Origin of the sequence: Halobacillus hunanensis, assembly GCF_900166655.1 — a bacterium.
Taxonomy (GTDB): domain Bacteria; phylum Bacillota; class Bacilli; order Bacillales; family Halobacillaceae; genus Halobacillus_A; species Halobacillus_A hunanensis.
Map to the genome: position 1 here is coordinate 173014 of NZ_FVZB01000007.1, position 113322 is coordinate 286335.

At 42.2% G+C, this 113322-nt stretch carries 121 protein-coding genes and 1 other annotated feature (2 of these 122 cut by a window edge); of the genes, 81 read left to right on the plus strand and 40 right to left on the minus strand.

The features are described from left to right. Positions 1-123, plus strand: partial view of a DUF1878 family protein gene (locus tag B5354_RS13440; protein WP_079529329.1) — the 3' portion only. 210 nt of this gene lie to the left of the window's left edge; only the last 123 of its 333 coding nucleotides appear in the window; its start codon lies beyond the left edge, outside the window; the stop codon is at positions 121-123. 75 nt (positions 124-198) lie between these two features. Here the strand turns inward: B5354_RS13440 and B5354_RS13445 are convergent, their stop codons facing one another. After that, positions 199-714 carry a GbsR/MarR family transcriptional regulator gene (locus B5354_RS13445; RefSeq protein WP_079529330.1) on the minus strand — a complete coding sequence of 172 codons (516 nt, stop codon included), beginning with the start codon at positions 712-714 and terminating at the stop codon, positions 199-201. A gap of 276 nt (positions 715-990) precedes the next feature. On the opposite strand from B5354_RS13445, the gene B5354_RS13450 reads away from it, so the two are divergent. From B5354_RS13450 to B5354_RS13460, 3 genes are all read left to right on the plus strand, one after another. Beyond that, positions 991-2193 (plus strand): quaternary amine ABC transporter ATP-binding protein, encoded by a 1203-nt coding sequence (locus B5354_RS13450; RefSeq protein WP_079529331.1) that lies wholly within the window; start codon positions 991-993, stop codon positions 2191-2193. Continuing rightward, complete coding sequence (locus tag B5354_RS13455; RefSeq protein WP_079529332.1) at positions 2177-3028, plus strand: ABC transporter permease; 852 nt, start codon at positions 2177-2179, stop codon at positions 3026-3028. Before B5354_RS13450 ends, B5354_RS13455 begins: the two co-directional genes overlap by 17 nt. 73 nt (positions 3029-3101) lie before the next feature. Next, entirely contained in the window at positions 3102-4025 is a 924-nt protein-coding gene (locus B5354_RS13460) for a glycine betaine ABC transporter substrate-binding protein (RefSeq protein WP_079529333.1), read from the plus strand. Between the two features lie 93 nt (positions 4026-4118). Here B5354_RS13460 and B5354_RS13465 read toward each other — a convergent pair whose 3' ends face one another. From B5354_RS13465 to B5354_RS13475, 3 genes are all read right to left on the minus strand, one after another. After that, positions 4119-4523: a YtxH domain-containing protein gene (locus tag B5354_RS13465; RefSeq protein ID WP_079529334.1), complete on the minus strand. Its 405-nt coding sequence runs from the start codon at positions 4521-4523 to the stop codon at positions 4119-4121. Positions 4524-4692: 169 nt separating this feature from the next. Then, complete coding sequence (locus tag B5354_RS13470) at positions 4693-5223, minus strand: tryptophan transporter (protein WP_079529335.1); 531 nt, start codon at positions 5221-5223, stop codon at positions 4693-4695. Between the two features lie 143 nt (positions 5224-5366). Continuing rightward, complete coding sequence (locus B5354_RS13475; protein WP_079529336.1) at positions 5367-5801, minus strand: HIT family protein; 435 nt, start codon at positions 5799-5801, stop codon at positions 5367-5369. A 150-nt stretch (positions 5802-5951) separates the two neighbouring features. Here B5354_RS13475 and B5354_RS13480 point away from each other — a divergent pair, with 150 nt between their 5' ends. The 3 genes from B5354_RS13480 to B5354_RS13490 all read left to right on the plus strand — a co-directional run bounded on the left by B5354_RS13480 (position 5952) and on the right by B5354_RS13490 (position 8923). Then, the gene (locus tag B5354_RS13480; RefSeq protein ID WP_079529337.1) at positions 5952-6695 is read left to right on the plus strand and encodes an ABC transporter ATP-binding protein; all 744 of its coding nucleotides are present in this window, start codon (positions 5952-5954) and stop codon (positions 6693-6695) included. Beyond that, a complete protein-coding gene (locus B5354_RS13485; RefSeq protein WP_079529338.1) occupies positions 6688-7902 on the plus strand; it encodes an ABC transporter permease in 1215 nt (404 codons plus the stop codon). Before B5354_RS13480 ends, B5354_RS13485 begins: the two co-directional genes overlap by 8 nt. A gap of 313 nt (positions 7903-8215) precedes the next feature. Further along, positions 8216-8923 carry an EcsC family protein gene (locus B5354_RS13490; protein ID WP_079529339.1) on the plus strand — a complete coding sequence of 236 codons (708 nt, stop codon included), beginning with the start codon at positions 8216-8218 and terminating at the stop codon, positions 8921-8923. Here the strand turns inward: B5354_RS13490 and B5354_RS13495 are convergent. Both B5354_RS13495 and B5354_RS13500 read right to left on the minus strand, forming a co-directional pair. Next, a complete protein-coding gene (locus tag B5354_RS13495) occupies positions 8920-10095 on the minus strand; it encodes a M20 metallopeptidase family protein (RefSeq protein WP_079529340.1) in 1176 nt (391 codons plus the stop codon). The genes B5354_RS13490 and B5354_RS13495 overlap by 4 nt on opposite strands. A 204-nt stretch (positions 10096-10299) precedes the next feature. Next, positions 10300-10740, minus strand: a complete 441-nt coding sequence (locus tag B5354_RS13500; protein WP_079529341.1) for a ferritin-like domain-containing protein — start codon at positions 10738-10740, stop codon at positions 10300-10302. Positions 10741-11053: 313 nt separating this feature from the next. Between B5354_RS13500 and B5354_RS13505 the strand changes: the two genes are divergently transcribed. Beyond that, on the plus strand, positions 11054-11479 hold the full coding sequence (locus B5354_RS13505; RefSeq protein ID WP_079529342.1) for a disulfide oxidoreductase: 426 nt from the start codon (positions 11054-11056) through the stop codon (positions 11477-11479). Further along, positions 11479-11970, plus strand: coding sequence for a thioredoxin family protein (locus B5354_RS13510; RefSeq protein ID WP_079529343.1), 492 nt, complete (start codon positions 11479-11481; stop codon positions 11968-11970). The genes B5354_RS13505 and B5354_RS13510 overlap by 1 nt, the downstream gene beginning before the upstream one ends. Positions 11971-12003: 33 nt before the next feature. Here the strand turns inward: B5354_RS13510 and B5354_RS13515 are convergent, their stop codons facing one another. Then, positions 12004-12513 (minus strand): antibiotic biosynthesis monooxygenase family protein, encoded by a 510-nt coding sequence (locus B5354_RS13515; protein WP_079529344.1) that lies wholly within the window; start codon positions 12511-12513, stop codon positions 12004-12006. Positions 12514-12606: 93 nt separating this feature from the next. Between B5354_RS13515 and B5354_RS13520 the strand changes: the two genes are divergently transcribed. From B5354_RS13520 to B5354_RS13540, 5 genes are all read left to right on the plus strand, one after another. After that, complete coding sequence (locus B5354_RS13520; protein ID WP_245804793.1) at positions 12607-14775, plus strand: transglycosylase domain-containing protein; 2169 nt, start codon at positions 12607-12609, stop codon at positions 14773-14775. Between the two features lie 153 nt (positions 14776-14928). Further along, positions 14929-15963 (plus strand): uroporphyrinogen decarboxylase, encoded by a 1035-nt coding sequence (hemE, locus tag B5354_RS13525; protein ID WP_079529345.1) that lies wholly within the window; start codon positions 14929-14931, stop codon positions 15961-15963. Between the two features lie 13 nt (positions 15964-15976). Continuing rightward, a complete protein-coding gene (gene hemH, locus B5354_RS13530) occupies positions 15977-16912 on the plus strand; it encodes a ferrochelatase (protein ID WP_079529346.1) in 936 nt (311 codons plus the stop codon). A gap of 3 nt (positions 16913-16915) precedes the next feature. After that, positions 16916-18325, plus strand: coding sequence for a protoporphyrinogen oxidase (gene hemY / locus B5354_RS13535; RefSeq protein ID WP_079529347.1), 1410 nt, complete (start codon positions 16916-16918; stop codon positions 18323-18325). Positions 18326-18594: 269 nt separating this feature from the next. Then, entirely contained in the window at positions 18595-19620 is a 1026-nt protein-coding gene (locus B5354_RS13540; RefSeq protein ID WP_079529348.1) for a LacI family DNA-binding transcriptional regulator, read from the plus strand. Positions 19621-20034: 414 nt separating this feature from the next. Here B5354_RS13540 and yhfH read toward each other — a convergent pair whose 3' ends face one another. Next, positions 20035-20163, minus strand: a complete 129-nt coding sequence (gene yhfH / locus B5354_RS13545; RefSeq protein ID WP_176142493.1) for a protein YhfH — start codon at positions 20161-20163, stop codon at positions 20035-20037. 116 nt (positions 20164-20279) lie between these two features. On the opposite strand from yhfH, the gene B5354_RS13550 reads away from it, so the two are divergent. The 3 genes from B5354_RS13550 (at position 20280) to B5354_RS13560 (ending at position 23753) form a co-directional block, all read left to right on the plus strand. Then, a complete protein-coding gene (locus tag B5354_RS13550) occupies positions 20280-21026 on the plus strand; it encodes an MBL fold metallo-hydrolase (RefSeq protein WP_079529350.1) in 747 nt (248 codons plus the stop codon). A gap of 57 nt (positions 21027-21083) precedes the next feature. Further along, positions 21084-22085 carry a lipoate--protein ligase gene (gene lplA / locus B5354_RS13555; RefSeq protein WP_079529351.1) on the plus strand — a complete coding sequence of 334 codons (1002 nt, stop codon included), beginning with the start codon at positions 21084-21086 and terminating at the stop codon, positions 22083-22085. Between the two features lie 138 nt (positions 22086-22223). Then, positions 22224-23753, plus strand: a complete 1530-nt coding sequence (locus B5354_RS13560; protein WP_079529352.1) for a fatty acid--CoA ligase family protein — start codon at positions 22224-22226, stop codon at positions 23751-23753. Between the two features lie 400 nt (positions 23754-24153). Here the strand turns inward: B5354_RS13560 and B5354_RS13565 are convergent, their stop codons facing one another. After that, positions 24154-24615: a DUF3939 domain-containing protein gene (locus tag B5354_RS13565; RefSeq protein ID WP_079529353.1), complete on the minus strand. Its 462-nt coding sequence runs from the start codon at positions 24613-24615 to the stop codon at positions 24154-24156. Positions 24616-24827: 212 nt separating this feature from the next. Here B5354_RS13565 and B5354_RS13570 point away from each other — a divergent pair, with 212 nt between their 5' ends. Continuing rightward, positions 24828-25355, plus strand: coding sequence for a competence protein ComK (locus B5354_RS13570; RefSeq protein WP_079529354.1), 528 nt, complete (start codon positions 24828-24830; stop codon positions 25353-25355). Positions 25356-25379: 24 nt separating this feature from the next. On the opposite strand, the gene B5354_RS13575 is transcribed toward B5354_RS13570, so the two are convergent. Next, entirely contained in the window at positions 25380-25748 is a 369-nt protein-coding gene (locus B5354_RS13575) for a YhjD family protein (protein ID WP_079529355.1), read from the minus strand. A 211-nt stretch (positions 25749-25959) separates the two neighbouring features. Here B5354_RS13575 and B5354_RS13580 point away from each other — a divergent pair, with 211 nt between their 5' ends. From B5354_RS13580 to B5354_RS13610, 8 genes are all read left to right on the plus strand, one after another. Beyond that, positions 25960-26607, plus strand: coding sequence for a TVP38/TMEM64 family protein (locus B5354_RS13580; protein WP_079529356.1), 648 nt, complete (start codon positions 25960-25962; stop codon positions 26605-26607). 40 nt (positions 26608-26647) lie between these two features. After that, positions 26648-27202 carry a signal peptidase I gene (lepB, locus tag B5354_RS13585; protein WP_079530584.1) on the plus strand — a complete coding sequence of 185 codons (555 nt, stop codon included), beginning with the start codon at positions 26648-26650 and terminating at the stop codon, positions 27200-27202. 40 nt (positions 27203-27242) lie between these two features. Beyond that, the gene (locus B5354_RS20520; protein ID WP_176142494.1) at positions 27243-27392 is read left to right on the plus strand and encodes a hypothetical protein; all 150 of its coding nucleotides are present in this window, start codon (positions 27243-27245) and stop codon (positions 27390-27392) included. A gap of 64 nt (positions 27393-27456) precedes the next feature. After that, a complete protein-coding gene (addB, locus tag B5354_RS13590; RefSeq protein ID WP_079529357.1) occupies positions 27457-30975 on the plus strand; it encodes a helicase-exonuclease AddAB subunit AddB in 3519 nt (1172 codons plus the stop codon). Continuing rightward, positions 30959-34678 (plus strand): helicase-exonuclease AddAB subunit AddA, encoded by a 3720-nt coding sequence (addA, locus tag B5354_RS13595; RefSeq protein WP_079529358.1) that lies wholly within the window; start codon positions 30959-30961, stop codon positions 34676-34678. The genes addB and addA overlap by 17 nt, the downstream gene beginning before the upstream one ends. Further along, positions 34656-34949, plus strand: coding sequence for an HNH endonuclease (locus tag B5354_RS13600; protein ID WP_245804794.1), 294 nt, complete (start codon positions 34656-34658; stop codon positions 34947-34949). Before addA ends, B5354_RS13600 begins: the two co-directional genes overlap by 23 nt. 45 nt (positions 34950-34994) lie before the next feature. Continuing rightward, positions 34995-35348, plus strand: a complete 354-nt coding sequence (locus B5354_RS13605; protein ID WP_079529360.1) for a DUF1516 family protein — start codon at positions 34995-34997, stop codon at positions 35346-35348. A gap of 226 nt (positions 35349-35574) precedes the next feature. Beyond that, the gene (locus B5354_RS13610) at positions 35575-36174 is read left to right on the plus strand and encodes a class I SAM-dependent methyltransferase (RefSeq protein ID WP_079529361.1); all 600 of its coding nucleotides are present in this window, start codon (positions 35575-35577) and stop codon (positions 36172-36174) included. Positions 36175-36405: 231 nt separating this feature from the next. Here the strand turns inward: B5354_RS13610 and B5354_RS13615 are convergent, their stop codons facing one another. Next, positions 36406-36843 carry a hypothetical protein gene (locus B5354_RS13615; RefSeq protein ID WP_079529362.1) on the minus strand — a complete coding sequence of 146 codons (438 nt, stop codon included), beginning with the start codon at positions 36841-36843 and terminating at the stop codon, positions 36406-36408. 341 nt (positions 36844-37184) lie between these two features. Between B5354_RS13615 and B5354_RS13620 the strand changes: the two genes are divergently transcribed. Next, complete coding sequence (locus B5354_RS13620; RefSeq protein WP_245804795.1) at positions 37185-39986, plus strand: pullulanase; 2802 nt, start codon at positions 37185-37187, stop codon at positions 39984-39986. Between the two features lie 191 nt (positions 39987-40177). Here the strand turns inward: B5354_RS13620 and B5354_RS13625 are convergent, their stop codons facing one another. Both B5354_RS13625 and B5354_RS13630 read right to left on the minus strand, forming a co-directional pair. Further along, positions 40178-40588: a DUF3021 domain-containing protein gene (locus tag B5354_RS13625; RefSeq protein WP_079529363.1), complete on the minus strand. Its 411-nt coding sequence runs from the start codon at positions 40586-40588 to the stop codon at positions 40178-40180. After that, positions 40585-41043 carry a LytTR family DNA-binding domain-containing protein gene (locus tag B5354_RS13630; RefSeq protein ID WP_079529364.1) on the minus strand — a complete coding sequence of 153 codons (459 nt, stop codon included), beginning with the start codon at positions 41041-41043 and terminating at the stop codon, positions 40585-40587. Before B5354_RS13630 ends, B5354_RS13625 begins: the two co-directional genes overlap by 4 nt. Before the next feature lie 401 nt (positions 41044-41444). On the opposite strand from B5354_RS13630, the gene B5354_RS13635 reads away from it, so the two are divergent. From B5354_RS13635 to B5354_RS13645, 3 genes are all read left to right on the plus strand, one after another. After that, positions 41445-42161 (plus strand): FAD-dependent oxidoreductase, encoded by a 717-nt coding sequence (locus B5354_RS13635; RefSeq protein ID WP_079529365.1) that lies wholly within the window; start codon positions 41445-41447, stop codon positions 42159-42161. Between the two features lie 220 nt (positions 42162-42381). After that, a complete protein-coding gene (locus B5354_RS13640) occupies positions 42382-44199 on the plus strand; it encodes a dihydroorotate dehydrogenase (protein WP_079529366.1) in 1818 nt (605 codons plus the stop codon). 94 nt (positions 44200-44293) lie between these two features. After that, a complete protein-coding gene (locus tag B5354_RS13645) occupies positions 44294-44965 on the plus strand; it encodes an HAD hydrolase-like protein (protein ID WP_079529367.1) in 672 nt (223 codons plus the stop codon). Between the two features lie 103 nt (positions 44966-45068). Here B5354_RS13645 and B5354_RS13650 read toward each other — a convergent pair whose 3' ends face one another. Next, positions 45069-46595, minus strand: a complete 1527-nt coding sequence (locus B5354_RS13650; RefSeq protein ID WP_079529368.1) for a BCCT family transporter — start codon at positions 46593-46595, stop codon at positions 45069-45071. Between the two features lie 394 nt (positions 46596-46989). On the opposite strand from B5354_RS13650, the gene B5354_RS13655 reads away from it, so the two are divergent. The 6 genes from B5354_RS13655 to betB are packed head-to-tail and all read left to right on the plus strand — an operon-like array spanning position 46990 to position 52051. Then, on the plus strand, positions 46990-48060 hold the full coding sequence (locus tag B5354_RS13655; RefSeq protein WP_079529369.1) for an amidohydrolase family protein: 1071 nt from the start codon (positions 46990-46992) through the stop codon (positions 48058-48060). A gap of 1 nt (position 48061) precedes the next feature. Beyond that, positions 48062-48421: a Rieske (2Fe-2S) protein gene (locus tag B5354_RS13660; RefSeq protein ID WP_079529370.1), complete on the plus strand. Its 360-nt coding sequence runs from the start codon at positions 48062-48064 to the stop codon at positions 48419-48421. A 21-nt stretch (positions 48422-48442) separates the two neighbouring features. Then, the gene (locus B5354_RS13665; protein WP_079529371.1) at positions 48443-49444 is read left to right on the plus strand and encodes an NAD(P)/FAD-dependent oxidoreductase; all 1002 of its coding nucleotides are present in this window, start codon (positions 48443-48445) and stop codon (positions 49442-49444) included. A gap of 3 nt (positions 49445-49447) precedes the next feature. Then, positions 49448-50032 (plus strand): chromate transporter, encoded by a 585-nt coding sequence (locus B5354_RS13670; protein WP_079529372.1) that lies wholly within the window; start codon positions 49448-49450, stop codon positions 50030-50032. A 5-nt stretch (positions 50033-50037) separates the two neighbouring features. Beyond that, a complete protein-coding gene (locus B5354_RS13675) occupies positions 50038-50568 on the plus strand; it encodes a chromate transporter (protein WP_079529373.1) in 531 nt (176 codons plus the stop codon). Between the two features lie 16 nt (positions 50569-50584). Beyond that, complete coding sequence (gene betB, locus B5354_RS13680) at positions 50585-52051, plus strand: betaine-aldehyde dehydrogenase (RefSeq protein ID WP_079529374.1); 1467 nt, start codon at positions 50585-50587, stop codon at positions 52049-52051. Between the two features lie 139 nt (positions 52052-52190). Here the strand turns inward: betB and B5354_RS13685 are convergent, their stop codons facing one another. Genes B5354_RS13685 through B5354_RS13710 form a run of 6 tightly spaced genes read right to left on the minus strand, consistent with a single transcriptional unit; the run spans position 52191 to position 54079 of the window. Then, positions 52191-52409, minus strand: a complete 219-nt coding sequence (locus B5354_RS13685; RefSeq protein WP_079529375.1) for a spore germination protein — start codon at positions 52407-52409, stop codon at positions 52191-52193. Between the two features lie 50 nt (positions 52410-52459). Beyond that, a complete protein-coding gene (locus B5354_RS13690) occupies positions 52460-52834 on the minus strand; it encodes a spore germination protein GerPE (RefSeq protein ID WP_079529376.1) in 375 nt (124 codons plus the stop codon). After that, positions 52824-53033, minus strand: a complete 210-nt coding sequence (locus tag B5354_RS13695; RefSeq protein ID WP_079529377.1) for a spore gernimation protein GerPD — start codon at positions 53031-53033, stop codon at positions 52824-52826. The genes B5354_RS13690 and B5354_RS13695 overlap by 11 nt, the downstream gene beginning before the upstream one ends. After that, complete coding sequence (gerPC, locus tag B5354_RS13700) at positions 53030-53569, minus strand: spore germination protein GerPC (protein WP_079529378.1); 540 nt, start codon at positions 53567-53569, stop codon at positions 53030-53032. Before gerPC ends, B5354_RS13695 begins: the two co-directional genes overlap by 4 nt. Before the next feature lie 48 nt (positions 53570-53617). Continuing rightward, positions 53618-53848, minus strand: coding sequence for a spore germination protein GerPB (locus B5354_RS13705; RefSeq protein WP_079529379.1), 231 nt, complete (start codon positions 53846-53848; stop codon positions 53618-53620). 12 nt (positions 53849-53860) lie between these two features. Beyond that, entirely contained in the window at positions 53861-54079 is a 219-nt protein-coding gene (locus tag B5354_RS13710; protein ID WP_079529380.1) for a spore germination protein, read from the minus strand. Between the two features lie 92 nt (positions 54080-54171). On the opposite strand from B5354_RS13710, the gene B5354_RS13715 reads away from it, so the two are divergent. Genes B5354_RS13715 through B5354_RS13725 form a run of 3 tightly spaced genes read left to right on the plus strand, consistent with a single transcriptional unit; the run spans position 54172 to position 57075 of the window. Next, on the plus strand, positions 54172-55362 hold the full coding sequence (locus B5354_RS13715) for a DUF418 domain-containing protein (RefSeq protein WP_079529381.1): 1191 nt from the start codon (positions 54172-54174) through the stop codon (positions 55360-55362). A gap of 13 nt (positions 55363-55375) precedes the next feature. After that, positions 55376-56566 (plus strand): DUF2157 domain-containing protein, encoded by a 1191-nt coding sequence (locus B5354_RS13720; protein WP_079529382.1) that lies wholly within the window; start codon positions 55376-55378, stop codon positions 56564-56566. Beyond that, positions 56563-57075 (plus strand): GDYXXLXY domain-containing protein, encoded by a 513-nt coding sequence (locus B5354_RS13725; protein ID WP_079529383.1) that lies wholly within the window; start codon positions 56563-56565, stop codon positions 57073-57075. The genes B5354_RS13720 and B5354_RS13725 overlap by 4 nt, the downstream gene beginning before the upstream one ends. Before the next feature lie 71 nt (positions 57076-57146). Here B5354_RS13725 and B5354_RS13730 read toward each other — a convergent pair whose 3' ends face one another. After that, the gene (locus B5354_RS13730; protein WP_079529384.1) at positions 57147-58340 is read right to left on the minus strand and encodes an ornithine--oxo-acid transaminase; all 1194 of its coding nucleotides are present in this window, start codon (positions 58338-58340) and stop codon (positions 57147-57149) included. 161 nt (positions 58341-58501) lie between these two features. Between B5354_RS13730 and B5354_RS13735 the strand changes: the two genes are divergently transcribed. The 3 genes from B5354_RS13735 to B5354_RS13745 all read left to right on the plus strand — a co-directional run bounded on the left by B5354_RS13735 (position 58502) and on the right by B5354_RS13745 (position 63226). Further along, on the plus strand, positions 58502-58861 hold the full coding sequence (locus B5354_RS13735; RefSeq protein WP_079529385.1) for a YisL family protein: 360 nt from the start codon (positions 58502-58504) through the stop codon (positions 58859-58861). A gap of 252 nt (positions 58862-59113) precedes the next feature. After that, on the plus strand, positions 59114-60958 hold the full coding sequence (asnB, locus tag B5354_RS13740; RefSeq protein ID WP_079529386.1) for an asparagine synthase (glutamine-hydrolyzing): 1845 nt from the start codon (positions 59114-59116) through the stop codon (positions 60956-60958). A gap of 753 nt (positions 60959-61711) precedes the next feature. Beyond that, on the plus strand, positions 61712-63226 hold the full coding sequence (locus B5354_RS13745) for an alpha-amylase family glycosyl hydrolase (protein WP_079529387.1): 1515 nt from the start codon (positions 61712-61714) through the stop codon (positions 63224-63226). 63 nt (positions 63227-63289) lie between these two features. On the opposite strand, the gene B5354_RS13750 is transcribed toward B5354_RS13745, so the two are convergent. Continuing rightward, a complete protein-coding gene (locus tag B5354_RS13750) occupies positions 63290-64150 on the minus strand; it encodes a DegV family protein (protein WP_079529388.1) in 861 nt (286 codons plus the stop codon). 187 nt (positions 64151-64337) lie between these two features. On the opposite strand from B5354_RS13750, the gene B5354_RS13755 reads away from it, so the two are divergent. After that, entirely contained in the window at positions 64338-65189 is an 852-nt protein-coding gene (locus B5354_RS13755) for a YitT family protein (RefSeq protein WP_079529389.1), read from the plus strand. A gap of 29 nt (positions 65190-65218) precedes the next feature. Further along, a complete protein-coding gene (locus B5354_RS13760; RefSeq protein ID WP_176142495.1) occupies positions 65219-66139 on the plus strand; it encodes a BsuPI-related putative proteinase inhibitor in 921 nt (306 codons plus the stop codon). A gap of 53 nt (positions 66140-66192) precedes the next feature. Here B5354_RS13760 and B5354_RS13765 read toward each other — a convergent pair whose 3' ends face one another. Further along, positions 66193-66456, minus strand: a complete 264-nt coding sequence (locus tag B5354_RS13765; RefSeq protein ID WP_079529391.1) for a NifU N-terminal domain-containing protein — start codon at positions 66454-66456, stop codon at positions 66193-66195. Between the two features lie 132 nt (positions 66457-66588). Here B5354_RS13765 and B5354_RS13770 point away from each other — a divergent pair, with 132 nt between their 5' ends. Continuing rightward, the gene (locus B5354_RS13770; protein ID WP_079529392.1) at positions 66589-67416 is read left to right on the plus strand and encodes a DUF2785 domain-containing protein; all 828 of its coding nucleotides are present in this window, start codon (positions 66589-66591) and stop codon (positions 67414-67416) included. Positions 67417-67476: 60 nt separating this feature from the next. Here B5354_RS13770 and B5354_RS13775 read toward each other — a convergent pair whose 3' ends face one another. From B5354_RS13775 to B5354_RS13780, 3 genes are all read right to left on the minus strand, one after another. Next, positions 67477-67689, minus strand: a complete 213-nt coding sequence (locus tag B5354_RS13775; protein ID WP_079529393.1) for a DUF3813 family protein — start codon at positions 67687-67689, stop codon at positions 67477-67479. Positions 67690-67691: 2 nt separating this feature from the next. Further along, positions 67692-67832, minus strand: coding sequence for a hypothetical protein (locus tag B5354_RS20525; RefSeq protein ID WP_176142496.1), 141 nt, complete (start codon positions 67830-67832; stop codon positions 67692-67694). Between the two features lie 100 nt (positions 67833-67932). Beyond that, positions 67933-68757 (minus strand): Cof-type HAD-IIB family hydrolase, encoded by an 825-nt coding sequence (locus tag B5354_RS13780; protein ID WP_079529394.1) that lies wholly within the window; start codon positions 68755-68757, stop codon positions 67933-67935. A 190-nt stretch (positions 68758-68947) separates the two neighbouring features. On the opposite strand from B5354_RS13780, the gene B5354_RS13785 reads away from it, so the two are divergent. From B5354_RS13785 to moaD, 5 genes are all read left to right on the plus strand, one after another. After that, positions 68948-69712, plus strand: coding sequence for an alpha/beta fold hydrolase (locus tag B5354_RS13785; RefSeq protein WP_079529395.1), 765 nt, complete (start codon positions 68948-68950; stop codon positions 69710-69712). A 75-nt stretch (positions 69713-69787) separates the two neighbouring features. Next, complete coding sequence (locus B5354_RS13790) at positions 69788-70099, plus strand: metal-sulfur cluster assembly factor (protein ID WP_079529396.1); 312 nt, start codon at positions 69788-69790, stop codon at positions 70097-70099. A 291-nt stretch (positions 70100-70390) separates the two neighbouring features. Then, positions 70391-70915 (plus strand): molybdopterin-guanine dinucleotide biosynthesis protein B, encoded by a 525-nt coding sequence (gene mobB, locus B5354_RS13795; RefSeq protein ID WP_079529397.1) that lies wholly within the window; start codon positions 70391-70393, stop codon positions 70913-70915. Continuing rightward, a complete protein-coding gene (locus B5354_RS13800; RefSeq protein WP_079529398.1) occupies positions 70908-71375 on the plus strand; it encodes a molybdenum cofactor biosynthesis protein MoaE in 468 nt (155 codons plus the stop codon). Before mobB ends, B5354_RS13800 begins: the two co-directional genes overlap by 8 nt. After that, entirely contained in the window at positions 71372-71605 is a 234-nt protein-coding gene (moaD, locus tag B5354_RS13805) for a molybdopterin converting factor subunit 1 (RefSeq protein ID WP_079529399.1), read from the plus strand. The genes B5354_RS13800 and moaD overlap by 4 nt, the downstream gene beginning before the upstream one ends. A 67-nt stretch (positions 71606-71672) precedes the next feature. Here moaD and B5354_RS13810 read toward each other — a convergent pair whose 3' ends face one another. Together B5354_RS13810 and B5354_RS13815 are read right to left on the minus strand one after the other, a co-directional pair. Further along, positions 71673-72479 (minus strand): undecaprenyl-diphosphate phosphatase, encoded by an 807-nt coding sequence (locus B5354_RS13810; RefSeq protein ID WP_079529400.1) that lies wholly within the window; start codon positions 72477-72479, stop codon positions 71673-71675. 153 nt (positions 72480-72632) lie between these two features. Next, positions 72633-72806 (minus strand): YjzD family protein, encoded by a 174-nt coding sequence (locus tag B5354_RS13815; RefSeq protein WP_079529401.1) that lies wholly within the window; start codon positions 72804-72806, stop codon positions 72633-72635. 137 nt (positions 72807-72943) lie between these two features. On the opposite strand from B5354_RS13815, the gene B5354_RS13820 reads away from it, so the two are divergent. Then, entirely contained in the window at positions 72944-73495 is a 552-nt protein-coding gene (locus B5354_RS13820; protein WP_079529402.1) for a hypothetical protein, read from the plus strand. Between the two features lie 77 nt (positions 73496-73572). Further along, entirely contained in the window at positions 73573-74529 is a 957-nt protein-coding gene (locus B5354_RS13825; protein WP_245804796.1) for a BMP family ABC transporter substrate-binding protein, read from the plus strand. Positions 74530-74878: 349 nt separating this feature from the next. On the opposite strand, the gene B5354_RS13830 is transcribed toward B5354_RS13825, so the two are convergent. Continuing rightward, complete coding sequence (locus tag B5354_RS13830; RefSeq protein ID WP_079529403.1) at positions 74879-75088, minus strand: hypothetical protein; 210 nt, start codon at positions 75086-75088, stop codon at positions 74879-74881. Between the two features lie 244 nt (positions 75089-75332). On the opposite strand from B5354_RS13830, the gene B5354_RS13835 reads away from it, so the two are divergent. Both B5354_RS13835 and fabF read left to right on the plus strand, forming a co-directional pair. Further along, on the plus strand, positions 75333-76274 hold the full coding sequence (locus tag B5354_RS13835) for a beta-ketoacyl-ACP synthase III (protein WP_079529404.1): 942 nt from the start codon (positions 75333-75335) through the stop codon (positions 76272-76274). An 18-nt stretch (positions 76275-76292) separates the two neighbouring features. Next, positions 76293-77534 (plus strand): beta-ketoacyl-ACP synthase II, encoded by a 1242-nt coding sequence (gene fabF, locus B5354_RS13840; protein ID WP_079529405.1) that lies wholly within the window; start codon positions 76293-76295, stop codon positions 77532-77534. A gap of 81 nt (positions 77535-77615) precedes the next feature. Here the strand turns inward: fabF and B5354_RS13845 are convergent, their stop codons facing one another. Then, entirely contained in the window at positions 77616-78599 is a 984-nt protein-coding gene (locus B5354_RS13845; protein WP_079529406.1) for an LCP family protein, read from the minus strand. Positions 78600-78761: 162 nt separating this feature from the next. Here B5354_RS13845 and B5354_RS13850 point away from each other — a divergent pair, with 162 nt between their 5' ends. Together B5354_RS13850 and B5354_RS13855 are read left to right on the plus strand one after the other, a co-directional pair. Further along, a complete protein-coding gene (locus B5354_RS13850; RefSeq protein WP_079529407.1) occupies positions 78762-78974 on the plus strand; it encodes a YuzI family membrane protein in 213 nt (70 codons plus the stop codon). A 78-nt stretch (positions 78975-79052) separates the two neighbouring features. Continuing rightward, positions 79053-79814 (plus strand): DUF3603 family protein, encoded by a 762-nt coding sequence (locus tag B5354_RS13855; protein ID WP_079529408.1) that lies wholly within the window; start codon positions 79053-79055, stop codon positions 79812-79814. Positions 79815-79896: 82 nt separating this feature from the next. Here B5354_RS13855 and trpS read toward each other — a convergent pair whose 3' ends face one another. After that, entirely contained in the window at positions 79897-80892 is a 996-nt protein-coding gene (trpS, locus tag B5354_RS13860; protein ID WP_079530587.1) for a tryptophan--tRNA ligase, read from the minus strand. A 55-nt stretch (positions 80893-80947) separates the two neighbouring features. Further along, positions 80948-81176 (minus strand) — a binding site (T-box leader). Positions 81177-81241: 65 nt separating this feature from the next. Beyond that, complete coding sequence (locus B5354_RS13865; RefSeq protein ID WP_079529409.1) at positions 81242-81610, minus strand: DUF3899 domain-containing protein; 369 nt, start codon at positions 81608-81610, stop codon at positions 81242-81244. A 187-nt stretch (positions 81611-81797) separates the two neighbouring features. Between B5354_RS13865 and B5354_RS13870 the strand changes: the two genes are divergently transcribed. The 9 genes from B5354_RS13870 (at position 81798) to spxA (ending at position 92524) form a co-directional block, all read left to right on the plus strand. Continuing rightward, complete coding sequence (locus B5354_RS13870) at positions 81798-83465, plus strand: peptide ABC transporter substrate-binding protein (RefSeq protein ID WP_079529410.1); 1668 nt, start codon at positions 81798-81800, stop codon at positions 83463-83465. Between the two features lie 293 nt (positions 83466-83758). After that, a complete protein-coding gene (locus B5354_RS13875) occupies positions 83759-85441 on the plus strand; it encodes a peptide ABC transporter substrate-binding protein (RefSeq protein WP_079529411.1) in 1683 nt (560 codons plus the stop codon). Between the two features lie 160 nt (positions 85442-85601). Continuing rightward, positions 85602-86528, plus strand: a complete 927-nt coding sequence (gene opp3b, locus B5354_RS13880) for an oligopeptide ABC transporter permease (RefSeq protein ID WP_079529412.1) — start codon at positions 85602-85604, stop codon at positions 86526-86528. Between the two features lie 8 nt (positions 86529-86536). After that, positions 86537-87667, plus strand: a complete 1131-nt coding sequence (opp3C, locus tag B5354_RS13885) for an oligopeptide ABC transporter permease (protein ID WP_079529413.1) — start codon at positions 86537-86539, stop codon at positions 87665-87667. Between the two features lie 15 nt (positions 87668-87682). Next, complete coding sequence (locus B5354_RS13890; protein WP_079529414.1) at positions 87683-88741, plus strand: ABC transporter ATP-binding protein; 1059 nt, start codon at positions 87683-87685, stop codon at positions 88739-88741. Beyond that, the gene (locus B5354_RS13895; protein ID WP_079529415.1) at positions 88738-89682 is read left to right on the plus strand and encodes an ABC transporter ATP-binding protein; all 945 of its coding nucleotides are present in this window, start codon (positions 88738-88740) and stop codon (positions 89680-89682) included. Before B5354_RS13890 ends, B5354_RS13895 begins: the two co-directional genes overlap by 4 nt. Before the next feature lie 182 nt (positions 89683-89864). Next, positions 89865-91073, plus strand: coding sequence for a putative glycoside hydrolase (locus B5354_RS13900; RefSeq protein WP_079529416.1), 1209 nt, complete (start codon positions 89865-89867; stop codon positions 91071-91073). A 155-nt stretch (positions 91074-91228) separates the two neighbouring features. Continuing rightward, on the plus strand, positions 91229-91807 hold the full coding sequence (locus B5354_RS13905) for a GNAT family N-acetyltransferase (protein WP_079529417.1): 579 nt from the start codon (positions 91229-91231) through the stop codon (positions 91805-91807). A 321-nt stretch (positions 91808-92128) separates the two neighbouring features. After that, the gene (spxA, locus tag B5354_RS13910) at positions 92129-92524 is read left to right on the plus strand and encodes a transcriptional regulator SpxA (RefSeq protein WP_079529418.1); all 396 of its coding nucleotides are present in this window, start codon (positions 92129-92131) and stop codon (positions 92522-92524) included. Positions 92525-92640: 116 nt separating this feature from the next. Here the strand turns inward: spxA and B5354_RS13915 are convergent, their stop codons facing one another. After that, positions 92641-93303: a TerC family protein gene (locus B5354_RS13915; protein ID WP_079529419.1), complete on the minus strand. Its 663-nt coding sequence runs from the start codon at positions 93301-93303 to the stop codon at positions 92641-92643. 279 nt (positions 93304-93582) lie between these two features. Here B5354_RS13915 and mecA point away from each other — a divergent pair, with 279 nt between their 5' ends. The 3 genes from mecA to pepF all read left to right on the plus strand — a co-directional run bounded on the left by mecA (position 93583) and on the right by pepF (position 97421). Continuing rightward, complete coding sequence (mecA, locus tag B5354_RS13920; protein WP_079529420.1) at positions 93583-94287, plus strand: adaptor protein MecA; 705 nt, start codon at positions 93583-93585, stop codon at positions 94285-94287. 95 nt (positions 94288-94382) lie between these two features. Further along, positions 94383-95546 carry a competence protein CoiA gene (locus B5354_RS13925; RefSeq protein ID WP_176142497.1) on the plus strand — a complete coding sequence of 388 codons (1164 nt, stop codon included), beginning with the start codon at positions 94383-94385 and terminating at the stop codon, positions 95544-95546. Positions 95547-95612: 66 nt separating this feature from the next. Further along, the gene (gene pepF, locus B5354_RS13930; RefSeq protein WP_079529422.1) at positions 95613-97421 is read left to right on the plus strand and encodes an oligoendopeptidase F; all 1809 of its coding nucleotides are present in this window, start codon (positions 95613-95615) and stop codon (positions 97419-97421) included. 466 nt (positions 97422-97887) lie between these two features. Here pepF and B5354_RS13940 read toward each other — a convergent pair whose 3' ends face one another. The 3 genes from B5354_RS13940 to B5354_RS13950 are packed head-to-tail and all read right to left on the minus strand — an operon-like array spanning position 97888 to position 99810. Next, positions 97888-98775, minus strand: coding sequence for a ClpXP adapter SpxH family protein (locus B5354_RS13940; protein ID WP_079529424.1), 888 nt, complete (start codon positions 98773-98775; stop codon positions 97888-97890). Continuing rightward, positions 98772-99173, minus strand: coding sequence for a globin domain-containing protein (locus tag B5354_RS13945; protein ID WP_079529425.1), 402 nt, complete (start codon positions 99171-99173; stop codon positions 98772-98774). Before B5354_RS13945 ends, B5354_RS13940 begins: the two co-directional genes overlap by 4 nt. A 55-nt stretch (positions 99174-99228) precedes the next feature. Next, positions 99229-99810: a CYTH domain-containing protein gene (locus B5354_RS13950; RefSeq protein ID WP_079529426.1), complete on the minus strand. Its 582-nt coding sequence runs from the start codon at positions 99808-99810 to the stop codon at positions 99229-99231. Positions 99811-99979: 169 nt separating this feature from the next. Here B5354_RS13950 and yjbM point away from each other — a divergent pair, with 169 nt between their 5' ends. Genes yjbM through B5354_RS13965 form a run of 3 tightly spaced genes read left to right on the plus strand, consistent with a single transcriptional unit; the run spans position 99980 to position 102318 of the window. Then, a complete protein-coding gene (gene yjbM / locus B5354_RS13955; protein ID WP_079529427.1) occupies positions 99980-100618 on the plus strand; it encodes a GTP diphosphokinase in 639 nt (212 codons plus the stop codon). A gap of 15 nt (positions 100619-100633) precedes the next feature. Next, on the plus strand, positions 100634-101443 hold the full coding sequence (locus tag B5354_RS13960) for an NAD kinase (RefSeq protein WP_079529428.1): 810 nt from the start codon (positions 100634-100636) through the stop codon (positions 101441-101443). Then, positions 101440-102318 carry an RluA family pseudouridine synthase gene (locus B5354_RS13965; protein WP_079529429.1) on the plus strand — a complete coding sequence of 293 codons (879 nt, stop codon included), beginning with the start codon at positions 101440-101442 and terminating at the stop codon, positions 102316-102318. The genes B5354_RS13960 and B5354_RS13965 overlap by 4 nt, the downstream gene beginning before the upstream one ends. 284 nt (positions 102319-102602) lie before the next feature. Here B5354_RS13965 and prpE read toward each other — a convergent pair whose 3' ends face one another. Beyond that, positions 102603-103343, minus strand: coding sequence for a bis(5'-nucleosyl)-tetraphosphatase PrpE (prpE, locus tag B5354_RS13970; protein WP_079529430.1), 741 nt, complete (start codon positions 103341-103343; stop codon positions 102603-102605). Positions 103344-103422: 79 nt separating this feature from the next. Further along, positions 103423-104595: an FtsW/RodA/SpoVE family cell cycle protein gene (locus B5354_RS13975; RefSeq protein ID WP_079529431.1), complete on the minus strand. Its 1173-nt coding sequence runs from the start codon at positions 104593-104595 to the stop codon at positions 103423-103425. A gap of 180 nt (positions 104596-104775) precedes the next feature. Here B5354_RS13975 and mgtE point away from each other — a divergent pair, with 180 nt between their 5' ends. Then, a complete protein-coding gene (gene mgtE / locus B5354_RS13980; RefSeq protein ID WP_079529432.1) occupies positions 104776-106140 on the plus strand; it encodes a magnesium transporter in 1365 nt (454 codons plus the stop codon). Positions 106141-106190: 50 nt separating this feature from the next. On the opposite strand, the gene B5354_RS13985 is transcribed toward mgtE, so the two are convergent. Then, positions 106191-107195 (minus strand): DUF3231 family protein, encoded by a 1005-nt coding sequence (locus B5354_RS13985; protein WP_079529433.1) that lies wholly within the window; start codon positions 107193-107195, stop codon positions 106191-106193. 394 nt (positions 107196-107589) lie between these two features. Between B5354_RS13985 and fabI the strand changes: the two genes are divergently transcribed. From fabI to B5354_RS14005, 4 genes are all read left to right on the plus strand, one after another. Next, a complete protein-coding gene (gene fabI / locus B5354_RS13990) occupies positions 107590-108366 on the plus strand; it encodes an enoyl-ACP reductase FabI (RefSeq protein ID WP_079529434.1) in 777 nt (258 codons plus the stop codon). A 309-nt stretch (positions 108367-108675) separates the two neighbouring features. Beyond that, positions 108676-109209 (plus strand): CotO family spore coat protein, encoded by a 534-nt coding sequence (locus B5354_RS13995; RefSeq protein WP_079529435.1) that lies wholly within the window; start codon positions 108676-108678, stop codon positions 109207-109209. A 143-nt stretch (positions 109210-109352) separates the two neighbouring features. Beyond that, positions 109353-109589 carry a hypothetical protein gene (locus B5354_RS14000; RefSeq protein WP_079529436.1) on the plus strand — a complete coding sequence of 79 codons (237 nt, stop codon included), beginning with the start codon at positions 109353-109355 and terminating at the stop codon, positions 109587-109589. A gap of 441 nt (positions 109590-110030) precedes the next feature. Continuing rightward, positions 110031-110420, plus strand: a complete 390-nt coding sequence (locus tag B5354_RS14005) for a spore coat protein (RefSeq protein ID WP_283078859.1) — start codon at positions 110031-110033, stop codon at positions 110418-110420. 734 nt (positions 110421-111154) lie between these two features. On the opposite strand, the gene B5354_RS14010 is transcribed toward B5354_RS14005, so the two are convergent. Then, positions 111155-111640, minus strand: a complete 486-nt coding sequence (locus B5354_RS14010; protein ID WP_079529437.1) for a CotY/CotZ family spore coat protein — start codon at positions 111638-111640, stop codon at positions 111155-111157. 197 nt (positions 111641-111837) lie between these two features. On the opposite strand from B5354_RS14010, the gene B5354_RS14015 reads away from it, so the two are divergent. The 5 genes from B5354_RS14015 to B5354_RS14035 all read left to right on the plus strand — a co-directional run. After that, positions 111838-112074: a hypothetical protein gene (locus B5354_RS14015; RefSeq protein WP_079529438.1), complete on the plus strand. Its 237-nt coding sequence runs from the start codon at positions 111838-111840 to the stop codon at positions 112072-112074. Between the two features lie 66 nt (positions 112075-112140). After that, positions 112141-112467: a DUF1360 domain-containing protein gene (locus B5354_RS14020; RefSeq protein WP_139377141.1), complete on the plus strand. Its 327-nt coding sequence runs from the start codon at positions 112141-112143 to the stop codon at positions 112465-112467. Then, a complete protein-coding gene (locus tag B5354_RS14025) occupies positions 112452-112679 on the plus strand; it encodes a hypothetical protein (protein WP_079529439.1) in 228 nt (75 codons plus the stop codon). Before B5354_RS14020 ends, B5354_RS14025 begins: the two co-directional genes overlap by 16 nt. 74 nt (positions 112680-112753) lie before the next feature. Next, the gene (locus tag B5354_RS14030; protein WP_079529440.1) at positions 112754-113059 is read left to right on the plus strand and encodes a hypothetical protein; all 306 of its coding nucleotides are present in this window, start codon (positions 112754-112756) and stop codon (positions 113057-113059) included. A gap of 35 nt (positions 113060-113094) precedes the next feature. After that, on the plus strand, positions 113095-113322 hold the 5' end (the start) of the coding sequence (locus B5354_RS14035; RefSeq protein ID WP_079529441.1) for an MBL fold metallo-hydrolase. The gene runs 678 nt beyond the window's last position; 228 of the gene's 906 nt are visible here — the first part of the coding sequence; its start codon is at positions 113095-113097; its stop codon lies beyond the right edge, outside the window.

Genomic DNA, 113322 nt, shown 5'->3' on the forward strand with positions numbered 1-113322 from the left:
CTTATTCATTTCGCTGGAATGTTGTGTTATAAAATGCCGGTCGAAGCCACGATCATGGCTATGTATGAAGAGAACATACATCCATCTCTTACTGACCGATTATTAAAGCTAATCCGCATATAAGAAAGCCCTTCCTTTAAAATAGGAAGGGCTCTCTTTATTGATATTTAATTGAAGTGGAGCATAAGCTTGAACATGTCAGGGTAAAGGTGTTTTATTACTAGGTTTGATTTCTTGAAATGTTTTAGAAATATAATGATGAAAACTGATCATATCTTCTATACGTTTCTGTAAATGGGCGGCCTCGGATCCAAGTTGGGCCTGATGAGAGCCGCTTTCCATTTGGTGATCAATAGCCTGAAGAGCAGCCATCTGGTCATGACTGGCATCAAGCCACTTTTGTATATAGGAAGACATAAACTTTCTATATAAGTTTTCATCTGCTTGATAAAGGTCTTTTCTAACCCCTTTCTTCCACACGCGTTCGACTAATCCTTGATCAACTAAATACCGGACACCGGTACTCATCGATGTTTTACTTTTCCCAAGGGCTTCGCTCATTTCATCGAGCGTCATAGGACGGTGATGCAGGTAGAGCGTCACAAACAGGCGGGAATCCGCCAGGGACAAGCCAAACATTTCAAGTGTTTTAGAGAACTCTTGGATAACCTTGGTGTTAAAATGTTCAATAGTCTGATTAGAAGTAGATACCATTCGATCTCTCCTTGCCAAATAGGTTAATTTTACATTACTATACATGCCAAAAATTGAAAAATTACAGATAATGCAGAAAAACAGAGATATTTATCGAAATCTGTAGTTATTTCGTATTTTAATTACGTACAGAATAAACTGTATGTAATTTTTGAACTTATTTATAAGAATTTATCGTTTGAATTTTATATTGCAAATAGGTTACAGTGTATAAGGCGATGTAATGAGTACGTTGGTCGTACAATGACTGAACAATAAAAAGATGAGGTGAGAGATGTGCCGATCATTGAAGTGAAGGACCTCTCTAAGATCTTCGGAAGACATGCGAAAAAAGCAACGAAGTATCTGGATGAAGGTTTATCTAAAGAAGAAATATTAGCAAAGACCGGAAACACAGTGGGTGTTAATCGAGCATCCTTTGATGTAGAGGAAGGTGAAATCTTTGTCATCATGGGCCTTTCTGGTAGTGGTAAATCTACTTTAGTTCGTTTAATTAATAGATTAATTGAACCAACTGAAGGCAGTGTGTACATTGATGGAGAAGATTTGGCAAAAATTGATAAGCAGAAATTAAGAGAAGTACGCCGCCAGAAATTGAGCATGGTTTTCCAACGTTTTGCTCTGTTTCCTCATCGAACTATTATGGAAAACGCCGAGTTTGGTTTGGAAGTACAAGGTGTCGATAAGGAAGAGCGGCAGAAAAAAGCCAAAGAATCGCTGGAAATGGTAGGGCTTGGAGACTACATTCAACAGTTTCCAGGGCAGCTATCTGGCGGAATGCAGCAGCGTGTCGGTTTAGCAAGGGCCCTTGCTAATGACCCGGAAGTGTTATTGATGGACGAAGCTTTCTCAGCACTGGATCCACTTATTCGAAAAGAGATGCAGGATGAACTGCTCGAACTGCAAGAGTCGATGAAGAAAACGATTCTATTTATTACTCACGATTTAGATGAAGCATTGCGGATTGGGGATCGAATTGCGCTGATGAAGGACGGACGAATTGTACAGATCGGAACTCCGGAAGAGATTTTGGTTAATCCAGCGAATGAATATGTTGAGAAATTCGTGGAAGATGTCGACCGTTCTAAAGTCTTAACAGCAGAACACATCATGAAACGTCCAGAAACGGTAGATGTTGAGAAACACGGTCCAAGAACTGCGCTTGAACGCATGCGCAAAGAAGGCCTCTCCAGTATTTATGTCACCGATGCGAAGAGAAATCTTCATGGTTATGTCACGGCTGATGATGTAGCGGAGGCGGCTAAAAATGAAGAGAAAAGCTTAAAAACGATCTTGCGTTCAGAGGTGCCTCAAGTACAAAAAGGTACTTCCATGCAAGAAATCTTTACGATTATTCACGATGCACCTGTTCCTGTTGCAGTCGTTGAAGAAGGAAAGCTGCTCGGTATTATTGTAAGAGGCTCAGTGCTGGCAGCATTAGCTGGAAATGAGGTGAATGTAAATGAAAATAATTCCTAAATTACCGGTAGCTGAATGGGTTTCCGCAGCTACGGAATGGACAACAGATACATTTGAATTCCTGTTTGATTTTATTAAAGAAGACTTCGGGCGTTTTATCGAGTTCTTTGCAGAAGGGCTGTTAATGGAGATTCCTATTTGGCTGTTTATTGTTGTCATTGGACTCATTGCTTTCTTTATTTCAGGCAAAAGAATTGGGCTCACAGCCTTCTCCGTAATTGGACTTTGGTTTATTCAGAACCAGGAGCTGTGGCCAGAGTTGATGAACACCTTTACTTTAGTTGTTTTTGCTAGTTTAATCTCGGTCATCATCGGTGTTCCATTTGGAATCTGGATGGCGAAAAGTAAAGTCGTACAAAGTATTTTGACGCCAATATTGGATTTCATGCAGACAATGCCAGCCTTTGTTTATTTAATACCAGCTGTAGCATTCTTTAGTATCGGGATGGTTCCTGGTGTGTTTGCGTCTGTTATCTTTGCAACACCGCCAACCGTACGTTTTACAAACCTTGGAATTCGTCAGGTTTCTCATGAGCTAATTGAAGCGTCTGATGCCTTCGGAACAACAGGCATGCAAAAACTGTTTAAGGTCCAGCTGCCTATGGCTAAGAAAACGATTATGGCAGGAATCAACCAAACGGTTATGCTGGCGCTGTCCATGGTTGTTATCGCATCTATGATCGGTGCCAAGGGACTGGGACAGACAGTTATTACAGGCCTACAGCGTGCTGAAGTAGGTACAGGTTTTGTTGCGGGTCTGGGTATTGTTATTTTAGCGATTATCATTGACCGCTTCACGCAAAATTTAAATACGCAACGTGGAGATCAAGCTTAATCTATTAGGTTATAAAGGCTGATAACAGCCTTTTGACAATAAATATATTTTATTAAAGGGGAGAACATTTTTCATGTTTAATTTAAACTTGAAACGTCTAGGAATTGCCGCAGGCCTTTCACTTACACTTGTGGCTGCAGGTTGCGGGTCTTCTGAAGAAGATAGCTCAAACGCAAGTGGAGGAGAAGGCGAAGCAAATTATGGGGAACAATTAGATTACACTATCACAGGTATTGAAGCAGGTGCTGGTGTAGTAGCAGCATCTCAGAAAGCTGTAGAAGAATACGACAGTCTTGCTGGATGGGAAGTGTCCACTTCTTCCTCTGGCGCTATGGCGACAGCTTTAGGTGACGCGATTGAAAATGAAGAGCCAATTGTAGTAACAGGTTGGTCACCTCATTGGAAATTTGAAAAGTATGATTTGAAATATTTAAAAGATCCTAAAGGTGTCTTTGGGGAAGCAGAAAAGATTAAGACAATGGTTCGTAAAGGACTAGAAGAAGATAAACCAAATGCTTATAAAATTCTTGATCAGTTCAAATGGTCTTCAAAAGATATTCAAAGCGTAATGCTTAATATTAATGAAGGAACGGCTCCAGAAGAAGCTGCTAAGGCATGGATTAAAGAGAATCAAGATAAAGTAAGCTCTTGGACAAAAGGTACTGAAAAAGTTGATGGAACAAGCGTTGAGCTTGTGTACGTGAACTGGGATACTGAAATTGCCTCAACGAATGTCGTGGCAGAAGTGTTGAAGCAACAAGGGTTTAACGTAACCATTACACCACTGAATAATGGTCCAATGTGGGAAGCTGTTGCAGAAGGTGAAGTAACAGGAATGGTAGCGGCTTGGTTACCAGGAACTCACGGAGACTTATATGCAGAATATAAAGATAGCTTAGTTGATCTTGGCCCTAACCTCAAAGGCGCTAAAATCGGCCTAGTTGTACCAGCATATATGGATGTTGAGTCTATTAAAGACTTGCAGCCAAAAGAATAGAAAGCTTAAAAAGAAAGCAGCACTCCATCATATTGGAGTGCTGCTTTTTTGAGTGAAAAGCTCGTATAGAGCAACTGTTAGCTGAACGTTACCTTATTGGTGGTTAACCACTTCATGGCTTGGCTGTGTATCTGAACTTTGTTCAGCTTTCGCTTTTTCCTCAAGCTCTTTTAAGCTTTCTTCAATCTGTTCAAGATAACTTTGGATTTTCTTTTGGTGAGGCTCAACAGTTTGTTTCCAGCTTTCGATCGAAGTCTTCACGTCTTCTGATAATTCTTTGATGAGTTCAGCGCCTTCTTTAGAGGTTTGTGCAATTTGATCCTTCAGCTGAAATCCTTCTTCTTTCAAGCTCAGGATCGTAGTTTTCAAGTTCTCGCTTTTCAACTTGGCATTTTCACGGAAGTCGCGCCCAGAGGATGGTGTGTTGAGCAATGTATAAGCAGCCCCGGCGACTCCACCTACTATCATTCCGAGTACAAGTGATTTTGCGTTTGGCATAAAAAAACCCCTTTCGATTCCATATCCTATTTATTATTTTCTCTAAATACACAAGAATGAAACCTAAAATCATGAAAAATGTTTAAAATAATGATCTCTTAGAGAAAAAGACCACTACAAATGATGTAGCGGCCTTTATATGAATAAATGCTTGAGACCTTAATTAATTTTATGGCTGTACGGGTAAAGATTGACTGATTCTTGAACGTTTCATAATACGTTGGGCGATCGGATAAATGACCGTCATTACGAACGTATTGACAACAGCAGTTGGAAGAACAACTGTAGCAAACATTACAGTAAAGCTTGCATCCATAAGTCCGATCACAAATAACACACAGCTTAAGAAAATAGTTCCGCTAACCACTGTACCTATTGCTGTTAGAACAGAGGCCGTAACCTTCTTAAGTAACTTTCCTAGTGCGATATATAATCCAAAAAAAGTTAATGCAGTCAACGGTTTATCAATTAAGTTAGCTATCTGTCCTCCTGGTACGGTTGTGGTCAGGGCTGAAATAAATCCAGTGGCTACAGATAAGAGTAAAACATACGGCAGTTTAGGAAATAACATAATCCCTAAAAACATCATCGCAAGCATCATATCTGGTCGCATCCCGAGGAAAAACGGGGGCATAATGGCATGCAGCACCGTACCGATCCCAATTAACAACGACAGCATAACTAATACACGAGTATTCATTTTGTTCATCTCTCCTCATCTCCACTAATCTCATCTAGTAGTAGTTCAAAAATTCACTCCTCAGACGTACCCTCATGGTCGCCTGCAAAAGCATAGCTTTATTATAGCAAAAATTAAGCACCATGCAAAGCATTCATACGTCTTTAATTCTGAATATTTTGACTAATATTATTCGCGATATGCTGCAGGTCCTCACTCGTGTAGTCATCTGTGTGGACAGTCCATTGAGGCTCAAAACCATCCTCCGCTCCGTACCTTGGAATAAGGTGGATATGTAAATGAAAAACAGACTGACCGGCAGGCTCTTCATTGTTATTCAAAAGGTTTAAGCCAATGGGTTCAAACGATTGCTTAAGGGCATTGGCGATCTTAGGCACACGTGCGAACAGCTTTTCAGCTACACCTGAGTCAGTATGATAGAGGTCCTTCGTATGTTCTTTTGGAATAATCAAGGTGTGACCTTTGGTGACTTGGCTGATGTCAAGAAAAGCATAAACATCGTCATCTTCGTACACTTTGGCAGAAGGGATTTCACCGTTAATAATTTTGCAAAAAATACAATCATCTACTTGTGTCATGTCCTTCACTCCTTGGTCATATTTGTATAATTATATCATAATTTAAGGCGTTTTCACGAGAGACGTCCCTCTATAGTAGAAAGGTGCAACCCTAATGAAAAGTGTGATAAAATTTGAAAAGAATGTACGCAATGGAAAAGAGGGAGAACCATGAAATCCTTGTTACATATTGATAGCCTCCATGGGGGTTACACACATAAAAATGTATTACATGGTATATCGTTTGACGTATTTCCAAAAGAGATCGTGGGATTAATAGGTTTAAACGGTGCCGGAAAGAGTACGACGATTAAGCATATTATTGGCATGATGCAGGCTAAAAAAGGGAAAGTGGCCATAAATGGCACGACTTTTGAACAGGACCCTGAGAATTACCGCCAACAACTGGCTTATATCCCTGAAATGCCGATTCTGTATGATGAATTGACGTTGTACGAGCATCTCCACTTAACGGCGATGGCTTATAATGTGCCAGAGGAGCTGTTTAAGAAAAGGCTTGATCCTTTGTTAAAAGAATTCCGGTTGGAGAAAAAGCTCAATTGGTTTCCTGTCCATTTTTCCAAAGGGATGAGGCAGAAGGTGATGATCATGTGTGCCTTTCTGATTGAGCCTGAGCTTTATATCGTGGATGAACCTTTTGTGGGTCTTGATCCGCTTGGAATTCAATCATACCTGCAATGGATGGATGAAATGAAGGAAAATGGAGCAGGCGTATTAATGTCTACTCACATTTTAGCGACAGCAGAGAAGTATTGTGATCGTTTCGTTATTCTGCATGATGGGGAAATACGCGCTATCGGTACGCTCGATGAACTGAGACAATCGTTCGGTAAACCAGGAGCTTCTTTGGACGATATTTATATCGCTTTGACGAAGGAAGAAAACCATGATTGATGCGAAAAAGTTTTGGAATCAGCGCTTCCAGGAACACATAAAGGAAACAAGCCGATACTTGCGTTATATTTTTAACGGCCATATCGCGATTGCAATGATTTTCTTTATATCGGCTCTTGCCTATTACTATCAACAGTGGCTGATGAATCTGCCGGAGTCGTTTCCAACCGCATGGATTGTAGGAATTGCCTTCGGGCTTGTGGCCAGCTACAGCCCGGTTCGTACCTTGATGAAAGAGCCGGACTTAATATTCCTGCTGCCGGCAGAACATCAGCTTGGGGATTATTTCAAACGTTGTCTGTACTACAGTTTCGTTATTCAGTTATATTTAATTTTCATTGTGGCAGCCGCACTGGGACCACTATATTTTGCTTCATACCCTGCCCTTGGGACACAGCACTACTTAACGATGATTGTCGTTATGCTGATTGCAAAAGGGTGGAATATGCTGGCCAATTGGTGGATGTTAAAAGAACGCAATGCGAATATTCGCTTGACGGATCAACTAGTTAGAGGCGTAATCAGTGTTCTGCTGTTTTATTTTCTGGCTCAAGGGGAGTGGGTCTTCGCAAGTGTTGTGACGATATTATTAGTCGTGATCATGCTATATGCCTACTACTTATCTCGGAAAAAAGCCGGACTGGCCTTTGATTTATTAGTCAGTAAGGATCAAGCCCGGATGCGTACTTTTTATCGGATCGCCAACATGTTTACAGATGTTCCTCATTTAAAAAATACCGTGAAAAAAAGACATTCACTTGTTCGGCTGTTGCTGGCACCAATCAGCTATCGTCAAGATCAAACCTTTACGTATTTGTACCGAATCACGTTTGTCCGCAGCAGTGATTATTTAGGGATGTACTTACGTTTAATGGCCATCGGCGGTTTGGCTGTTTGGTTTGTACCGAACTTATGGGTTAAGGTGGCCTTCGCGATTTTGTTTCTGTATTTAAGTGCTTTCCAAATGATGTCACTTTGGAATCACCATCGTACAGTTGCCTGGCTTGATTTATATCCAATTAAGCAGGAATGGAAACAAACGGCTATGCTTAAAGGACTTACCCAGCTGATGGTCGTTCAAACCGTTGTCTTTACGTTGTTGTTCGTGATTCAAGCGAACTGGTTAGGAGCGGTAATCGTATTGGCAGGCGGAATCGCGTTTAGTGCAGCCTTTATTCAGGGCTATGTGAAACAAAAGTTAGTATAGTGAGGCTGGAACATAAATAAAGCAATAATATCAAAAAACGAACGATGAAAAAGTGAATTGTATAAACGCAGATCATTAGCGTAGTCAAAATACGTAGACTCCTGCGGGAACAGCGCGAGTCGAAGATCCCGCAGGAAAGCGCCCTTTGCTTTCCGAGGAAGCTGAGGCCGTGCCCGCGGAAAGCGAAGTGTTTTAACGAAGCGATGTAGAAATCCTTTCTTGCCACACAAATAATCTGAGTTGATTTCAATAGAATTGTTCGGATGATTAATTTAATTTTGTCCCAGCTTTATTTTTAGTAGGAGGCAGTTTAATGGGGTATGAAGTAGATGTGTATAAAGAAGCAATGAGGTGGAGCAGATCACTGGAGAAGCGCTCTTCCATTTTCCAAAGATCATCCAAGCGATTACAATCGTCTATCAACGATCGAATCCCGGATCGGGTTCATTCCATTGTTACCGAAAGTGTTCGTAAAATGATCGAATTGGCTTTAACTACTTCCAAATATATTCGTCCGATCGATGTTGAGGAATCGTGGAATTTTCAGAAACGGGAGGAGCTTGTTTCACAACGACTGCAAGAATATAAAGGAGCGGCTTCCTGGGAAGGGGCAGGTACAGGATTTGGAGGATTTTGGCTTGGGGCGGTTGATTTTCCATTGCTGCTCAGCATTAAAATGAAGTTTTTATTTGATTCGGCACAGTACTATGGGGTCGATGTAAATAAGTATGAAGAGCGCGTGTATTTACTGCATATTTTTATGCTTGCTTTTTCAAGTGATGAGGAACGCGTGAGGGTACGGGATATTGTATTGAATTGGGAAGAAGCGCCTGTAGAGCGAAAGGAGATAGACTGGAAAACGTTGCAGATTGAATACAGAGATACGATTGATCTTGCTAAATTGTTTCAGCTCGTTCCTGGCTTTGGAGCGATCGTAGGGTATGTAGCTAATAAACGATTTCTTGAGCAATTAGGGGAGACGACAATGAATGCTTATCGTCTCCGCATGCTGAAAGGTTAATTACCATGTTCTTGGAATGAGCGGTAAGCTTGCAGCAGTGTTTTTGCTGCATGGGGAAGAGCACGCTCGTCAAAGTCAAACTTCGGATGGTGATGAGGATAGGCATGCCCAGGAATTTGCGCCCCTGTAAAGTAAAAGGCACCAGGTTTCTGTTGTAAATAGTAGGCAAAATCTTCGCCCGCCATGGAAGGATCCACCTCTTCAGTTCGAAGGGAGGCATCGGCTTGTGGTGCGTCCTGCAAGATCAATTCGGCCTGGGCAGCGTGATTGATAACCGGCGGGTAGCCTTTCTCGTAATCAAATTGATAGTCGGCCCCAGCACTAATACAAGCACCTTTAACGATTTTCTCCATTTCCTTGATGATCAGTTCTTGAACTTCAGAGTCAAATGTGCGAACTGTTCCGGTTAAAGTGGCTGTGTCCGCGATAATGTTAAACGTTTGACCTGATTCAAACGTGCCGACGGTGAGGACGGCTGTTTTAAGTGGATCGACTTTACGGCTGACTACTTGCTGCAGGGAAGAAACGAGCTGCGAAGCAATCACGAGAGCATCTTTTGTGAGGTGTGGCTGAGCTCCGTGTCCGCCTTTTCCCTGGATTTTGATTGTAAAACTATCGGCACCTGCCATAAATGGACCTTTAGATGTTTGGATAACGCCTAGAGGTGTGCTTGCCCATAAATGTGTTCCAAATACTGCATCTACGTCATCGAGCACCCCAGTATCAATCATCGCTTTTGCACCGCCTGGAGGGAGTTCTTCTGCATGCTGATGGACAAAAACTACAGTGCCGGGGAGCTGATCTTGAAAAGGCAGCAGGGCTTCAGCTACGCCCAAAAGAGCAGCCGTATGGCCATCGTGGCCGCAGGCGTGCATGGCCCCATCATTTTTTGACTTATAAGCTACTTCATTCTCTTCTTGGATCGGCAGGGCATCGAAATCTGCCCGCAGAGCTACTTTCTTTCCAGGCTTTCCTCCAGCTAATGTCGCAACGATCCCATTTCCCCCGACATCTTTCTGATAAGGAATGCCGAGCCGTTCATATGTATCCGCGATAAAAGACGCAGTTTCCGTCTCATGAAAGGAAACTTCAGGGTGTTGATGTAAATACCTTCTTGTCTTCAGCATGTTGTCATATTGATCGTCAATGGCTTGAAAAATGGAGTCCCACATCTTTATTCCTCCTTCTTGTTCTTTGGTATTCAATATATCAGGGATTCAGCCAAAAATGAAACAAAATAAGCTCGCCATACGTGCGATGAATTTCAGTTTGTAGAGCAACCTCGTTTTTTCAGCACAAATGAACACTATCGAAAAGAAAAACATCAGGCTGTCGGGACCCGACAGCCTGATGTTGGTTTTGTAGTGAGCTTATTCTTATGCTTCGTGTAAGCGGGAATCTTTTAACAGGCGGTCAATCTCTTCCATATGACCTGTTTCATCAGCAATTAAATCATCCAATTTAATGGAGAGTTCAGTTAAACCTAGTTCATCAGCTTGTTCTTTACGTACTTCATAACGTTTGATCGTATCGTATTCAGAATTTCTTGCTTCAACTAACATTTCTTTAACCTCAGATAAAGGTTTAACCTCGGCTGGTTTAGTTGTTGGAGTACCGCCAAGGATACTGATCTTTTCAGCCAAGTAAACGGCATGGCCTTGTTCATCGGCTACTTCACTTTCAAAAAACGGTTTAAGAACAGAACGATAAAGCCCGGACACTACTGCAGCGTTGTAGGTGTACATAATAGAAGCAGCATATTCATGAGCTAAGTCTTCATTTAGTCCATCGATTAGTTTCTTCATTTTTTCATCCATTGATTATCATCCTTCCGAGTTAATGTTATCTCCACTTCATGTATTCCCTGTTCTTAACTCTTTAAACGTCGTTATTACATTATCTTTGCCTATAACGTAAGATACATCCACAAAAGTCAGAGAGGGGCGATGGGATGCCGGTCTCACTATTATTTCCTCGGGAATAGATTCTACGGGTGTTGGCAGTTAAACCTGGTTTTGGACTTTTTTTGACAATTGGGAAAAGGTGGCTATTTATAAGGTTAATTTAGTTTAATTTCAAAGCAATAACTTGTATAATAACATGTGGAGAGAAGGAGAAGGGACGATCAAAATGAAGAAACAAAGCGAGACTTTGTTATTTATTGCCTGGGCTCAGGCACTCGTGGCTGCACTTGGGAGTTTGTTTTATTCGGAAATTTTAGGCTACACTCCATGTGAGCTTTGTTGGTATCAACGAATTCTCATGTATCCGCTTGTCATTATTTATGGAGCCGCTCTCATTAAGCGGAAAGCTGAAGTGGCTATTGCTGGATTGATTTTGAGTGGGATCGGTATGGCTGTATCGATTTACCATTATTTAATTCAAAAAGTACCAGCCTTTCAATCAGCAGGAGATTCTTGTGGACTAGTTCCATGTAACGCGGAATATGTAAACTACTTAGGCTTTATTACGATTCCCTTTTTAGCGGGAACAGCATTTATTATCATTTTCATAAGTCATATCATGATCATTCGGTCAGAGAGGAAGAGTAGCTAATGAAGAGAAATATGATTATATTCGGAACGATATTAGTTGGGTTACTAGTGATCCTGGCTTTTGTGGTCAACTACCAAAACTCCCAGAAGGCTGAAGGGAATCCATACGGAAAGAGCAACTTAGAGCAGGGGACGATTGAACAGCTCGATGATCCGAACTACCAGAATCAGATTCTGCCGGACGAGCTGGAAAAACAAATTAGTTCAGGTGAGCCTACAACGGTTTATTTTTACAGCCCAGATTGTGTGCACTGTCAGCGAACGACTCCGGTATTAGTTCCATTGGTACAAGATCTTGGTGTCGATATGAAAAAGATGAACCTGCTGGAATTTGAGAATATGTGGCAGGAGTATGGTATTGAGGCAACCCCAACTCTCGTTCATTATGAAAATGGGGAAGAGGTAGCTAGAATTGTTGGGTCACAGAAGCCTTCTACATTTGAAGAATTTTTCCAACAAGAAGTGCTGGACGGTGAAAAGCAAGAGTCATAAGAAAAGTGAGCGGCCTAAAGCTGCTCACTTTCTTTATGATTCATCAAGTTGGGTCATGTGATATTTAGTGATATATGGCTTGCCATCAATAAAGGACGGTTTCTGTTTGTGATCGGGGCCAGAGTTTTGATGGGCTTTCTCAAAGGCTTGAGAATTCTTCCAATCTTCAAAGCTCTGTTCATTGCGCCATTGTGTGAAGACGACATACGTGTTTCCTTTAACGGGGCGCAAAATACGAATGGCTTGGAATCCATCCATTCCTTCAACTGACCCCACCCGTTTCTTGAAGCGGTCTTCAAATAAAGGGCGGCCTTCAGAAGAGACAGGAATGTTATTCATGACTACATATCCAGTGTTCTGTACGTCTCCGGCAGAATCAACGATTTCATAATCGCGGCCTTCTTCAAAGATGGAAGGTTCGTCTCCTTCATAGTAGGCGACGGTTTTGTCTTGAGCCTGCATGAACAACAGATTGGCTTCTTTGTACTGTTGATCTAGCTTTGCTAAATAGTTTAATGTACCATTTGTCATAGATACGATCATTTAGAAATGTCCCCTTTCCTGCTTCAGCTTAAGTGTAGCAATTGTGCAGGATCAATCGCAAGTTTTAACGTGATAAGAAAGGATGCACGACGTGTGAACATCAAAGAATATCTAAAAAGCCGTCCAACCTGGATGAGTTCTCTTAAATGGCCGGCCATTGCTATAGGCGCCATATTCTTACTGGCTTTAGCCGGGTACTTATTTATTGTTTTTGGCGGAAGATTTGTCGTTTCAGAAAAAGAACTGGTTTTAGATGTGGCCACAACCGTGGAAACAACCGAGGGTGAAGTCATTGAACGGATTTATACGAAGAATCGTACGTTAGTTGATATTTCAGAGATTCCGGAACATGTGCAGCAGGCCTTTGTGGCGATAGAGGACAGCCGTTTCTATGAGCATGCAGGGGTCGATTTTAAATCTGTTCTCCGTGCCGTATATCGTGACATTATTGCCATGGGGAAAGTCGAAGGAGCCTCTACCATCACCCAGCAGCTGGCTAAGAATTTATTTCTGTCGAACGACAAATCTTGGATGCGAAAAACAAAAGAAGTGATGGCAGCTATTTATTTGGAAAGAAATTATACAAAAGATAAAATCTTAGAGCTTTATTTGAATCGCATTTATTTTGGCAACGGTGCTTACGGAATCGAAGCCGCTTCGCAAACTTACTTTAATAAGTCGGCTTCAGAGTTGACGGTGGCTCAAGGTGCCTTGCTTGCCGCATTGCCAAAAGCCCCTAACAATTATTCACCGTTTGAAAACCCTGAACGGGCTGAGGACCGGAGAAATATTGTGCTTTCCCGCATGGAGGCGCTTGGAATGCTCGAGGCTGAAAAAATGGTGAGCTTGCAAGGGTCCACCCTCGGGGTCGAAAAACCAGAAGAAGATACGGAAACATGGTCAAACAGTTATGTGGATCTTGTGATCAAAGAGGCAGCGGAAGAGTACCACTTATCTCGAGAGGAATTGAAGCGGGGAGGTTATCGTTTGGTTGTCAACATGAGCCCTGAAATTCAGGAAATCGCTGCTGCTGAAATGAAGCGTGGTGAGTTTGTTCAGGGTTCAAAAGGTAAGGCGGAAGGTGCCTTTACATTAATGGAGAATGACAGCGGAGCCCTTGTGGCTGCAGTTGGCGGGCGTGACTTCACGCACGGGGATATAAATCGCGTCACTGTGAAAAAACAGCCTGGGTCTGTCATCAAACCTCTCGCTGTGTATGGTCCAGCTTTAATGAGTCCTAAATATATTCCATATTCACTGCTTGTTGATGAAAAACGCTCTTATGGCGAGTACAGCCCGCGTAATTATGATGGAGAATATGCTGGACTCACATCGCTTTATCAAGCTCTCGTTGAATCTAAGAATGCTCCGGCCGTTTGGCTGCTTGACCAGATGGGAATTTCTTATGCCAAAGAGTATTTGGAAGCACTAGGTTTGCCGACAGAAGATCAAGGACTAGCGATTGCCCTTGGCGGTTTATCAAGAGGGTATTCACCGTTGCAGTTGACGGAAGCTTATCGAAGTTTTGCTCGAAAAGGAAAGGTCACCAACGCCTATACGATTGAAAAAATTATCAATCGGGACGGTGAAGTGATTCATCGACATGAGCAGGAAGAACGACAGGTTTTTGACAAACAAACAGCCTGGTATATGACGGAAATGCTTGTGACGACAGTGTCTGAAGGTACCGCAAAAGCAGGAAGCTATCCAAAGGCCTTAGCAGGGAAAACAGGCACCCAACAGCATCCGACCGTTGAGGGAAAGAATAAAGAGGTATGGTTTGCTGGTTATACCCCTGAATATACTGGCACACTATGGATGGGATACGACAAGTCAGGAAATGAGTATTATCTATCTGGCGGCAGCTCGTATCCGACCAAATTAATGAAGTCGATTTTAACCAAGGTCGATCGTAAACAAGATTTGGCTGATACTTTTGCGAAACCTGAAGGAATGAAACAGCTGCCAAAACCGATCACGCTGCCCGTGCTGACAGATGTCGAAGGTTCGATCGGATTTGGCGGTATCGGCCTGATTCGCGGCACGCTGTCGTGGACACCTAGTAAAGATGAAAGAGTTGTATATCGGATTTATCAAGGAACAGGCGATGAGAAAACGTTAGTGGATCAAGTGACAGGGAAAGGTGAATACCACGTTGGAGTCCTGGACGTTTGGGATGAGCCGACATTTACCGTTGTTCCTTATGATCCGTTGACGGGCCTCGAAGGAGAACCTTCAAACCCCGTAACATTAGATTGGTAAAAGCGTCCCGCAAAACGTACAAAATCGTGACAATAGGTTCGTTTTCCTATACACAAAGTCCATTAATCGGTATAGTGGAAAACGGATGAAGATGTCCGTGTGGAATGGAATGTTCAAAGGTTTTGAACACGCATTATAAAGGAGTTATAAATCATGTCGAAAGAATTGAATGATACGATCTTAAAGGCTTTTAGAGGAGAGGAAACAGACTACACTCCAGTTTGGTTTATGCGCCAGGCCGGACGGTCACAGCCAGAGTACCGTAAGTTAAAAGAGAAGTACTCTTTGTTTGAAATTACCCATCAGCCGGAGCTGTGTGCCTATGTCACACGCCTGCCTGTGGAGCAATATGGTGTCGATGCAGCTATCCTGTACAAAGATATCATGTCACCACTGCCGGCGATTGGGGTGGATGTTGAAATTAAGAAGGGGATTGGACCTGTCATTCATAATCCCGTTAAGAATAAAGCGGATATTGCTAAGCTCGGGACGATCGAACCGGAAGTAGATGTACCTTATGTACTCGATACAATCCGTCTTTTGACAAGAGAGCAGCTGAACGTTCCATTGATTGGATTCAGCGGGGCACCGTTTACACTGGCGAGCTATATGATTGAGGGCGGGCCGTCTAAGAATTATAATAAAACTAAATCACTGATGTACAGTGATCCTGAAGCGTGGTTTATGCTGATGGACAAGCTGGCGGATATGACAATTACGTACGTCCGTTCCCAAATCGCAGCGGGAGCACGTGCGATTCAAATTTTCGACTCATGGGTAGGTGCCTTGAATGAAACAGATTATCGGGCATTTATTAAGCCCGTGATGGAGCGGATTTTTAATGAATTGCAGCCTGAAGGTGTACCGCTCATTCTTTTTGGTGTCGGAGCAAGGCATTTAGCAGGGCAATGGGATGACCTGCCGATTGATGTATTAGGACTCGACTGGAGAATGTCGATTACAGAAGCACGAGAGATGGGCATTACAAAGCCGCTGCAAGGAAATTTGGATCCATCGATTTTACTGTCGGACTGGTCTGTTATTGAGGAACGAACGAAACAAATTCTTGATGAAGGACGTCAGCATCCTGCGCATATTTTTAACCTTGGACACGGTGTCACGCCAGATATCAGTCCAGAAACGCTAAAACGGCTGACACATTTAATTCATGACTACTCCAAATTATAGAGGTGAAGTACTGATGGCAAAAAAACAAATCGGCCTGCTCGTGATGGCCTACGGAACTCCCTATAAAGAAGAAGATTTAGAACGTTATTATACACACATTCGTCATGGCCGCACGCCTACACAAGAGATGCTGCAGGACTTGCGTGATCGATATGATGCAATTGGCGGAATTTCTCCCTTAGCGCGCATTACGCAAAATCAAGGTGAGGAATTGGCCAAAGCATTAAATGAGCAGCAAGATGATGTGGAATTTACGTTATACTTAGGACTTAAGCATATTGAACCTTTTGTTGAAGATGCCGTAGCACAAATGGCAAAAGACGGTATTGAAGAAGCGGTGTCGCTCGTATTGGCCCCTCATTACTCCACGTTCAGTGTTAAATCTTACAATGGACGTGCAAAAGAAGAAGCAGAAAAGCATGGGATCGCCATTCAATCAGTCGAAAGCTGGTATGATGCTCCTGGTTTTATCGACTACTGGAAAGAACAAATCCTTAAAGAATATGCCAAAATGGATGAAGCGGAGCAGTCGAAGGCCTGCTTAGTCGTATCTGCCCATAGTTTACCGGAAAAAATCTTGCAGGGCGGCGACCCTTATCCTGATCAGCTTCAGAAAACAGCCGAACTGATTTCTGAAGCGTCTGGGATTACCCAGTATGAAATTGGCTGGCAAAGTGAAGGGAACACGCCGGATCCGTGGCTCGGACCTGATGTTCAGGATTTGACGAGAGATCTGTATCATGAGAAAGGCTATAGGTCATTCGTCTACGCTCCGGTAGGCTTTGTGTCAGACCACCTGGAAGTTCTTTACGATAACGACTATGAATGTAAGGTCGTTTGTGAAGAGCTTGGTGCGAATTACTATCGTCCAGAAATGCCGAATACACATCCGGATTTTATCGGCACGTTAGCTGGTGTAGTACTGGATAAAGTCAACGAACGGGTGTAGACGATGGCTGAATCTAACAAAGTAATTATAATAGGCGGCGGAATCTCCGGATTAACCGCTGCTTATTATTTACAAAAAGAAAAGCAGCAGCACGAGCTGCCATTGGATGTCCAACTGATCGAAGCTTCACGCCGCCTAGGCGGAAAGATAAACACCCTGAAACAAGATGGTTATACCATTGAGCGCGGCCCAGACTCTTTTTTAGAACGAAAAAAGAGTGCCACACGATTGGCGAAAGAAGTAGGGCTTGAGGACAAGCTCGTTCCAAATGGAACCGGTCAGTCATATATATTAGTCAACGAAAAGCTCCATAAAATGCCGCAAGGGGCTATCATGGGGATCCCGACAAGAATTCGTCCCTTTCTGTTTTCCGGGCTGTTCACGCCCGCCGGGAAAATCCGTGCGGCCTTTGATCTAGCTAAATCTAAACAGAAGGCGGGGGACGATCAATCGCTTGGTTTGTTTTTCAGAAGAAGATTAGGGAATCAAGTCGTTGAAAATCTTATCGAGCCGCTGTTATCCGGCATTTATGCCGGCGACATTGACGATTTAAGCTTGCAGGCAACTTTTCCACACTTTTATGAACTGGAACAAGACTATGGCAGTCTTATTAAAGGCTTACGGAAAACGAGAACCCGGCCGCCTAAGAAAGCGAAAAAACCAAGCATGTTCCGGACACTGCGCCACGGTCTCAGCTCGCTTGTTGATGCCACAGCTGACAACCTCGAGCCGGGGGCGATTCGTAAAGGGCTTCAAGTCGACCATATTGAGAAAAAACAAGATCATTATCACCTTCTGCTTAGTGATGGAACCGTAGAAAAATGTGATGCTGTAGTCATCGCCGCTCCATTTTTTGCGGCACAGCGCATGCTGTCTCAATATGCGTTTATGGATGCTTTCAAAGAAATGAAAGCAACATCTGTAGCCAATGTCGTGATGGCTTTTGATAAATCGGCCATAAAAAAAGACATTGACGGAACCGGGTTTGTTGTTTCACGAAATAGCAAATTCAGAATTACGGCATGTACATGGACCCATAAAAAGTGGCCCCATACAACACCGGAAGGAAAAGTCATGCTTCGCTGTTATCTAGGGAAGCCTGGCGATCAGGAAGTCGTGGACTTACCAGATGAAGAGATTGTTGCGATTGCCTTAAAAGACCTGAATCAAACGATGAATATTACCGCTCAGCCTGACTTTTCTCTCGTAACTCGCTGGCATAACGCCATGCCGCAGTATTCCATTGGTCATAAGCAGCGCTTGCAGACCGTAGAGGACAATATGCGTCGTGAGCTTCCAGGTGTTTATTTGGCGGGGGGGTCCTATAAAGGAATTGGCTTGCCGGATTGTATCGATCAAGGTGAAGCTGCAGTCGACCATGTTCTCCAATATTTGAATCTGACTTCGCGTTAGACTAGGCGGCTGCAATCATGCAGCCGTTTTTTTGCTTGTGAAAAATTTTGCTAGGAACACAGCGGTTTCCGGAATGATTGTTCGCTAACTTGGCAGGATTGTCCCGCAGCCAATAGCAATTGTTTCTTAACTCAATGGGATTGTTCCGGATCTCCTTAAGATTGTTCTTTATCTAATGCAGCAGATTTAATTCTTGCATCTTTTGGAATGTATTAGTATCCTTTTGTTATGTAAGCGATTTCAGAATAGAAACTTGCAGGAGGAATAGTATGGCTACGATTGAAGATGTAGCAAAGTTAGCGGGTTTATCAAGAACTACAGTATCCCGTGTGATTAATGATCAACCGTACGTTACAGATGACAAAAAGCAGCGAATCATAGATGCTATGAAAAGTTTAGGATATGTCCCCAATTCATCAGCAAGGAGGTTGCGAAGGCGGTGCACGGAAACGATTGCTGTCCTGCTTCCGCGAATTACGAATCCATTTTTCGGGAAACTGATTGAATCCATGGAAAAAGAGGCGTCCAGGAACGGTTATCAGGTGATTGTCTGTCAAACACATGATGATAAACAAAAGGAACTTGATTATTTGCAGTTACTTAAAACGAAACAAGTTGACGGTGTGGTTATGGCTTCGCTGATTAACGATTGGCAGGACATCGAACCCTACCTCGCTTCAGGCCCCATTGTTCTGTGTAATGAATACAGGCCGGCCCATGGAGTATCAATGATTCATATTGATCATAAACAAGCCGCTTATGAATCAACATCTCACCTTATTCGTGAGGGATGCGAACATCTCGCTTACGTAACAGGCGGCCATGACACTTTCATAGCTTCAGAGCGGAAAGCAGGCTTTCTAGCAGCACTGGCTGAAAATGATCTTGAGTTTGATCCAAAGATGGAGGTGGACTGGGCTCTGGATGTTGGCGATGGGCAGAAAGTTTTCCAATACTTAATAGAACATCATCCGCATGTGGATGGCGTGTTTACTGGATCGGATGAAGTAGCGGCTGGGATTGTTTATGCTGCCGGTCAGTCTCGGTGGAGCATCCCAGAAGATCTCGCCGTTATCGGCTTTGATAATCAGATGCTTTCCTTGCTTATGGTTCCTGCCATAACAACGATTGAACAACCTGTCGAGGACATGGCAGCCAAAACAATTGAAGTATTAGTCGCTAAAATGAATGACAAAGGCCCTGCTCAGGAGCGTCGTTTTGTTTATCCACACGAATTAATTGTCAGGTCGTCTACAAATCGAAAACAAATGGTTTCTCAATCCGCACCTTTATAAGCGTGCGGATTTATTAATGTTAGAATCAATTTGTTTTTGGGAAGAATAAGGAGAGGTTAGGTCCGAATCTTTATGGTTATGGGTAGAATATTTTTGAATATGGGGAGAATCAATCTGACTTTGGGTAGAATCACACTGAGTTGGGTCCGAAGCATGGATAGGGTAATTGACTAGCTCGGAGTTCAAGGAAGTTCTGGGAAAAACCGGGAACAGAGGAAGTTCGGTTAAGACCGGTTACAAAGGAAGTTCGGCTAAAACCGAAACGTCCTGTTTCAACGCCGAACGACCCTACGTCGTGTAGGGCCTGTGCCAACGTCGAACTACCCCACATCCTGTGGGGCAAAAAAAATAGCAGCTTAGGCAGCTGCTCAGATAGAGGATGTTCCAATTGTATAATTTTGTGGAATAGGACCTTTAACGAGCAGGGGAATTACATTCATCGCATAAATTACTGTAGCAGTCTGCTTGCTCCTGAATGACATTGCCACAGCTTGAACATTGCTTCTTTGGAAGATTACGAAAGAACTCGATAACATTCATCATGATAGATCGCCTCCAAATGTTTATTGTGAATTTATTGTATTATAACAATATGCAAAAATCAATAGGCTGTTATAAGACAAATGAAAAATAGTCAAAAAGTTGGAAGGAGTGGGAAAATGAAAGTAACAGTGATCGGATATTGGGGTGGATATCCTGCATCAGGCAGTGCTACATCCAGTTATTTGGTTGAAAAGGATGGATACTCATTATTAGTGGATTGTGGAAGCGGTGCTTTGTCAAGGCTGCAGCCTTTTAAAGAAATTATGGACTTGGATGCGGTGATTCTATCCCATTACCACCAGGATCATATCGCGGATATAGGGGTGCTGCAGTACGCTTGGCTCGTGCAAAATATGATCAATGAGACAGAGCGGGTTCTGCCTATTTACGGTCATAAAAAAGATGAGGCAGCATTTGGTGAACTTGCACATCAGTACACACGCGGCGTGGCTTACAATCCGGAGGAAACCCTTTATCTGGGGCCATTTTCGATTGAATTTAATAAAACGAGCCATCCTGTTCCTTGTTATGGAATGAAGATCTGTGATAGTACAGAAACGGTTGTGTACACAGCTGATTCAAGCTACAACGAAGGTTGGTCCGCATTTGCCAGCGGAGCGGATTTGCTGATCACGGATACAAATTTTTATAAAGGAATGGACGGGAGTGGTCCAGGTCATATGACAAGCGAGGAAGCTGCCACAATAGCCAGGGATGCCAGTGTGGAAGCTCTTTGGTTGAGTCATTTGCCGCATTTTGGTCAGCACACGCGGCTGAAACAAGAGGCGGAGGACGTTTTTCAAGGATCGATTCAATTAGCAAAAGAGGGATTAACATGGGACAAGGATCTTAATAAATTGTGAAATCGTGTCGAATCTCGTACAATAGAAAGTGGGTATAAAGCAGGAAAGGATGATTGGATGCTGGTAATCAATCATGATACTAAAAGCAATGATCCCCGCATTAATTTAGCGGTGGAAGAATATGCTTTGAAAAATTTAGATATTAATGAGACTTATTTGCTTTTTTATGTGAATGAGCCTTCGATTATCATTGGGAAAAACCAAAATACGGTCGAAGAGATTAATACAAATTATGTGGAGGAAAACGGAATTCATGTGGTTCGTCGATTATCTGGCGGCGGCGCAGTTTATCACGATCTTGGGAATTTGAGCTTCAGTTTTATAACGAAAGATGATGGCGACAGTTTCCATGATTTTGCGAAGTTTACCGAGCCTGTTACGCAAGCTTTGAACAACCTTGGGGTAGAAGCAGTACTGTCCGGGCGTAATGATATTGTAGTGAACGGGCGGAAAATTTCCGGCAACGCGCAGTTTACTACAAAAGGCCGTATGTTTAGCCATGGCACTCTGATGCTTGATTCTGAGATCGAGAATGTTGTTTCAGCTCTTAATGTTAAAACAGAGAAGATCAAGTCCAAAGGGATTAAATCGATTCGCAGTCGGGTGGCAAACATCTCGGAGTTCCTCGATGAACCAATCACGATCGAAGAATTTAAAAACATGATCGTTCGTTATATATTTGATGTGGAGGACGAGAAAGATGCTCCTTACTATCACTTAACGGAGAAGGACTGGGAAGAGATTCATAAAATCGCCGATGAACGATATAAGAATTGGGATTGGAACTATGGCCGGTCACCGAAGTTTAACATTCAGCATACAAAACGGATTGAAGGAGCGGGAAGCTACGATATTCGTCTTGATGTAGCAAAAGGCTATATTCGTAATGCGAAAATCTATGGTGACTTTTTCGGAATTGGCGACATCGCTGATATTGAAAATAAATTGGTGGATACAAAATATGAACGGCAAGCAATTTCTGATGCTGTCGCTGATGTGGACATCTCTCATTACTTAGGGAAGATCACTAAAGAAGACTTTTTAGATATGGTTTATTAACACAGGGACCGGCGTTTTAACGAACGTCGGTTTTTGTAATAGACTGTTGTTGCTATCCAATTGTCAGTATTTTATAATAAAAAGGAATATTCAAAAATAAATGAATGAACACTCATTCATAACAAAGGGGAGCAGTACATGAACTTAAGTGATCAACTGTCCGTTGTAGCTTCAGCACACCCTTCAAAGCAGGCGTATTTGTTTCAGGGAGAAGGAGCAAGCTACCAGGAGTTTGATGGATCTGTATCAAAATTTGCCTCAAGCTTACGAAAACTGGGTTATGGGAAAGGGGATCATATTGCTCTAGTAAGTGGGAATAGTCCGATGTTCATGATTGGGTTATATGGTGCTCTACGAGTGGGAGCTACTGTAATCCCGATCAACCCGACATATACGGCCGAGGAAATGCGCTATATTTTGAAGAATGGTGACGTGAAGGCTGTTATGACGATGGATGTCTTAATGGGTAAATTCGAGCAGATGGATGATGATCTGGAGATTTCCCATTACTTTGTAGCTGAAACGAAAATAGGCAATGCAGAATCTTCTTTATCGGAAAAAATGAAATCGTTTACAAAGACGGTGGAAGAAGGTGACCTTTCTTTTTCAAAACCTGAATTATCGGAAGATCATGTAGCGGTTATTCTATACACCTCTGGCACTACGGGTAAACCGAAGGGGGCCATGCTTACCCACAAAAATCTTTATTCAAATGCTAAAGATGTTGCTGATTATCTAAATTATTCCCAGGGTGATCGGGTCATTGCCACGCTTCCCATGTTCCATGTGTTTTGTTTAACGGTTGCTTTAAACGCTCCGCTAATGAATGGCGGAACGGTTCTGATTGTACCGAAGTTTTCTCCTCAGGAAGTTTTTGAGATTGCCAGTACGCAAAAGGCCACGATATTTGCTGGTGTTCCGACGATGTACAATTACTTAGCTCAAACAGGAAGCGGGCAAACGGAAGCTTTTAAACATATGAGAATTTGTGTGTCGGGGGGATCCTCAATGCCTGTGGCACTGCTGAATAAATTTGAAGAGCAGTTTAATGTGCAAATTTCCGAAGGGTATGGTCTGTCTGAAGCTTCGCCTGTAACAGCGTTTAACCCGCTGGACCGTCCTCGTAAACCAGGATCGATTGGCACGAACATCGTTCATGTAGAAAATAAAGTGGTGGACGAGCTTGGAGAGGAGCTGCCGCCGGGAGAAGTTGGGGAATTAATCGTACGTGGTCCTAACGTGATGAAAGGTTATTATAACATGCCGGAAGAAACAGCTGTGACACTAAGGGATGGATGGCTGTACACGGGAGATATGGCACGGATGGACGATGAGGGCTACTTATATATCGTTGATCGAAAAAAAGATATGATCATTGTTGGCGGCTACAATGTGTACCCGAGAGAAGTGGAAGAGGTTTTGTATGATCACCCTGATATTTCCGAAGCAGCCGTTATCGGCACCCCGGATCCAAATTCTGGTGAAATGGTGATCAGTTTTGTGGTGTCGTCGAATCCAGCTTTGAATGAATCCACTTTAAAAGAGTACTGCAAAGGATATCTAGCTAAATACAAGCAGCCTGCAAGAATTCATTTTATGGAAGAATTACCGAAAAACACTACAGGTAAAATATTAAGAAAAAATTTACGGGAAAAGCTGACAAACTAGCAAATTGTTGGGTTCCAAATCGATGCGTTTTGGGAATACCGAAAGAGGTTAGGATGTCATAAACTAGTAATGACGCAAGGTTTTGCGGTCTTCCGCAAAATCTTTTCGGTGAATAGGGCAGGAAGATGTATTACAATAGATTTAGATAAGCGATCGCGCTTATTTATTACACACCATTTGTGGTAATGACATCACATTTGGGGGTCAGTAATCATTACTGATGAGTGTAGTTGTGAAGGAGCTATAATCTAGTTTCTTCATACAATTAATTCCCTCACTCAAAAGTTAACCAGTCGTCTCATTGGCACTTTTTTTTGAATTGGAAATGATAAAAATAACCAATTGTAGATGAGGATTACTTGAGGTTGGACAAATTGGCCTTCAAGGACGCGGGTCAGTATTAGTCCGGTTTTTTGTACGTAATCATAAACTCCTCATTTGTTAAATAAAAATCACGTTCAGGACGTTCTGGTAACAGTCCTAACCCTTCAAGCTTAAAATAGTTGATCTTTTTATAAGGGTCGTTCTCAATCACAGGAGCTTCTTGTGTTTGCTGCATATACTGGTCTACCGCCTGTTGGACGGCATCGAGATCATAGGCCAGTTGTTTGTCTTCTTCGGTGAATAGTTCGTAGGTTTCCCGCGACATGTAATAGCGATGTCTAGGGATGCCGTGCAAGTAGGGTGCCAGCAATTGATAATCGAGTGTTAAGTCGTGATTGATTAACACGCTTAGAGGGATTTCGGCTGGTTTATCATCTGCATACTTATGAATGGCCTGCCGTACTTGATTTAGTGATAATTCTTTTACCTCAAGGGACTGCTCGTGTTTTGACTGGCCTTTTTTCTTTTTTTTCCACATACACTACCCCTCCTTTTTAACTTTTCAAATTCAGAACATACTTTAAAAATACCCTTTTTCAGGGGAATCTACTCCTGCTAAAAAAGTTTCAATATTTTTGAAAGAATATTTAGACTTTCGGAGAGTTTTTTGGTAAATTTAAGAAGTATAAGTTACTTGTTCCATTTTACAGTGGAAAAAGTCATATGATCATGGAAAGGAAGTTGAGAAATTTGGATTACATTCAAAACAGAGAATATGAGGTAAACCCGCAAACCATGGCTTTAATCGCTAAGTATGATCGGCATGGGCAGGTGATTACAGAAGTGATTGAAAGTGAGGACAAATTTGATTTACCTTTTCATCCTGGTCAAATTATTGATCAATCCTGTCGATATTTTGCCAGCAGCCTTGAAGGACGTATGGCCGGGACTAAGCAAGTAGCTGGATTTACGCATAAGCCTCCCATTGTCATCTCCCAGAAGATGGGCATGTATTTCTTCCCTATTATTTCCCCAAAAAGAAAAGAATGCTCCTGGATTGCCCATAAGTACATTCGTTCTTATAAAGGAGAAAACGATCATACTACGACCATCCATTTTATAAACGGTGCTTCTGTTAATGTTCCGGTTTCTGCAGGGATGATTGCGAACCAGGTCCAGCGAACGGCGCAATTCCGTTTCATTCTTGAGGATCGTCTGAGCCATACGCCAGCAGCTTCTATCTCTCAGCCTGATCGAGTTGCTGAAAATTTAGCTTAAGTGACAAGTACAGGGTATCCGTGATCACTCGGGCAGCTTATGGGCATCTTCCATCAATTTAAATAAAATACCTTCTACCCTTTTTCTGATGGCTGGATTAAAGTAGTTGCGTTTTTCTTCATAGCCGTGGGCTAGAAATAAAAAAGAAGTAAATGAATCATTGCGCCCTGACTCGATCACTTGCAAGTGCTGATGGTCCATTTGAGCTTTAAGCTTCTGTCGTTCCTTTCTAGCCTTGAGCTCCATTTTGTTCAGCAGCTCCATATATGGTTCTTTAATTTTAAATAGTCCTCGCTCGAAATGTTTACGGTCCTGACGAATGACCGCAATGGCCATTGTCAAAAATAAATGATGTGAGGCAATCTCCAATTCTTCTTGTTTTAAGTGCCGCATGAGGCTCCCTCCATTTAATGAGAACGTTTGTTCTTGTTTTATTATATCACGATTTTGAAAAAAGTATGCAAGAATATTTTTCAAAGGTTAAACATGGCAGTGGAGGGGGAAACTGTAGATGGGTTCATCTTTCAGTAGGCAGGAGCCCGTGTATCTATTAAAATAGAAGAAGTATCTGCTGTTTTTTTCGGTAGGAATAAGGGGCGCCATCATGTATTTATTGAATATATCCGTAGGTAAACTAAAAAAATTAGCTGAAGATGATCGCTTGTTCGATTATGTGATTAACCAATTGGAGCAATTACAGAGTTTCGGACCGTTGCCGGGAATTATCCTGCCTATGTTTGAGGCGTTCTTACCGATCTTGCCCCTTATCGTCTTCGTCCTGGCAAATTCGGTCGTATATGGACTGTTTAAAGGGTTTTTATATTCCTGGATCGGGACAGCATTTGGATCTATTCTTGTCTTTATGCTCGTTCGACGCCTGGGACAGAAGAGGTTCTTTAAAATAATTAGAAAAAATAAGCAAGTTCGGCGGGTGATGACGTGGCTTGAGGAGCATGGGTTCGGGCCTCTCTTTCTATTAATGTGTTTCCCATTTTCGCCTTCCTCTATCATTAATGTTGTAGCAGGACTGTCTACGGTGAGCCGCCAGCAATTTATCCTGGCTGTTCTGTTAGGGAAATCTGTTATGATCTTTACTGTGGCCTATGTGGGCAGCAGTATCGCCTCGTTCGCACAAAACCCGGTCAAGTCGATCGTAGTAGGTGTCTGTATTCTATTGTTCTGGATTCTTGGGAAATTTATTGAAAAGAGGTTGCAGCACAAAGCGGAAAAACGTAAAGATCAAAACGGTTAGCTTCCTGTTCAGAAGGGTACAATAGTAGAAGAACATGTGGCTGGAGGATAGAATGATGAAAAAATTCTATAAGATCATTCAGGCTGTGCTGGTGGCGTTTTTGTTGGCATTCGTGTTTAAATCTTATTTTTTTGCAAGTTATGTAGTCGATGGAGAGTCAATGGAACCTACTCTTGAAGACGGGAATCTATTGATGGTAAATAAAGTAGTTTATGACTGGCAAGGCGTGAATCGTGGGGATGTAATCGTATTCCATGCTAATGAGAAGGAAGATTACGTGAAACGGGTCATTGGTGTCGAAGGGGATCATATCGCTTTTCGAAATGATGTATTATATGTAAACGGTCAACGCGTGCCCGAGCCTTATTTGGATGAATTAAGGCCGGAGGATGGGAGACTGTTTACAACCAATTTCACGCTTGAAAAAGTAACCGGAGAAAGTGAAGTTCCGGCTAACCACTTGTTTGTGATGGGAGACAACCGAAGGGACAGCCTGGATAGTCGATATTTCGGCTTTGTGCCGACTGAGAGTATCGTCGGGAAAGTAGATGTCTGTTATTGGCCGGTTTCTCAAGTAGATTTACAATTTAACTAATAGGATCCCAACACCGTCCGCGTTCGGCCGGTGTTTTTTTATGAAAATAAATTTTGCAGCTGAAAAGGAAGGGAGCGAGAAAGAGTTAGGGACGAATCATTACGAGTTAGGGAAGAATTCGACTGAGATACGGCCGAATCCCACGCAGCAGGAAGCCATACCGCTGAGAGTTTACAACCGCGATGATTGACCAGTGAGTCCCAAATGAAGGATACTAGAATAAGAGAAAAAATTATCGAAAAGGGGTACATGACATGGCGATACAGTTTTTGCTTGGACGCTCCGGGGCAGGTAAGGGCGTGCGAGTGCTTGAAGAGATTGAAGCAAAATTAAAAGCTGATCCTAAAGGACGGCCGATCATGTATATCGTTCCCGATCAAATGACCTTCCAGCAGGAATATACGCTGCTGAAACGAGACGGGGTGGAAGGTTCGATCAGGGCTCAAGTCTTCAGTTTCTCTCGTCTGGCGTGGCGTGTTTTTCAAGAAACAGGCGGTGGAACGAAGAAGTTTATCAGCTCGACCGGCATACAAATGATGCTTCGAAAGATTGTGGAAGAGCGGACGTCAGATTGGAGAGTTTTTCAGAAGGCTATTGAGAAACAAGGCTTTATTGAGCAGCTAGAAGGGATGATTACGGAGTTTAAGCGTTATAACATCTCGCCGCAAACCTTGCAGTTGCAAATGAATGCTATGGATCAGATCGTCCATAAAACAAGTCATGAAGAAGGGTTGCGAGATAAGCTGGATGATTTATCCTACATTTTTGAGCACCTCTCTGATGCATTGAGAGAACAATACATAGATGGGGAGGATCAGCTGCAGCTGCTTGCTGATAAAATTCCAGAGGCCCAATTTTTAGAAGGGGCAGAGGTTTATTTAGATGGTTTCCATAGTTTTACGCCGCAGGAATATACAGTTATCGAGGCCCTTTTGAAAAAGGCTGATCGTGTTGTCGTGTCATTAACCACAGAAATGCCTGAGCTTGAAGAAAATCAAGAGCTGGATCTGTTTCACGAAACGAAGGAAACGTACTTTACATTGAAGCAAATTGCTGAAGAAACAGGGACAGAAATGGAAGGCATTGTAGAGTTGGATCATCATTACGGACGTCTCCATGGCCAACCGGCCTTGCTGCACCTTGAGCGTTACTTTGATCAGCGACCGGCCCCTGAATGGGAAGGAGAAGCACCCATTCAACTTGCCGAGGCCGCTCATCCGCGGGCTGAGGTGGAAGGGGTCGCCCAGGAAATCCTTCGCTTAGTAAGGGATGAAGGCTACCGTTATAAAGATATGGCAGTGCTGATTCGGGAGCCTGACGTTTATCACAGTTTAATCGAGACTTTGTTCGAAGATTATGGGATTCCAGTTTTTATTGATGAAAAAAAGACGATGCTGAATCATCCTGTTATGGAATTGATTCGATCAGGTCTTGACGTAATCGAAGGGAATTTTCGTTATGACGCGGTGTTCCGATTACTGAAAACAGGACTGATTCCGTCGAGTAATCCAACGTTTCCGTTAACAGAGGATGCGATTGATGAACTCGAAAACTATGTATTGGAATACGGGATTCGCCGGCGTGAGCGCTGGTTTAGTGAAGAACCATGGATTTATCAGCGATTTAAAGGGTTCGAACAATCTTCTCAAACAGATGAAGAAAAGCAGAAGCAGAAGCGAATTAATGCTTATCGCAGGCAAGTCACGAGAGTGCTGGAGCCCTTCGACGAACAACTAAGAGAGGCAAAGACAGTTGAAGAGCGCTCCCGAGCAGTTTACAGCTGGCTTGAAGCAATGGAAATTCCTGCTCAATTGGAAACATGGCGTGGTCGCTTCGATCAAAGAGGAGAAATCGAGAAGGGACGCGAGCAGGAGCAAGTCTGGGACGCGCTTCTGCAGCTGTTAGATGAAATGGTCGAGATGGCTGGAGACGAGGGAATTTCGCTTCAAGTGTTCAGAAGTATTATCGAGAGCGGTCTCGAGTCTCTGACATTCGCTCACGTTCCACCGAGCATGGATCATGTGATCGTCGGAAATGTAGATCGTTCCCGTATCACTGGCATCAAAGCCTCCTTTTTATTAGGGGTTACAGATGGAATCTGGCCGATGAAACCAACGGTGGATGGCATGATCTCTGAGCGGGAACGTACGCTGTTGGCAGAAGGCGGTATCAAACTGGCAGACGGCACGAACCGCCAGCTGCTTGATGACCGTTTCTATATGTATTTGGCGCTGACGATGGCCTCAGAGCACCTATGGATCAGCTATCCATTAAGTAATGAAGAAGGAAAGTCTAAAGTTCCTTCACAGATCATTCAACGGCTCGATGAGTTATTTCCAGCTGTCCGGAACAGCCATGTGCTCCTGAAAGATGCCGATGATGAGGAAGATGCCACACGGTTTATTACGAACCCTGTGAAAACGCGGTCCGCTTTAACCTCACAGCTATCCCGTTATTTACGTGGCTATCCTCTTCCCTCTACTTGGTGGAATGTCCTGAATTGGTATATCCAGGCAGAGGAAAGGAACGGTCTGACTAATCGAATTCTACACAGTTTATTTTATAAAAATCAGCCAGTGGATTTAGCGCAAGATACGAAGAAACGGATGTTTGATGGCCCGCTGAAGACGAGTGTATCACGGCTTGAAACGTACCATCGCTGCTCTTACCAATATTTTTCGCGTCACAGCTTGAATTTAGAAGAGCGTAAAACGTACAAGCTTGATGCGCCAGACATCGGCCAGCTTTTCCATGAGGCATTGAAACAGATTACCGAATGGGTTCAGCAGGAAGGCCGTGACTTTGCCGATCTGAATAAAAACGAAACGGCTCATTATGCTGAAAAAGTAATGACTAAACTCGCTCCGATTTTGCAAAACCAAATTCTGCACAGTTCCAATCGCCATCATTACATTAAGCATAAGCTTCAGGGTGTCGTGTCCCGGGCTGCTTTAATATTGAGTGAACAAGCTCGAAAAAGCAGGTTCTCTCCGGTCGGCCTTGAGCTTGGATTTGGGACGGGCAAGGATGCCAAGCTGCCGCCGCTATCCCTCGGGCTGCCGAACGGCCATGAGTTGATGCTGCGGGGCCGCATTGACAGAGTAGATCGGGCCTTGCACGAGCAGGCACTTTACTTAAGAATCATCGATTACAAATCGAGTGAAAAAGGCTTGAATTTAACTGATGTTTATTATGGATTAGCCTTACAAATGCTGGCCTACCTTGATGTTGTATTGACGAATGCCGAGCACTGGCTGGGCGCACCGGCACTACCGGCGGGAGTTCTCTATTTCCATGTCCATAATCCGATGGTGTCAGGAAAACAAATCCTTGGTGATGACCAGATCGAGGAGGAGATTTTCAAGAAGTTTAAAATGAAAGGTCTCCTGCTTGAAAATGAGCAGTTAGTACACATGATGGATACGAGTCTTGAGAAAGGGCAAAGTCAGATCATTCCAGCCGGACTTAAAGCCAATGGCGGATTTTATAAAGGATCCAAAACGATCGAAACGGAAAAATTCAACGACTTACGAAGTTACATTCGTGATGTGATGATCGAGGCCGGACAACGGGTAACGGAAGGGGAGGTTGATCTTAACCCTTTTCAAAAAGGACAACAGAGAGCCTGTGACTACTGTCCATTCCGCTCCGTTTGCCAGTTTGATCCTTCCCTTGAGGATAACGACTACCGTAAGCTTAAGGAATGGAAGGAAGAAGAAGTCATTCAACAGATTGTGACGAGAAAGGAGAATCGATTTGGTAAGCTGGACTAAAGAACAGGAACGAGCGATCTATACAGAAGGGTCCAATGTCCTCGTTGCAGCTGCTGCTGGATCAGGGAAAACGGCGGTCTTAGTCGAAAGAATCATTCAGAAGCTTCTCCATAAGACGGCGCCAGTGAACATTGATTCTCTGCTCGTCGTGACATTTACGAACGCCGCTGCTCAGGAAATGAGAAACCGGGTCGGTCTAGCATTAGGCCAAGCGCTTGAAGAAAATCCTGGTTCTCAGCATTTGAAAAAACAGCTGTCGCTGCTGCAAAACGCTTCGATTTCCACACTGCATTCCTTCTGTATGGAAGTAGTCCGGAAAAATGCCTACATGCTTGATCTTGACCCAGGATTTCGGATTGCTGATGACATCGAAGCGGATCTTATCAGGCAGGAGGTTCTGGAGGATTTATTTGAAGACTGGTATGGCAAAGAAGGAGAAGAACGCGATCGTTTCTTTGACGTGGTCGATCGTTTTTCAAGTGACCGCAGTGATTTAGACGTCGAAAAGCTCGTGCTCGATTTATATACGTTCGCGATGCAAAATCCATGGCCTGAACAATGGCTGGATGAGATGGTTGACATGTATAACGTTGAGGACATAGGAAGTGAGGATGAGCTTGTTTGGCTCTCCCATTTAAAGCGTGATGTCACGAGTCAGCTCAATGCGATCGAAGCGGAGGCGTATCAGCTGCTTGAGCTTACGCGTGAACCAGACGGACCATCAAGCTATGGGGAAACAGCAGAACAGGATTTAGAGATGATTCAACAGGCTAAAGGGGCTCATGCGGTTTCCTGGAACGAACTGCAAAGCGTGATGACCTCAAGCAAATTCCCGGCCTTATCCCGCAAGAAAATGGATTGTGATGAAGCGAAAAAAGAACGAGCTAAGAGCATTCGTAATGGTTATAAAAAGCGCTGGAATGATATGAAAGATGAATGGTTTCAGCGCACCCTCGAGAGTTATTTAAAAGATATGAAAGAGCTTCATCCCGTTATGGAACAGCTTGCGATTGTTATAAAAGATTTTCATGAACGCTATCGGCTCTTGAAAAAAGAGAAAGCACTCGTTGATTTCTCGGACCTTGAACACTACTGTCTTCAAATTTTACTGGATGAATCCTCTACAAAAGAACAACCTGTACCATCGCCTGTCGCAAAGAGTTTTCATGATCAGTTCGGTGAAGTGTTAATTGATGAATACCAGGATACGAACCTCGTTCAAGAGACATTGCTCCGGCTGTTAACAGACGGTCAGCAGGCCGGTCACTTGTTCATGGTCGGTGACGTCAAACAAAGTATTTATCGATTCAGACACGCCGAGCCATCATTATTTTTAACCAAATATAAAAACTATGGTGAGCAGCCTGAAGCAGGGGAGCGGATCGATCTGGCTCGCAATTTCCGCAGCCGTAGGCAGGTGCTCGATGCGACCAACTATATTTTCCGCCAGCTCTTAGATGAAGAAGTGGGGGAAATGAATTATGAGCCGGAAGCTGAGCTGATTTATAGTAATTCGGTTTACGATGATCTAACGAGTGAGGATGCAAGCGCTGAGCTGATGATTATCGACCGTGAAACGAAGGAAGGTGATTCTGAGGATGATGAAGGCTACGAGGATTTAGAAAAAGCGCAAATTGAGGCGAGAGCTTATGGCGAGAAAATTCGGAAATGGCTCGGACATGGAGAGGAAGCTCCGCTGATGGTTGTTGATAAAGCCACCAGCATGAAGCGGACTGTGCAATATCGAGATATCGTGATTTTAATGCGCTCCATGACATGGGCTCCGACCATTGTTGATGAATTGAAGAAGCAAGGCATCCCGGTTTATGCGGAGCTGTCGACAGGTTACTTTGAAGCAATCGAAGTTAAAATCATGCTGAATCTCTTAAAAGTTATTGATAATCCGATGCAGGACATCCCGCTTGCGTCTGTGCTTAAATCACCGATTGTCGGCCTTGATGAAGATGAACTGATGCAGCTTCGCTTAGAAAATCAAAAAGTGAGCTATTATGAGTCGATTCGGTCCTACTATGGTAATCCGGAAACGAGACGCAAAGTGCAGGAGTTTTTAAATCTGCTAAGCAGTTTTCGTGAACGAGCGCGCCAAGGGGCTTTATCTGATTTAATTTGGGATATTTTCCGGGAAACCGGCTACTATGATTTTGTCGGCGGCATGCCAGGCGGGCGCCAGCGTCAGGCTAACTTAAGAGCCCTGTATGACCGGGCTAAATCTTATGAGTCGACTTCATTCCGCGGCCTGTTCCGCTTCCTGCGGTTTATTGAACGAATGGAGGAACGCGGGGATGACCTTGGCGCAGCGAAAGCTCTCGGGGAACAGGAAGATGTGGTCCGAATTATGACGATTCACAAAAGTAAAGGGCTGGAGTTTCCAGTTGTGATCCTGGGAGCGATGGATAAGCAGTTTAATATGATGGATTTACGAGATCGCTACTTGCTTCATAAAGACTATGGATTTGGTTCGCGCTATATCAATCCAGAGAAGCGACTCATGTTTCCAACGCTGGCTTACCATGCTTTAAAACGCATTAAACTCAGGGAGTTATTAGCCGAGGAAATGCGGGTGCTTTATGTAGCGTTAACGAGGGCGAAGGAAAAGCTTATCATGGTCGGGAATGTTGCTTCTTTTGAAAAAAAACAACAGAAATGGCAAACCTATGTTGATCGGCAAGACTGGGTGCTTCCGCCGCATGACCGTCTAGAGGCGAAGTCCTATCTCGACTGGGTAGGGGCTGCGCTGATTCGTCATCAGGACACCGGTCTGCTTCGCGAAGAACAGGTTACGGTCAAAACAGCAAAAGCGATCGAACAGGATATTTCCGAGTGGCAAGTCATGCTGAAACATAAGAAAGATTTTGCTGAAGTGAGTGAGCTTGAGAAGCAGCGGGACGAGCAGTTACAGAAGCATATTTCGGAGTGGAAGCCGATGCCGACGGATTCGGAAAATGAGTTTATCAACGCAAGGCTTAACTATCAGTATCCACATCAGAAGGCGGCCATGTCCCGTGCCAAGCAGTCCGTTACCGAGATTAAACGCCAACGGGAGGTAAAGGATGAGTATTCCAGTGACCAGCTGCTCATTCCTTACCGTGCCCCGATTGCCAAGCGGCCGCGTTTTATGCAGGAAAGCGAACGACTGACAGCAGGGGAGAAAGGGAGTGCCATGCATACCGTGATGCAGCACATTCCTCTGCATAAAGACCATACAGCTGAAGAAGTATTGGAATTTGTTGAACATCTTGTCATGAAGGAAATTTTGAGAAGAGAAGAAGCGGATGTCGTCGATGCTGAGGCGATTGCCGCCTTTTTCCAAACACCGATAGGTAAGCTGATTCAGCAGGCAGAACAGGTGGAGCGGGAAGTTCCGTTCAGTTTGACACTGCCCGCTAATGAGGTGTACAAAGATTGGCAAGAACCAACTGAGGAAAGGGTATTTATCCAGGGGGTTATCGATGCGATGATTCCCTATAAAGATGGCTGGCTGATCCTTGATTATAAAAGTGATACGTTTGATGCAGACGATGCAAGCGTTCCGGATCAGCTTAAGAAGCGATACGAAACCCAGCTGCAACTCTATCAAACAGCTTTAGAAAAAATCTGGCATCAGCCAGTTAAGAGAAGCTGTCTTTACTTCTTTAACGGCCCCTTGCTAGTGGAGGTTGATGGTAGTGGAAAACACGTGTGACCTTTGCGAGCGAACACCGATCACCACGACTGTGCATCATTTGATTCCTAAACAATACGGCGGGGTTGACGGACCGACGGCGATGCTGTGCAGCGCCTGTCACCGCCAGCTTCACGCCTTATTTACAAATGAAGAGCTGGCAGGGTTTTATCATACTCTGGAACGCCTGGCAGACCATCCTGATATGGGGAAGTATCTGCGCTGGGTCAAGAAGCAAGATCCAGAGAAGAGAATTACGACACGTAAAGCGAATCGGAGGAGAAGGCGGTAAAGTGGATGGCTTACGGTTAAAATTAGAGAATGTGAGGTAAGAGATATGATTATTCATCTTCACTTGGCAGTGGTTATCATTATCATTGGTTTGCTCATCACTGTGAATCATTTGTATAACATTCAAAAGAACAGAACTGCCATTATTTTGCACTATATCTTACGCGCTTCTTTTGTTGCAGCCGTTTTATCCGGCGGTTTTTCGCTTGGCATGCAGCCGGTGTCGCTTGGAAGCTTGTTTAAAGTGTTCTTAGGGATTAGCAGTATTGGTTTAATCGAGATGTACTTCATGCATAAATCGAAAAACGATACCCCACGATTTCTGCCGGCTTTGTTAATTATCTTCTTAGGTCTAACCGTTATCACGGGGCTGATTCTGCCTCTTGGCCTATCCTTTTAGCAGATATTGAATTTAGAGACAGTATAAAAGTTTTGACGTTCCCGGTGTTGAGGTCTAAATGACGTATGATGTGAACTTTCATAAAAGAACGCAATTCTGAAGTAAGAATTGCGTTCTTTATTCATGTAAGGGTCCATTTAATGAAGTATCGCAGGGATTATAAAATGGAAAATCGAAGTAATGTTAGATAAGAACCCTCATTAAATTGGAAAGCGGTGGGTGGCGTATGAATCGTAAAGCTTTAATTAAGAAGTTCGATAAGCAAGCAAACAAATATAATAAACGTCGGAACAATGATCGTGCTAGTAAGTTTCGTGAACAAATTTTTCCAGAGGCTGAAGGAAATGTTCTAGAAGTTGCCATTGGTTCCGGGCTTAACTTTCCTTTTTATAATAAAGATATTAAACTAACAGGCTTAGATTTTAGTCCTGCCATGTTACAGGTGGCACAGGCTTCCGCAAAAAATTACCCCTTTGAAACGACATTCATAGAAGAAGATGTGGAATCTGTTACATTCGATGAAAACACATTTGATACGATCGTATCTTCTGGAACCTTATGTGCGTACCAAAATCCTATTTATACTTTAAATAAATTTCAAAAGTGGTGTAAGTCTGAAGGTAAAATACTTATGATGGAGCACGGGATTTGCAACAAAAAATCATTAGCCTTACTGCAAAAAACATTAGATCCTTTAGCCTTAAAACTTTTTGGGTGCCGTCAAAATAGAAACATTACTGAGCTCGTAAAAAAATCCCATTTAAAAATGATAAAAGAAGAAAGATATTTAGCAGGTTATTTATATTTAGTATGGGCAAAACCATAGCTTTTTTACTAAAGTTTCGAATCTATAACTAGATTTGGGGCTTGGTATTAAACATGGAGGATGGTTGCCTTGCAGATTACCCAATGAACTTGCTAATGGACGCAGGGAATCAGCTTATAAGCTGGTTTCTTTTTTGTGGATATAAGAGCAGTGATAGAAACATTTACAAAAAAAAGAAATAGCCCGCTATCCCATCAACATGGTGGCTATTTCTGAAAGAGCTAACCTACACTAATTATGTGGGCTTGATAACCCCTCAATTAGCACGCTATCCAGCTCTCGGACCTTGTCATATGATTCTACCAGTTGTTCAGGTACCAATGCTCTGCCATATTCCCAGGCATTCGTTTCGATTTCAGATTGAAGAGCTGCTATTTCCTCTTCTTCTCCATACATGAGAGTTTTTAGGTCATGTTTATGTTTCCTAAAAGTTAAATAATACCCAATTTCGTGATAGAGGATAATCTTAACAAGGTCTTCATCAGTTTCTTTCAATTTAATTTTACTTAGATATCCATTGATTTGCAGATAATGAAATTTTATCGTGTTCGTCGATACATTAAAATTCATAGGTGTAGGCAGATCATTGTTAAACTCATAATTAATCGGTAGATTGTGCTCTTGTAAGGTATTTCTAATGATTTTTTCGATATCCCATATGTATAGCATGTGATGAATCACTTTCCTTTTCGAATAATTATTCCATCCCCAAAATAAAGATCCCCTTCGTTACTTAATATAATAGAATTTTGCTTCAATTGAAATGGTTAAAAAATCATTAATTGAGCTATTGCAGATTAACGCAAGGTGAATCGATGATATAATAAATGTCAGACTAGTCAAAAAATTAATTTGAAAAGGCTTTCGGAAAATGGTAACGTAATTAGTGATATAAGTTAGGTAAAGAAAGGAGGAATATAAGAGAGTTGGTGTTTTTTTGTCTTTTGTGCAAACGATTGCCCTAATTGTTAATTTAAGAAGTCGTCATAAATGGATAGGGAGAGTGTTTAATGAGAAAAGTCCTGAAAAAAAGTGTACTTATCATGCTGGCATTTGTTATGGTGTATGCATCATCAGGCAGCATTGCTGCTAGTGAATCCAGGAAAGAAACAACATCTAAATCATTTACTGAATCACAGGTCCCAGAGGGTCATATAAGGGTTCATTACCAAAGGGCGGATAATGAGTATAGTGGCTGGGGGTTACACCTTTGGAACCAGGATGAGAGTAATCCGGCCATTGATTTTGTCGTAGACTGGGCTGATCCTGTTATTTTTGATCAGAAATCAGAATGGGGAGTATACAAAGATATCAAAGTAAGCAATATTAAAAACGGCTTGAACTTTATTGTTCATAAGGGTGATACAAAAGATATTGTGAAGGATCGTTCTTTTCCGACATCAGGGGAAAGAGAATTTTGGCTTGTTCAAGGTCAAGAAAAAGTCTATTTGGAAGAACCTGAAACAAGTAGCGAACTGACATATGCTGAAATTACTAGCAAAAATCAAATGACAGGTTACTTAAATGGAAGTGGTGAAGAGCTATCACGTGATGATCTACAAATCGTTGATCAACATGGCACAGAGATCGGAATAAAGAGCGTCAAGGTAAATCATTCACAATTCACGCTGACTACTACTGAAAACCTTGATCTGTTGAAAAGTTATACCGTTTCTCTTAATGGAACAGAAAAACATGCGAGGATCTCTTGGGAATTAATGGACAAAGAATTTGCCTACAAGGGCGACGATCTTGGTGCCACCTTGCATGGTAATGGCGAGGCAACATTAAAGTTCTGGTCTCCCCCTGCTGCCAATGTTTCAGTCATTCTCTATGATAAAGACGACCAATATAAAGTGATGAAAGAAAGCATACCCATGTCTCAGAGTGAAAACGGTGTATGGCAAGTCCGACTTGATCAAACCAATACTGGAATTAGTGACTTAAGCGGTTATTACTATCAATACAAAATAGATGTGTACGGCCAAACGAACGTCGGTCTTGATCCTTATGCAAAATCCATGGCAGCATGGAACAATGAGGACGGAGACAGCGTTGGCAAAGCTGCGATTGTTGACCCCTCATCGATAGGACCAGCATTAGATTACGCGGATATAGATGGGTTCGAAAAGCGGGAAGATGCTATTATTTGGGAAGCTCACGTCAGAGACTTTACTTCTGATCCAAGCCTCGAATCAGAGCTGCAGTCACAATTTGGAACCTTTAACGCGTTTGCTGAGAAACTCGATTATATTAAAGAATTAGGGGTAACACATATTCAACTGCTTCCTGTGATGAAGTACTATTTTGGAAATGAACTTACCAGTGATGAAAGGGAATTGGAGTATTCTTCACAAGGTAATAATTATAACTGGGGATATGATCCACACAGCTATTTTTCACCAACGGGGATGTATTCCGAACAACCGAAAGATCCCAAAGCACGGATAGCAGAACTAAAGAATCTCATTAAAGAAATTCATAAAAGAGATATGGGAGTAATATTGGATGTGGTGTACAATCACACGGCAAAAGTAAGTATATTGGAAGACCTTGTTCCTAACTATTATCATTTTATGGATGAAGAGGGAAACCCTAAAGTGGGCTATGGTGGAGGAAAAGTTGGGACTACACATGCCATGTCAAGAAAACTAATGGTTGATTCTATTAAATATTTGGTCGATGAATTTAAAGTGGACGGATTCAGGTTCGATTTGATGGGAGATTTAGATGCTGAAAGTGTACAAAAAGCCTATAACGAAGCTAAGAAATTAAACCCGAATATTCTAATGATCGGAGAAGGCTGGAGGACGTTTGTTGGGGATGGTGGTCCTGAAGATGAAGTCATGCCAGCTGACCAGGATTGGATGGGGCATACGAATGGTGCAAGTGTATTCTCCGATGAAATTAGAAATGAATTAAAATCAGGGTTTGGTATTGCAGGGGAGCCAAGATTTATAACAGGTGGAGCTCGTGATATTCAAACCATATTTAACAACATTAAGGCCCAGCCAGGAAACGTGAAGGAAGATGATCCAGGTGATGTTGTTCAGTATATAGCAGCACATGATAATCTGACCCTTCATGATGTCATCGCCTATTCGATTAATAAAGACCCGGCCGAACATGAGGAAGAGATCCAAAAAAGAATCAGATTAGGCAATTCCATGATTTTAACCAGCCAGGGAATTTCATTTCTCCATGCAGGCCAAGAATATGGGAGAACGAAACAGTGGAAGGGTGAAGACAAGCCCAAAGAGGGAGCAACCTATATGGTAGATCAAAATGGAGAACCTTTTGAACACCCATATTTTATTGATAATTCCTATGATTCTTCTGATCGAATCAATATGTTGGATTGGAGCAAAATGAGAGGGGAAGGAATTCACAGGGAGACTTTGGAATACACGAAAGGCCTGATCGAATTACGTCGCTCAACGAATGCTTTTCGTTTAGGAACGGAGGACAAAGTTAACTCCAATGTGTCGCTTATCGATGTGCCGGAAATGGAAGAACAAGATCTGATCATCGCTTATAAAGCTGAATCTACCGATGATACAGGGAGTTACTTTGTATTCGTTAATGCCGATAATCAAGAACGTAAACTTACATTAAATAACTATAACTTAGCAGCGGGTAAAGTTATAGTAGATAGTGATGAAGCAGGAAAGGGAAAAGTAAGTGATCGTTCAGGCTTTAAGTTGAATGCCAATGAGATTACATTAGACCCATTAACAACGGTCGTAGTGAAATGTGATTCTCCTGGTAATGGACATGATCCTTGCGAAAAGCCAAATAGAGGAAAACAATAAGCTAGTAAAGGCTCCGCTTTTTCAGTGGAGCCTTCTTCTATTTATAAGTGAAATGTGCATCTGAACCGGATATTTCAGAATCCTAGCTGGTTATTTTAGAAAGGGCCTGCGTTATTTAAGAATACCGATGCACTATTTAAGAATCTCCGTTAAAAAAGTTCTTTAGAAGAGCTGTGACCGAAACGTCACTGTCAAATATGCTTTAGGTCATCATTAAGTTTTCTGCATTCATGTCTAAAATAAAGAAAGAACCCAAACCATGCGATACCATAAGTGATAACAGAAATGATGAGAAAAAGAATGATATGCTTGGTTTCGGCTGGAATCCAGCCTATTGCCAAGGCTAAAATCAGGTAGAGAATGGTAACGGTGGTGAAATGAAGGGCTGTTTGTTGATAAAGACGTAATGATCTGATTTCAAAATACAGCGGTGTAACGGTGAATAGCCAGCCGCAAAATATGGAACCTAGTGAGTTTTTCAGGAAAAGCTCTCCGTCAATGAGGCTTTGCTCACCAAAGTAGATCAAAGCGATCGTTGTAAGAGTTGCAATAAATCCGCCAAAGAAAATGCCCATGATGCTTCTGAATAAAAATCTCCTCATTTATTGTCCCTCCTGTTCATTTTTAATAATTTCTTAATCTTTGCGACATAGTGCCTTGAGGCGTATTCCTTCACGCCTGATTTAAAATACACACAGAGAGTTCCGTTAAACGATGATTCGAAATGACTTACTTCGTAAAGATTGGCGATGACGGATTTGGAAAGTCTCACGAACTGTATGGAGGGGAGGAATTGCTCGAGCTCATATAATCTTTCTTTTACTTTGAAACTTCCATCAGCAGTGGCTGCTAAAACGGTATCTTCTTCCGAGTAGAAATAGTGAACGTCAGTTGGTTTTAAAATGTGCTGTCTTTCTCCATCTCTGCCTACAATAAATTCGGTATTCTTCGCATTGAGAAAGTCAAGAATTTCATTAATGGACGCATCGACTCCCTTACAGTGAATGGTAACTTTTGTTTCTTCATGCTCAGGGTCTATATCTAGCGAAATCTTCATGGCACAAATCCCTCCTTAGACTGAGGCTTTCTTAAGGATAGTATAGAGGCGGCGCTTCTAAATGTCACCATAATGGAAATGATACGCCGAATGGCTGAAGTAAGATGCGAATTCACCTGTCCAACTTGCAAGGAGAGGCTTTGGGGTTTTATATGAACTCTAAATAAATGAATTTCTGACCAGTACTCATAGTCACAAGCACTCGTGTTCATGCAGGCACATTGTTATGGAAAAAGTAAGATGACACTTTAAGCTGTCTTGTTTTACATACATAGCTTGAATAAAGTTGCGAAACCTATAAACAATGAACGTTAACTAAATGGGAGAAATGTTTCTAAACGGAGCTAAAAAATGCAGGCATTTCAGATCTTTTGTCTGCATGAAAAAGGAGCAGGAAGCTAATGCCGACCTATTACGTGAAATTATTAAAAAAACAAAAAATAGCAAACGATACGATGGCCTTTCACTGGGAAAAACCAGAAGGATTCGAATTTATAGCCGGTCAATATTGTAAGGTTACCTTAGTTGATCCACATAAGACTGATGATCAAGGCAATGAACGGGCTTTTTCACTCGTGCATGCTCCGTATGAAAAGGACGTAGAGACAGCCACTCGTATGTCTGACTCTGCCTTCAAACAAGTGCTGAAAAATATGCCGGAGGGTACAGAAGTCAAATTTGGCGAGCCCCATGGGGACTTTACTTTGCACCAAGATGAAGCCAAGCCAGCGGTATTTATTATAGGCGGCATCGGTATCACACCCGTTCGGAGCATGATTGCTCAGGCTACACATGACCAATTACCGCATAAGATGATCTTGCTGTATTCGAACAATACCCCTGCGGATGCGCCATTTATGGATGATTTAAGAGGGTATGCTGATGAAAATCCTCATTTTACATTTGTGCCTGTCATGACTGAAGCCAAATCTGGTGAATGGAATGGGGAAAGCGGATTGATTGATGCTGAGATGCTTAAGCGACATGTTTCAGATGTGAACGTGCCGATTTATTACTTATCTGGTCCGCCAGATATGGTACAGGACATGCGCCAAATGCTCGTGGATTCTGGAGTTCATGAAGACTATATTAAAACAGAGGAGTTTTCAGGCTATTAAACGCTGATATTTGTTTATCACCTAAGCAGGAATCGAACTTACGCATGTAATGTTATTTTCAAAATCCTCCTTTCTTGAGTGTGGACTCAGTGAGGAGGATTTTTAGATGTCGGGATTAACTCCTTTTGTTTCAATCCTAGTAAAAAAGAATGAGATTCGATAAGATGAGAATCAGACAGACTTTTTACCAAGAAATACAATAGTTGAACAGGAGCGTTTTATGCCAGACTGGAGTTATCATCCATTATTTAAACCCTGGTTAACGAAACTGTCACCAGGGAAATCTAGAGAATTCATTTATAAATCTATGGGCTGCATTGCCTCCATCCCGGGGGGACGATCTTTTATTGAAATGCTCGGTCATTTGCACCCTCCGAACGAGTTAAGGTCCATTGTCGATGGAGTACATTACGCAAGTTCAATTGGTGTGAGTGCAAGACTTGACCCAAATGGGACTGGCGCAAAAAGTTTTTCATCATTAGGAGTTAGTGTTATTGAGGTTGGTCCCGTCTCCCTTGCAAATAGCAACGGGAAAGAGCCGATCATGAAGCCAGATAGAGAGGAAATATGGTTCCCTTTGCAAGAGCCCATGAAGACAGTTGAGGAGAGCAGGGACCAGATCAAACGGTTTGGGGGACCTGCCATTGTGACGATGGATGAACAGATGACGGGCTGCGAAGTACTTACAATTATAAAGGTACTTGGTGATATCGTTGACTCATTCTCGATCAGCTTAAAGCAAGCTTATGAGTTAAACAACACTGCTATACATAAGAATCTATACATACATCAGAACGCAGATGAGTTAGAGGTTGATCAACTTTCGACTTTGATGAGATCAAATCATATCGCTGGGGTAATTGTAGAACCTTCTAAGATACGGACAGACTCATATTTTACCGAAAGTAAAGATGCTCCACATTCCCTTCTCAAGGCGGTTCGTACAATTCGATCAAAAGTGTCCCAAACTTGCACGATGATTACGAAGGGAGGAGTAAGTGAACCTATCGAAGCGCTTGAGCTCCACCAAGCGGGTGTATCGCTTCTGTTACTGGAGGAAGGGTATGTTTTTTCAGGGCCAGGTTTGCCGAAGCGAATTAATGAACTAAAGTTATCTGATGGAGTTGCAGAGAGGAATGATTCAGGAGCTCGATGGGGGCTGCTGTTTGGATTAGCGATTTTGTTCGCTGGTATCGTTGCCTTAGTGTTTAGCATGACTTTGGTTATTTTGCCGTATGATGAAGCCTTTATTGGGATGAGACGGGAACAGATAGCGGCGTTTAATCCTAGAATACTAGCTTTTATGGCACATGATCGAATGGCCCTGGCTGGAACGATGATCAGCGGAGGAATTCTATACATACAATTGTCCCGAAACGCCATGGTTTATCTGCTGCGATGGGCAAGTCGAGCTTTTCATGTTGCAGCTATAGCAGGTTTCCTAGGAATCTTCGCTTTTATTGGTTATGGTTATTTTGATTGGCTGCATGGTGTGTTCTGGGTCCTTCTGCTTCCGATTTACCTAAGATGTTTCCTGCTTACAAAATATTCTCGTTCCCACCCTAGTTCGATAAATCAATCGAACCACTCGGCTTGGCAGAAAGCGAATTGGGGCCAGCTGCTATTTATCCTCCTTGGTGCTCTTATTGCAATAGGCGGGATAGTGATTATGATCATTGGGATGACCAATGTTTTCGTACCGACGGATATCACCTTTATCTGTGCTACCCCTGACATACTGCAATCACTCAATGAGCGTTTGATCCCTGTGATTGCCCATGACCGTGCGGGTTTTGGCGGAGCATTAGTCAGTGTAGGAGTTTTAGTGCTTCTCATCGCGTTATGGGGGTTCCGTGAAGGAGAGAGCTGGGTATGGAATACGCTGGCGATCGGTGCACCGCCTGCCTTTATCGCGGGGATCGCGACTCATTTTGTTATTGGATATACTTCTTTTTATCATTTACTTCCTGCTTACTTCCTGATCGTTATTTATGTGCTAGGGTTAGTCTTCTCTTATCCTTTTTTAAAAGGAAAATAAAAAAGCGATGAGGTTTTATGAGGTTAAGTTTCGCCCTGAGTAAACTTTGTTTAAGATAAAAATGTAATGAAATTTTTATTAGGGAGAGGAAGCAATGTCACACTCTTTAATCTTTGATATGGACGGAACTCTATTTCAAACGGACAGAATTTTAGAATTGTCGCTGAAGGATACCTTTGACCAGCTAAGGTCACTCGGCGAATGGGATAAGCAAACACCTATTGATGACTATCGTGAAATTATGGGGGTGCCTTTGCCCGAAGTATGGCGAATATTATTACCTGATCAATCAAACAAAACCCGTGAACAGGCCAATGATTTCTTTCATGACAAGTTGATTGAAAATATTAATAAAGGAAATGGTGCCCTTTATCCGCATGTTGAAGAGTTATTTAGTTATTTAAAAGATCATGATTACAAAATATACATAGCTAGTAATGGATTAAAGGCCTATTTAAATGCCATAGCCGATTATTATTGTCTGGATAATTGGGTGACTGAAATATTTAGCATCGAACAAATCCAATCGCTGAACAAGTCCGATTTAATCGCCTCAATCATCAAAAAATATAAGATTAAAAAAGGAGCCGTCGTTGGAGATCGATTATCTGATATCAAGGCAGCTCGGGATAATGTTTTAGTTTCGGTAGGCTGTAAGTTTGATTTTGCAAAAGAAGAAGAACTGTCGCAGGCTGATGTCGTTGTAGAAGATCTGAGTGAGATAAAAGTAGCTCTAAATAGGATAGAAGAACTAGTTGATGCCTGACCGGCGACGCACTTTAAAGTAAAGAGCACTGTAAGACAGAGGTGTCAGAATTGATATACAAAAAGGTTGTTCTGAAACGAATCAGAACAACCTTTTTTTACATTCAAGACGGTTTCTTCTCTTTTACAAGATTTTTTTCTTTTCGCTTTACCGGTGCTACTTCTGCCTTTGCGGCCCGGAAGAAGGAGTACCCCATTAACAGGACGACGATCGAGAATGGCAAGGCTGCAATGATGAGCACATTTTGCAAGCCTTGGGTGCCGCCAAAGTACACAATGATGGCGGCCATAGCTGATAATGCTAGTCCCCATAAAATCTTCACGGGTCCTGCTGGGTTCAAGGAACCTTGTGTAGACAGCATTCCTAACACAAATGTTGCCGAATCAGCGGATGTAATAAAGAATATAGCAATGACAAAAATGGTCACAAACGACATCAGTGTTCCGAGAGGATAATGCTGCAGGGTAGCAAATGTTGCTGTCTCCATCGGAAACTGAGAAATGGCCTCGATTCCTTGCTGTTGAAGATTCAACGCCGAAACGCCAAATACGGCGAAAAAGATAAAACAGACGATGGCTGGAACAAACAGCACACCGAGCATAAATTCTTTAATCGTACGCCCTCTGGAAATACGGGCAATGAAAATTCCGACAAACGGCGACCAGGAAATCCACCAGGCCCAGTAGAAGATGGTCCAGCTGTTAATCCATGAGCGACTTTCCTCGTTCAGTGGAGCAATGCGAAAGCTCATCTCAAAGAAATTCGCAAGGTAGCCCCCAATTGAACTTGTAAACATATTGAGGATATATAACGTAGGTCCAACGATCAAGAGGAGGAGCATCAGCAGAAATCCGAGAACCATATTAATGTTACTAAGGTGCTTGATCCCTTTGCTGACGCCTGACCAGGCTGAATAGATAAATAGAATCGTAGAAACGACAAGAATGATCAATTGGACGGTGTAATTACTCGGTACATTGAATAGAAAGGCAAGTCCTTCGTTAATTTGGGCCGTTCCGAACCCTAAAGTTGCTGCCACTCCAACAACTGTTGCGACAACGGCTAACGTGTCGATGACGACTCCGGTTTTCCCTGACATTTTTGCTTCACCAAATACCGGAATGAGGGTGGCACTAACCAATCCAGGGTAACCTTTGTGGAATTTAAAATAGGCGAGTACTAAAGCTACTAGAGCATATACGGCCCAGGCATGAATCCCCCAGTGGAAAAAGGAAAACTGCAGAGCTTCTTTGATAGCTTGCTCACTTCCTTCTTTTGATACGGGACTGCTTTTGAAAGCGTGTGAAATTGGTTCTGCGGTCGTCCAGAAAACGAGCCCCATTCCCATGCCTGCACTGAATAACATCGCAAACCATGTTGGCAGGCTGAACTCAGGTTTGTCCTCTTCTTTACCTAGCTTGATGTGACTGAATCGTGAAAAAATTAAATACACACAGAATGCTAGCATCAAGGTCACAATTAATAAGTAATACCACCCAAACGTAGTGGAAATGAATTCTGTTACCTTAGCTGTAGTCATTTGTAAATGTTCTGGTCCCACTACTCCCCATAGGACAAATAGTCCACAAACGGCAAGACCAAACCAAAAAACGGCTGTTACATTTTTCATTTAATCACCTCTATATTGAGTTATGTTTCTATAAAACTGTGATAAAAGGAAGGAGGTCGTCTACAACATTTTCAAATGTTACATAGATTTTATATGAATTGCAAACCCACTTCCGAAAAATAAGTAATGGTTGGTGCTTTCTCCCAAGATTCCTTAACCCTTGTCGTTTCAGTATTTTTCGACATTTTCCTTAGTCGGAAAATTCGGGTGAAAATAAATCAAAAAAATTTTTTGTACAAAACATAAAGTTATTACTGAACGTTACTGAGCTTCACTGAACGTCACTGAAGGATCTAAATGCTACTCAGTGCCTCTCAGCGGGTTTGGCGATATGAATGTCTCCCTGATACGATTTGAACTATTCGCGAAAAGCAACAACAAGGAGGACTTACCTATGCCAAAGAATACAATTCCGCTAGTAGACACGGATATTCACGAACGAGTTCAATATCGAGACCTTTTGGATCGATTGGATGAACCGTTTCGCCATTACATTGAAAATTGTCACTGGATTCAAGAGAAACATATGCCCTATACCCAACCGTCAGTAGCGGGGGTGGATCGGGCTGATGCGATCCTGCCTGACGGTCGGCCTGCTGGATCAGATCTCGCTTTTATGCAAGGGCAGCTGCTTGATGACATCGGTCATGAGTTCGGAATATTGACAAGTGCTCTTGATCCTTCACCTTCTTCGATGCATGGCTGGCACGAGATGGCTGCAGCTCTTGCGACGGCGTACAATGACTGGCAAATCGAAAATTGGCTCGAAAAGGACGAACGCTTATACGGCTCCGTGCATATTGCGGCACAGGATCGTGATGAAGCGGTGAAAGAAATCGAACGAGTTGGTTCTCATCCGAAAATGGTGCAAGTATTGCTGCCGATTGACGACATTATGTGGGGTGAACCGTACTATCATCCGATTTTTGAAGCGGCTGAAAAACACAACTTAATGATTGGCATGCATCACAATGAACCACCTGTTTATTATGGAAAGTGGCCAAGATATTTTATCGAATGGCATACCTTAATCCCGACAGCACATATGAAACAAATTACGAGCATGATGTTCAACGGAGTATTTGAGAAATTTCCTAACCTAGGCTTAATGATGATCGAGGGGGGGTTCACCTTTATTCCGCATTTAATGTGGAAAATGGATCAGCAATTCCGTGATTTGCGTCATGAAGTTCCGTGGCTGAAAAGAAAGCCGAGTCAGATTATGAAGGAACAGGTCCGCTTCACGACACAGCCTGCTGAAGAACTGACGAAGAAGGAATTTATGTCGCTGCTTGAGCAAATGGGGACAGATGAGATGTTATGTTTTTCTACAGATTATCCTCACTGGGATTACGATTCACCTCATCGTGCTTTACCGAATATGGATTCCGAACTAAAGCGAAAGATTTTCTCAGAAAATGCCAAGAATTTTTATCCGAAATTACCAAATTCAGAGGAGGGGTAACATGAGAGAACAAGTGGTATGTAAAACATCTGATATTAAGCCAGGAGAAATGAAGAAATCTACTTTTGGAAAACAGAATGTACTCATTTGCCGGACTCCCGACGGGGAATTCTATGCTTTTATGAATCAATGTATCCACCAGGGGGCGCCGCTTGACCGTGGAATGCTCTGTGGGGCCACAACCGAAGAAAGTAAGCCTGGTGACTACGAGTATTGCCATAAAGGTGAAATTATTCGCTGTCCGTGGCATGGCAGAGAGTTTGATATTAAAAATGAAGGAAGAATGCTTGCGAATCCTGATAAGAAGATTCCGAGTTTCAAAGTACGCGTAGAAGATGAAGACGTTATCGTTTATAAATAATGAAACAAGAAGGTGTTGACCATGTACAGTTCTGAAAACGTTAGTGATGTAATCATTATAGGGGGAGGTCCGACGGGGTTATTTGCGGCTTTCTATGCCGGCATGAGGGAAATGTCAGTGAAGGTCATGGATAGCCTGCCCCAGCTTGGCGGGCAGCTGATGGCTTTGTATCCTGAGAAGTACATTTATGATGTAGCAGGAGCCCCTAAAGTGTTAGCGAAAGATTTAGTTCACCAACTCGAGGAGCAAGCGATGCAATTTGATCCGGATATTTGCCTTGAGGAAAATGTTCAGGACGTTGAAAAGCTTGAGGAATGTCTTTTTAAAGTGACCACGACGAAACAGGTGCATTATGCGAAGACCGTGTTGATTACGAGTGGTGCGGGGGCCTTTCAGCCACGTCGACTTAAACACGAAGCGGCTCAGCAATATGAAGGGAAGAACCTTTTCTATTCGGTGACAGACCTGGAGGCTCATAAAGGCAGTCGAGTCTGTATTTCAGGTGGCGGCGATTCGGCTGTAGACTGGGCACTGATGCTGAAGGATGTGGCCAAAGAAGTGACGCTGGTTCATCGGCGTGATCAGTTCAGGGCTCACGAATCGAGCGTTAATCAATTAAGAGAAACGAGTGTTCAAATTAAGACGCCCCGAGGAATCGATCAACTGGTTGGTACGGATGATTATATTGAATCTGTTGTCTTAAAAGAACCAAAAGGGGAGGCGACGGAAAGCCTTGAAATTGATTCTTTAATCGTTAACCATGGTTTTCTTTCCAGTCTTGGAGCGATCAAGGAATGGGGACTGGAACTTAAGAAGAACTCCATCGTTGTCAATCAGAAAATGGAAACCAATATTCCGGGAATTTACGCTGCCGGTGACATTACAACTTACGACGGAAAAGTAAAATTAATCGCAACTGGTTTTGGAGAAGCTCCTACCGCGATAAGTCAGATTAAGCATTACATTGATCCTGATGCAAGAGTGCAGCCGCCCCACAGTACTCGTGTTTTAGGCGGAGAATAACTTTTGTCACTACAAACTGTGAAAAACAACACAGTCGGCCACGATTTGGTCGTGCTGTTCAGGATCTTTATAACCTTTATGAAAATAAGCCCCCTTACCTTTGGCGGTGGAATTGCCATGATTCCCCACATTGAAAAAGACATCGTCCGAAAGCGGGGATGGTTTGCCAAAGAGGATGTCCCAAGCATTGTAGCGGTTGCGCAATCAGCTCCAGGGTCCATTGCTATAAATGCCTCCATTTATATAGGGCACAAAGTCCATGGGATTCCAGGAGCGATAGCTGCCATGGTTGGCATGCTGCTGCCAGCGAACCTGATTATCATTGTGTTGACTTATCTGTATTTAACTTATCAGGATCTTGCCATCGTGCAAGACGCCTTTAAAGGGATACGTCCCGCTATTATTGGACTGATTCTGTACGCCGCTTGTAAAATAGGCAGGTTATCGATTCGTGACCCATTCACGCTGCTGTTGTTCGCAGCCGCGGCTGGTTTACTTTTCGGTCTGGCTATTTCCCCAGTCTTTCTAATTATCGGCGGAGGGATAGCCGGCTGGCTTTATTCGATGTGCCGCAATAAAAGGAGCTGAAGCGAATGGTTTTGTTCAATCTCTTCGTCGAGTTTTTTAAAATAGGCTTGTTCGGTTTTGGCGGAGGGTATGCCATGATTCCACTGATGGCTCAAGCGGTTCGTGAACATCACTGGATCCCTCAGCAGCAGTTCACAGATATTATTGCGATAGCGGGTTCCGCGCCAGGTCCGATTGCGACGAATACAGCATTATTCATCGGTTATCAAACCTCCGGGGTACCTGGGGCTCTCATGGCAGCCGCAGGAAATTTATTACCGTCGCTGTTAATGGTGCTGCTGTTAATCAAAGTGATAACTAACCATGCTCGTCCGAATGTGTTAAACCGCAGTTTATATGGAATTCATCCTGTCATTACAGCGCTGATTTTATATGCGGGCGTTCGAATGGGAATCGAGAATGAGTTATTTTCGCAAGCGGCTGAATACTCTCAATATGGAATTATGGTTTTGTCGATCATCCTTTTTTACAAAAAGGTATCTCCTCTTTGGGTGATTGGACTTGCCGGAATCGCAGGTATTCTGATTTATAGTTGATAAGGAGGACTTTGCTATGACAAAAATGTATATTAACGGCCAATGGGTTGCTGCTGCAAGTGGCTGTACACGAACAATCATCAATCCGTTCAATCAAGAAAGTATTGCAGAAGTGGCAGAAGGGAATGAAACGGATACTCAACTGGCGATTGACGCTGCCAGAGAAGCCTTCGATAAGGGTGGCTGGCGTCATATGCCGGGTTCAGAACGTGGAAAACTCGTCTTGAAAATTGCTGAACTTATTGAGCGTGATCAGCAGGAATTAGCTGAATTGGAAACGCTGGATACAGGGAAAACGATGACGGAAAGCCTGGCCGACATGGCGGATATCGCGGAAGTGTTCCGCTATTACGGAGGGCTCGCTGATAAAGATGGCGGTGAAGTGATCGAATCCCCTATTCCTGAATCCAGAAGTAAAGTAGTCCGCGAGCCTGTTGGGGTTTGTGGGCAGATTACACCATGGAATTATCCATTGCTGCAAGGCTCGTGGAAGCTTGCCCCTGCGTTAGCAGCGGGGAATACGCTGATCATCAAGCCTAGTGAAATTACACCATTAACAACGATTAAAGTAACAGAACTAATTGAGGAAGCCGGCATTCCGGAAGGTGTCGTGAATTTAGTGCTGGGCTCTGGTGCCGAAACGGGACAAATCCTCGCTGAGAGTCATTCCGTTGATCTCATATCATTTACGGGCGGCATCGAGACAGGACGTAAAGTCATGACGGCTGCCGCAGAAAATTTTAAAAAAATTGCTCTTGAACTAGGTGGTAAAAACCCTAATATTGTATTTGCGGATGCCGATTTTGAAACAGCTGTGGATCAGGCGATGAATGCGATCTTTTTCCATGCTGGTCAAGTTTGTTCTGCTGGGGCCCGCCTGCTCGTTCAAGAGGAGCTTTACGATGACTTTGTAGAAGCGTTAGTGGAACGGACGAGGCATATCAAACTCGGCAGCGGTTTCGACGACACTACCCAATCCGGTCCGCTTATTTCGAAAGAACACCGTGAAAAAGTAGAGCGATATATTGAGGTGGGCGTAGATGAAGGAGCTGACTTAGTAGTAGGTGGAAAACGGCCTCAAGCGGAAGAATTACAATCTGGATTTTTCCTTGAACCGACGATTTTTACGAACTGTCAACCATCGATGAGGATTGTACAGGAAGAAACATTTGGTCCATTATTGACGGTGGAACGATTCAATACTGAAGAAGAGGCTGTACAAACAGCGAATGATTCTAAGTACGGTCTTGCCGGGGCCGTGTGGACGACGGATATAAGGAAAGCAGAGCGAGTTGCAAGCGAACTTCGAATGGGAACGGTGTGGATTAATGACTTCCATCCTTATTTCGCCCAGGCCCCGTGGGGAGGGTATAAATCCTCTGGAATCGGCCGTGAGCTCGGTAAGCAAGGGCTGGAGGAATATACCGAAGTTAAACATGTATTTGAAAATACAAATCCTGCGCCGCTGAACTGGTTTAAGTAACAAAAAAGTATCATTAAAATGTGCCAGACTTTCAGCTTCGCTTGAAGGTCTGGCACATTATTTATGCTTGGCGAAATGGTTTTATTATAACGAAAGAGCGGACTTCAAAAAGTCCGCTCCATTGAGCATTTGTAAAAAATTATCTATTGGCGGTCACATTTTGATCATTCACGTCAGGGTCAAATGGATTCGTGGAACTGAGCCCGTTATTCGTACATATAAAATCCCCCGTATTTAACGCTCCTGAACCGGCATTCGTTTTACTCGTGCTTTTCGGTGCAAGATAAAAAGCATCCCCGAAGTTCACTACACCTCCACCTACACTATTGATACGAATCGGGCCGACTATGGCTGGCATAAAAAGCCCTCCTTTTTTTAAAGCCTAATGATACAAAGTATGCGCGCTCTTTACTGTTCGTCACTTAGGATTCGAATATGTTTAACGCGAGCATGGGCATCGATGTTGTCAATGCCTCCTATTTGAATAGCTGAAGCCGTAGACGCTCCAAGCATGAACATGGAGTCAACACAAATTTCGGGATCCACGTGGTGGAAGGAGGTTGAAATCGTAAGAGGAGGAAGCATTGGCGATGGCTCCCGCTGGAAAATAGGGTAAGTAGAAAAGGACACATTATCTTCAATCGTATGAGGACCTTCTCTTTGTACTGCAATAGCTCGTGAGCGTGGATTCATTTGTTTTAGGTCGCCTATTAGCAGTCCTGAACCGATGGTAACTGAATTAACATGGGCTGATTGGGCAATAGCGATGCGCTTATTCTTCAACTGGAGCGGCCTCCTCGAGGGTACCTTCCTCTTCTATAGGAACAAATGGACCGATCACTAACGATTCTGGTGGGGTATCAAAAAAGGATTGAAGACGGATGGTCTCACTGTCGCCAATTAAAAAAACAGAGGAGGAGGCTACACCTGTGACATCAATTTTCCCGACATGCAACCCGTAATTGTACACGGTGTAATTCATTCGAAATTCTCTCCTTCCTTCGAAGTGAAGTATTGAGCAACGGAATGGCGGACTTCCTGGTGTAATTTCTGAACAATCGCTGATGGGTCAAGGTCCGGGTGCTGGTCTTGGTGAATCGTAAAGCGTTCAGGCAGCTGATTATTGATATCCGTAATCATGTGCTCCCGGTGTTTGTCACTAAGGTGAAATCCATGTTCACTGACATAGCTGTCAATATACTGAGGCACCCCGTCCTTCATCAATTCATGAAGGTATGGATGAGTTTCTGGTGTTTGGGCGTCCGGGGTGTATAGGTCTTCAAGAATGTTTCCATCTGTTCCATTTGGAGTCAGTCCAATTTGCAGGGTTCCTTCAAGTGTTTCTATTTTTAATTGGTCAAAATGATATTCGATTTTTTCAATGACGGTCTTAGGGTGCTGTTGGGTTTGTAAGTGCTCGACCTGTTGAGTAAGGCGGTCAATGGTTTGCTGCTGATCCTGCATTTGCTTCATGATTTGGCTGATCCAATGATTCCATGATTGGTAGTAGTTGTTCAATGGCATTCACCCCCGTACTATCCTATGCGAAAACAGCGTGATATGTGCCTAGGTTATGGAAAGTGGAACAAGAGTACCAGCAGCCTCCATTTCGGGTACGGTAACCTGCCCTGAAACAGGTTGAGCTGTTTCGCCAGGTCCTGTGTATCCCCCAGTATTATAGAGGTCTGCTTTAGCTTGAATAACTCCAGAACTTCCAATTTGAACAATCGATGAGTTGGCTACCGATCCAATCCGCAGGAAACGAATCGAGATCGTTTGGTGGACCGTTAAATTCATTTGGTCTCCCTCCTAGGAGTTAACGATTGATTGATCAATTTCTTCCCGATCATTGATGTAGGTGGCTGATCGATCTATATTTACGCGGATTCCAGTACCTGTATTAAAGGAACCGCCTCCTGCAAATGTTTTTACAGAAGCAGCGGGTGCCATGCTGTAGACATCTCCAATATTAAAGATACTGGAACCGGACACACTTAGTACTTTTACCATTCCAACTTGTGCGGGCATAATGAAAAACCCTTTCTATATAAATATGAAACTCAAATTGTGAAAATGTCGTAATACAAGTAAAATAAAAGTAATCAGGGGGATAGATAACTATGAATCAACATCCAACACCACTTCAAGAAGCAGACCGGCTCGACTGGATAGATGCAGCCAGAGGGTTCGCAATATTCGGGATTTTTATGGTGAATGTTCCAGCGTTCAATGCTCCGTACTTTTTATATGGCGGAGAGGAGTATTTTTGGTCATCGCCGCTAAGTCATGCTGTTCAAACCATCATCGATATATTTTTTCAGGCCAGTTTCTACACATTATTTTCATTACTATTCGGTTTTGGTTTGCAAATGATGAAGGACCGTTTAGATCAGAAAGAAATTCCCTATCGCCCAGTGCTCTTAAGAAGGCTGATCCTATTAATTGGGTTTGGGCTTATTCATAGCTTTCTCATATGGCATGGTGATATTTTATTATCTTATGGCGTATTTGGTTTAGTGTTATTTGCTTTTTTTCCTGTCTCTTCACGTACACTTTTACTATGGGCATATGCTATGCTTGCGTTTCTCGTTATTCCGCTCACGCTTTCTTTGTATGCTATGCGGGATCACCTGGGAGGTTTTTATAATCAGGAAGCGATCAATGCTGCCAAACGGAATTATGGGGAAGGAAGTTTACTGGATATATGGCAGCAAAATGCCGTGGACTGGTCGTATGTTAACAATGTAGGCTCCATCCCGTTTCTGGCTTTCAGTCTCATCCCAATGTTTTTGTTTGGCATGTATTTGGCTAGAAAAAGATGGCTTCATACACCCGGGCAATTTGTATCTCCTATGAAACGGTTATGGGCAGTGACAGGTATTATTTTTATTCTGTTTAAAGCCGTTCCTTATTTGTTTGGAAATCCTGAATGGTTCCAGCTTCTTCAAGATAATGTAGGGGGAACCGCGTCCGCTTTCTTTTATGTGTTATCTGTTACGCTGCTGTTCAGAACGAATGCAGGGAGAAGGTTGTTAAAGCCGCTAAGATGGGTTGGCCGAATGTCTTTATCCAATTATATCTTTCAGTCGGTGATCAGTTTTTTCCTTTTTTACTCTGTCGGTTTGGGGTGGTATGGACAGGTATCGCCCGTGATGAGTGTTTTGATCGTATTAGTCGTATTCACCTTACAAATTATGCTAAGCAAAGCCTGGCTTACAACGTATCGTTTTGGCCCGCTGGAATGGCTTTGGCGCACGTTGACATATAGGAAGAAACAGCCGTTGAAGCGAAAAGGGAAGCAGTCTGCATAAGGGAGGAAGGGCAATGAGACGGATACAGTTAGAAAAGGAGTCAAAGCATTGGGTTCATGATGGCATTATAACAGAACATCAAAGAGATCAAATTCTGAACCGTCATGCTTCACCAAAGCACCCATTGTTGTTTACGTTTGCAGCGATTTTCATTGGTCTTGGTTTTCTAACATTTATTGCATCAAACTGGTCGGGCATCCCGGATATGGGGAAACTTTCTATCATCATCGGGTTTTTACTGCTTTTTTCTATCGGGGGCGAGGTTATTTACCGAACCTATTCAAAACCAATGGGACGCAGTCTATTGCTGCTCGGAATTCTCGTGTTCGGGGCAGGCCAGTTTTTAATCGGGCAAATGTACCATTATCATTCCTTTAGTGCCTTACCTTTTTTCATCTGGTCTGCCGCAGCTTTCCTCGTGTTTCTCCTATTTTCAGAGCAAAGTTTTTTCATAGCCGTCCTCGTGATCTTGACGGTTGGGCAAGTGTATAGCGGATTTGTATATCAGGATTATCACATTGGAATGGGCTGTTTGTTTCTAATTGGATTAGGGTGGTTTGTCTATAAACGGCAGGACCCGACAAGCAGCCTGTTATTTGCGGCGAGCTATTTAATTCAGAGTCTGATTCTGGTTTTCTCTTTACAATTTTCTTATTACTGGCTGATCTTGCTGTTCTTTGCATTGTATATTGTCAGCCATCTCGTGCGTGGTCAGTCCCACTTGAAATCCTTCGGCGGCCTCGCTGTTTGCTCTATTTTTATCTTGAATGTATTTCAAGTGTTTCTCTTAGGGCAGGAAAGCGAGCAAGTCGAGTATTCAGAGGTCTTTTTCCTGATCTGGACCGTGTTCTTTGTTTACGCAGTACTTCAATCGGCTCTTGAGTCGACGAAGTTTTATTGGATTGACTTAGTCTTGTTTATCCCCGTTTTTCGAATAGGAGCTGGAGATTTCCTTTCTTTATTCATTCTATTTATCTATTCACTTGGCTGGCTGCTGGCTGGATATAAGAGGGAAAGGTCAGGATGGGTAAATAAAGGGACATTTGCTTTTCTCTTCACAACGTTCGTAGCCTATTTTCAACTAGCCTGGGACTTTATGGATCGTTCACTGTTTTTCTTTATCGGCGGAGTCCTTTTGTTTCTGCTAAGCTATTTCCTGGAACGTAAGCGAAGAGCTATAGGGAAGGAGAGGATAGCGTCATGAAGCGAGTTTACTTCTACATTGTTGTCGGACTACAAGTTTTGTTTCTTGCTGGAATGGCCTATTCTTATTACGCAATGGATGTTTATGGGGAAACCATACGATTGAAAACAGCTCCAGTTGATCCCAGAGACCCTTTCTACGGAGATTATGTCACGTTAAATTATGAAGTAGAACAAATTCCTGAGGAAAAGTGGGTAGGCGAATCTCCGGAACGAGATGAGGTCGTACATTTACTGTTGAGTCCAAATAAATCGGGGATCTATGAACTTACAAAAGCCTCTTCCCATTCGCTTGCGGCATCTGATGACCAAGTGGTGATTAAAGCACAGCTTGAACGGCATAATGAGCAACTAAATTTTTATAACGTCAGTATTGGTTTAAACCGGTATTATGTTGATGAGAAAACAGGCAGACAGATTGAACAGGCAGGAGGGAACCAGGAGGTAGAAATTGTTGTAGCGCCGTGGGGACAAAAGAAAATCACGGGGATTGAATCAATTGACCGTTAACATAAAAAAAGTTTCTTTACTACAGAATGCATCAGGATGAACCTGATGCATTCTGTAATAACTTATTTTTCTTATTTCAGAACCTCTTTGATCTGGTCGATCGCCCACTGTAAGTCATCTTTATCAATGACTAGTGGCGGAGCAAAGCGAATTACATTTTCGTGTGTTTCTTTACATAGAAGCCCTTTTTCTTTTAATTTTTCACAATAAGAACGTGCCGGTTCTGTTAATTCAACCCCGATGAACAATCCTTTTCCGCGCACTTCCTTAATGGCAGGGTTATCGATTTTCTTAAGCTCGTCCATCATATAACGACCAAGCTCAAGAGAACGATCTACTAAATTCTCTTCTTCAATCACATCAAGTGACGCGACTGACACTGCACAAGCCAGCGGGTTTCCGCCAAAAGTAGATCCGTGGGAACCAGGGTTAAAGACGCCGAGTACATCTTTGTTTGCGACCACGCAAGAAATTGGGAAAACACCTCCGCCTAGAGCTTTTCCTAGGATCATCATGTCGGGTGTTACATCTTCCCAGTCACAAGCGAACATTTTGCCGCTTCGTCCTAGACCAGCCTGAATTTCGTCAGCAATGTAAAGGACGTTTTCTTTCTCACATACCTCATATGCTTCTTTTAGAAAGCCTTCGGGAGGCATGACAATTCCTGCTTCGCCCTGGATAGGTTCGAAAAGGAATCCGGCTGTATTTTCATTAATGGCTTCTTTTAGTGCCTCAATGTCACCGTATGGAATCACTTTGATCCCAGGCAGCATCGGCCCGAAGCCACGTTTGTATTCTTCCTCTGAAGATAAAGAAACCGCTGTCATTGTTCGGCCATGGAAGTTTCCTGTGCAGGCAATAATTTCAGCTTTATCTTCGGCAACGCCTTTAACGTCATAAGCCCATCGCCGTGTAGCTTTAATCGCTGTTTCCACTGCTTCTGCACCAGTGTTCATAGGCAAAGCCATTTCTTTATTAGTCAATTTACAAATTTTTTCATACCAAGGTCCAAGCTGATCATTGTGGAAGGCGCGTGAAGTCAAAGTGACACGGCCAGCTTGGTCATGGAGCGCCTGGATAATTTTAGGGTGGCGGTGGCCCTGATTCACTGCGGAATAAGCGCTCAGCATATCCATAAAGCGATTTCCTTCAGGATCTTCTACCCAAACCCCTTCTGCTTTCGCGACTACGATCGGCAGGGGATGATAGTTTTTAGCTCCGTACTCTTGTGTTTGGTCGATGATTTGCTGACTAGATACAGTCATCGTATCCCTCCATTTCAATTAGGCATCAAAATTCATTATAACAGGTTTAATGTAAATTTTCTCACTTATGGAAAAAGTGTTTGAAATGTTTTGTATTAGGAAAAGAAATGTATAAAGTGGTATGATGATTTTGAAAGTGATGTAAAAAGGAGGGAAAGCAAATGGCACATTTACATATTACCTCTTGGGTAATTGCCTTTGTTTTAGTAGGACTTGTGACGACATTTACGAGAAGTGGAAATGAAAAAGCGGCTAAAATCTCCCATATGATTTTACGACTGGACTATTTATTGGTTCTTTACTCAGGGGGGTCACTTTTTGCAGCCTACGCCAACTATAATGCACTCGTTATTGTTAAGCTGTTAGTAGGTTTGTGGGTGATCACAGCAATGGAAATGGTTTGCATTAAGTACAAGAAGAAAAAGCCTGCAAGTGGATGGTGGACACAGCTTGTTATTGCTGCGGTTATCGCCCTGATCCTAGGTTTCGGCTTCTTAGAATTAGGGCTTTTGCCTGCCTGATATAAAAAATTCCTGCATGCCTGTTAGCATGCAGGAATTTTTTTGAAAAAGGGGTTTTATAATTGGTTTGGAACAACTACCCGGAATTTGGGGGACGGGTTATTATTATTCTCAACAATAATGATAATCATTCTCAATAAAAATGTCAAGCTTTTTTCATCACAACCAGCCATTTCATCATATATTGCTATATGGTGCTTTTTTCTGCGTTTTATTGGTTTGCGTCTTTCTGAGGAAAAGGATGGTGGTTAGATGTGTGGAATAGTAGGTTGGATTGATTTTCACGAAAAAGAAGGAAATAAGAGAGAATCGATCGACAAGATGGCGAAAACACTTGCTCATCGTGGACCTGATGAGCATCAAAACTGGATTGAAGGCCCCGCTGCATTTGGGCACAGGCGACTCGTTGTCGTAGATCCCGCCGGAGGAACACAGCCCATGGTTCGTAAGGCGAATGAGGAAGAATATGTGTTGTGTTATAACGGTGAATTGTATAATACAGACGAAGTAAGAGAGCGGTTAAAGGTTAAAGGATGGACGTTCCAATCCCATTCAGATACCGAGGTTGTACTCGTGAGCTATATGGAGTGGGGCAGTCAGTGTGTCGAGCAATTGAATGGAATCTTTGCGTTTAGCATATGGGAGTCGAAAAAGTCGAAACTGTTTATAGCCAGAGATCGTCTTGGAGTAAAGCCGCTGTTTTTCAGTGAGCACAAGGGTGGATTTCTGTTTGCTTCAGAAATAAAGGCGATTTTGGCCCACCCTGCTAAAGAGGCTAGTATTTCAGCAGAAGGGGTGCATGAGATTCTGGCTTTAGGCCCATCTCGTACACCAGGCCATGGCATTTTTGACGGTATTCATGAACTTCGTCCGGGCCATTGTGCGGTTTTTGAGCAAGGAAAATTGACCATAAATCGCTATTGGAATGTGAAAAGTGAAGAGCATACTGATTCGTGGCAGGAGACAGTGGAGCGTGTCCGGGAATTGTTCACCGATGCAGTAGAACGTCAACTTGTCAGTGATGTGAAACTTGGCACCTTCCTGTCCGGCGGGGTGGATTCGAGCGCCATTACCGCGATTGCTGCTGATCATTATCAACAAAATAACAAAGGCACATTGCAGACGTATTCGATTGATTACGAGGAGCAGGAGAAGTTTTTCGAGAAGAACGCCTTTCAGCCAGATCGCGACAGTGAATATATCAAGCTGATCAGTGATCAAAACAAAACCCATCATATGACGATGGAGGCAAGTGTGGAAGATCTCATTACAAAGCTTTCTAAAGCTGTGGAGCTTCGTGATCTGCCGGGGATGGCGGACGTGGACTCGTCGTTGCTTTGGTTTTGTGAGGAAATTAAGAATCATGTCACCGTGGCTCTCTCAGGGGAGTGTGCAGATGAGATCTTCGGCGGATATCCCTGGTTTTATCGGAAAGAGGATCGCGACCGCAAAGGGTTTCCTTGGATTCGATCACTACATGAACGAAACCAGCTCGTTCGTGATGATTTAAAAAAAGACATCAATATAGAGCAATACATGATGAGACGTTATCAGGAAAGTATTGATGAAACACCGCTTCTTGATGGGGAAAGTGCGATCGATGCTAAACAGCGACAATTGTTTTATTTAAATATGAACTGGTTTATGCAAACATTATTGGAACGAAAGGACCGGATGAGTATGGGGGCTAGCTTGGAAGTACGCGTTCCATTTAGCGACCATCGTCTTGTGGAATATGCCTACAATATCCCGTGGAAGATGAAACATTACGGCGATCTGGAGAAAGGATTGCTGCGAGAAGCTTTGCGGGGAATTTTGCCGGATAAAGTATTGTTTAGAAAGAAAAATCCTTATCCAAAAACGTTTCATCCTCAATATACAGCTGGGGTGAAGGAGTGGATGAAGGAGATTATTGCTGATACACAATCTCCGTTGTTTGATCTTTTTGACCGCAATCAAATCATCAATCTGAATAATTCAGGGGGGACGTCGCTCAATACACCATGGTTTGGCCAGCTGATGGCAGGCCCACAATTAATTGCTTATTTATGTCAAATCAACCATTGGCTGAAGGCTTACCATATTCAGATAAAGTAGTAGAATCCACTTCACAATTGCCCTTATAAAACACGCAAAAGACTGAAAATATGCGGCCCCTTTCCGGAACGGTTCAAAATGGCTTCTTATAGCAGGTTTTGGTTTCAGTAGGTTGATCACTGTCTATCAGTGTTACTACACAATCGCCCATTTTTATTGAAGACCGGTTTCGTTAGTTGAGGATGGCGGATGGGGTCTGGAAAACCACTCGCTTTCCGCGGGAGTCCGGCAAGCCTCCTCGAGCTCCGCTCTGCGGGGTCTCACCTAGGACTTTTTTTTCCGCAGGAGTCTCGCAGTTTTCCAACCCCCATTACTTTAATAAGAAGAAAAAAACTATCATGCCTAAAGCGTTACGGAATCTGCTGGATATAGCTTTGTCCTATTTATTTGAGTATTTTCCAGCCAATATGAATCGGTTGTCTATTGTATGATGTAAATTTTATGGTAAAGGGGTGGAGGGAAAAGGTGAGACTCCTGTGGGATACGCGGGATAGATGAGACCCCGCAAGGCGAAGCCTGAGGAGGCTCATCGCACGCCCACGGAAAGCGAACCGTTTCCCGGAGCCCCTTATACAAACTAAAGTCTTGGTTTAAATCCCTTGGGAGGATAAGGACTTAAATTGAAATGGATTAAATAGTGAAAAATCTGCCCAAATACGTGCAGATTTTTTTTGAGAAATTTGACGGGTGAGAGGCAAAAGGATACGCTTAAAGGCGGATAGCATTTCACTAAAAATAGATGGGGGAACGGCGATGAGAAAACTAACAACGATTCTCATGATCATCCCGTTTCTTCTTTTTGGCGCGCTTACCACAGACGCCGCTGAAAAAGAAGAGCGAACTTGGCAAGGAGAAAGCGTCTATCATATTATGGTAGATCGATTTATGAACGGCAGTAACAGCAATGACCACAATGTTGATCCAAAAGACCCGAAAGCTTATCATGGCGGGGATTTACAAGGGGTTATCGAGAAACTTGATTATATTAAGAAAATGGGGTTTACGACCATTTCTCTGTCGCCGATTATGGCGAATGAGTCAGGCGGATTTCATGGTCACTGGGTGGAAGATTTTACTTCGGTAGAGGACCATTTTGGCACATTAGCGGATGCCAAGCGGCTGGTAGAAGAAGTACATAAGCGCGATATGAAAATTTTATTTGAATTTATCGTTACTAATACGGGTCGGCAGCACCCTTGGTTGGAAGATCCAGAAAAGAAAGATTGGTTTCACGATGGGGTATCAGAAGGTCAAGAAGGCTGGAAGTCAGAGCTGCCTGATTTGAACACAGCGAATCCGGAAGTGAAGAAGTTTTTATTTGAAACTGCTGCATTTTGGATCAATGAGACAGGTGTAGACGGTTTCCGATTAGACAGTGCAGGTGAGGTTTCTAAAGAATTCTGGAGTGATTTTTCTCAGCATGTAAAGTCGATTGACGAGGACTTCTTTTTATTGGGAGAAGTACAAAAACATGATTTTCAAAGTATTGCTGAATATCAATCAACGGGGATTGATGCGTTCGTGAATCTTTCGTTTTTCCAAACTGCTTCGGAAACCTTCAAACAGGCCGGACAACCATTAGATGAATTGTACTCCGTTTGGGAACGAAACAAACAGCAGGTCGGCGATCCGAAACTGATGATGAACTTTCTTGATCATACAGGAAGTGAAAGGTTTACGAGAAAGGCTGTTGAAGCGGGTCACAATCCGATCACACGCTGGAAATTAGGGTTAACTTATTTGTTTACCTCTCCTGGAATTCCTTCCGTGTTGTATGGTTCAGAAATTCCCCTTGATGGTGCTGAGCCGCCAGCCAATTTAGGGATGATGAATTTTAAAGTTCAGAATGAGGAGCTCAACCATTATCTTGAAAAATTGAATTCGATTCGAAATGAGTTTCCAGCGATCACAAATGGAGACTTTAAAGAGCTCCATAATCAGGATGGATTAGCTGTTTTCAAGAGGACTTATGAGGGTGAAACAATGGTCATCGCGATTAATAATTCAACAGAAACGAGAGTCGCCAATCTCACCAATCTGCCTGAAGATATGCAAATGCGAGGGCTGATGCTTGATGGCCTCGTTCGTCCATCCGATCAAGGAGTGTACAAGCTTGGGATGGAAAGGGAAACGGCGGATGTTTTTGTGCTTGAACCGGACCAGGGACTTAACTGGGCATTTATCAGTTTTGCAGGAGGAATCTTCCTGTTGTTTGTTGTAGGGGTCATTGTCGTTAGTGTGAAAAACAAGCGGAGCGATGAGTCATAGGACGTGCAATCAATAAAGAAGCATCGACTGAAATTAATCAGCCGATGCTTCTTTTTTCGTTGCTTATTTAGGAGGGGCGTTTAAAAAGAACAAGGCGATTGTTCCTGGGCCAGCATGGGCGCCAATCACGGCACCGATCATGTCAATTTCCACCTGGGTGGCCCCGCATTCGGATTTGATTAAGTCAGCAAGCTTTTCAGCCGTCTCAATGTCATCCCCATGACTGATGGCAATTCGCTGCTGCTCTAATTGCTGACCTCTTTCCTGCATGACTTCGACCATCCGTTTTAAAACTTTTTTAGAGCCGCGAATTTTTTCTAAGGGAATCAGTTTCCCTTCTTCCACGTGCAGGAGAGGTTTAATTTTTAACAAACTGCCGACAAAGGCGGCTGTTTTGCTGACGCGTCCGCCGCGGTATAAATATTCGAGATCATCAACGGTGAAAATATGTTCCATATGTTCGATATAGTAGTTGCTGACTTTGATAATCTCATCGAAAGATCCGCCATTCTCAGCTAATTCAGCGGCTCTGATGGCAATGAGACCGTAGCCTAAGGAAGCAGCTTTTGTATCAATGACTTCAAACTGGGCGTCGGGATACTCTTCTTTGATTTCTTGTTCAATCATCTTAGCCGTTTGATATGTGCCTGAAAGCTCTGAGGAGAGGGCATAATAAATGAAGGGCTGATGGCTCTCAACATATTTAAGGAAGGTTTCCCGGAATAGGTTTGGCGAAACTTGCGAAGTCTTCGGGGCTTCCCCTTCTTTCATTAACTTATAAACCTCTTTTGGGGTAATGGTTTGTCCATCTTGAAATTCCTGGTCCCCAATGGTTACACCGAGAGAAACTCGATCCAGATTATAGTTATGTAATGTTTCTTCCGATAGATCACTGGCTGAGTCACATAGAATTTGAATCCTCATGTTTATCACCTGCATTCTTTTAATTTTGTTATGTTAAGTTTAGAGTGAAGAGACTGGTTAGTCAAAGTATATTCAAAAAGATAGGATTATTGCTGTTCTTTTATGGGAAACCATAAATAAAGGCTTGATTTTAGTTCGTACCGGTGATAAAACAGAATAGTGTTATATGAATGGTAAGGAGGCTGCTATGTTTTCATTTGAATCTAGACGGATCATAATTGTTATTTTTGGGGCAGTGCTGAATGCGATCTCACTAAATCTCTTTTTAATTGAAGCAAATGTATATGCGAGTGGGTTTACTGGGGTAGCCCAGTTAATGACAAGTATTCTTCAAGACTTTTTCAACGTATCTATTGTCAGTACTGGTCTTATTTTATTTATACTTAATATACCTGTTGCTATCCTGGGATGGTTCAAAGTTGGAAAAGGATTTACGGTTTACAGTGTCATCTCTGTCGCCTTTACAACTCTTTTTCTTGAACTAATTCCGGTAATGCAGTTGTCCGAAGATATCATCTTGAACGCTGTATTTGGCGGTGTAATTGGTGGTGTTGGTGTTGGGATCACGCTAAAATGGGGTGCTTCTACTGGCGGTCTGGATATTATTGCGATGATTTTATCGCGAATGAAGGATCGGCCGATCGGAATTTACTTCCTAATTATCAACAGTGTGATTATTGCTGTAGCCGGCTTTTTATATTTACCGGAAAATGCTTTATATACACTTTTAACACTTTATGTAACAACTCGTGTGATCGATGCTGTTCATACACGCCATGAGAAGTTGACAGCAATGATTATTACGACACAAGCTGCAGATTTAGAAAAAGCTATTCATGCTAAAATGGTAAGAGGGATTACGACCTTACCTGCAAAAGGGGCATTTACCCAGCAGGACAAGAATATGCTTGTAATGGTTATTACAAGGTATGAGTTGTATGATTTGCAGCACATTATTACAGAGGTAGATCCTCAAGCCTTTACAAATATTGTGCAGACGACCGGCATTTTTGGCTTTTTTAGAAAAGATGACAAATAGTTGTATAGGAATATCAAAAGGATGTGATGATGCTGAAGAAGCTGTCGCCGATCATGATCGGACTTATGATCATATTATTAGTGGCATGTTCAGAATCAAATTCGGAATCTACTTCAGGTGGGGATGAGGAAATGAACAAGAAGGATCAACCCGTTGGAAAAGAGGCTCCGGAGTACAATGTGATCCCTTTTATTGAACAACTTACGTTTGATGCCAACGTAAAAGCGGATGAGAATCAAGTTAATGTCCAATTCTCGTTAACGAATGAAGCAGAAAAACCAGTGATTCTCGGGTTCAGTTCCAGTCAATTATATGAAATCACCATTGTGAACGAGGCGGGGGAAACGGTCTATAAATATTCTGAAGGTCAAATGTTTGCCCAGAGTCTGACAACGAAAGATCTGAAACCTGGTGATCAGCTCGAGGCGAAGGAGCTAGTCGAGAAGGAATTGCCTGACGGTCAATATGAAGCAAGAATGACGTTTTTAGTGGCCACGATCAATGATCAGCCACTTGAATCACGTCCTTTTCAAATCACGAAACCCTTTGCGATAGGGGAAGAAGTTGAATCAAATCCTGACACTGGTACGGATAAAGAAGCTGCGAATGAGAATTCCTCCCAAGCTGGGGTAAGCCTTGATATGGTCGGAGAAGTTTTTCGTAATTTTACACTAACAGGTGAAAATGGCCAGTATAAAGTAACGGGTGAAGCCAATGTTCGTGAGGGGAAGTTTTATTATAGTGTAGATGATGGACATAATGTGCTGATCGAGAGTAAGGCTGTTGAGGTAGAAAAAGCAGCCCCGGAATGGTCTGAATTTACGATTCAAATGGACATTCCTAAAGATCAGCTTCCAGAACAAGGAGCTCTTGTGATGACGATTTATCAGCTGGACGAAAACGGCCAGCCTGTTAACTTGAACTATGTTCCATTAGAAAATTTCGGATAAATGGATAAAGAAAAAGGCTGAGATGTTGAATTCAACGTCTCAGCCTTTGTTGGTTAAAAGCCTTTTTCTGTAAGCAGCCCTTCTACTTTAGGTGTCAGAGCTTCCCAATCTGCATCAGGTAATTTATTTACTGTAATGAAGTTTTGGAAGCCAAATACATTATCGACACCCTCAAGTGCCATTAATTCATTCATTACATCATAATCACTGGTTTGCCCTGGCATCACAGATACACTGCCGTCTCCTTTAAAAATAAGAGAATCAGTTGTGAATTTGCGTGCATTCGGGTTTGGTGTTTCTTCAACTTTGATCGACATAAAAAGTCCCTCCCTTACTACTTGTCTCACTTATTTTAGCAGAAAAACTTCCTGCACAAAACTGACAGCATAATGTTTGCGTATATGATTAGGCTTTATGGTACAATGAGATCACTTTAAGGGAGGGGTTAAATGGAGACAAAATTGATAGACGTGCTTCAACCTATCAAGGACAATGATTTTACATTGCCTGAGGGGAAGAGCTTGCAAGAACTTACAACATTGATGCTTCAAAGGATTGGCACTGTTCATCCTGTTCTTCGTGATGACTTGATCCATGAGATTATTACGGCCTTCATTGAACGTGGCCACTATAACAATGAACAGGTAAAGAATATCTTACAATCCGTTTTAAATAAAAATTATTTATTTTATCGAATCGGGAGCTCGAAGAAGGAAGAAGACGCTGTCTTTAAGAGGAGTTTCTCTGTTCTGCTCATCCCGCCGATCATGAAACGGCACCGTGAACAGCCGTTTCTAAAGGAAGAAGAGGTACACAGAGTATGGGATAACCTCAAGAAATATATGCAGCAGGAATCGGATCATAGAGGATATGTTCCTGGCAAAGGATGGGCCCATGCGATGGCTCATGCTGCTGATGCTCTTGAGAGTGTAGCTGCGTGTGATGAGATCACCTCAGAGGAAGTTAAACAGATGCTTCCAATTATTCGAACACAATTTTTAATTGATCAGCCTTATTTATTTGATGAAGAAGAACGAATGGTTACAGCGATTTTAACGATGTTTCAAAAAATCGAGCCTCAGGAGCGTCTGGAGTGGGTCGAAACACTGCTCTATATTCGTGAAAGCTGGAATAACCCAGATGAAGAGATTATCATAAATAATTGTAAACATTTATTGCGTGCTCTTTACTTTAGAGTCCTTGATGAAAATTACGATCAATTGCGGAACGTCGTCAAGAACCTGCTCCGTGAACTAAGGAAGCAGGAGGCTTACTAAACGATATTGAACATGAAAAAAGGACCAAACCTGTAAAAAGGTCTGGTCCTATTTGAATCGTTAACGCATGTTCTGGTGATTGTTGTCCAGCTGCTGTTCTAACTGCTGTAGCTGTTGTTTCTCCTGTTGAGAACATTGGCTATATGCAGATTGAATCGCTTGCTTGGCTGCTTGCATATCTTGTGCATTCGCAGTATGACCACCATTTTGGCGTCTGTTTTGTGTGAAACGGCTAACAGCTTGTTTGGCATTCTCAAATAAGGAATTTTCCATTTTTAAAAGCCTCCTACTGTGTGCTGGTCAGCTTCGATTTCCTTACGCTTAGCATCAGTCAGCCTCTGGGGCTCCATTTGACTCTCGTCAAACGGTTTAACTTCCACCCAGCGTTTTTCTTCATTTTGCTTTTTCTTATCCATGACAAGTCCCTCCTGTCACTAAAAAAAGCCTGAACGCTTTCTTTCGCGTCCAAGCTTAGTATGGCTTGATGCTCTATAACTACTCTAGGTAAAAATTAACTTACATTGCTTTCGTTTTCAGTTGCAGGTAGTCACCTAGAAATTCTGCGATACCATTGTTCTCATTTGTCCCCGCTACGTGATTGGCTCTGTTTTTCAGTTCATCAATTGCATTACCCATTGCTACGCCAACACCTGCATAGTCAATCATTTCAAAGTCATTATCTTCATCTCCAAATGCGATAATGCGATCTTTGGGAATATGATAATAATGAGAAATCTTTTCTAAACCAACTGCTTTGTTCATGCCGGCACGTACGATCTCAATAACATGCCACGGCGCTCCCCATTTCCTATGTTCAATAATGGAGGCATGCACATCCAGTTCGTCACGTAAGGCTTGAATTTTATCCTCTTCTGGATGAATAAGCAGGGAAGTCGGGTCTTCCGTCAAATTTGCTTGCAACCGTCCGATAGTAATCGGGTTATCATCAGTCGTATGGAATATTTCCATGATCTCATCATCGTGCTGATCCAAATAGACGTCATCCATTACTTCGGCAAGAATGTTTTTTACACCAAGTTCGTGGCAAGTATGAATAATCTTCCGAGCAGTACGAACGGATAATGGCGAGTGCAAGGCATCCCAGCGTTCATACTTCGGGTGGTGGATTAAAGCACCGTTAAAGTTAACCATTGGAGTGTTTAATCCAAGCTCATGATAAAAATCAATACTTGCTCGATGCGGCCGTCCTGTTGCGATGCATACGATATGTCCTTGTTCGATCGCAGTAAGGACCATCGCTTTCGTCTCTGGACTTATTGTTTTCTCATCTGTTAGTAACGTTCCATCTAAATCAAGCGCAATCAAGTGCTGTTTCGTCATTTTCTTCACCTCATTTATGTATCGTCAAGTGTAGCGAGTATAGAGATTATATGTAAACAAATACTATCACGAATACCTAATACTTTCCAAGTAAATGTACCCAGTGTTACGATTATATATAGTGTACACCATAATTATTAGCCTAATCTTAACAGAAAGTAAAGAATCAACAAGAAAGGATTCGAGCATAATGATTGGCATCTATCGAGAACGTTATAAGGAAATTCCAGTGCTGGTAATTGTAGAGGATAGGAAGAAAGACGAAGCGTTGCCTGTGTTTACATATTTTCACGGTTTTACGTCTGCCAAGGAGCATAATCTTCCGCAAGCTTATTTGCTGGCTGAAAAAGGATATCGTGTTATTCTGCCCGACAGTCTCTACCATGGGGAAAGGGAGAATGGGATCTCCAAACAAGCATTAAATTTTAAATTTTGGGATATTGTGCATCAAAATTTGCAGGATTTACAAGCTATAAAAGAGGAACTTGACCATCGCAACCTTATTAAAGACCGTCGATTTGGAGTAGGGGGAACGTCAATGGGCGGTGTCACTACGAGCGCAGCCTTAACCCTTTATCCGTGGATTCAATCGGCTTCTGTAATGATGGGTTCACCTAAACTTGTCGACTTTGCTAAAAAGTTAATCCTGGATGTCGAAAAGACGGGGATTGAACTTCCAATTAGCGAGGCAGAATTGCATCAGCTTTATCAATCGCTGGAAACCATTGACTTATCAACACAGATGGACAAACTGCAAGGCCGGCCATTATTTTTCTGGCATGGTGATGCTGATCCCGTGGTACCATTTGAGCATTCGTATGATTTCTATAATCAAGCGGTTGAATATTATAGAAATCCTGAGAATATTCAATTTCTCCGTGAAGCTGGCCGTGACCATAAGGTAAGCCGATTTGCCATTAAAGAGATGGTAAACTGGATTGAAATTGTTCTCTAGCAAGGTTTAGTGGTTTAATCTTTGTGAAAATATGTTTATAATAAGGTATGAATTTATGTGAAGGGGGAAGTATTTGTGGATACAGCACTTGAAGAAAATATCATGGGTGCCCTGGAGAATGTGATTGACCCTGAACTTGGGATTGATATCGTAAATCTCGGTCTCGTTTACGGCGCCGATATGGATGATAATGGAAATACAACTGTAACAATGACATTAACCGCAATGGGCTGCCCATTGGCAGGTCACATCGAACAGGATGTGAAACGAGTCCTTGCTGATCTTCCAGAGGTAAACGAAATAACCGTTAACATCGTTTGGAATCCGCCTTGGACTAAAGACCGTATGAGTCGTTATGCAAAAATAGCTCTCGGTATTCCAGATTGATCTAGAAGGAATGCCCCTGCCCTTAAAAGGCAGGGGTTTTTTTCATAAATTAAACATGTACCCCGGAAGAAGCTGTCTAGGGGAGTTCGGTAAAACCGGGGCAGAGGAAGTTCGGTTAAGAACGGAGTTAAAGGAAGTTCGACTAAGTTCGGCACGTCCTGTGCCAACGTCGAACGACCCTACGTCGTGTAGGGCCTGTGCCAACACCGAACTACCCCACGTCGTGTGGGGCATGTGTCAACGTCGAACGACCCTACGTCCATGTGGGGCAAGGAAAAAGGATGAATGCCTATGACACAAGCGCCTGTTTTTCAAATTGTTGGTTATAAAAATAGTGGGAAGACAACAGTTTTATGCGACCTGATTGAATATGGTTCTTCTATGGGAGATCAAGTAGCGTCTATTAAGCGGCACGGTCATTACCAGCCGCTTGAACCAATGCACGATCATACCGATAGTTATCGCTTGCAAAAAGCTGGGTCCTTTTTAACAGGGGTAGACAGTGCTGACACCTTTCAATTAGAAGTTAACCATAAACAAGTCATGCCGCTTGAGCGTGTGATCAGATTATATCAATCGTTTAAACCGGACTTGATCATGATAGAAGGTTACAAAAACGCACCCTTCAAAAAAGCAGTGATTATAAAGGACGAAACAGATCTTTCTTTATTGGAGCTAGATCAGGTTGCCTTTGTTTTGACTTGGAATGAAGATTGGACAAGACATCTCGATGTGCCAGTTTATACGATGGAGCAATGGAACCAATCGATTGCATCTATTTATGAAATCATAAAGAGGAGGGAAGAGAATGAGTAAGCTGTTTTGGATAACAGATGAAGCCATTTCAGTAGAAAAGGTCGTCCAGCTTGTTTCACGACGTGAAGCGGGAGCGATCAATACTTTTATTGGGACAGTGCGCGAATTTACATACGGAAAGCGAACGCTTCACTTAGAATATCAAGCGTATCGTTCCATGGCTGAAAAGAAACTTGAACAATTAGGTATGGAGATCAAAGAGTGCTGGCCAGATGCGAAAGCAGCTATTGTTCATCGGGTTGGCCGATTAGACATAGAAGATATTGCGGTCGTTATCGCTGTTTCTACCCCGCATCGAGCCGATTCTTATGAAGCAAGCCGCTATGCTATTGAGCGGATTAAAGAGATGGTTCCGATTTGGAAAAAAGAGCACTGGGAAGATGGAGATGCCTGGATCGGCGATCAAACAGAAACGAACTCATACCCTGAGGGCGCACCGCAAAAGGAGGATTTTAAATGAACCGCATTTTATTATTTGCCGGATTACAAGAGAAGGCCGGGCAGGAAAGTATTGACCTTGAGGCAGCAGGCAAAACAGTCGAAGAGATCAAGCAGGAGGTTGGTCAGCAGTATCAGCTTGAACGCCTTCATGAAGCTATGACGGCGGTTAACGAAGAGTATGCAGCCAACGATTACAAAGTTGCTGATGGGGATGTGATTGCTTTCATCCCACCAGTAAGCGGAGGATAATAAAATAAAGTGCACGCCATAAAAAAGGAGAAAGCAGCTGTAAGTCAGATGCTTTCTCCTTTTCACATTAAAGGAAAATCAATACTAATCCTCCGACGATAAAACAATAGACCGCGAAGTATTTTAAGTTCCCCTGTGCCATAATGTTCATGAACCATTTCAGTGAAATGTAAGAAGCAAAAATCGAAGCGATAAATGCTATCAGATAAGGAAGCCACAGAGTTGAAAGATCGTCTCCCATTAAATCGCCTACTGATAAAAGCATTGTTCCTAAACTAACCGGAATATACAGGAGGAAGGAGAACCTCAGAGCCGTTTGCTGCTTCATGCCGATTAGCATGGCGGCAACAATTGTCGCTCCTGACCGGCTTATGCCGGGAATTAACGCCACAGCCTGAGCTAACCCAACGATTAAAGCATCTTTCCAAGTTAGCATTCCGTCATTTTTTACGCCGCGGATATTACGAATGATCCAAAGCGCAAACCCGGTGATAACTAAGGCAATCGCTACGACTTCTACCGTCTTTAATTGCTCGAACACATCTTTGAACAATACTCCTAGGACACCTGCTGGCACTGTCCCGATGATTAAATAGAGAACAAAGTCAAAGTCATCTTTTTGTCGTGAATCCTTGGTGACCAGATAACCGATTCCATTTTTAAATAAGCGGACAATATCATCCCAATAGATCATAAGGACGGCGATGAGTGAGCCAAAGTTCACGAGTACTAAAAAGTCTAATCCTTCGATTTCTAGGTTCATCAAATGTTGCACAATGACAAGGTGACCACTCGATGAGATCGGGATTGGTTCTGTGATCCCCTGGAATAATCCGAGAAACAAGTACTTCAATATTAGAAAAAATTCTTGCATGTATGTATCCTCCTTAGTCAGCAAAAAGGGAAGCGGCATATGACTAGCTGCTTATCCTTTCTAGAGGGGCATGAAGCCACCCATTTCCACATTATACAATAAAAAAACGCTGCTTATAATAGTACATAAGCAGCAACGTTTTTCTCGAACTATTTAAGCCTCTTCTTTAATTAGCCCTTCACCTAGCGCAAAAGCTGTTCCACTGAACACAACTGTCATTACGACCGTTTGAAGGAAAGAAAAATCTGATCCCGTCATATTACTAATGACATATGCAGCCATTAGGCTTAATAGGAAAGCCCAAACTACTGTCCAAACAAAACGCATACTAGTCACCTCATTTTTTAGACAATCTTTATTTATTTTATCAGAGTATTGCTGAAAAATAAATATGGAATCGCATAATTAAGCATGGGGCGAGCCGTTCTCGAATAAAATGTTGGGTGAGAAGGGGGATTACAGACATGGCATCTGTTTTATATAATTGCTTTCATTGGATTGGGTACCATTGCATTCAGTACTTGCTTCAGGAGGGGAAAGAAGTTGTAGGGATAGACAAAATTGATACGGCGCTGAAAGAACATTTGTATATGAACGTTGGCAGGAACAGCAATTTTCAGCATTTTAATACAGCGGAGGACCGCGAAAATCATAGTCATCATTCCGATGAGGATCAACGCCTTTATATTTATAATGATATGATTGAATTTTGCCCGAAAGGCCGAACGTCGAACCGTTTGTGTGTGGAGCTTCCTTTCTTATATGGAGAATGGATGGATATCGAGGCAGATACGTATGAAGAATTTCACGAGAACATGGAAAAGTCAAAAGCTGTTTATGTAGGGGATTATCTTCAAAAAATATTTCATTACGTTCGTAACGGTGATGTGCTGCAACTGAACGAAAAGCGGTTTTCACGAGGGACTTTAGCAGGGGAGAAGGATCAGCAAAACTTGGAAAATGTATGGAAAACATATCAGCAATATAAACAAACCGTAGATCATTTTACGTTCTAAGAAGATTCCGTTTACTTTCCTAGATAAAAACATGTAAGATAAAGGAGGTGAATGAAGAAAAGTAGGAGTGTTTTCTCTTGAGAATATATTCTAGTTTACTAATTCTAATCTTGGCATTAATGCTGTTGACAGGGTGTCAGTATGCGTTTGTGTCTGGGCATACAGATAAAGTCGGCATGCTTGTGGAAACAACGATTCACGATCAAGCATGGGGGCAGCAAGGATATAAAGGGTTGCAATTGATTCAAGAAGAATATGGCGTGGATGTGTACTTCAAAGAAGGGGTAAAAACGGCACCACAAACCGCTCAGGCTGTAGCTGAACTGGTTGATAAAGGCGCAACCGTTATATTCGGACATAGCAGTGTGTATGGAAATTATTTTAGAGACCTTCATGAAGCTTACCCTGATGTGCATTTTATTTACTTTAATGGCCAATTTTCGGCAGACAATGTAACTAGTTTAAATTTTAGTGCAGATGCTATGGGGTTTTTTGGAGGCATGATTGCTGGCAAAATGACGGAAACGAATAAAGTTGGCTTAGTAGCAGCATTCGAATGGCAGCCAGAGGTAGAGGGATTCTATGAAGGAGTAAAATTCCAAAATCCTGATGCTGAAGTGGAGATTGCTTTTACAAATAGCTGGGAAGACACGGAAAAGGCGCTAGCTTTATATCGGCAAATGGAAGAGGATGGAGCGGACGTGTTTTACCCGGCAGGCGACATCTTTAATATTCCTATGATCCGGGCAGCTCAGGATGATGGACACTATGCGATTGGCTATGTGTCGGACCAATCTTCCATAGCTCGGAATACAGTGTTGACGAGTACAGTACAGCGCGTGGATCGTGTATATAATATTGCCATGAAACGCTATCTCGAAGGAGAACTCCCGGGCGATGTCCAAAGTTTTGACTTTCAGGAAGGAGCTATTGAGATGGGAGCGTACAGCCCGATGGTTCCAGCTGAGTTCCAACAAAAGATGGAGAAGGTCGTACAAAAATATAAAAACACCGGGCAACTTCCTGGACAATAGAGCTCAGAGGCTGACACGCCTCTGAGCTTACTTTATTAAATGGTCAATTTCATTTAACGCGTCTGTCTATCATCTCCAGCAGGAGGCTAGGAGTTTCCCATCCCCATTTCGATTAATGAGAACAATGGACCCAAAATCGGAACGGTATTTTTGCAAAGGTCTTTGAAAGGTCATTTCGGGTGATTCCGAAAAAACATATGGCAAGGGGAGAGTGGGAAAGCGACACCTTCCCCAACTCCCCTTCTCCACTCAGACATTCAGAATTGAGTTTTCAAGATACTAGCTGGGCTGAGAATTATGAAATTCATTTAAATATAGGAATTTAGTCAAATTCAGATAAAGAAAGCGTCTATTTCTTGAATTTGTTTACGATGGGCTGGACTAAGGGGGAGACGGCTTTCCAGGTTTGTTGTACCTCTTTAGCCAATGACATCCAGTCTGCCTGCTGCTCTTCCTTATTTGTCGATTCACTCGACTTTGTATCTTCAGACTGTTCATTGGAGGAATGGCTGCCACCCCACATGAAGGAATCAAAAGAAGAAGGATTCTCTTTCCTCATTATTTCATCACCTCCCCCTATATGATATGCGGAAATCATAGGGACTGTAGAAGCGAGGTGCCTAGCAAAACTCCTTTTTACCATAACTTGCAGAATAAAAAGATATGAATTAAAATTAGTACCAAGTCATAATATTTGATATAAGGTCTTGTTCAGTGGCAGGTGAAATCAAACAGAGAAGTCACTTGCCAAGATTCGCAAATTGAACAAGAACAAGAAGATTACCTTTTAAGGGGATGAAAAAATGAATGCTGGAATCATTGGAACTGGCCATTATGTACCAGAAAAGGTACTGACCAATCATGACATGGAGAAAATTGTGGATACTAGTGATGAATGGATTCGGACACGTACTGGAATAGAAGAAAGAAGAATTGCATCTGATGATATGGACACATCTGATCTGGCGTTTCGTGCCGCAGAGAATGCTCTTAAGGATGCAGATGTGAAAGCCGAAGATTTGGACATGATTTTAGTGGCTACTGTTACACCTGACCAGCCATTTCCATCTGTCTCCAACATGCTTCAGCATCGCTTAGGTGCAACAAAAGCAGCATCTATGGACGTAGCAGCAGCATGCTCAGGTTTTATGTATGGTCTGATCACAGCAAAACAATTTATCGAAAATGGATCCTATGAGAATGTCCTCGTTATTGGAGTTGAAAAACTTTCTAAAATCACGAACTGGGAGGATAGAAATACGTGTGTTCTTTTCGGTGATGCGGCCGGAGCGGCGGTCGTAGGGCCTGTAAGCGAAGGAAAAGGTATATTATCCTTTGAATTAGGTTCAGACGGCAGTGGAGGACCTCATTTGTATCAAGGTAAAGAAGATGATTTACTGTATATGAATGGAAGAGAAGTTTTCAAATTTGCAGTAAGGCAAATGCCTGAGTCTTCAGTAAATGTCGTGAAGAAAATCGGCTTAAGTGAACAGGATGTAGACTATCTTATTCCACATCAGGCTAATATTCGCATTATGGAAGCAGCTAGGCAGCGGCTTGGTGTTCCGGAAGAGAAAATGGCTACAGCTGTGAAAAGATATGGAAATACATCATCAGCTTCGATTCCGTTGGCTTTGTCAGAAGAGGTAAAAGCAGGTAAAATAAAAGAAAATGATCTTGTCGTACTTGTAGGATTTGGTGGCGGACTTACTTGGGGCGCCGTTGCACTCAGGTGGGGTAAGTAATCAAGGAGGAAGATAGTTATGGATAAACGTCGTGTCGTCATTACCGGCATGGGGGCAGTCACGCCTGTCGGTAATTCAGTCGATGAAATGTGGAAAAATATTAAAGCCGGTAAATCAGGCGTTGGTGAAATTACCAAAGTAAATAAAGAAGATTATCCTGTCAGTGTAGCTGCTGAATTAAAGGATTTTGACCCATCTTCTTACATTGATCGCAAAGAAGTACGCCGGATGGACCCATTTGTACAATATGCTATGGTTGCTTCGCAAATGGCTGTCGAGGATGCCGGATTAGAAATTAATGAAGACAATGCGGCTAGAACGGGTGTATGGATTGGTTCTGGCATTGGCGGTATGAACACGTACGAATCACAGTTTGAAACGTTCCAGAAAAAAGGATATCGTCGTGTCAGCCCATTCTTCATTCCGATGATGATTCCAGATATGGCTGCTGGACAAGTTTCAATTGCACTGGGTGCCAAGGGAATTAACTCCTGCACAGTAACAGCTTGTGCCTCAGGAGCTAATTCAATCGGTGATGCTTTTAAAGTCATCCAGCGTGGAGATGCGGATATTATGGTAACAGGAGGGACTGAAGCTCCTATGAACAAAATGTCCTTTGCCGGATTCGCTTCTGCCCGTGCACTTTCTTTAAATGAAGACCCAAATACAGCCAGCCGCCCATTTGACCAAAATCGAGATGGTTTCGTTATGGGAGAAGGTGCAGGGATTTTAATTCTGGAAACACTTGAATCAGCTCAGAAACGTGGAGCAAAAATCTACGGAGAACTGACAGGTTACGGTGCCACAGGGGATGCTCATCACATTACAGCTCCTGCACCAGAAGGAGAGGGAGCGACTCGTGCGATGAATCAGGCACTGAATGATGCCAACATCAGCCCTGAAGCAGTGGATTATGTGAATGCTCACGGAACTTCAACAGATCTCAATGATAAATTTGAAACGATCGCAGCGAAATCTGTATTTAAAGACCATGCCTACAACTTCTCAATGTCTTCAACGAAGTCGATGACAGGGCATTTATTGGGAGCTGCCGGAGCAGTGGAATCCATTATTTCACTGTTGGCTATTAATGAAGGAATTATGCCGCCTACCATTAATTACGAAACCCCAGATCCTGAATGTGACCTGGATTATGTACCGAATGAAGCGCGAGAGAAAGTGTTAGACATTGTAATGAGCAACTCTCTTGGTTTCGGAGGTCATAACGCTTCACTTATTTTCCAAAAATATAACGATTAATGAAAGAAAAATCCCAATGTCCATGTGACATTGGGATTTTTTATACCGCTGTGTTTGTAAAACGCAAATTCTCTTTTTTTTTTATTCGAGAAACTCTTGAATGGTTTGAGCTGTTTCTTGCTCATCATGTGCGAGTACTAGTCCAACTGGGAAAGGCTTGCGCTGGTTCCACACATTGTCATCCGTCGGAACAGATAAGGTTTCAATATCTTTAGGTGGATTCAGGATAAAATCTTTTCCAAGTGACAGAATCTTAGACGTTCCCATGTTTGTATCCACATACGGCTGAATCGTGCCGATCAAACGAGGTGCTTTTAATACACCACTAAATGATAAAAGTTCATCTTTTAATAGTTTAATAACCTTTTGCTGTCGTTCAACACGGGCAAAGTCTCCTCTGGCATCTCCGCGGTAGCGAGCATACCCAAGCAGCTCATCCCCATTTAATCGCTGAGTACCTGCTTTAAGATCGATGTTTGTGTCTTTCCCGCCGTTGTAGTGCATATCCTTTTCAATATCAACTTTTACACCATTCGGAGCTAGTGTATCTACAATGTGTGTAAAACCGTCGAAATCAATGATCGCGTAATATTCAGGTTTTACCCCAAAGTTCTCTACAATCGTTTTCCGAAGTAATTCGGGTCCGCCAAATGCAAAGGCAGCATTAATTTTATTATATCCATGACCAGGAATATTCACGTAGGTATCCCTCATGATCGAAACAAGTCTAGCTGTTTCATTCTCAGGATCATATTGGGCAATCATAATTGTATCTGACCTCGGTGTTTCACTGCCTCGCTGGTCAACACCCAGCAACAGGACATTGGTGACACCATCATGATTGTCAACGCCTTCGAAGGCTTCTTTATATTTACTAGACATTTCTTCTAGTTGAACTTCTCCATTTTGACCGGATACTTTTCCAAGGGAGTCCTGTTTTCCCATCATATATTCATAACCTGCATAACCTATAGATGTAATAAAAATTAGGAGTAATGCAGCTACGAACACCCTTCTCTTACGAAGACGCCGTTTCCGTCTGCGCGTAGAGCGTTTAGCTGTCATACATAATCATCCTTTCTATCTGGAAGCTCCTCTATTAAATTTACCTGTAATTTCGATTGAAGTAAAGAGGAATTATGTATGAAATGCTCGATTATTGGAAGGCATGTCCATCTGCTATCTTTCATACTATAAACAAAGGAAACAAGATCGGGAGGACAAGCAATGGGACGGTGGTTATTATTTCTAACTGGATTTGGCTTTTCAGTGGCGGGCGGAACCGTGACGATCACCTATTTAAACCTGATTCCTGCGGGTTTAAATTGGGTCGAATTCTTATTGTTTATCAGGGCCCGGCCAGAGTGTTATCTGTTCCCTCTGGGAATATTGTTAATATCCCTTGCACTCTTATTGATGAGTGATTCCTTTACTAAATAATGGTTTGAGAGAATAAAAAAGCCAGTATTGGTCATAATGTAACCTAAAGAGATCACTGTAAGAAAGTGAGGGTGCACGATGCTATATATGCACGATTTATGGGTTAACTGGTTTGAAGGAGAAGAGAATGGTTACAATGTTTGCCGGTTTCACGAGTGGCGCAAGGAGGATGGAATTGAAATTGTTGACCAAATTCCGCTGCTGCTCGTAGAGGATCAGCTTTATGAAAGTATTGAGAATGATCTGCAGGACTTACCCATGTCACTTCTGCAAGATGTACAAAAAAGAACGTATATGAAGAAAAATCAAGAACGGCATACCATTGAATATGCTGCCGTTGTGACGAATGGGCACGATGTCATTGTATTTGATACCTTGGGTTACACACTTCCTGTTAAAAAAAGCAGGTTAATTCCGAGACAAGAACGACTGGTTTTTGAAATGGTCCAAGGCAAGAAGCCAGCTACTTACAAAATGGAAGAGCAATTCACCAAAGAATATCATATCCTTTCATTAGAGCCAGAAAAAATGTCAGGCTTAACCAGACGTGAACGACAGTTGAAGCAATTGTTAATGATGGCCCTTGATCAATTAAAGCATTCTGATTATCCTGAAGAAATTCGTTACTGGTTAACAGAATGGAACCCTGTTGAGTATCAGTCGATCAAAGAATTAACAACTGATGAGGCTTGGGAACGTTTGTATCACGGCACATCACATGGCTGGACTATACATCACGAAGAACTCTGCGGGAAACTTGTTAAAGGGCAGCCTTTCTTTGAAACCATTTGGCAAGGAGAATATCAAAAAGCTGAGAAGCACATAAAAAGCCAGAATTGAGTGTTTAGCTCAATTCTGGCTTTATTTTTGCTTGAAAAAGTGCTTCGTGTAGAACCCGATGACTCCCAATACAAGAAATCTGCTATTTTTTCTTCACCCGGCCGAGCCCCATAGCTTTCTTCGCTTTTTTTAACATTTTTTCTGCATGGAAACTCGCATGATCAGCTCCCTGATCTAGCATGTCATCCAGCTCAGCGGAATCGATTAGCTGTTCGTAACGCTCTTGGATAGGTTTCAGAGTGGCGACAACAGCTTCAGCGACATCGGCTTTAAATTGCCCATAGCCGGCATCCTTGTATTTTTCTTCAAGTTCTGCAACAGAAATGCCAGAACAGACCGAATAAATGGTAAGTAAGTTCGCGATCCCTGGTTTATTTTCCTTATCATATTTCACTATCCCCTCAGAATCGGTCACGGCACTTTTAATCTTTTTCGTAATTTTCTTCTCATCATCAAGCATGGAAATGAATGCTTTCTGGTTGGTGTCGGACTTGCTCATTTTTTTCGTCGGTTCTTGCAGCGACATAATTCGAGCGCCTGATTTAGGAATTCGTACTTCTGGCACGGTAAAAATATCATTATATTTATTGTTGAATCGCTGCGCCAGGTTACGGGTTAATTCGAGATGTTGCTTCTGATCCTCTCCAACAGGGACGATATCTGTTTGATATAACAGAATATCGGCTGCCATTAACGGAGGATAAGTAAGCAGACCTGATGTTACACCCTCTTTACCGCCTTGGGATTTATCTTTGAACTGGGTCATGCGTTCAAGCTCTCCGATGTAACTTACACATTGCAGCATCCAGCCAAGCTGGGTATGCGCTGAAACCTCTGATTGAATGAACAAAGTAGATTTGTTTACATCGATTCCAGAAGCTACATATAAGGCTGCCAGCGACTTAATATTGTCTCGTAACTTTAGTCGCTCCTGTGGAACCGTGATGGCATGTTCATCGACAATACAGAAATAGCAATTGTACTCATCCTGTAAATCGACAAAATGCTTCATGGCGCCTAAGTAGTTTCCTAACGTCAGTGTTCCACTAGGTTGAATGCCTGAGAAAATTGTTTTCATTCTCTTCACCTCATCTATTTTTATTAACAAAAAAACATCCATCGCTTCCATGTTAGGAAGGGACGAATGTTTCGCGGTGCCACCCTTATTACTTTTATTAAAGAAACGAAGTGCCGGCAGCAAGTTCGCTTCATGTAAAAGTCAGCTCATATTCGTTATCGCCGAACATACGTAAACCTGCTCCCAAGCCCCAGGTTCGTTTTATCCCGCTTCACTGTTTCCACCAGCCACAGCTTCTCTATAAGCATTAGAATAAAAGTACTTTGCTTGATCTTTGCCGTCTAATTATTTGAAGTTTCTTTTTAAAAATTATAGAAGAGTTCGATCTCGTTTGCAAGCCCAGGTTGAATTACCTATAGTACACCACCAATAATATGATGGAAAGTATTGCTAATATGGCCCCCTGAAATAAGAAGAAACCAGGTAAGGAGCGGTGAATGGTTTCAGAGGGAAGAGGACGATCTTTCCAGTCATCAAGATAATCTTTATTTCGGGACATTTGACTGATAAATCGGCGCATACCGAATGTTATCCCATTGAATAACCCTCCACGTACTACCCACAGAATCAACCCTGTAAATAAATAAAAACAGGTGAAATAAAATAAAAAGTTTATAAAATGATGAAGATTAGTAGCTGGGGCCCAGATCAAAAAAAAGATCGTACATAAGAACAAGTTTAAAAACACACTCGTCCATTTGCTGCGAACGATGCTCATGAAGTATTCCGCCTTTCTAAAAACTCCTCCACATTATAGCATGTTTTAACATTTATGTTTCTATGAAAAATTTAGTTTATTTTCTCAATTTTTTTAAATTAGAAGATGCAAAATAATTTGATTAATTGTATAATACGCAACGTGTATATTTTACACATAATTTTACTTCACAGGAGGTCATTTCCACATGAAAAACACAAAATGGCTATTGCTGGCCTTAGGTCTTGCAATCAGCCTGCTGCTTGGCGCCTGTTCGGGTGGATCATCAGAAACAGGAGCATCTGACAGCGGGGATGAGCAACAATCATCTTCTGAAAGCGAACAAGTACTTAATTTGATTGAAACAGCCGAGATTCCTTCTATGGACTCATCATTAACTATTGATGCACTGGCTTCGCAATGGCTGGGCTCAACGAAAGATGGACTGTATCGGCTCGGTCCAGATGGTAAACCAGAGCCTGGGATCGCGAAAAGCCATGAGGTAAGCGAAGATGGTTTAACGTGGACATTCGATCTGCGTGAAAATGCGACTTGGTCTAATGGAGATCCTGTAACGGCTCATGATTTCGTATTTGCGTGGCAGCGTGCGGTTGACCCGGATACAGGTTCTGAATACGGCCCTTATATGATGGGTGGCGTTATTAAAAATGCCACAGCCGTTTCAAAGGGAGAGATCCCGGTTGATGAGCTGGGTGTAAAAGCAGTAGATGATTATACATTTGAAGTAACGTTAGAGAAGCCGACGCCATACTTCGAATCTATGACCACTTTCGGTACATTTCTGCCGATGAATGAAGAGTTCGTGAAAGAACAAGGGGACAACTATGCCATGGAAGCAGATGCCTTACTCTCCAACGGACCATTCATTATGACAGAGTGGAGCCACGGAGAAGGCTGGACAGTTGAAAAGAACGAAGATTACTGGGATGCAGACAAAGTTAAATTGCAGCAGATTAATGTGAGTGTTGTAAAAGAAACTTCTGCTGCTGTTAATCTTTATGAAACTGGAAAAGTAGATCGTGTCAATCTTTCCTCAGAATTCGTTGATGAATACCGCTCTTCGAAAGAATTTCAAGTCGAAAAAGAGCCTTCAACTTTTTTCCTGAAAATGAATCAGGAAAATAAAATACTCGCCAATAAAAATGCCCGCAAAGCCATTCAAATGGTCATTAACCGCCAGGCTATGGTGGACGTTATTTTAAATAATGGCTCCGTTCCAATAGGTGGAATTGTGCCAGGAGATTTTGTTAAACACCCGGAAACAGGGAAAGATTTCAGAGAGATTAATGGATCTCTTATTGAAACAAACGTAGAAAAAGCTCAAGAACTCTGGGCAAAAGCAAAAGAAGAATTAGGTATTGAAACAGCTGAATTACGATATCTTGGCGGCGATACAGAAGTAGCCCAGAACCTTGATGCTTATATTAAAGACCAGCTTGAACAGCTCGAAGGATTAAGCATTAAAGTAGAAAGCGTGCCGTTCCAGGTGCGGCTGGAACGAGACAAGAGTATGGATTACGATCTAGAGAATTATGGCTGGGGTCCTGACTATATTGATCCGAATACTTTCTTGAACATTTGGGTGACAGACCAAGCCAACAATAAAACGGGTTATTCAAGTGAAAAATATGATAGTTTAATTGAAAAAGCAGCGACAGAGCTTGCTTTGAAGCCGGAAAAACGCTTTGAAGCCTTTCTGAAAGCTGAACAATTATTAATTAAAGAGGATGCAGTCCTTGCGCCGCTTTATCAGCGTGCAAGAGCACAGCTTGTAAAACCATATGTGAAAAATGTCACCGCTAATCCGATGGGGCCAGACTACACTTACAAATATGCTTATATTGAAGGCAAATAGGTTTACGGGAGAGTGTTGGCCAGTGTGCCAGTACTCTCCTTTTACTTTTTATTGCTTTTATCTAATAAAGTAGTCCGAAACTCTCCTAAACTTTTAATAGTTAAATTGATTTTCTGTAAAATAAACTAGGTAATTAGTCATGTTTTGTGTTACCTAAACGTAATAATAGCAGGCGTTCTGCAATTTTTTTAAAAAAAAGGTAATGCAAAATAGTTAGAAAACTTGTATAATTCGTAATGTGGACAAAACGCCACATCAAAATTCATATTTATTTAGGGGAGGTCATTTTCTACATGAAAAAGACAAATTGGTTATTGCTAGCACTAGCATTAGTGTTGAGCATGTTCCTCGCTGCTTGTTCAGGAGGCGGAGATTCAGAAACTGGATCTGATGGCGGCTCTGACAGCGGTAGTGATGGAGAAAGTGCATCTGGAGAAAGCGAACAGGTACTTAACCTTTCGGAATCAGCAGAAATTCCGACAATGGATTCATCTTTAGCAACTGATGCTGTGGCATTCCAATGGTTAGGTTCTACGAAAGATGGTCTTTACCGTTTAGGTAAAAACGGCGAACCTGAACCAGGAATTGCGAAAAGTCATGAAGTAAGTGAAGACGGTCTTACTTGGACGTTCACACTTCGTGAAGATGCAGTTTGGTCTAACGGTGATCCTGTAACAGCACATGACTTCGTGTTTGCATGGCAGCGTGCCGTTAATCCGGATACAGGTTCTGAGTATGGTCCATACATGCTGGGCGGAGTAGTTAAGAATGCTTCAGCTATTGCAGCTGATGAAATGCCTGTAGAAGAATTAGGAGTTAAGGCTGTAGATGATTATACATTTGAAGTAACTCTAGAGAAACCAGTTCCATACTTTGAGTCTATGACTACGTTCGGTACGTTCTTGCCGATGAATGAAGAGTTCGTAAAAGAACAAGGTGAAAACTATGCGATGGAAGCTGATACAGTGCTTTCCAACGGTCCTTTCGTTATGACGGAATGGAACCATGGAGAAGGCTGGACGCTTAAAAAGAACGAAGACTACTGGGATGCTGATGCAGTTAAACTTCAGCAAATCAATGTCAGTGTTGTAAAGGAAACATCCTCAGCGGTTAACCTTTATCAAACAGGTAAGATTGATCGTACAACACTAACAGCAGAATTCGTTGATGAATATCGTTCTTCTGATGAGTTCCGCATTGAAGAAGAGCCTACATTATTCTACCTTAAGATGAACCAGGAAAATGAAATTTTGTCTAACGTAAATGCACGTAAAGCGATTCAAATGGTTATCAACCGTCAAGCGATGGTAGACGTTATTCTTAATAACGGTTCTATTCCAGCAGTAGGGGATATTCCTAAGAACTTTGTTAAACACCCTGAAACTGGTGAAGACTTCCGTGAAATTAACGGCCCGCTTGTAGAGTACAACTTAGAGAAAGCTAAAGAACTATGGGCTAAAGCTAAAGAAGAGCTGGGCATCGAAACAGCTGAACTTAGCTACCTTGGTGGAGACACTGAAACAGCTCAAAACCTTGACGCTTACATTAAAGACCAGTTAGAGCAGCTTGAAGGTCTTACTATTAAAGTTGAAAGTGTACCTTTCCAAATCCGCTTAGAGCGTGATGCGAATATGAACTACGAGTTACAAAACTCTGGATGGGGTCCTGACTACATTGACCCGAACACTTTCTTGAACATGTGGGTAACAGATGGTGGAAACAACAAGACTGGATATTCCAGCGAAGAGTATGATGCTTTAATCGAGAAAGCAAATACTGAGTTAGCAATGGAGCCAGTAAAACGTTTCGAAACATTCCTTAAAGCTGAGAAAATGCTGATTCAAGAAGATGCAGTTCTTGCACCTCTTTATCAGCGGGCACTGGCACAGCTTTGGAAGCCATATGTGAAGAACGTATTTGTTCAGCCAATGGGACCTGATTACACTTACAAGTATGCTTATATTGAGGGTAAATAGAGTTAACCACATATAGGCTGGCTAATAGGGAGAGAGTATGTGTCCAAAAAAGTTGGCATATGCTCTCTTTTTCCCTGTAAAGGAAATATTCTAATAATAGACAAATTTCAGTCAATTTCGACAAAGGTAATAAAGGGGTTATTTTTTAGGAGGTGTTCATATGGGACGTTATATATTACAGCGTTTAGTATATATGTTCTTAACAGTGTTTTTAATTGCAACATTGTCATTCTTTTTAATGAAGTTTTTACCCGGCACTCCCCTAAGTGCTGCAGATAAATTGTCAGAAGAACAACAACAGATTGTATTAGAAAAGTACGGATTGGATGATCCAGTTCCAGTTCAGTATTTTAATTATATGGTTGGACTAGCTCAAGGTGATATGGGGATTTCTTTCCAGTTTGATAATCGTGAAGTGACGGATATTCTTATGACACGTTTAGGACCTTCCATGCAGTTAGGTTTTCAGGCGATGTTTTTCGGAACCATATTTGGTGTTTTGCTCGGGTTAGTCTCAGCTCTCTATCATAATGGTCCGCTCGACTATGGTTCTACATTTGCAGCCATACTCGGACAATCAATTCCCTCCTTTGTATTTGCGGGGATTCTACAGTATTATGTTGGCGTAAAACTAGGATGGTTTCCAGTTGCCCTCTGGGGAACGTGGCAGCATACGGTATTGCCGACAGTAGCTTTAGCTATCTTTCCAATGGCGATTGCAGCCCGTTTTATGCGAACAGAAATGCTTGAGGTTATGGGTTCAGACTATATTACAACAGCACGAGCTAAAGGTATAAATAAATTTGGTGTTGTGTTTAAACATGGGGTGCGTAACGCACTAATTCCGCTTGTTACCGTTCTAGGACCACTAGCTATCGGTTTAATAACAGGAACGCTTGTTATTGAAAATATTTTTGCTGTACCAGGTCTTGGCGAACAATTTGTTAAATCAGTTAACACAAACGACTTCCCAATTATTATGGGTACAACATTATTAATTTCAGTCCTGTTCGTTACAATCGTACTAATCGTTGACCTATTATATGGAGTCATTGATCCTAGAATTCGACTGTCAGAAGGAGAGTAGTACCTATTATGGATAATCACGAACCAAATAAAGATTTATTTGTACCGGTAGACATTAAGGATGATGAGAATGAGAAGATAGCCAGACCGGCATTGTCTTTCTGGAAAGACTCTTTTATTCGCTTGCGTAAGAATGCGGGCGCAATGGCCGGTCTAATTGTTTTAATTATATTAACGGTTCTTGCCCTATTCGGGCCGTATATGAATGATTTTGGACAGTATAATCAGGATCTAACGGTGGCTAAGATGCCGCCTAAGATTGATGGTTTAGGCTGGTTAGGCTTTGATGGAACGTTAAGCACGGTAGAAAGTGCTCCTACTGTAGAGGAAGCAAAACAAAAAGCATTAATGCGTTTTAACAATCAGGAAGAATATATTGACACAACCATTGTGAGTAAAGGTGGTAATGGCGAACCGGCCGAAGTGGAAGCAGAATATAATGTATATGCTGCGAAAGATGTGAAAGAAAATTATTGGTTCGGTACCGACGGACTCGGGCGTGACTTGTGGTCAAGAACTTGGCACGGTACCAGAGTTTCCCTGTTCATTGCTATTGTTGCCACAGCAATTGATATGTTAATTGGTGTTGCTTATGGTGGAATTTCTGCCTATTATGGCGGACGCGTAGATAATTATATGCAGCGTGTCATTGAGATTTTAATTGGTGTTCCAAACTTAGTTATCGTTATTTTGATGATCTTAATTCTGGACCCCGGAATAATATCGATCATTATCGCCTTAGCCTTAACGTCCTGGATATCGATGGCCAGGATAGTCAGAGGGCAAATTCTTAAGCTGAAAAACCAAGAATTTGTCCTGGCGTCGCAAACATTAGGTGCCTCCGATAACAGAGTTTTAAGAAGGCATTTGATTCCTAACGTTATGGGATTAATCGTTATTAACACTATGTTTACCATCCCTAGTGCCATTTTCTTCGAGGCTTTCTTAAGCTTTATTGGTCTTGGACTGCCAACACCAATGGCGTCTCTGGGAACATTGGTTAATGCTGGTTTCTCATCTCTGCAAATATATCCACATATGCTATTATTCCCAGCTGTCGTTATCTCATTGATTATGATTGGATTTAATGTACTAGCTGATGGTCTTCGGGACGCATTTGATCCGAAGATGCGCGAATAGGAGGTAGGTGTAATTATGGAAAAATTACTAGAAGTAAAAAATATGCATGTATCCTTTGACACCTACGGAGGTGAGGTACAGGCTGTACGTGGTGTAAACTTCGATCTAAAACGAGGAGAAACACTGGCGATCGTAGGAGAATCGGGTTCTGGTAAATCAGTTACGACGAAAGCACTCATGAAACTGATTCCTATGCCGCCTGGCCGCATTAAAGAAGGAGAGATTCTTTTTGAAGGCCGCGATCTTACTAAAATGAGCGAAAAACAGATGCAGAAGATACGGGGAAGGGAAATCTCTATGATTTTCCAGGATCCGATGACATCTCTTAACCCAACGATGAAAGTTGGTAATCAAATTGCCGAAGGTCTCATTAAGCACCAAAAGATGAGTAAATCTCAGGCACAAAAGAGGGTTGTAGAATTACTTGAGCTCGTTGGTATTCCCGATGCGGAAAACCGTATGAAGCAATATCCGCACCAGTTTTCTGGAGGAATGCGTCAACGTGTGGTCGTAGCGATTGCCCTGGCTTGTAATCCGAAATTGCTGATTGCGGATGAACCAACAACGGCTCTTGATGTAACGATTCAAGCGCAAATTTTAGAGCTTATGAAAGATATTCAGAAGAAGACTGATTCTGCCACTATTTTTATTACCCATGACCTGGGTGTTGTGGCGAACGTGGCTGATCGTGTAGCGGTTATGTATGCTGGACGCATTGTCGAAATCGGAACAGTTGACGATATCTTCTACAATCCTAAGCACCCTTATACGTGGGGACTGCTTGGTTCTATGCCGTCTTTAGACAGCGCAGATGAAGAACTATATGCAATTCCAGGGTCACCTCCAGATCTGCTTGATCCGCCAAAAGGGGACGCCTTTGCTCCTCGTAACCAATATGCTATGCAAATCGACTTGGAGCAAGAACCTCCGATGTTTAAAGTATCGGATTCTCATTATGCTGCAACATGGCTGCTGCATGAGAATGCTCCTGATATTGATCCGCCTCCGGCTATAAAGAAACGTATGGAGGGCATGGCTAAAACGGCTAAGGCAACGGAAGGTGATCGTGTATGAGTCAAGAAAAATTACTAGAAATAACTAATTTAAAGCAACATTTTAAAACAGGTCGTCACAGTGTCGTCAAAGCCGTTGACGGATTGACGTTCGATATCTATAAAGGTGAAACATTTGGACTTGTAGGAGAATCAGGTTGTGGAAAATCCACAACAGGCCGTACCATTATCCGCCTTTATGATGCAACGGACGGCAAAGTGCTATTTAACGGGGAAGATGTTCACGCTAAGAAAAGCCGCGATGATCTTAAAAAATTTAATCGTGAAATGCAAATGATTTTTCAGGATCCATATGCATCCTTAAACCCTCGTATGAAGGTTGAGGACATTATTGCGGAAGGGATGGACATCCACAACCTTGCTGCGGATGACAAGGCCCGGACAGACCGTGTGCATGAACTTCTGGAAACAGTTGGCTTAAATAAAGAACACGCGGCTCGTTATCCTCACGAATTTAGTGGCGGCCAGCGTCAACGTATTGGGATAGCAAGAGCGCTAGCTGTGGACCCAAGTTTTATTATCGCAGATGAACCGATCTCTGCTTTAGACGTATCTATTCAGGCACAAGTCGTTAATTTGCTTAAGCAATTACAAGCAGATCACGGCCTCACGTATTTGTTCATCGCCCACGACTTATCGATGGTAAAATATATTAGTGATCGTATTGGGGTTATGTACTTTGGCAAAATGGTTGAGTTAGCCAGTGCAGAAGATCTGTATAAGCACCCGATTCATCCTTATACACAATCCTTGCTGTCGGCAATTCCTTTGCCTGACCCGGATTATGAACGTAACCGTGAGCGTTTCACTTATGATCCTAGTGACCACGATACAAGTGAAGAGCCAGAATTTAGAGAAGTGCGTCCGGGACACTGGGTATTATGCACAACGAAAGAATATGAACACTATCAAAAAGAACATGGAACGACTGTAAAAAGTTAGAGAATGATAGAAGAGGCCTTGCACCATAAGAAAGTGTCAGGTCTCTTCTTTTTTGGGAAGATAATAATCTTCTAGAAAACAGCATCTCTAAATATTTCTACAAAAAATGTCATAAAGTACTATCCAATGTGATGGTTATTCTTATATACTTAGGAGAGCATATAAAATAGGAGTAGGATATCATGAAAAAGAAACATCTCGTACTCTTTTTGACAAGTCTGCTTGTGGTGGTTTGCGCATTCCCTATACATAATGTACGTGCAGATGAAGCAGGTCCTAAAGAAGTACAATTGCTTGCCGGGAAGAAACTTGGGCTGAAGACCCTTAAAGTGCCAGAGAGTGCAGCCCGCTTTTTGTACGATTCTGGTTTAGATTTTGATTACCCTGAAGCTGTGCGGGGAATTTATGTAACCGGTCCATCAGCAGGTGGATCAAATATGGAGGAACTAACAAAACTGGTTGAGTCAACCGATTTAAATGCCATGGTTATTGATATAAAAGAAGACCACGGCAATATCACCTTTGAACCTCCGGAAGGTTCTCCTTATGAAGATATAGCACAGCCTTATATTGATGATCCGCGGGCTATGCTTGAAATGTTGGAGGAAAAGGGAATTTATCCAATTGCAAGGATTGTCGTTTTCAAAGATTCATTACTTGCTAAGAAGCGTCCTGATCTTTCCTATACAAAAAATGGAGAGGTATGGGTGAACGGAAAAGGTGAGGCTTTCGTAAATCCATTTATGAAAGAAGTATGGAAATATAATTTAGAGATTGCAAAAAAGGCTGCAGAGCTGGGATTCCAAGAAATTCAATTTGATTATGTGCGTTTTCCAGAAGGCTTTGGAACACGTGATGAGATACTGGATTACAGCCAAGGTGATTATGCGAATTTGGAAATGAGTAACGTGGATAAACGTGTCAAAGCGGTAACTGATTTTGTAGCATATGCTGAAGATGAGCTAAGCCATTATGATGTGGATGTCTCCGTTGATATTTTCGGTTATGCGGCCACAATTGAGGAAGCTCCAAATATCGGCCAGAACTTTTCGAAAATATCCAGTCACGTTGATGTGATTTCATCGATGATTTATCCGAGCCACTGGGGACCATTTTTCGGCTTGGATAAGCCCGATAAGCATCCGTACAAGACGATAAGCTCGTATGCAAAAATAGAGAATGAAGTATTAAGTAAACTGGAGGATCCTCCAACATCGCGCCCATGGATTCAGGATTTTGAAGCACCATGGCTCTATTCTGGTCCTGCAAAGCAATATGGCAAAGCAGAAGTGGAGGCGCAAATTAAAGCCTTACAAGAAAATGGTATAAATGAGTATTTAATTTGGAATGCTACGAATAATTACACGCCTAATGTAGATTATACACCGTAGTGTTCTGACGAAAGCACTGGGGGTCCCCAGTGCTTTTTTGATTAGAGAAAAGAACAATCGGGAAAGTAGAAAATAAGCGCGTTTTCAAATGTATTTAACAATTTTGCAATTATTCTGTATAATGAAAGATGATAATGATTAAAGGGAGTAGATCAATGAACTGGTATGAAAAGTTGAATCAATATTTTCCAGTAGAGGAAATGAAATCACAAGAACACATGGAAGCTTTGCTAAAAGAAAAAAGTGAAGTGTACTATAAAGATGAAGGTGAATACCATGTGTTGATGTATGCAGAGTTTAACTCGTTTATTTTCATTGACTATGTGTACGTTTCAGCTGCCTCCCGCGGGCAAGGGTTAGGCCATAAGCTTATTGAGAAAATGAAGGCGAAAGGAAAGCCAATTATTCTGGAAGTGGAGCCGATAGACTATGAAGATTCTGATTCGGCCAAGCGCCTTCATTTCTACCAGCGAGAAGGTTTCAAGCATGCACAATCGATCGGATATACGAGAAGGTCTTTAGCTACAAATGAGCCTACTCCGATGGAAATTCTTTATTGGTCTCCCGAAGATGCTTCTGAAGAGAGTATTTACGAACAAATGAAGAGAATGTACGAAGAAATCCACACGTATAAAGATAGTGAATTTTATGGAAAGTCCTATCAACCAGTGGACGAGGTGTTAAAACTAGATGAAGATCGTGATTCTGATGATATTCTGAAAGATTTAAAATAATCAAATGGCCAGATGTAATCCCCGGCTTTTTTAGGCGGGGATTTTCAATCGTTTGGATTAGTTGAAAATATAACCGAGTACACAGGAAATGTTTTTTGCAAAAAAACAGGTTTAAATCATGGCGGTTGGTGGTACTGGGTATAGTACAGTTTGTATATTTTGCAGGATTATTAGTGATTTGCGGTAATTTTTACTTAGGTGTTATAGATTTCAGTTGACATGTGTGTTATAGTTATAATATAAGATTAGATTATACTAATTTTAAATTAATAAGCAGTCAAATAATGAAATACAATACATTTTGAGGAGTGAAGTTTCAATATGGTAACACTTTATACCTCACCAAGTTGTACATCATGCCGGAAAGCAAAAGCGTGGCTTGAGGAGCATAATATTGCTTATACGGAAAGAAATATTTTTTCTGAACCGCTAACGATTGATGAGATTAAGGAAATTCTAAGAATGACTGAAGATGGCACGGAAGAAATTATTTCTACCCGTTCGAAAGTCTTCCAAAAGTTAAAAGTTGATTTCGATCAATTGCCTATGCAAGATTTGTTTGATCTTATCCAAGAAAATCCAGGGTTGCTGCGTCGACCGATTATTATTGATGATAAGCGATTGCAAGTAGGTTACAATGAGGATGAAATAAGACGTTTCTTACCACGAAGCGTGCGTACTTTCCAACTTAGAGAAGCACAACGCTTAGTCAATTAAAAATAAAAAGCTGCATCTCTGATAAATGAGGAGATGCAGCTTTTTTTCTCAAGTAAATGCTAAGCCCGTTCGATATAGGACATGGGATCTTGTCCATACATCCGCTCACGTTTAGCCTAGGCAGTTTGGGTTTTTTTGTTCATAAGATAACCGAAAGCAATGGTAAGCAGCACTACAAATGCAGGGAAGATGTAGTGAATGATGGAATTCGGTTCAAGGTATGTTATGATTCTTCGGTCTTCCAGGATCATTTCACCAGCTGTAAAGGCGAGAATCCCTGCTCCTATATAAATAAGAATCGGAAATTTATCCATTAACAATAGGATAAACCGGCTTCCGAAAATAATAATTGGAACCGAAATCAGCAGGCCGATAATCACAAGCAAGACCTCACCATGTGAAGCCCCAGCAATCGCTAGAACATTGTCAAACCCCATGACGATATCTGCAAACACAATGGTCTTTACGGCAGTAAAGAGGTTATCACTACTTTTAATATGTTGCGTATCATCTGTATCAGTTAGCAATTTAATCGCAATATATAAAAGAAGGATTCCACCAATTAAGCGTAGAAATGGTATGTGCAGCAAGTATAAGGCCACTGTGGTCAACAGGACTCGGGCAGCGATGGCTAAGCCTGTCCCTAAAAAAATCGCCTTATTTCTTTGATGTTTAGGAAGATTCCTACTTGCTAAAGCTATGACTACTGCATTATCTCCACCTAAAATAAGATCAATTGACACAATGATAAAAATAGGTTCAAGCAAGTCCCAATTCATTCGAGAATCCTCCTACAATTTAATGACAAACGATTTAAAATAAGCTACAATGGGAAGTCAACCTTTCCCTAAAAAGCTTGGCAATGGTCAAACGTTGAAATCAAGCAATTTGTTTTCCATTTACTGATTCCTGTCATACAATAAAAGTAACATCAATCTTTATAAGTGTTACCCATCACGATGGTTGAAGTTTTTGCCTAACGGGTAAGGTAAAAGTAAGCGTATTAGGGTGAACGATCCCTTCCGCCATACTAAAAGATAGAAGGGAGAGAGACACACATGGAAATCGAACGCATAAACGAGAACACTGTTAAATTTTACGTTTCTTATCATGATGTTGAACAGCTCGGATTTGACCGTGAAGAAATTTGGTACAATCGTGAGCGAAGTGAGCAGCTTTTCTGGGAAATGATGGATGAAGTAAACGATCAGGAAAACTTTCAAGCTGATGGACCGCTGTGGATTCAAGTTCAAGCTATGGACAAAGGTTTAGAAGTGATCGTCACAAAAGCGCAGGTTTCCCAAGATGGTCAAAAGCTCGAACTCCCTAGTGATGACGGCAAATCGATTGATGTACCGATGGATGAGAAACTAGAATCTTTACTTGATGATAAATACAGTGACACAGAACAAAGTGAAACAGAACCAGGCAATGAAGAACATGATTCAAAAGAGGGTGTCTTTGAACCATTGAACTTTACGTTGCGTTTTAATGAATTTGAAGATGTCATTCAGCTGAGCCATTATATGACGAATGAGCATAATATGGATAATTCTCTCATTCATTTTGAAGACACCTACTATTTATATATTCAATTCAATGATGAAAATATGAATGATGATGAACAAGAAAATATTTTAAGTCAGCTAATGGAATATGGACATGAGTCTTCTGTAACCATTTATCGTCTTCAAGAATACGGTAAAGTCATTTTCTCTGAGAATGCTTTAACGCAAATTAAAGATTATTTTCCATCCCATTAATAAATGTGCACACTGCATGAAGTGTGCTTTTTTTTGTCTAAAAAAAAGGAATTTTCAGCTTTATGGCGAATAAGGTTTAGGTGGAGGTGACGTTATTGCTGTATGCATACGATCATCATGGAAAACTTTGCTCGTTATATCAACTGTCCAGAAAACGCATTGAACAGGTGAGGCGCGAAGTGACGTACTATTGTCCCACCTGTAAAGAACCCCTTCAAATCCGTTCCGGCCTCCATCACATCCCGCACTTTGCTCATTTTCCAACCAGCCAGTGTGAACGAAAATCCCAAGGTGAGAGCGACGATCACGAATCAGGAAAGTGGCTGCTTTTCAAATGGCTGAAAGATCAGGGGTACAAGGTTGAAATGGAGTATTTTATCAAGGAAATAAACCAGCGCCCTGATTTGTTCTTCATAAGTCGTGACAAGCGGCGAATTGCAATTGAACTGCAGTGTTCTACTATTCCCCCCGATATCATTGAAAAGCGAACAAACTGTTATTACGAAGCAGGTATCTTTCCGCTATGGATTGTCGGGGGCCGACACTACCGGCGAAAAGGAAAGCATCAACTGCTGCACACGACCTTCCATCGCTCACTCCTTTATTACTTTCATCATTCTTACTGTATGTATTACTTAAACGTAAATGCCCAGTCGCTCATAATTGTCGATCATATACTCGGATTTCCGCATTCTTATTGCTTCGCCAGGTCCCGCACTAATTCGCTTAACTCTATTACCTTTCCTCAACTTTTCGTCCCGTCCAACTCTTCGATGAATTCCTATTTATATTTTTGGGAAAAATACTTGTTCAAACTCCGTACGTTCTATCAGAAATCAGTGGGAACTGAGGAGCGTCAATGGCGCCAGTTTCTGTACTTAAAAGGAAAGCATTTCTCGTTAATTCCTTCCGTCTGCTGTCTGCCTGTTCCGAGTCAGTCCATTTATCCTGTAAAAGTCTACATGTGGCAGACAAAGTTTGTCCTGAATTATTTTATAGATCTACCCTTAGGAAGTTTAATAAAGCTCGGACATCGTGAAAAATGCCTGACCGTCAATCGTTATCAAACAGACCCTGTACAAGAATACTTACAATTACTTGAACAGATGGGATATGTAACAAAATCCCCTAAGGGAAATTGGATAAAACGAAAACAAATCACCTTTCCTACTCATATTAACCAGGCTTTGGAAGAAGATAAACTAGTGATGAATGTTTTAAAAAATATGGTGCCCAGACATAATAATGTATCGTTATAGGAAGGATTTTTCACTAAAAGAATCGAATTTTTTAGATGGCGACATAATTTGGAGGAGGATGTACACATGGCATCGACAACAAAGCAGTTACCAAAACGGGAAGAAATCCCTGAGGAATTAACATGGAATCTTGAGACGATTTTTGCGAGCGATGAAGAATGGTATAAGGAATTCGAGGAAATTAAGAAGCTGATTCCAGAGGTACAGGCTTTTAAAGATACCCTGGGAGATTCAGCGGAACAGCTGTACCAGTTGTTAACGCTGCAGGATAAAGTATCAAACAGAATAGGAAAACTATTCACGTATGCCCATATGCGCAGTGATCAGGATACGGCTAATTCTCATTATCAAGAAATGAATGCGAAAGCGGAAAACCTTTTGACACAAGTTTCTTCTTCTATGAGTTTTATCGTTCCAGAGATTTTATCTCTCTCAGAAGAGAAGGTTAAGAGCTATATAAACGAGCACGAGAAATTGGAGCAGTATGAACATACGCTGCATGAAATTTTGAGAAGAAAAGAGCATGTACTTAGCGAAGAAGAGGAGAAGCTGTTATCAGGGTTCTCTGAGATTGCTTCAAGTCCTTCCCAGACATATGGAGCTCTTAGTAATGCCGATTTAACCTTCCCAACGATTAAGGATGAAGAAGGAAATGAAGTAGACTTAACTCAAGGCCGTTTTGTAGGGTTTTTGAAATCTGAAGATCGTGAAGTAAGGCAGAATGCGTTTCAGGCCATGTATGATACGTATGGATCGTTTAAAAATACATTTGCTTCTACTTTAAGCGGCCAAGTGAAAAAAGATAATTTCTTTGCGGAAGCGAAAAAGTATGAAAGTGCACGGGAAGCGGCGCTGGATGGAAACAAAATTCCTGAATCCGTATATGATAATTTAATTGAGGCAGTGGAGGAACGGCTGCCGCTTATGCATCGTTATGTAGCGCTTCGTAAGAAAGTCCTTGAACTAGATGAATTACACATGTACGACTTGTACACACCGCTTGTGAAGGATGCTGAAATGGAGGTCTCCTATGAGGAAGCACAACGGGTCGTTCTTAACGCACTAGAGCCGTTAGGCAAAGATTATGTGGACGTGGTAAGGAAAGGGCTGACGAGCCGCTGGATAGATGTCGAGGAGAATAAAGGGAAGCGGAGTGGAGCCTATTCCTCTGGACATTATGGCACAAATCCGTTTATTTTAATGAACTGGCAGGATGATGTCAATAACCTTTTCACATTGGCTCATGAACTGGGGCATTCGCTGCACAGTTATTATACTCATAATAACCAGCCATACCGGTACGGAAACTACTCCATTTTCGTAGCAGAAGTAGCTTCCACTTGTAATGAGGCATTGTTAAACGATCACCTCATGAAGAAAACGGATGATAAGAAGGAGAAACTGTATTTATTGAACAACTTCCTGGAAGGTTTCCGGGGTACGGTTTTTCGGCAGACGATGTTTGCTGAATTTGAGCATGAAATTCATATTCAAGCACAAAAAGGTGAGGCATTAACAGCTGATAAACTGACACAGCTATATTATGACTTGAATAAAAAATACTTTGGAACTGAGCTAGTTATTGATGAGGAGATCGGGTTAGAGTGGGCAAGAATTCCTCACTTCTACATGGGCTATTATGTATATCAATACTCAACTGGATATGCTGCAGCCACAACCCTTGCTGAACAAATTCTGACTGAAGGGGAACCTGCTGTTGAAAGATACATGAGCTTCCTGAAGGCGGGGAGCAGTGATTACCCTATTGAAGTGTTGAAGAAGGCCGGGGTAGATATGACCTCAAAAGACCCTATTTTAAAAGCATTGGATGTATTTGAACAGAAACTTGATGAGATGGAAGAATTATTACAATAAGAATGAATGAACAAGCTGCCTCTTTGACTAAAGAAGCAGCTTGTTTCATTTTATAAATCCGCGAAATTTCTTTCGGTGAAAGATTAAACTGACGAACATATAAATTGAAACGAATAGGAGAGGGGCGGAAATATATAACGGAAACAAGAGCATTAATCCGAAAATGTGAAAGAGAATTAGCAACAAAAATAAAGGGATGTAGCCCAAAATGACCCATCGTTTCATGACAGAAACCTCCTTTTTATTTACTTTATGAGCCAATCTCTAAATCATTCCCGGAAGTATTCTTCAATTGACAACATTGTGAACAATTGGCTGATCGCATTGTTCACTGTCCACAGTGTTGATATACTTAAATAGTGAAGAAATTCACATTAATGCTGTACTGTGTAACCAATCCCCCTAAAAATAGAAGCATTAGCAGTTGACTGCTAATGCTTCCTACATAGTGTCTTCTATTTGTATGTTACGAACTGATATATTGCCAGAAAGTACCGTATTTCACTGGAACCTCCCGGACTTTTTGTCGTAACACTAACTTCTTCAATTCTTTTTTTGTCTGCTGTTCTGTCCAATCGTAGACGACGGATATTTCTTTGTTTGCGACAAAACGATAATGATGTAAAAAGTCTTCCAATTCAGGTTTTACTGCAGGCTTTGGATCCTTCTGAAGCATTTCTTTTAATACTTTCACGTAAACATCATATGAATAAAGGCCGGTAATCTTTAGTCCTGCATCTTCTTCAGATTCATTAAATACAACCATCGTTGGTGTGGAATCTACATCCATCTCTTTTGTTAGTTTCAAATCACATCTCAGAGCTCTGTGTGCAGCATCCGCATGTAAGTCTTTTTTAAATTCACTCACATCTAAACGACTCTTTCCAGCACATTCAATGAGAACATCTTCGTCCGAGATATCTTTTCTATCCAAAAAAACATATTCCTGCACTTTTCTAAGAAAACGCATTCCAGCTTTCTTGCCCTGTAACTCCGCCGCCTTTACTGCTAGTGCTGTTACGAGAGGCGAGGATATCGGGTTTTCAATCCACACGTCTCCATCACAGCACATTCCTGTTCGTGTTCCTGTTTTATCCCATACTTTCTTGAGTATTTCTCGCTTTTCGGATTTAAACTGCTGCAGGGAAGCTAAATCTCCGCTAATGATGGGACGAATTGTAAAGAAACGTCCGTATTCGATCGTGAGCTTTTTTAAAAACGGTTCAATCGACCAGCATTCAGGACAGAGAGGATCAATGAATACATAAATCTCAATAGGCCGCTTTAGCAAATCGAAATAACCACTAGCGGTATTCTGTTTCCCTGAAGGACTGCTCGTACTTTTCCAACTCACATCGATTCTCCTTTCTCATCTTCTGGTGTATTCATCATATGGTTAGCTGTCATAGTTAAGCGTTCAAACATGAATTGACGGTATGGGTCTTGAATGTCAGCTTCTTCGAGTGCTTTTGCCATGCAGGACAGCCATGCATCTTTTCTTGTTGGAGTGATCTCAAATGGGAGATGTCGTGCTCTTAGCATCGGGTGACCGTGCTCCTGAATATAAAGAGGGGGACCTCCGAAAAATTGGGTTAAAAATTGTTTCTGTTTGCGAGCGGTTTCCGTTAAATCATCCGGGAAAATAGGGATGAGGTCAGGATGCTGGCTGACGTGTCGATAAAAACAATTTACTAACACATTTATTTTGTCTTCGCCTATAGCTTCATAAATGCTGCCGGGTTTTTCGTTCATATAATCCCTTCCTTGTCTGTTTATTCATTTTAGCAACGGTGAAGGTGAACGGCAACTATTCTGATTTTAGTTTGGCCTGAAAGAACCTTTTTATTTTATTATCTGTCGCTCGTTTAGGAATGTGATTAGTGCTTAAAATATCTTCAAAGACTTGCTCCCCCTGCTGTTTAGAGCTTGCTTCTAATTCCAGTTCATAATCAGATTGCCCACAGTAAAAACTGTGATCCAAAACGACTAGTGTATCGTTGTATGCACGCTCTTGTCTTTTGGTAGTCAGAGCTCCGATGTAACACAGGTCGGAAACTGAAACTCCGAGTTGCTCTAACTGTCTGTTGACTTCGGGCGGTGCAGACAACTGATTCTTAAGCCAGAGCCCGGCTTCTGCTTCTGACAGGGTATGGTGCGTTTCCAAAAGGCCATCAGGGTGAGGCTCCTTCAAGGTCAGCGTCCATGTGTCATCCTTTTGTCTTATTCTTAAAGCTGCTCCCTTATCGCGCAGCTGGTAGTCATCTGTTTCAAAATAATAATTTGTTTGTTCCACCTGTTCAATCGCGGCAAAATCAAGTTGTGTGTAAAGCTTGTGGTATTCTTCCTCTGTTAACAGGTTCTTAAATTCAATTTCAATTTCTTGTGCCATAATATGTGTCACCTCTCCTTTAATTATGATTTATAATAGGTTAGAATTGCAAAGGTTAGCCATTATCCATGAGTTAAATTCTGGTGATGGAAAAAGATTGTGATACAATGTTTATGAGTCTAAACACACATATGAAATATTTAGTTTGGTACATAAAGGTGGTGCTCGAATGAATTGGGATACTTTTTTAGCACCTTATGCGCAGGTAGTTGACGAACTTAAGGTTAAATTAAAGGGAATGCGGCAACAATTTGAATATGAACGAGAACAATCTCCCATTGAATTTGTCACAGGGAGAGTAAAGCCCAAGACAAGTATTTTGGAGAAAGCACACAGAAAAGCCATTAATCCCGAAGACATGAGGGAAGAGCTCCAGGATATTGCCGGAGTGAGAGTGGTTTGCCAATTTGTAGATGATATTTATTCTGTCGTCACAATGTTGAGGAATCGCAACGATTTCTCCATTGTAGAAGAAAAGGATTATATAACTGAAAAGAAGGAAAGTGGATACCGGTCTTATCACATGATCATTCAGTATCCGGTTGAAACGATTCATGGAAAGAGAATGGTATTGGCCGAGATTCAAATTCGGACTTTAGCGATGAATTTCTGGGCCACGAATGAACACTCGCTTAATTATAAATATGCAGGTAAGATTCCAACTGATATTCAGGCACGTTTAAAGCGTGCGGGTGAGGCAGCCTTTTTACTCGATGAAGAAATGTCAAAGATCAAGCACGAAGTCCAGGAAGCCCAAAAAATATTTAATCGCAAAGAAGATCAGAAGAGAAAAACGAAGAAATCGTAGAGGGGTGGAAGGCAAATGAAATTCTCAATACTCTCAAAAGGAGATAAAAAGTCGAACGAAATCCGTACAAAAATCAAGAGTTACCTGACTGAGTTTAATTTGGAGTATGATGAGGAGGAGCCCGATCTCGCGATTTCAGTCGGCGGGGATGGAACACTATTGGAAGCGTTCCATACGTACGTTCACCGGCTCGATCAAACTGCCTTCATTGGGGTACACACCGGTCATTTGGGCTTCTATGCGGACTGGATGCCGGAAGAGTTAGAGAAATTGATTATTGAAATCGCACGTACTCCATTTCAAGTTGTTGAATACCCGCTCCTTGAAGTAACGATTCGACCTAAGGGTGGAGGGGCAGAAGATCGTTACCTGGCCCTCAATGAGTGTGCTATAAAGACATCAGAAGGCTCTGTCGTATTTGATATCGAAATCAAAGGAGATCACTTTGAAACCTTTCGCGGAGATGGCCTTTGTATTTCCACCCCTTCAGGAAGTACCGCGTATAATAAGGCCCTGGGCGGAGCGATTCTTCATCCTTCGCTTGAAGCGATTCAAATTGCCGAGATGGCCTCGATCAATAACCGTGTCTTCCGGACGATCGGTTCACCGCTCGTTTTACCCGGTCATCATACGTGCCTTCTGAAACCGTTGAATGAGCGCAGCTTTTTATTTACGATTGACCATATTACGAGAACTTACAAAGACGTAAAATCGATTCAATGTCGTGTTGCGAAAGAGCGAGTGCGATTCGCCCGTTTCCGCCCATTCCCGTTTTGGAAAAGAGTTCATGATTCCTTTGTCGCGGATGATTATACACCTGAATGAGTTACCAGAAGGAGTGGACCATTGAGCAAAAATTTGCAGGGAAAACCGTTCAGAGTTTTCTAAGAGAGGAAGCGCTTTTTTCCAGACAACTGTTAAAAAACGTTAAGACTGGAGGCGCAGTGTTAGTGAACGATACTGCAGTTCCTATTTCTACTACATTATCAGCCGCCGACCGATTAACGGTCTTATTTCCTGCAGAAGTACGTTCAAAGGTTCTGATCCCGGAGCCCGTCCCGCTTCAGGTTGTGTATGAGGACGAAGATGTTCTTATACTTGATAAACCAGCTGGAATGGCGGTGTCGCCCACTGCTGATCACCGTTCTGGAACGCTCGCAAATGGGATCGTATATGATTATGATCAGAAGGGCTATGACTATACGGTCCATATTGTCACGAGGCTGGACCGAGATACATCTGGCCTGCTTCTTGTTGCCAAACAGCAGTACAGCCATGGAAAACTATCTGCAGCTGGAGAGATCAAAAGGGATTATACAGCGCTAGTACAAGGAAGACTCTCACCTTCATCAGGTATGATTACGGCCCCAATCGGAAGAAAAGCCGGGTCGATTATTGAGCGGGAGATTACCCCACATGGGAAGAAAGCAGTCACGGAGTATGGGGTGACAGAAGTGTTAGCAACTGCTAGCCTAGTTCATATTCGATTACATACAGGGCGCACCCACCAAATTCGAGTTCATATGAGCTATCTGGGCCATCCATTGGTCGGGGATACGCTATATGGGGCATCTGGCTCGAATATAGCAAAAGGACATGCGTTACATTGTCATCGCTTAGCGTTTAACCATCCTTCTACTGGAGAAGAAATTAGCTTTATGTCTGCACCCCCTCAAGTATGGTGGGATCCGGAAATTTAAGGGCTGGGACAAGCAGGATGGTTAAGGCATTATGATTGTGCGTTAAGTTGTTATTACTTAGAGCTAGGAGAGTATATTTTGAGATAGGTCACTATCTTTTTGAGACAGGGTTTATCTTACCACGCTAGGTCACTATAAAGTACTCATGTTAAAAATAGAAGGAGCGGCTTGCAGATGATGCAGCCGCTCCTTCTTGCTTTTTCGTTATTCAACTGCAAGAGACTTCACAAAGTTGTTACCTTACGAATCGTAAAGAGAATTCCACTCAAGCAACGCCTCAGCTTTCACGCATGATAATTGAACTTTTCCTCGACAAATGGCATCGAGGAGGGGACACTTACGATCTCTTCCTCCGGGAGACGGAAAGCCGTTAGTTGATTGCCGAATACACAGCCTGTATCAATATTGACGGTGCGATTAACGAAACGTGGCTCATACACGGGAGTGTGTCCGTACACAATCCATGTATCGGCCTTGTAAGTTTGTGCCCAGTCTCTACGCTCAGGGCGTCCGTCTGGAAGCTTCTCCCCTGTGATATCTCCATACAGTACAAATGTTCTAATCCGCTTGTTTTCCTTGCCGATATCCTCAGCACGAATGCCAGCATGAGCCACCACCGCCCCGACTTCTGGGAGCTGTAGATACAGTGGAGATGTTTCAACTAGTTCCATAAACATCTGTTTGACTTCTTGCTGTTCTGCTTCAGAAAGGTTGCGATATTCCGCTGTTGTGGTTTCAAGTCCGTGTTTCTCTTGAACAGGATTTCCTAGAAAGAAGCGGTATAACTTGCTGCAATGGTTGCCGGGTACGTACAGAGCAAGCTTTTGTTTGATCACTAACTGGTAGACAAACCGAATGGTCTCAATGGAACGGGGACCGCGGTCGGTAATATCGCCTACAAAGACTGGCACTCGCCCTTCTGGGTGAACTGGGAGGTTGTCTTCCCATTCGTAGCCGAGTACATTAAATATATCAATTAGTTCATCGAGACAACCATGCACATCTCCGATCACATCTACTTGCATAATAATCCTCCTTGTCCGGAAAATACCGTCTGAAAGCAAAAAAAGGTGGATTATTAGAGCTTTCCACCTTTTCGCATTTCTATTCAAACATATAGGTTCTCGTCCGCGATTTCACATTTAAGACAATGCCAACCGCCAGCAAATAAGCGAGTGTAGAACTTCCTCCATAACTTAAGAAAGGAAGAGGCAGTCCTGTGATCGGCAGCAGCTGCAGCGACATGCCGATATTTTGGAACACTTGAAACGTGATCATGCCTACGATGCCGACAATGATATAACTGCCAAAAGAATCATTACTTTCCATGGCAATCTGGATCATTCGATAGAGCAATAAAAAGAACAAGGTCAACACTAAACTTGCCCCAATAAACCCGAACTGTTCTGCGACGGCTGTGAAAATCATATCGGTGTGACGTTCGGGAACAGAAACTTGGAAGTTACCGATCCCTTTTCCAGTCAGCTGTCCAGACCCGATCGCAGTGATCGATTTAATCAGCTGCAGTCCGTAACCTTGTGCGTATTGCTCAGGTTGAAGCCATCCGTAAAACCGGGAATCGACGTGAGCAAAAATGGACTCTTCTAAATAGTCGGTTACAACTGTGAAATTTAAGAAAAACATTGAAACGGTTACACCAATGACTAATAAAACCGAGCTGAAGATGGAGGTAAGAATTTTCCATTGAATTCCTGACACTAATATTAAGAAACTAGAAATGGCACAAAGTACGAGAAAGGAGCCAAGGTCTGGCTGAACAGCGATCAATCCCATTGGTGGGAGGGAAAGACCGACTAATTTACCTAATAGTAAAAAATCAGATTTAACGGTTTTGGTGCGATGTTTCTCATGGTGCCTGACAATCACATGAGCTAACGTGATAACTAAAAAGACTTTGACAAATTCAGCTGGCTGTAAGGTCACCCCTCCTGGTAACCTGAACCAGCTGGTTGCACCTCCAGAGGTGACAATGATTTGTGGCGGGAAACTAAAAAACAACAGCAAGAGCATGAAGACACCGAAGCCGTACAGGAACCATACGAGATGATGCAGTCGGTCATAGTCCATGATCATGACAATGGCAGCCCCAATGCCGCCTAAGATATACCAAACGATTTGTTTTAAGTATGAGCCCTGATCCGTTTCGGATAAGAGCGGGTCCAATGTGTATAAAGTAAAGCAGCTGACAATTCCTAATGCGACGACTACGAAGATAATCGTATAGTCTATTGTTGATGGTTGTTGAGTTTCATTCATCTTTGTTCCCTTTCTCTAAACATTCTCTAAAACAACGTGTATCATTGTAAGTGTACAACATTCACGGACTTTTTTTAAGTAAGGTTTTTTATTTTGAAAAAAGAACCGACATTTATTGACAAAAGTATGACGTGCTATTAGTATAATAAAAGTTTATAAGAACGAAGGGGAGGGAGACGTATGGAACATTTAGATGATCAAGAGCGCCGTGATGTGTGGCAAACCATTCAAGATGCTTTGTTTAACGATCAAATTGACCAATTCAGGGCAGAATTTCTTGAACTTCATCCATATGATCAGGCGAAAATTTTTGAAGAGGTAGCGGACGATGTTCGGCTGCAAATCTATACGTATCTATCCCCTGAAGAAGTTGCAGATGTGATGGAACATATTGATTATGATGAAATTGAGCCGTTTTTCGTTGAAATGGATCCGAGATTTGCGGCACAGGTTTTTGCTGAGATGTCTACCGATGATGCGGTTGATATATTAAATGAGCTTGATAAAAATAAAGTCGCCAGCTTTTTAACGATTATGGATGATGAAGCAGCTGATGAAATTAAAGATTTGCTTCATTATGAAGAGAAAACGGCCGGATCGATTATGACGACTGAGTTCGTAGTAGTCAAAGCAGGTATGACGATTCGTGAAGCCATGCTGCATTTAAGAAAAGAAGCACCTGATGCCGAAACGATTTACTATACGTATGTAATAGATGAAGACAAGCGGCTTGTTGGGGTCATTTCGCTTCGTGATTTGATTATCTCAGAAGAGGATTGGTTTATTTCTGATGTAATGAGTGAACGCGTAGTGTCAGTGCCTGTTGGGGAAGACCAGGAGGAAATTGCCCGGATGATGCGTGACTATGACTTCCTAGCCTTGCCGGTTGTTGATTTTCAGGAGCATTTATTAGGGATTATTACCGTCGATGATATTATGGATGTTATGGAAGAAGAAGCTAGTGAAGATTATTCGAAGCTTGCTGGGATTTCCGATGTGGACAGCCCGGATGAAAATGCTTTTGCTTCAGCGAAAAAAAGATTGCCGTGGCTCGTTATTTTGCTGTTTCTCGGAAGTTTAACAGCCAGCCTGATCGGACGATTTGAGAATACGTTGGATAAAGTGGCAATATTAGCTATTTTTATTCCGTTAATTGCCGGCATGGCCGGAAATACAGGTACACAAGCGCTGGCTGTGGCTGTTCGCGGGCTTGCTACTGGTGAAATTGATAAGCAAGGCAAGTTTAAAATGATCATGCGTGAAGCGGGAACTGGACTGATCACAGGAGTGAGCTGTGGTGTGATTATTACGCTTGTCGTTTATTTATGGCAGCACAATTTCTACTTAGGATTGTTAGTGGGGTTATCCATCACGTCAACATTGATCGTAGCGACGCTGGCAGGTTCTCTTGTGCCGCTGGTCATGCATCGATTTAACATTGACCCGGCCGTAGCCTCCGGACCCTTTATTACGACGATCAACGATATCATTTCGATTTTAATCTACTTTGGAATGGCTACTGCATTTATGAACTTGCTGATATGATACAAAAAGTCCCGGGTTTCCTTTGATAGGAAAGGCCGGGATTCGTTTTATTATTTTTTAGCTAATTCATCACGGTCTGGACTTAGCGGAGGCTGTTCCATCCAGTTGTGCTCAATCATCAGATTTGCTCCATCTTCGGAATACTTACCAATCTCCGCGGTCAGTCGTGAGTATTTTAAATGAATGTCGCGTCTCATGGTCGTGGCCATACTCGTACCGTAATACCCAATGCCAATTGCGATTAGTGCTGTGACGTGAAACATCATCAGTTTATCGGAAAAAGGCGGTGTCGTCGAGGTCGTGACTTCCGAATCCCACGTCACTGCGGCCGGGATATCATCTTTGCTCAGGATGCTGCCAAATACTTCGACGTGTTTGGCGGCTATATTTTTTCCTCTAACCATATATTGGCTGACTTTTTTAGATTTGGCTGCTTGACTGAAGCCAATTAATACTGCTACTCCCAAGCTGTTGCGTTGTATGTTGTCGTAAAGATTCGTGATTTCTAATGACGTTAGTGGCCGTCTCTCCCCAAACCATCCGGCAAGAAAATGCTTATTGGATACAAATTCGACTTGTTTAGGATAAGGGAGATAAGGAGGACGAATATAAAGTCCTTTTGACAACAAGATTTGATTAGCTTTTTTATGAACGTCACCGTACTCTTGTAAGCATTCGAGAAAAAAGGCATGGATATCAGGTCGTCCTGCCAGAGCTGTTGAAACACTATGTGCGTTCAAACCTAACTTCCCGAGCTGCTGAACATAAACCAACATAAATGAATCAGAAAAAAGTCTCGGAGCGTTCACATTGACATCGTCCTCCGTAAAACCAGCCGGGACAGCGAAGTTTTCCTTGCGCATCAGCTTCGTTAATTTTTGAATATGAGAGGATGAGATCTCCAGGGTGTATTGCAGAAGACGGCGTATCTCATCATCTTCCACATGGTTCAAAAAATAACGAAGCATACAAACGGTTAAGGTATCGTTTTGATAGGACCCCCAAATTTGGGAGATCTCAGCTGATGTTAGTCGAGCATTATGTTCTGTTTCCATTGTATAACCTCCCATCGAAAAATCATTTTATTGAAGTGGGTTGTGGACAAGCATACTTGGCATGAATGTCATGTCGTAAGGTTCTGGACATGGAGATGCCGATATTTTCAAGGTTCGCCAGACTCGTTAGATATAGCATGAACTTGTCGCTAAAGGGCGGGGATGATTTCTTGTGAAGTCTTGTACGTTGTAACATGATCGATTTATAGTGTGTGTTTATGTGGGAAACATTATTCCTAATGAACCAAATACAACCAGGGATGAAGTCTTTTCCAACTGCTCAGGAACCGAAATACGAGGTGTAATTGTAATTTGTATGAAGATATTATAAAATAGGATCAGGTACTAATAACAAATCATAATACTTAGTAAGACCCCAAGGAGGACTTGTTTTATGAATGGATCTTTAGAAGGCCGCACTTATGTTGTCATGGGTGTTGCGAATAAGCGCAGTATTGCGTGGGGAATTGCACAATCATTAAATAAAGCAGGAGCGCAGCTGATCTTCACCTATGCTTCAGAACGATTTGAGAAGCCAGTCCGCGACTTAGCTAACACACTCGAAGGACCGGAATCTTTATTTTACGAATGTGATGTAACGGATGATGAGGCGATCAACCAAACGTTTGCAGCGATTCAACAGGATGTCGGAGTCATTCATGGCCTGGCGCACTGTATCGCCTTTGCCAACCGTGAAGAATTGAAAGGGGAGTATGTCGACACAAGCCGGGACGGTTTCTTGACCGCTCATAACATTAGCTCCTATTCCTTAACAGCTGTTGCCCGAGCTGCTAAGCCAGTTATGTCTGACGGTGGTGGGATCGTCACCCTTACGTACCTTGGCGGGGAAAAAGTAGTGGAAAACTACAACGTCATGGGAATTGCGAAGGCAAGCCTTGATGCCAGCGTTAAATACTTAGCGAATGACCTCGGTAAACACAAAATCCGTGTTAATGCGATTTCAGCGGGTCCGATTCGTACACTGTCAGCCAAGGGTATTGGCGACTTCAACAAAATTTTAACAGAAATCGAGGAGCGTGCTCCGCTTCGTCGTGCTGTAACTCAGGAGGAAGTAGGCGACACAGCGTTCTTCTTAATGAGTGATCTTTCAAGAGGAGTTACCGGTGAAATCATTCACTGTGATTCTGGTTATAATATTGTAGGGTATTAATCCATCCCGTCCCTGAATGGAATGTTTCCACATTACAATCAGGGGCTTTTTTTTATGGCATAGAGGAGCTTTACGGTGGAGATTAAGCATGATCAAACGCGTTAGGTCGGAATGGTGCTTCGTTAAGTCGTTACCCTTTTGAGATAGGGAAGTATAATCCTGAGATAGGTCGTTATGTGATGGAGACAAGTCGTTATCCCTTTTAGTTAGGGGGCTATCCTGTTATAAGGACTGAAAATGCAGCACATGAAAAGATAGGTGGGCATATACATAGAATGACGACCAAATGAAAAAGGGGAGATACCTTAAATGGCAAGTAAAAAGAAAACGGCAAAACCTCCTGTTCTGTATATTACACAACCCAACCTCGAGCCGGCTGAAATATCCATGCAAACGAGTTATCATAGCGATGCACAATCGGTCCAACCACCGAACCAGCAACAAACATCGGACCAAACGACTTCCTCACAACAACCACGGCGAGTAAATAATTTTCAAAATCAATTGCGGCAAAGAAACACATATCGTAAAAAAGTAACTAGAAATCAAAAAGATGTACCTAAACAGCAAAATACGGAGCCGGAGGATCAATCCTCTGACAATAAAGAGAATCGAACAAAATTTCGTGACATGACGATTGAGGAGAAAGTGAAGTATTTCGTTAACCTTCCTGCACAAGTTCCGAAAATGAAGTGTGAGGTAGCAACGGCGGAGGAAGGCCAATTCCGCGGATTTATCGAAGGGTATAAAGAAGGCATAGTTGAAATGAAGACACTCCAGAAGCCTTTCGAAAAGCAAATAAAACTCCAAGATATTCAATCCATTCGTTTACTTGGGTTCTAGTTCCCGAATGAGTACCGACGAGATGACATCGGCTAGTTTAGACCGACGTCATCTTTTTTTGTCGGGAAAATAGACCTCTACCTATAACACCCTAATGGTTTCTGAGTCATATAATATACAAGAAAAAATAGGAGGTGGATGGATTGAGTAACAATAATGAGGATTTCCAGAATATTTCTGGAAGAATTATCGATATGATAGTAGGTTCCACATTAAAAAAACATGGCGTAAAGCTCGACCCTAGTAGAATAGATCCTGAGCAAAGAGAAGAAATCAAAAAAATTGTTGAAGATTTAAGGAAAAGTGCGGACTCGTTAACTAAAAAAACAAGTGAAGAAGATAATAATGAAGAAGATAATAAAGATGAAACAAATAAATAGATTGTTAAGCTGAAACCGGATAATGACCTCCATTGTCCGGTTTTTTATTGGTCAGGGAAGAGGGGTTCATTCTTTCCATCGAATCGTCGTTACGTCAGATTTACGACAACTGAGCCTTCTCCTTTTTCACGGTGACTATTTGAAAAAATCATCAAGATTTTAAGAAAATAGGTATGTATATAGAGACAATCACCCTTCCCCTTTAAGGCTATCCGCGTAGGATAGTATTAAATAGCAAGAAGGAGGTGTCGTAACATGGGAATGTCAAGTTATGATAAAAAGAGATTGTTAATGTTGGAAAGAAGAAATGATGAAAGATGCCAAGATCAAGAGCCGGTTACGTGCGAGGATAAGTGTGACCACAGCTGTGATCATCACTGTGGAGACCATTGTAATGTATGTGACCAAGGGCCTCAACAGTGGAATGCGCTAGACCCGACTATGGATTTTCCTTTTGGGAATAGTATCGACCAGGATGCTGAAGCAGAACTGAAGAATGTGCAAAAGTCTTTCGAATCGATTGTAATCAAAGATTCATGCGATGTAGATGTTAGAACAACTGATACGCAGTTAGCTGTTAATATTCAGGTGGCTATCCAAGTAGCTATTGCCTTGATTATCAGCATATCCATTGCAGATAGTGAAAGAGCTAACTCGATCACTCAGGATATAGAAGCACAGTTGAAATCTGCTCAAGTAAACAAACAGCAAACGTATATCGAGAACTCACGCAACGTAACAGTTGCAACAGACGATTCAGATGTTGCAGTAAACGTTCAGGTAGCCATCCAGGTACTAATTGCATTGGTAGTCCGTCTAGGTATCTTGTAATGTAATGGTATATTCATGCAAAAAGAGGTAGAGTACCCTCAAAGTTGATGACTAAATCTATTTAAGGGAGATGCCTAACCTCGTAATTTGGCATCTCCCTTTTCCTTTATTTAAGATGAAAGGGAAGGACTATGTATAAAAAAAGAATATGAATATGAAGAGGGAAGAGAATCCGACTTCACATATGCATGGTCGAGCGAATTTGACTGCATGATTGAAAACCCTTCAAGGCCGGAGTCACCTTTATAAATGTTTTAATGAGCGGAAAGTTACGGTCAATAAAGACGGGTTTCTATTATGTCCCTCCTTCACCGTCTCATAGTCAGTGGCTCGCAATCTTTGTATGAAGTCAGCGATCAACTTGCTCGAAATTGTTCACAAGTTAAACATGGATTTCCTTCAGTTTTAGAGTACTCAAGGTTTATCGGATTGGAGTTGTCCTACATGAGTGTGGGCTAATTACTGGATAACCTCTTCTTTTTACAAGAACATGACAGGTTATGAAATAGAGGGGGTATCCAACATGTAAGGTTGGACCCCCCTCCATTTCTAACCGTTACTTGAAGTTAGAAGACTGATCAAAGATTACACACATGAGTCTAATCATTTTAGGCAGCTAAGGGGATTAATAAAGATGACTCCGGTTTAGTACACCGAAGTCTCCTTATAAGTGCATAATCCCTTTACGCCTGTTTTTTCATTTGATAGGTTGAAGTTTCCGCATTGACACTGCTTTAAAATAGTGCTGAAACAGCTGGCAGGCAAGTCACGTGGCAGAAGCAGTCTAGATCAACTGTAATACATATGCCGGTAGCACTCAAGTCTCCTGTCGCCTGTTCTGCCGGGCAATCATGCTTGCATTCACAATGTTCGTCTTCATCAGGAGAAAGAAGCAATTCCAACGTAGCGCAGCAATCGTCGTCTACATCTTTCACACGGAAGAAGAAACTTTCTTTAATATCAAAGTCGTCACTGCCATTCTCGCAACGTTTTCCTCCAAACCCTTTAAATGGCTTGCATGTTCCTTTGCAGTAAAGAATAACAGGGATGGTATCACGGCCATTTCCTCCGCCGGCACCGCCAACCAAGTCATCGATAGACTGTCTGCATCCGGAATCACAGCAGTTGTTCCCAACTACATCATCTTGTGCTGCTTTGATATCTCTAAGGATATCGCAAACACAACTTTCCACATCATAATTTCTTTCTTTACAGCCCATTTATTTAACTCCTTTCTGATTTCCAAACGTATTGACGTATTGTCCTTAATAGACTATGTAATTATGCCCTGTGGGTGTGGGCATCTGACTGTTTTATAAGAATTGCTGAGCAGAAAGGGATGATTGGGCAGGTGACCATACCAAATAATGAATTCAACCATAAAATATCAATGACTTTTAATAAGGAGTTGAAATGAATGTCTGAAAAGAAAAAAAAGGTGATCCATGTTAAGGATCTTGTTATTAAAGCAGACAATGTTGTCATCGAACCGCAGCATCACGACAAACACGACAAACACGACAAACATGATAAACATCATGACTGGCGCGATAATGATCCTTTCTTTGGCGGACGCAGAAGGGAACATGATGAGAAAAAGGATAAAGGTCATGATGACGAATCAAGTTCACGCGGAGGGTTTTCCTGGCTCTAATTTATTGGTAATGGTGAGGTCACTACAAGGTAGTGGCCTTTTTCTAACGATTAAGGAGGAAACAACATGGATATGGGATGGTTTGCATTTATCGTATTAATCTTTGCCAGCTTTCGTTTTACAAGACTAGTCGTCGATGATCTTATTTTGGAATGGGCTCGCAAGCCGTTTGAAAAAGTAGTAACAAGTACGGATTCAAGCGGTCATACAGAGGAATGGAGAGAGCCAAGGGGGATAATCGGTGAATTCCTCCACTGTCATTGGTGTGTAGGGGTGTGGTCAGCTTTCCTCATGATCGTTATTTATTATCTGATTCCTTACGGTGAAATAGCTCTGCTGATATTGGCATTAGCCGGTCTGCAATCCATTATCTACGAATGGAGGGAGCACTGATTGGAAAGAAGCAAAAGTCTCTCGTCAAACTGATGCAGGAAATTGACAGAGAAGTAAATCAATCAGACGGTTTAATGAAGAAACCAGAAAAGCGTTTTACAGAGTGGCAGCGAGACTTTGATGCCTGGGAGAAGCGTTTTTCAAAAAGGATGACCAAAATCGAGAAGGAACTGAATAAGCAAATGAAGAAGATGGAAAACTTTTTTGAATAGTTCGGCTAAGAACAGGAATACTTTTAAGCAAAAGGGGTATCTACTTATATAGAAGAAAGGGGGGGGAGGCTTCAATGGGATATGTTCTTCCAGTCACCCACTATCAGTATATGGATTATAAGAAACGAGTCACTCAGACGGCGAGATCACCTTTTGCTTTAGAACCTGTTTTTAAAGCTACTCTCGAACAAAAATTGGGGAACGAACAGGAGCAGCAAGGTCAACTTCAGAAAAAAGAAGACGTAAAGAATGAACGTTTGCATCCATTATACACCCCAGCGACGATTCACTATCATACCGTCCCCCATACTCAGAACGTTCCAGAAAAAGTTTATTCCAATGTTACCGGGAAAGGGCTTTACTTCAGTGAGAAGGTGTAGTCCTATTCCATGCCACCGATCAAGGAGTTTTTCCTATGTCTTTTAAACAAATCAATGAACACTGTTATTATTATCACGCGGCCGTGAACATCGGGTATGTTCATCAGGGAGCGACTGGGCTGCTTATTGATACCGGAATTGATCGCTCTTCCGTAAAAAAAGTGCTCAAGGAACTCAAAGCCAGAGAGCTTCCCTTGACGCACTTATTTATTACGCATGCCCACGCGGATCACTATGGCGGTGCTGCTTATGTGCAAGAGCAT

What these genes read in the sequence shown, in the direction of transcription:
- B5354_RS13565 (WP_079529353.1), bottom strand. Translation starts at nt 24,615, where the DNA reads ATGTGGAAAAAAAAGAAAAAAGGCCAGTCAAAACACGAGCAGTCCCTT.
- B5354_RS13890 (WP_079529414.1), top strand. Translation starts at nt 87,683, where the DNA reads ATGGAAAAATTACTAGAAGTAAAAAATATGCATGTATCCTTTGACACC.
- B5354_RS13610 (WP_079529361.1), top strand. Translation starts at nt 35,575, where the DNA reads ATGAATCGTAAAGCTTTAATTAAGAAGTTCGATAAGCAAGCAAACAAA.
- B5354_RS13460 (WP_079529333.1), top strand. Translation starts at nt 3,102, where the DNA reads ATGTTTAATTTAAACTTGAAACGTCTAGGAATTGCCGCAGGCCTTTCA.
- B5354_RS13760 (WP_176142495.1), top strand. Translation starts at nt 65,219, where the DNA reads ATGCTGAAGAAGCTGTCGCCGATCATGATCGGACTTATGATCATATTA.
- B5354_RS13665 (WP_079529371.1), top strand. Translation starts at nt 48,443, where the DNA reads ATGTACAGTTCTGAAAACGTTAGTGATGTAATCATTATAGGGGGAGGT.
- B5354_RS13505 (WP_079529342.1), top strand. Translation starts at nt 11,054, where the DNA reads ATGAAGAAACAAAGCGAGACTTTGTTATTTATTGCCTGGGCTCAGGCA.
- yhfH (WP_176142493.1), bottom strand. Translation starts at nt 20,163, where the DNA reads ATGATGAATGTTATCGAGTTCTTTCGTAATCTTCCAAAGAAGCAATGT.
- B5354_RS14025 (WP_079529439.1), top strand. Translation starts at nt 112,452, where the DNA reads ATGGAGGGAGCACTGATTGGAAAGAAGCAAAAGTCTCTCGTCAAACTG.
- fabF (WP_079529405.1), top strand. Translation starts at nt 76,293, where the DNA reads ATGGATAAACGTCGTGTCGTCATTACCGGCATGGGGGCAGTCACGCCT.
- betB (WP_079529374.1), top strand. Translation starts at nt 50,585, where the DNA reads ATGACAAAAATGTATATTAACGGCCAATGGGTTGCTGCTGCAAGTGGC.
- B5354_RS13515 (WP_079529344.1), bottom strand. Translation starts at nt 12,513, where the DNA reads ATGATCGTATCTATGACAAATGGTACATTAAACTATTTAGCAAAGCTA.
- B5354_RS13560 (WP_079529352.1), top strand. Translation starts at nt 22,224, where the DNA reads ATGAACTTAAGTGATCAACTGTCCGTTGTAGCTTCAGCACACCCTTCA.
- opp3b (WP_079529412.1), top strand. Translation starts at nt 85,602, where the DNA reads ATGGGACGTTATATATTACAGCGTTTAGTATATATGTTCTTAACAGTG.
- B5354_RS13650 (WP_079529368.1), bottom strand. Translation starts at nt 46,595, where the DNA reads ATGAAAAATGTAACAGCCGTTTTTTGGTTTGGTCTTGCCGTTTGTGGA.
- B5354_RS13475 (WP_079529336.1), bottom strand. Translation starts at nt 5,801, where the DNA reads ATGACACAAGTAGATGATTGTATTTTTTGCAAAATTATTAACGGTGAA.
- mgtE (WP_079529432.1), top strand. Translation starts at nt 104,776, where the DNA reads ATGGAACATTTAGATGATCAAGAGCGCCGTGATGTGTGGCAAACCATT.
- B5354_RS13640 (WP_079529366.1), top strand. Translation starts at nt 42,382, where the DNA reads ATGCCAGACTGGAGTTATCATCCATTATTTAAACCCTGGTTAACGAAA.
- B5354_RS13620 (WP_245804795.1), top strand. Translation starts at nt 37,185, where the DNA reads ATGAGAAAAGTCCTGAAAAAAAGTGTACTTATCATGCTGGCATTTGTT.
- B5354_RS13985 (WP_079529433.1), bottom strand. Translation starts at nt 107,195, where the DNA reads ATGGAAACAGAACATAATGCTCGACTAACATCAGCTGAGATCTCCCAA.
- B5354_RS13705 (WP_079529379.1), bottom strand. Translation starts at nt 53,848, where the DNA reads ATGAATTTAACGGTCCACCAAACGATCTCGATTCGTTTCCTGCGGATT.
- B5354_RS14030 (WP_079529440.1), top strand. Translation starts at nt 112,754, where the DNA reads ATGGGATATGTTCTTCCAGTCACCCACTATCAGTATATGGATTATAAG.
- B5354_RS13605 (WP_079529360.1), top strand. Translation starts at nt 34,995, where the DNA reads ATGATTATTCATCTTCACTTGGCAGTGGTTATCATTATCATTGGTTTG.
- prpE (WP_079529430.1), bottom strand. Translation starts at nt 103,343, where the DNA reads ATGCAAGTAGATGTGATCGGAGATGTGCATGGTTGTCTCGATGAACTA.
- B5354_RS13735 (WP_079529385.1), top strand. Translation starts at nt 58,502, where the DNA reads ATGGCACATTTACATATTACCTCTTGGGTAATTGCCTTTGTTTTAGTA.
- B5354_RS14015 (WP_079529438.1), top strand. Translation starts at nt 111,838, where the DNA reads ATGTCTGAAAAGAAAAAAAAGGTGATCCATGTTAAGGATCTTGTTATT.
- B5354_RS13695 (WP_079529377.1), bottom strand. Translation starts at nt 53,033, where the DNA reads ATGAATTACACCGTGTACAATTACGGGTTGCATGTCGGGAAAATTGAT.
- B5354_RS13850 (WP_079529407.1), top strand. Translation starts at nt 78,762, where the DNA reads ATGGGACGGTGGTTATTATTTCTAACTGGATTTGGCTTTTCAGTGGCG.
- B5354_RS13480 (WP_079529337.1), top strand. Translation starts at nt 5,952, where the DNA reads ATGAAATCCTTGTTACATATTGATAGCCTCCATGGGGGTTACACACAT.
- addB (WP_079529357.1), top strand. Translation starts at nt 27,457, where the DNA reads ATGGCGATACAGTTTTTGCTTGGACGCTCCGGGGCAGGTAAGGGCGTG.
- lplA (WP_079529351.1), top strand. Translation starts at nt 21,084, where the DNA reads ATGCTGGTAATCAATCATGATACTAAAAGCAATGATCCCCGCATTAAT.
- B5354_RS13915 (WP_079529419.1), bottom strand. Translation starts at nt 93,303, where the DNA reads ATGAATTGGGACTTGCTTGAACCTATTTTTATCATTGTGTCAATTGAT.
- B5354_RS13445 (WP_079529330.1), bottom strand. Translation starts at nt 714, where the DNA reads ATGGTATCTACTTCTAATCAGACTATTGAACATTTTAACACCAAGGTT.
- B5354_RS13960 (WP_079529428.1), top strand. Translation starts at nt 100,634, where the DNA reads ATGAAATTCTCAATACTCTCAAAAGGAGATAAAAAGTCGAACGAAATC.
- B5354_RS13625 (WP_079529363.1), bottom strand. Translation starts at nt 40,588, where the DNA reads ATGAGGAGATTTTTATTCAGAAGCATCATGGGCATTTTCTTTGGCGGA.
- B5354_RS13810 (WP_079529400.1), bottom strand. Translation starts at nt 72,479, where the DNA reads ATGCAAGAATTTTTTCTAATATTGAAGTACTTGTTTCTCGGATTATTC.
- B5354_RS14005 (WP_283078859.1), top strand. Translation starts at nt 110,031, where the DNA reads ATGGATTTTCCTTTTGGGAATAGTATCGACCAGGATGCTGAAGCAGAA.
- B5354_RS20520 (WP_176142494.1), top strand. Translation starts at nt 27,243, where the DNA reads ATGAAAATAAATTTTGCAGCTGAAAAGGAAGGGAGCGAGAAAGAGTTA.
- opp3C (WP_079529413.1), top strand. Translation starts at nt 86,537, where the DNA reads ATGGATAATCACGAACCAAATAAAGATTTATTTGTACCGGTAGACATT.
- B5354_RS13725 (WP_079529383.1), top strand. Translation starts at nt 56,563, where the DNA reads ATGAAGCGAGTTTACTTCTACATTGTTGTCGGACTACAAGTTTTGTTT.
- B5354_RS13785 (WP_079529395.1), top strand. Translation starts at nt 68,948, where the DNA reads ATGATTGGCATCTATCGAGAACGTTATAAGGAAATTCCAGTGCTGGTA.
- hemY (WP_079529347.1), top strand. Translation starts at nt 16,916, where the DNA reads ATGGCTGAATCTAACAAAGTAATTATAATAGGCGGCGGAATCTCCGGA.
- moaD (WP_079529399.1), top strand. Translation starts at nt 71,372, where the DNA reads ATGAACCGCATTTTATTATTTGCCGGATTACAAGAGAAGGCCGGGCAG.
- B5354_RS13770 (WP_079529392.1), top strand. Translation starts at nt 66,589, where the DNA reads ATGGAGACAAAATTGATAGACGTGCTTCAACCTATCAAGGACAATGAT.
- B5354_RS13550 (WP_079529350.1), top strand. Translation starts at nt 20,280, where the DNA reads ATGAAAGTAACAGTGATCGGATATTGGGGTGGATATCCTGCATCAGGC.
- B5354_RS13485 (WP_079529338.1), top strand. Translation starts at nt 6,688, where the DNA reads ATGATTGATGCGAAAAAGTTTTGGAATCAGCGCTTCCAGGAACACATA.
- B5354_RS13655 (WP_079529369.1), top strand. Translation starts at nt 46,990, where the DNA reads ATGCCAAAGAATACAATTCCGCTAGTAGACACGGATATTCACGAACGA.
- B5354_RS20525 (WP_176142496.1), bottom strand. Translation starts at nt 67,832, where the DNA reads ATGGATAAGAAAAAGCAAAATGAAGAAAAACGCTGGGTGGAAGTTAAA.
- pepF (WP_079529422.1), top strand. Translation starts at nt 95,613, where the DNA reads ATGGCATCGACAACAAAGCAGTTACCAAAACGGGAAGAAATCCCTGAG.
- B5354_RS13465 (WP_079529334.1), bottom strand. Translation starts at nt 4,523, where the DNA reads ATGCCAAACGCAAAATCACTTGTACTCGGAATGATAGTAGGTGGAGTC.
- B5354_RS13730 (WP_079529384.1), bottom strand. Translation starts at nt 58,340, where the DNA reads ATGACTGTATCTAGTCAGCAAATCATCGACCAAACACAAGAGTACGGA.
- B5354_RS13820 (WP_079529402.1), top strand. Translation starts at nt 72,944, where the DNA reads ATGGCATCTGTTTTATATAATTGCTTTCATTGGATTGGGTACCATTGC.
- B5354_RS13600 (WP_245804794.1), top strand. Translation starts at nt 34,656, where the DNA reads ATGGTAGTGGAAAACACGTGTGACCTTTGCGAGCGAACACCGATCACC.
- B5354_RS13835 (WP_079529404.1), top strand. Translation starts at nt 75,333, where the DNA reads ATGAATGCTGGAATCATTGGAACTGGCCATTATGTACCAGAAAAGGTA.
- B5354_RS13865 (WP_079529409.1), bottom strand. Translation starts at nt 81,610, where the DNA reads ATGAGCATCGTTCGCAGCAAATGGACGAGTGTGTTTTTAAACTTGTTC.
- B5354_RS13540 (WP_079529348.1), top strand. Translation starts at nt 18,595, where the DNA reads ATGGCTACGATTGAAGATGTAGCAAAGTTAGCGGGTTTATCAAGAACT.
- mecA (WP_079529420.1), top strand. Translation starts at nt 93,583, where the DNA reads ATGGAAATCGAACGCATAAACGAGAACACTGTTAAATTTTACGTTTCT.
- B5354_RS13800 (WP_079529398.1), top strand. Translation starts at nt 70,908, where the DNA reads ATGAGTAAGCTGTTTTGGATAACAGATGAAGCCATTTCAGTAGAAAAG.
- B5354_RS13775 (WP_079529393.1), bottom strand. Translation starts at nt 67,689, where the DNA reads ATGGAAAATTCCTTATTTGAGAATGCCAAACAAGCTGTTAGCCGTTTC.
- yjbM (WP_079529427.1), top strand. Translation starts at nt 99,980, where the DNA reads ATGAATTGGGATACTTTTTTAGCACCTTATGCGCAGGTAGTTGACGAA.
- B5354_RS13765 (WP_079529391.1), bottom strand. Translation starts at nt 66,456, where the DNA reads ATGTCGATCAAAGTTGAAGAAACACCAAACCCGAATGCACGCAAATTC.
- B5354_RS13470 (WP_079529335.1), bottom strand. Translation starts at nt 5,223, where the DNA reads ATGAATACTCGTGTATTAGTTATGCTGTCGTTGTTAATTGGGATCGGT.
- B5354_RS13495 (WP_079529340.1), bottom strand. Translation starts at nt 10,095, where the DNA reads ATGTGGGACTCCATTTTTCAAGCCATTGACGATCAATATGACAACATG.
- B5354_RS13720 (WP_079529382.1), top strand. Translation starts at nt 55,376, where the DNA reads ATGAGACGGATACAGTTAGAAAAGGAGTCAAAGCATTGGGTTCATGAT.
- B5354_RS13975 (WP_079529431.1), bottom strand. Translation starts at nt 104,595, where the DNA reads ATGAATGAAACTCAACAACCATCAACAATAGACTATACGATTATCTTC.
- B5354_RS13675 (WP_079529373.1), top strand. Translation starts at nt 50,038, where the DNA reads ATGGTTTTGTTCAATCTCTTCGTCGAGTTTTTTAAAATAGGCTTGTTC.
- B5354_RS13500 (WP_079529341.1), bottom strand. Translation starts at nt 10,740, where the DNA reads ATGGATGAAAAAATGAAGAAACTAATCGATGGACTAAATGAAGACTTA.
- B5354_RS13575 (WP_079529355.1), bottom strand. Translation starts at nt 25,748, where the DNA reads ATGCGGCACTTAAAACAAGAAGAATTGGAGATTGCCTCACATCATTTA.
- B5354_RS13630 (WP_079529364.1), bottom strand. Translation starts at nt 41,043, where the DNA reads ATGAAGATTTCGCTAGATATAGACCCTGAGCATGAAGAAACAAAAGTT.
- B5354_RS13660 (WP_079529370.1), top strand. Translation starts at nt 48,062, where the DNA reads ATGAGAGAACAAGTGGTATGTAAAACATCTGATATTAAGCCAGGAGAA.
- B5354_RS13455 (WP_079529332.1), top strand. Translation starts at nt 2,177, where the DNA reads ATGAAAATAATTCCTAAATTACCGGTAGCTGAATGGGTTTCCGCAGCT.
- B5354_RS13870 (WP_079529410.1), top strand. Translation starts at nt 81,798, where the DNA reads ATGAAAAACACAAAATGGCTATTGCTGGCCTTAGGTCTTGCAATCAGC.
- B5354_RS13855 (WP_079529408.1), top strand. Translation starts at nt 79,053, where the DNA reads ATGCTATATATGCACGATTTATGGGTTAACTGGTTTGAAGGAGAAGAG.
- B5354_RS13950 (WP_079529426.1), bottom strand. Translation starts at nt 99,810, where the DNA reads ATGGCACAAGAAATTGAAATTGAATTTAAGAACCTGTTAACAGAGGAA.
- B5354_RS13895 (WP_079529415.1), top strand. Translation starts at nt 88,738, where the DNA reads ATGAGTCAAGAAAAATTACTAGAAATAACTAATTTAAAGCAACATTTT.
- B5354_RS13780 (WP_079529394.1), bottom strand. Translation starts at nt 68,757, where the DNA reads ATGACGAAACAGCACTTGATTGCGCTTGATTTAGATGGAACGTTACTA.
- B5354_RS13715 (WP_079529381.1), top strand. Translation starts at nt 54,172, where the DNA reads ATGAATCAACATCCAACACCACTTCAAGAAGCAGACCGGCTCGACTGG.
- B5354_RS13755 (WP_079529389.1), top strand. Translation starts at nt 64,338, where the DNA reads ATGTTTTCATTTGAATCTAGACGGATCATAATTGTTATTTTTGGGGCA.
- B5354_RS13510 (WP_079529343.1), top strand. Translation starts at nt 11,479, where the DNA reads ATGAAGAGAAATATGATTATATTCGGAACGATATTAGTTGGGTTACTA.
- asnB (WP_079529386.1), top strand. Translation starts at nt 59,114, where the DNA reads ATGTGTGGAATAGTAGGTTGGATTGATTTTCACGAAAAAGAAGGAAAT.
- B5354_RS13710 (WP_079529380.1), bottom strand. Translation starts at nt 54,079, where the DNA reads ATGCCCGCACAAGTTGGAATGGTAAAAGTACTAAGTGTGTCCGGTTCC.
- spxA (WP_079529418.1), top strand. Translation starts at nt 92,129, where the DNA reads ATGGTAACACTTTATACCTCACCAAGTTGTACATCATGCCGGAAAGCA.
- B5354_RS14020 (WP_139377141.1), top strand. Translation starts at nt 112,141, where the DNA reads ATGGATATGGGATGGTTTGCATTTATCGTATTAATCTTTGCCAGCTTT.
- B5354_RS14010 (WP_079529437.1), bottom strand. Translation starts at nt 111,640, where the DNA reads ATGGGCTGTAAAGAAAGAAATTATGATGTGGAAAGTTGTGTTTGCGAT.
- B5354_RS13645 (WP_079529367.1), top strand. Translation starts at nt 44,294, where the DNA reads ATGTCACACTCTTTAATCTTTGATATGGACGGAACTCTATTTCAAACG.
- B5354_RS13905 (WP_079529417.1), top strand. Translation starts at nt 91,229, where the DNA reads ATGAACTGGTATGAAAAGTTGAATCAATATTTTCCAGTAGAGGAAATG.
- B5354_RS13845 (WP_079529406.1), bottom strand. Translation starts at nt 78,599, where the DNA reads ATGACAGCTAAACGCTCTACGCGCAGACGGAAACGGCGTCTTCGTAAG.
- mobB (WP_079529397.1), top strand. Translation starts at nt 70,391, where the DNA reads ATGACACAAGCGCCTGTTTTTCAAATTGTTGGTTATAAAAATAGTGGG.
- B5354_RS13615 (WP_079529362.1), bottom strand. Translation starts at nt 36,843, where the DNA reads ATGCTATACATATGGGATATCGAAAAAATCATTAGAAATACCTTACAA.
- B5354_RS13830 (WP_079529403.1), bottom strand. Translation starts at nt 75,088, where the DNA reads ATGAGGAAAGAGAATCCTTCTTCTTTTGATTCCTTCATGTGGGGTGGC.
- B5354_RS13875 (WP_079529411.1), top strand. Translation starts at nt 83,759, where the DNA reads ATGAAAAAGACAAATTGGTTATTGCTAGCACTAGCATTAGTGTTGAGC.
- B5354_RS13635 (WP_079529365.1), top strand. Translation starts at nt 41,445, where the DNA reads ATGCCGACCTATTACGTGAAATTATTAAAAAAACAAAAAATAGCAAAC.
- B5354_RS13580 (WP_079529356.1), top strand. Translation starts at nt 25,960, where the DNA reads ATGTATTTATTGAATATATCCGTAGGTAAACTAAAAAAATTAGCTGAA.
- B5354_RS13745 (WP_079529387.1), top strand. Translation starts at nt 61,712, where the DNA reads ATGAGAAAACTAACAACGATTCTCATGATCATCCCGTTTCTTCTTTTT.
- B5354_RS13995 (WP_079529435.1), top strand. Translation starts at nt 108,676, where the DNA reads ATGGCAAGTAAAAAGAAAACGGCAAAACCTCCTGTTCTGTATATTACA.
- B5354_RS13945 (WP_079529425.1), bottom strand. Translation starts at nt 99,173, where the DNA reads ATGAACGAAAAACCCGGCAGCATTTATGAAGCTATAGGCGAAGACAAA.
- B5354_RS13750 (WP_079529388.1), bottom strand. Translation starts at nt 64,150, where the DNA reads ATGAGGATTCAAATTCTATGTGACTCAGCCAGTGATCTATCGGAAGAA.
- B5354_RS13685 (WP_079529375.1), bottom strand. Translation starts at nt 52,409, where the DNA reads ATGCCAGCCATAGTCGGCCCGATTCGTATCAATAGTGTAGGTGGAGGT.
- fabI (WP_079529434.1), top strand. Translation starts at nt 107,590, where the DNA reads ATGAATGGATCTTTAGAAGGCCGCACTTATGTTGTCATGGGTGTTGCG.
- trpS (WP_079530587.1), bottom strand. Translation starts at nt 80,892, where the DNA reads ATGAAAACAATTTTCTCAGGCATTCAACCTAGTGGAACACTGACGTTA.
- hemH (WP_079529346.1), top strand. Translation starts at nt 15,977, where the DNA reads ATGGCAAAAAAACAAATCGGCCTGCTCGTGATGGCCTACGGAACTCCC.
- B5354_RS13965 (WP_079529429.1), top strand. Translation starts at nt 101,440, where the DNA reads ATGAGTTACCAGAAGGAGTGGACCATTGAGCAAAAATTTGCAGGGAAA.
- B5354_RS13900 (WP_079529416.1), top strand. Translation starts at nt 89,865, where the DNA reads ATGAAAAAGAAACATCTCGTACTCTTTTTGACAAGTCTGCTTGTGGTG.
- hemE (WP_079529345.1), top strand. Translation starts at nt 14,929, where the DNA reads ATGTCGAAAGAATTGAATGATACGATCTTAAAGGCTTTTAGAGGAGAG.
- B5354_RS13815 (WP_079529401.1), bottom strand. Translation starts at nt 72,806, where the DNA reads ATGCGTTTTGTTTGGACAGTAGTTTGGGCTTTCCTATTAAGCCTAATG.
- B5354_RS13490 (WP_079529339.1), top strand. Translation starts at nt 8,216, where the DNA reads ATGGGGTATGAAGTAGATGTGTATAAAGAAGCAATGAGGTGGAGCAGA.